96 protein-coding genes and 2 pseudogenes (1 of these 98 running past the window's edge) are annotated in these 115,343 nt (G+C 70.2%); 75 read left to right on the top strand and 23 right to left on the bottom strand.

Going from position 1 to position 115,343, the window contains the following annotated elements; genetic code table 11:
- Positions 1 to 726 (bottom strand): hypothetical protein (locus ABZ194_RS14935; RefSeq protein WP_355596303.1); only part of this gene is annotated, 726 nt, incomplete at its 3' end.
- A gap of 3 nt (positions 727 to 729) precedes the next feature.
- Between ABZ194_RS14935 and ABZ194_RS14940 the strand changes: the two genes are divergently transcribed.
- Positions 730 to 1,695, top strand: a complete 966-nt coding sequence (locus ABZ194_RS14940; RefSeq protein WP_355596305.1) for a hypothetical protein — start codon at positions 730 to 732, stop codon at positions 1,693 to 1,695.
- Between the two features lie 54 nt (positions 1,696 to 1,749).
- Here the strand turns inward: ABZ194_RS14940 and ABZ194_RS14945 are convergent, their stop codons facing one another.
- Entirely contained in the window at positions 1,750 to 2,676 is a 927-nt protein-coding gene (locus ABZ194_RS14945; RefSeq protein ID WP_355596307.1) for an MBL fold metallo-hydrolase, read from the bottom strand.
- 111 nt (positions 2,677 to 2,787) lie between these two features.
- Between ABZ194_RS14945 and ABZ194_RS14950 the strand changes: the two genes are divergently transcribed.
- A complete protein-coding gene (locus ABZ194_RS14950) occupies positions 2,788 to 3,300 on the top strand; it encodes a hypothetical protein (protein WP_355596309.1) in 513 nt (170 codons plus the stop codon).
- Between the two features lie 226 nt (positions 3,301 to 3,526).
- On the opposite strand, the gene ABZ194_RS14955 is transcribed toward ABZ194_RS14950, so the two are convergent.
- The gene (locus tag ABZ194_RS14955; RefSeq protein ID WP_355596311.1) at positions 3,527 to 4,831 is read right to left on the bottom strand and encodes a DUF1015 domain-containing protein; all 1,305 of its coding nucleotides are present in this window, start codon (positions 4,829 to 4,831) and stop codon (positions 3,527 to 3,529) included.
- 209 nt (positions 4,832 to 5,040) lie between these two features.
- On the opposite strand from ABZ194_RS14955, the gene ABZ194_RS14960 reads away from it, so the two are divergent.
- Positions 5,041 to 5,382: a tetratricopeptide repeat protein gene (locus ABZ194_RS14960; protein ID WP_355596313.1), complete on the top strand. Its 342-nt coding sequence runs from the start codon at positions 5,041 to 5,043 to the stop codon at positions 5,380 to 5,382.
- 61 nt (positions 5,383 to 5,443) lie between these two features.
- The gene (locus tag ABZ194_RS14965; RefSeq protein WP_355596315.1) at positions 5,444 to 6,436 is read left to right on the top strand and encodes an HAD-IIA family hydrolase; all 993 of its coding nucleotides are present in this window, start codon (positions 5,444 to 5,446) and stop codon (positions 6,434 to 6,436) included.
- Between the two features lie 371 nt (positions 6,437 to 6,807).
- Here ABZ194_RS14965 and ABZ194_RS14970 read toward each other — a convergent pair whose 3' ends face one another.
- A complete protein-coding gene (locus tag ABZ194_RS14970; RefSeq protein ID WP_355596317.1) occupies positions 6,808 to 7,155 on the bottom strand; it encodes an SCP2 sterol-binding domain-containing protein in 348 nt (115 codons plus the stop codon).
- Between the two features lie 750 nt (positions 7,156 to 7,905).
- On the opposite strand from ABZ194_RS14970, the gene ABZ194_RS14975 reads away from it, so the two are divergent.
- From ABZ194_RS14975 to pssA, 12 genes are all read left to right on the top strand, one after another.
- Positions 7,906 to 8,079 (top strand): hypothetical protein, encoded by a 174-nt coding sequence (locus ABZ194_RS14975; RefSeq protein WP_355596319.1) that lies wholly within the window; start codon positions 7,906 to 7,908, stop codon positions 8,077 to 8,079.
- Complete coding sequence (locus tag ABZ194_RS14980) at positions 8,076 to 8,894, top strand: TlyA family RNA methyltransferase (protein ID WP_355596321.1); 819 nt, start codon at positions 8,076 to 8,078, stop codon at positions 8,892 to 8,894. Before ABZ194_RS14975 ends, ABZ194_RS14980 begins: the two co-directional genes overlap by 4 nt.
- Before the next feature lie 78 nt (positions 8,895 to 8,972).
- Positions 8,973 to 9,878, top strand: a complete 906-nt coding sequence (locus ABZ194_RS14985) for an NAD kinase (protein WP_355596323.1) — start codon at positions 8,973 to 8,975, stop codon at positions 9,876 to 9,878.
- Positions 9,879 to 9,968: 90 nt separating this feature from the next.
- Positions 9,969 to 11,681 (top strand): DNA repair protein RecN, encoded by a 1,713-nt coding sequence (gene recN / locus ABZ194_RS14990; RefSeq protein ID WP_355596325.1) that lies wholly within the window; start codon positions 9,969 to 9,971, stop codon positions 11,679 to 11,681.
- Between the two features lie 149 nt (positions 11,682 to 11,830).
- Positions 11,831 to 13,042 carry a putative cytokinetic ring protein SteA gene (gene steA / locus ABZ194_RS14995; protein WP_355596328.1) on the top strand — a complete coding sequence of 404 codons (1,212 nt, stop codon included), beginning with the start codon at positions 11,831 to 11,833 and terminating at the stop codon, positions 13,040 to 13,042.
- Entirely contained in the window at positions 13,039 to 14,004 is a 966-nt protein-coding gene (locus tag ABZ194_RS15000) for a copper transporter (RefSeq protein WP_355596330.1), read from the top strand. The genes steA and ABZ194_RS15000 overlap by 4 nt, the downstream gene beginning before the upstream one ends.
- Before the next feature lie 5 nt (positions 14,005 to 14,009).
- The gene (locus ABZ194_RS15005; RefSeq protein WP_355596332.1) at positions 14,010 to 14,876 is read left to right on the top strand and encodes a hypothetical protein; all 867 of its coding nucleotides are present in this window, start codon (positions 14,010 to 14,012) and stop codon (positions 14,874 to 14,876) included.
- Entirely contained in the window at positions 14,873 to 16,528 is a 1,656-nt protein-coding gene (locus ABZ194_RS15010; protein WP_355596334.1) for a lipid II flippase MurJ, read from the top strand. The genes ABZ194_RS15005 and ABZ194_RS15010 overlap by 4 nt, the downstream gene beginning before the upstream one ends.
- A complete protein-coding gene (locus tag ABZ194_RS15015) occupies positions 16,521 to 17,648 on the top strand; it encodes a glycosyltransferase family 4 protein (RefSeq protein WP_355596336.1) in 1,128 nt (375 codons plus the stop codon). Before ABZ194_RS15010 ends, ABZ194_RS15015 begins: the two co-directional genes overlap by 8 nt.
- 236 nt (positions 17,649 to 17,884) lie before the next feature.
- Positions 17,885 to 18,877: a TerC family protein gene (locus tag ABZ194_RS15020; protein ID WP_355596338.1), complete on the top strand. Its 993-nt coding sequence runs from the start codon at positions 17,885 to 17,887 to the stop codon at positions 18,875 to 18,877.
- A gap of 127 nt (positions 18,878 to 19,004) precedes the next feature.
- Entirely contained in the window at positions 19,005 to 19,652 is a 648-nt protein-coding gene (locus ABZ194_RS15025; RefSeq protein WP_355596340.1) for a phosphatidylserine decarboxylase, read from the top strand.
- Complete coding sequence (pssA, locus tag ABZ194_RS15030) at positions 19,639 to 20,472, top strand: CDP-diacylglycerol--serine O-phosphatidyltransferase (RefSeq protein WP_355596342.1); 834 nt, start codon at positions 19,639 to 19,641, stop codon at positions 20,470 to 20,472. Before ABZ194_RS15025 ends, pssA begins: the two co-directional genes overlap by 14 nt.
- Before the next feature lie 61 nt (positions 20,473 to 20,533).
- Here pssA and ABZ194_RS15035 read toward each other — a convergent pair whose 3' ends face one another.
- Together ABZ194_RS15035 and ABZ194_RS15040 are read right to left on the bottom strand one after the other, a co-directional pair.
- The gene (locus ABZ194_RS15035; RefSeq protein WP_355596344.1) at positions 20,534 to 21,175 is read right to left on the bottom strand and encodes an MBL fold metallo-hydrolase; all 642 of its coding nucleotides are present in this window, start codon (positions 21,173 to 21,175) and stop codon (positions 20,534 to 20,536) included.
- A complete protein-coding gene (locus ABZ194_RS15040) occupies positions 21,172 to 21,978 on the bottom strand; it encodes a maleylpyruvate isomerase family mycothiol-dependent enzyme (RefSeq protein ID WP_355596346.1) in 807 nt (268 codons plus the stop codon). The genes ABZ194_RS15035 and ABZ194_RS15040 overlap by 4 nt, the downstream gene beginning before the upstream one ends.
- A gap of 223 nt (positions 21,979 to 22,201) precedes the next feature.
- Here ABZ194_RS15040 and uvrA point away from each other — a divergent pair, with 223 nt between their 5' ends.
- From uvrA to murG, 16 genes are all read left to right on the top strand, one after another.
- Positions 22,202 to 25,042 carry an excinuclease ABC subunit UvrA gene (gene uvrA / locus ABZ194_RS15045; RefSeq protein ID WP_355596348.1) on the top strand — a complete coding sequence of 947 codons (2,841 nt, stop codon included), beginning with the start codon at positions 22,202 to 22,204 and terminating at the stop codon, positions 25,040 to 25,042.
- A gap of 84 nt (positions 25,043 to 25,126) precedes the next feature.
- Positions 25,127 to 25,552, top strand: a complete 426-nt coding sequence (locus tag ABZ194_RS15050) for a Rieske (2Fe-2S) protein (RefSeq protein ID WP_355596350.1) — start codon at positions 25,127 to 25,129, stop codon at positions 25,550 to 25,552.
- 231 nt (positions 25,553 to 25,783) lie between these two features.
- Positions 25,784 to 26,251, top strand: coding sequence for a Rieske (2Fe-2S) protein (locus tag ABZ194_RS15055; RefSeq protein ID WP_355596352.1), 468 nt, complete (start codon positions 25,784 to 25,786; stop codon positions 26,249 to 26,251).
- Between the two features lie 161 nt (positions 26,252 to 26,412).
- A complete protein-coding gene (gene uvrC / locus ABZ194_RS15060; RefSeq protein WP_355596519.1) occupies positions 26,413 to 28,326 on the top strand; it encodes an excinuclease ABC subunit UvrC in 1,914 nt (637 codons plus the stop codon).
- 271 nt (positions 28,327 to 28,597) lie between these two features.
- A complete protein-coding gene (rapZ, locus tag ABZ194_RS15065) occupies positions 28,598 to 29,470 on the top strand; it encodes an RNase adapter RapZ (RefSeq protein WP_355596354.1) in 873 nt (290 codons plus the stop codon).
- Complete coding sequence (gene yvcK / locus ABZ194_RS15070) at positions 29,467 to 30,402, top strand: uridine diphosphate-N-acetylglucosamine-binding protein YvcK (RefSeq protein ID WP_355596356.1); 936 nt, start codon at positions 29,467 to 29,469, stop codon at positions 30,400 to 30,402. The genes rapZ and yvcK overlap by 4 nt, the downstream gene beginning before the upstream one ends.
- 91 nt (positions 30,403 to 30,493) lie before the next feature.
- Positions 30,494 to 31,474, top strand: coding sequence for a DNA-binding protein WhiA (gene whiA / locus ABZ194_RS15075; protein ID WP_031167171.1), 981 nt, complete (start codon positions 30,494 to 30,496; stop codon positions 31,472 to 31,474).
- Positions 31,475 to 31,888: 414 nt separating this feature from the next.
- Positions 31,889 to 32,896, top strand: a complete 1,008-nt coding sequence (gap, locus tag ABZ194_RS15080) for a type I glyceraldehyde-3-phosphate dehydrogenase (protein WP_355596359.1) — start codon at positions 31,889 to 31,891, stop codon at positions 32,894 to 32,896.
- A complete protein-coding gene (locus ABZ194_RS15085) occupies positions 32,893 to 34,080 on the top strand; it encodes a phosphoglycerate kinase (RefSeq protein ID WP_355596361.1) in 1,188 nt (395 codons plus the stop codon). Before gap ends, ABZ194_RS15085 begins: the two co-directional genes overlap by 4 nt.
- 106 nt (positions 34,081 to 34,186) lie before the next feature.
- On the top strand, positions 34,187 to 34,972 hold the full coding sequence (tpiA, locus tag ABZ194_RS15090) for a triose-phosphate isomerase (protein WP_355596363.1): 786 nt from the start codon (positions 34,187 to 34,189) through the stop codon (positions 34,970 to 34,972).
- A 133-nt stretch (positions 34,973 to 35,105) separates the two neighbouring features.
- Positions 35,106 to 35,336 carry a preprotein translocase subunit SecG gene (gene secG, locus ABZ194_RS15095; RefSeq protein WP_355596365.1) on the top strand — a complete coding sequence of 77 codons (231 nt, stop codon included), beginning with the start codon at positions 35,106 to 35,108 and terminating at the stop codon, positions 35,334 to 35,336.
- 81 nt (positions 35,337 to 35,417) lie between these two features.
- Complete coding sequence (locus ABZ194_RS15100; protein WP_355596367.1) at positions 35,418 to 35,765, top strand: RNA polymerase-binding protein RbpA; 348 nt, start codon at positions 35,418 to 35,420, stop codon at positions 35,763 to 35,765.
- Between the two features lie 171 nt (positions 35,766 to 35,936).
- Positions 35,937 to 36,644 (top strand): VOC family protein, encoded by a 708-nt coding sequence (locus ABZ194_RS15105; RefSeq protein ID WP_355596369.1) that lies wholly within the window; start codon positions 35,937 to 35,939, stop codon positions 36,642 to 36,644.
- A 739-nt stretch (positions 36,645 to 37,383) separates the two neighbouring features.
- Entirely contained in the window at positions 37,384 to 37,770 is a 387-nt protein-coding gene (locus ABZ194_RS15110; protein WP_355596371.1) for a hypothetical protein, read from the top strand.
- Positions 37,767 to 41,525 (top strand): AAA domain-containing protein, encoded by a 3,759-nt coding sequence (locus ABZ194_RS15115; RefSeq protein WP_355596373.1) that lies wholly within the window; start codon positions 37,767 to 37,769, stop codon positions 41,523 to 41,525. The genes ABZ194_RS15110 and ABZ194_RS15115 overlap by 4 nt, the downstream gene beginning before the upstream one ends.
- A 498-nt stretch (positions 41,526 to 42,023) precedes the next feature.
- Complete coding sequence (murG, locus tag ABZ194_RS15120; RefSeq protein WP_355596375.1) at positions 42,024 to 43,220, top strand: undecaprenyldiphospho-muramoylpentapeptide beta-N-acetylglucosaminyltransferase; 1,197 nt, start codon at positions 42,024 to 42,026, stop codon at positions 43,218 to 43,220.
- Positions 43,221 to 43,847: 627 nt separating this feature from the next.
- On the opposite strand, the gene ABZ194_RS15125 is transcribed toward murG, so the two are convergent.
- Complete coding sequence (locus ABZ194_RS15125) at positions 43,848 to 44,351, bottom strand: hypothetical protein (RefSeq protein ID WP_355596377.1); 504 nt, start codon at positions 44,349 to 44,351, stop codon at positions 43,848 to 43,850.
- Positions 44,352 to 44,660: 309 nt separating this feature from the next.
- Between ABZ194_RS15125 and ABZ194_RS15130 the strand changes: the two genes are divergently transcribed.
- The gene (locus ABZ194_RS15130; protein WP_355596379.1) at positions 44,661 to 45,251 is read left to right on the top strand and encodes a hypothetical protein; all 591 of its coding nucleotides are present in this window, start codon (positions 44,661 to 44,663) and stop codon (positions 45,249 to 45,251) included.
- A 200-nt stretch (positions 45,252 to 45,451) separates the two neighbouring features.
- Here ABZ194_RS15130 and ABZ194_RS15135 read toward each other — a convergent pair whose 3' ends face one another.
- Positions 45,452 to 46,114 carry a hypothetical protein gene (locus ABZ194_RS15135; protein ID WP_355596381.1) on the bottom strand — a complete coding sequence of 221 codons (663 nt, stop codon included), beginning with the start codon at positions 46,112 to 46,114 and terminating at the stop codon, positions 45,452 to 45,454.
- A 250-nt stretch (positions 46,115 to 46,364) separates the two neighbouring features.
- Between ABZ194_RS15135 and ABZ194_RS15140 the strand changes: the two genes are divergently transcribed.
- The 8 genes from ABZ194_RS15140 (at position 46,365) to ABZ194_RS15175 (ending at position 64,437) form a co-directional block, all read left to right on the top strand.
- Positions 46,365 to 47,744: a helix-turn-helix transcriptional regulator gene (locus ABZ194_RS15140; protein WP_355596383.1), complete on the top strand. Its 1,380-nt coding sequence runs from the start codon at positions 46,365 to 46,367 to the stop codon at positions 47,742 to 47,744.
- Between the two features lie 232 nt (positions 47,745 to 47,976).
- Positions 47,977 to 50,064, top strand: coding sequence for an N-6 DNA methylase (locus tag ABZ194_RS15145; protein ID WP_355596385.1), 2,088 nt, complete (start codon positions 47,977 to 47,979; stop codon positions 50,062 to 50,064).
- Positions 50,061 to 51,353: an AAA family ATPase gene (locus ABZ194_RS15150; protein ID WP_355596387.1), complete on the top strand. Its 1,293-nt coding sequence runs from the start codon at positions 50,061 to 50,063 to the stop codon at positions 51,351 to 51,353. The genes ABZ194_RS15145 and ABZ194_RS15150 overlap by 4 nt, the downstream gene beginning before the upstream one ends.
- Positions 51,350 to 51,973 carry a hypothetical protein gene (locus tag ABZ194_RS15155; protein WP_355596389.1) on the top strand — a complete coding sequence of 208 codons (624 nt, stop codon included), beginning with the start codon at positions 51,350 to 51,352 and terminating at the stop codon, positions 51,971 to 51,973. The genes ABZ194_RS15150 and ABZ194_RS15155 overlap by 4 nt, the downstream gene beginning before the upstream one ends.
- The gene (locus ABZ194_RS15160; protein ID WP_355596391.1) at positions 51,970 to 53,379 is read left to right on the top strand and encodes a hypothetical protein; all 1,410 of its coding nucleotides are present in this window, start codon (positions 51,970 to 51,972) and stop codon (positions 53,377 to 53,379) included. Before ABZ194_RS15155 ends, ABZ194_RS15160 begins: the two co-directional genes overlap by 4 nt.
- Positions 53,380 to 53,382: 3 nt before the next feature.
- Positions 53,383 to 57,456 (top strand): protein kinase, encoded by a 4,074-nt coding sequence (locus ABZ194_RS15165; RefSeq protein WP_355596393.1) that lies wholly within the window; start codon positions 53,383 to 53,385, stop codon positions 57,454 to 57,456.
- Complete coding sequence (locus ABZ194_RS15170) at positions 57,453 to 59,036, top strand: hypothetical protein (protein ID WP_355596395.1); 1,584 nt, start codon at positions 57,453 to 57,455, stop codon at positions 59,034 to 59,036. Before ABZ194_RS15165 ends, ABZ194_RS15170 begins: the two co-directional genes overlap by 4 nt.
- Positions 59,037 to 59,046: 10 nt before the next feature.
- On the top strand, positions 59,047 to 64,437 hold the full coding sequence (locus tag ABZ194_RS15175) for a hypothetical protein (protein WP_355596397.1): 5,391 nt from the start codon (positions 59,047 to 59,049) through the stop codon (positions 64,435 to 64,437).
- Positions 64,438 to 64,522: 85 nt separating this feature from the next.
- Here the strand turns inward: ABZ194_RS15175 and ABZ194_RS15180 are convergent, their stop codons facing one another.
- The 9 genes and pseudogenes from ABZ194_RS15180 to tkt all read right to left on the bottom strand — a co-directional run bounded on the left by ABZ194_RS15180 (position 64,523) and on the right by tkt (position 76,941).
- The gene (locus ABZ194_RS15180; protein WP_355596399.1) at positions 64,523 to 66,136 is read right to left on the bottom strand and encodes an amidohydrolase; all 1,614 of its coding nucleotides are present in this window, start codon (positions 66,134 to 66,136) and stop codon (positions 64,523 to 64,525) included.
- 168 nt (positions 66,137 to 66,304) lie between these two features.
- On the bottom strand, positions 66,305 to 67,705 hold the full coding sequence (locus ABZ194_RS15185) for an FAD-binding oxidoreductase (protein WP_355596401.1): 1,401 nt from the start codon (positions 67,703 to 67,705) through the stop codon (positions 66,305 to 66,307).
- Between the two features lie 388 nt (positions 67,706 to 68,093).
- A pseudogene (locus ABZ194_RS15190) lies at positions 68,094 to 68,537 on the bottom strand (Clp protease N-terminal domain-containing protein); the annotation flags it as partial.
- A gap of 175 nt (positions 68,538 to 68,712) precedes the next feature.
- On the bottom strand, positions 68,713 to 69,486 hold the full coding sequence (pgl, locus tag ABZ194_RS15195) for a 6-phosphogluconolactonase (RefSeq protein WP_355596403.1): 774 nt from the start codon (positions 69,484 to 69,486) through the stop codon (positions 68,713 to 68,715).
- A gap of 95 nt (positions 69,487 to 69,581) precedes the next feature.
- Entirely contained in the window at positions 69,582 to 70,493 is a 912-nt protein-coding gene (locus ABZ194_RS15200; protein WP_355596406.1) for a glucose-6-phosphate dehydrogenase assembly protein OpcA, read from the bottom strand.
- Complete coding sequence (zwf, locus tag ABZ194_RS15205) at positions 70,494 to 72,161, bottom strand: glucose-6-phosphate dehydrogenase (protein WP_355596408.1); 1,668 nt, start codon at positions 72,159 to 72,161, stop codon at positions 70,494 to 70,496.
- Complete coding sequence (locus ABZ194_RS15210) at positions 72,162 to 73,796, bottom strand: glucose-6-phosphate isomerase (protein WP_355596410.1); 1,635 nt, start codon at positions 73,794 to 73,796, stop codon at positions 72,162 to 72,164.
- Between the two features lie 5 nt (positions 73,797 to 73,801).
- Entirely contained in the window at positions 73,802 to 74,905 is a 1,104-nt protein-coding gene (gene tal, locus ABZ194_RS15215; protein WP_355596412.1) for a transaldolase, read from the bottom strand.
- A gap of 2 nt (positions 74,906 to 74,907) precedes the next feature.
- The gene (tkt, locus tag ABZ194_RS15220) at positions 74,908 to 76,941 is read right to left on the bottom strand and encodes a transketolase (protein ID WP_355596521.1); all 2,034 of its coding nucleotides are present in this window, start codon (positions 76,939 to 76,941) and stop codon (positions 74,908 to 74,910) included.
- 383 nt (positions 76,942 to 77,324) lie between these two features.
- On the opposite strand from tkt, the gene ABZ194_RS15225 reads away from it, so the two are divergent.
- The gene (locus tag ABZ194_RS15225) at positions 77,325 to 78,278 is read left to right on the top strand and encodes a heme o synthase (protein WP_355596414.1); all 954 of its coding nucleotides are present in this window, start codon (positions 77,325 to 77,327) and stop codon (positions 78,276 to 78,278) included.
- Between the two features lie 155 nt (positions 78,279 to 78,433).
- Positions 78,434 to 79,669, top strand: coding sequence for a PrsW family intramembrane metalloprotease (locus tag ABZ194_RS15230; RefSeq protein ID WP_355596416.1), 1,236 nt, complete (start codon positions 78,434 to 78,436; stop codon positions 79,667 to 79,669).
- Here ABZ194_RS15230 and ABZ194_RS15235 read toward each other — a convergent pair.
- Both ABZ194_RS15235 and ABZ194_RS15240 read right to left on the bottom strand, forming a co-directional pair.
- Entirely contained in the window at positions 79,637 to 80,392 is a 756-nt protein-coding gene (locus ABZ194_RS15235; protein WP_355596418.1) for an ElyC/SanA/YdcF family protein, read from the bottom strand. The genes ABZ194_RS15230 and ABZ194_RS15235 overlap by 33 nt on opposite strands.
- A gap of 137 nt (positions 80,393 to 80,529) precedes the next feature.
- Entirely contained in the window at positions 80,530 to 81,525 is a 996-nt protein-coding gene (locus tag ABZ194_RS15240) for a COX15/CtaA family protein (RefSeq protein WP_355596420.1), read from the bottom strand.
- 205 nt (positions 81,526 to 81,730) lie between these two features.
- Here ABZ194_RS15240 and ABZ194_RS15245 point away from each other — a divergent pair, with 205 nt between their 5' ends.
- The 14 genes from ABZ194_RS15245 (at position 81,731) to ABZ194_RS15310 (ending at position 95,381) form a co-directional block, all read left to right on the top strand.
- Positions 81,731 to 82,873, top strand: a complete 1,143-nt coding sequence (locus tag ABZ194_RS15245; RefSeq protein WP_355596422.1) for an FAD-binding oxidoreductase — start codon at positions 81,731 to 81,733, stop codon at positions 82,871 to 82,873.
- On the top strand, positions 82,870 to 83,325 hold the full coding sequence (locus tag ABZ194_RS15250) for a (2Fe-2S)-binding protein (RefSeq protein WP_355596424.1): 456 nt from the start codon (positions 82,870 to 82,872) through the stop codon (positions 83,323 to 83,325). Before ABZ194_RS15245 ends, ABZ194_RS15250 begins: the two co-directional genes overlap by 4 nt.
- A complete protein-coding gene (locus tag ABZ194_RS15255) occupies positions 83,322 to 84,695 on the top strand; it encodes an NAD(P)/FAD-dependent oxidoreductase (RefSeq protein WP_355596427.1) in 1,374 nt (457 codons plus the stop codon). The genes ABZ194_RS15250 and ABZ194_RS15255 overlap by 4 nt, the downstream gene beginning before the upstream one ends.
- A 5-nt stretch (positions 84,696 to 84,700) precedes the next feature.
- A complete protein-coding gene (locus ABZ194_RS15260) occupies positions 84,701 to 85,597 on the top strand; it encodes a dihydrodipicolinate synthase family protein (RefSeq protein ID WP_355596429.1) in 897 nt (298 codons plus the stop codon).
- Positions 85,598 to 85,696: 99 nt separating this feature from the next.
- Entirely contained in the window at positions 85,697 to 86,698 is a 1,002-nt protein-coding gene (locus ABZ194_RS15265; RefSeq protein ID WP_355596430.1) for a proline racemase family protein, read from the top strand.
- 8 nt (positions 86,699 to 86,706) lie between these two features.
- A complete protein-coding gene (locus ABZ194_RS15270; protein ID WP_355596432.1) occupies positions 86,707 to 88,071 on the top strand; it encodes an aldehyde dehydrogenase family protein in 1,365 nt (454 codons plus the stop codon).
- 181 nt (positions 88,072 to 88,252) lie between these two features.
- Positions 88,253 to 89,416, top strand: coding sequence for a branched-chain amino acid ABC transporter substrate-binding protein (locus ABZ194_RS15275; protein ID WP_355596434.1), 1,164 nt, complete (start codon positions 88,253 to 88,255; stop codon positions 89,414 to 89,416).
- Complete coding sequence (locus tag ABZ194_RS15280) at positions 89,413 to 90,306, top strand: branched-chain amino acid ABC transporter permease (RefSeq protein ID WP_355596436.1); 894 nt, start codon at positions 89,413 to 89,415, stop codon at positions 90,304 to 90,306. The genes ABZ194_RS15275 and ABZ194_RS15280 overlap by 4 nt, the downstream gene beginning before the upstream one ends.
- Positions 90,303 to 91,268 carry a branched-chain amino acid ABC transporter permease gene (locus ABZ194_RS15285; protein ID WP_355596438.1) on the top strand — a complete coding sequence of 322 codons (966 nt, stop codon included), beginning with the start codon at positions 90,303 to 90,305 and terminating at the stop codon, positions 91,266 to 91,268. The genes ABZ194_RS15280 and ABZ194_RS15285 overlap by 4 nt, the downstream gene beginning before the upstream one ends.
- A complete protein-coding gene (locus ABZ194_RS15290) occupies positions 91,265 to 92,032 on the top strand; it encodes an ABC transporter ATP-binding protein (RefSeq protein ID WP_355596440.1) in 768 nt (255 codons plus the stop codon). Before ABZ194_RS15285 ends, ABZ194_RS15290 begins: the two co-directional genes overlap by 4 nt.
- A complete protein-coding gene (locus ABZ194_RS15295) occupies positions 92,025 to 92,741 on the top strand; it encodes an ABC transporter ATP-binding protein (RefSeq protein WP_355596442.1) in 717 nt (238 codons plus the stop codon). The genes ABZ194_RS15290 and ABZ194_RS15295 overlap by 8 nt, the downstream gene beginning before the upstream one ends.
- 14 nt (positions 92,742 to 92,755) lie before the next feature.
- A complete protein-coding gene (locus ABZ194_RS15300; protein ID WP_355596444.1) occupies positions 92,756 to 93,766 on the top strand; it encodes a proline racemase family protein in 1,011 nt (336 codons plus the stop codon).
- Positions 93,763 to 94,689, top strand: coding sequence for an ornithine cyclodeaminase family protein (locus ABZ194_RS15305; RefSeq protein WP_355596446.1), 927 nt, complete (start codon positions 93,763 to 93,765; stop codon positions 94,687 to 94,689). Before ABZ194_RS15300 ends, ABZ194_RS15305 begins: the two co-directional genes overlap by 4 nt.
- An 11-nt stretch (positions 94,690 to 94,700) precedes the next feature.
- The gene (locus tag ABZ194_RS15310; protein ID WP_355596448.1) at positions 94,701 to 95,381 is read left to right on the top strand and encodes a GntR family transcriptional regulator; all 681 of its coding nucleotides are present in this window, start codon (positions 94,701 to 94,703) and stop codon (positions 95,379 to 95,381) included.
- Between the two features lie 129 nt (positions 95,382 to 95,510).
- On the opposite strand, the gene ABZ194_RS15315 is transcribed toward ABZ194_RS15310, so the two are convergent.
- The 3 genes from ABZ194_RS15315 to ABZ194_RS15325 all read right to left on the bottom strand — a co-directional run bounded on the left by ABZ194_RS15315 (position 95,511) and on the right by ABZ194_RS15325 (position 98,280).
- Complete coding sequence (locus ABZ194_RS15315; RefSeq protein WP_355596450.1) at positions 95,511 to 96,440, bottom strand: DMT family transporter; 930 nt, start codon at positions 96,438 to 96,440, stop codon at positions 95,511 to 95,513.
- A 57-nt stretch (positions 96,441 to 96,497) separates the two neighbouring features.
- Entirely contained in the window at positions 96,498 to 97,214 is a 717-nt protein-coding gene (locus tag ABZ194_RS15320; RefSeq protein ID WP_355596523.1) for an ABC transporter permease, read from the bottom strand.
- A 157-nt stretch (positions 97,215 to 97,371) separates the two neighbouring features.
- The gene (locus tag ABZ194_RS15325; RefSeq protein ID WP_355596452.1) at positions 97,372 to 98,280 is read right to left on the bottom strand and encodes an ABC transporter ATP-binding protein; all 909 of its coding nucleotides are present in this window, start codon (positions 98,278 to 98,280) and stop codon (positions 97,372 to 97,374) included.
- 180 nt (positions 98,281 to 98,460) lie between these two features.
- Here ABZ194_RS15325 and ABZ194_RS15330 point away from each other — a divergent pair, with 180 nt between their 5' ends.
- The 13 genes and pseudogenes from ABZ194_RS15330 to ABZ194_RS15390 all read left to right on the top strand — a co-directional run.
- Entirely contained in the window at positions 98,461 to 99,240 is a 780-nt protein-coding gene (locus ABZ194_RS15330; RefSeq protein ID WP_355596454.1) for a VOC family protein, read from the top strand.
- 170 nt (positions 99,241 to 99,410) lie between these two features.
- Positions 99,411 to 100,202, top strand: a complete 792-nt coding sequence (locus ABZ194_RS15335) for a helix-turn-helix domain-containing protein (RefSeq protein ID WP_355596525.1) — start codon at positions 99,411 to 99,413, stop codon at positions 100,200 to 100,202.
- Entirely contained in the window at positions 100,199 to 101,611 is a 1,413-nt protein-coding gene (gene sufB, locus ABZ194_RS15340; RefSeq protein WP_355596456.1) for a Fe-S cluster assembly protein SufB, read from the top strand. Before ABZ194_RS15335 ends, sufB begins: the two co-directional genes overlap by 4 nt.
- Entirely contained in the window at positions 101,611 to 102,738 is a 1,128-nt protein-coding gene (gene sufD / locus ABZ194_RS15345) for a Fe-S cluster assembly protein SufD (protein ID WP_355596458.1), read from the top strand. Before sufB ends, sufD begins: the two co-directional genes overlap by 1 nt.
- Positions 102,735 to 103,052 carry a non-heme iron oxygenase ferredoxin subunit gene (locus tag ABZ194_RS15350; RefSeq protein ID WP_355596460.1) on the top strand — a complete coding sequence of 106 codons (318 nt, stop codon included), beginning with the start codon at positions 102,735 to 102,737 and terminating at the stop codon, positions 103,050 to 103,052. Before sufD ends, ABZ194_RS15350 begins: the two co-directional genes overlap by 4 nt.
- 2 nt (positions 103,053 to 103,054) lie before the next feature.
- Complete coding sequence (sufC, locus tag ABZ194_RS15355) at positions 103,055 to 103,828, top strand: Fe-S cluster assembly ATPase SufC (RefSeq protein WP_355596462.1); 774 nt, start codon at positions 103,055 to 103,057, stop codon at positions 103,826 to 103,828.
- Positions 103,828 to 105,087: a cysteine desulfurase gene (locus ABZ194_RS15360; RefSeq protein WP_355596464.1), complete on the top strand. Its 1,260-nt coding sequence runs from the start codon at positions 103,828 to 103,830 to the stop codon at positions 105,085 to 105,087. Before sufC ends, ABZ194_RS15360 begins: the two co-directional genes overlap by 1 nt.
- 19 nt (positions 105,088 to 105,106) lie before the next feature.
- On the top strand, positions 105,107 to 105,544 hold the full coding sequence (sufU, locus tag ABZ194_RS15365) for a Fe-S cluster assembly sulfur transfer protein SufU (RefSeq protein WP_355596466.1): 438 nt from the start codon (positions 105,107 to 105,109) through the stop codon (positions 105,542 to 105,544).
- The gene (locus ABZ194_RS15370) at positions 105,541 to 105,906 is read left to right on the top strand and encodes a metal-sulfur cluster assembly factor (protein WP_355596468.1); all 366 of its coding nucleotides are present in this window, start codon (positions 105,541 to 105,543) and stop codon (positions 105,904 to 105,906) included. Before sufU ends, ABZ194_RS15370 begins: the two co-directional genes overlap by 4 nt.
- 365 nt (positions 105,907 to 106,271) lie before the next feature.
- Positions 106,272 to 107,996: a DEAD/DEAH box helicase gene (locus ABZ194_RS15375; protein WP_355596470.1), complete on the top strand. Its 1,725-nt coding sequence runs from the start codon at positions 106,272 to 106,274 to the stop codon at positions 107,994 to 107,996.
- A gap of 247 nt (positions 107,997 to 108,243) precedes the next feature.
- On the top strand, positions 108,244 to 108,507 hold the full coding sequence (locus ABZ194_RS15380; protein ID WP_355596472.1) for a phosphoribosyl-ATP diphosphatase: 264 nt from the start codon (positions 108,244 to 108,246) through the stop codon (positions 108,505 to 108,507).
- Positions 108,508 to 108,569: 62 nt separating this feature from the next.
- Complete coding sequence (gene hisG, locus ABZ194_RS15385) at positions 108,570 to 109,415, top strand: ATP phosphoribosyltransferase (protein ID WP_355596474.1); 846 nt, start codon at positions 108,570 to 108,572, stop codon at positions 109,413 to 109,415.
- A gap of 73 nt (positions 109,416 to 109,488) precedes the next feature.
- A pseudogene (locus ABZ194_RS15390) lies at positions 109,489 to 109,590 on the top strand (zinc ribbon domain-containing protein); the annotation flags it as partial.
- Positions 109,591 to 109,615: 25 nt separating this feature from the next.
- Here the strand turns inward: ABZ194_RS15390 and ABZ194_RS15395 are convergent.
- The gene (locus tag ABZ194_RS15395; RefSeq protein ID WP_355596476.1) at positions 109,616 to 110,461 is read right to left on the bottom strand and encodes a siderophore-interacting protein; all 846 of its coding nucleotides are present in this window, start codon (positions 110,459 to 110,461) and stop codon (positions 109,616 to 109,618) included.
- A 156-nt stretch (positions 110,462 to 110,617) separates the two neighbouring features.
- On the opposite strand from ABZ194_RS15395, the gene ABZ194_RS15400 reads away from it, so the two are divergent.
- The 5 genes from ABZ194_RS15400 to ABZ194_RS15420 all read left to right on the top strand — a co-directional run.
- Positions 110,618 to 111,274, top strand: coding sequence for an acVLRF1 family peptidyl-tRNA hydrolase (locus ABZ194_RS15400; protein WP_355596478.1), 657 nt, complete (start codon positions 110,618 to 110,620; stop codon positions 111,272 to 111,274).
- Positions 111,275 to 111,446: 172 nt separating this feature from the next.
- Positions 111,447 to 113,045: an ABC-F family ATP-binding cassette domain-containing protein gene (locus tag ABZ194_RS15405; RefSeq protein ID WP_355596480.1), complete on the top strand. Its 1,599-nt coding sequence runs from the start codon at positions 111,447 to 111,449 to the stop codon at positions 113,043 to 113,045.
- A 114-nt stretch (positions 113,046 to 113,159) separates the two neighbouring features.
- The gene (locus tag ABZ194_RS15410; RefSeq protein ID WP_030507271.1) at positions 113,160 to 113,375 is read left to right on the top strand and encodes a helix-turn-helix domain-containing protein; all 216 of its coding nucleotides are present in this window, start codon (positions 113,160 to 113,162) and stop codon (positions 113,373 to 113,375) included.
- A gap of 133 nt (positions 113,376 to 113,508) precedes the next feature.
- The gene (locus tag ABZ194_RS15415) at positions 113,509 to 114,318 is read left to right on the top strand and encodes an enoyl-CoA hydratase/isomerase family protein (RefSeq protein ID WP_355596483.1); all 810 of its coding nucleotides are present in this window, start codon (positions 113,509 to 113,511) and stop codon (positions 114,316 to 114,318) included.
- 51 nt (positions 114,319 to 114,369) lie between these two features.
- A protein-coding gene (locus ABZ194_RS15420; RefSeq protein WP_355596485.1) for an ABC transporter ATP-binding protein crosses the window boundary here: on the top strand, positions 114,370 to 115,343 show its 5' portion. It continues 901 nt past the right edge of the window; 974 of the gene's 1,875 nt are visible here — the first part of the coding sequence; its start codon is at positions 114,370 to 114,372; its stop codon lies beyond the right edge, outside the window.

A 115,343-nucleotide genomic window follows, 5' to 3' on the forward strand; every position in this document is an offset into this window, starting at 1 on the left:
TACAACCGTGATGATCGTCCGGGTGGGGGGTATCGCGACAATCGCGGTGGCGATCGTCCGTCCTACAACCGCGATGACCGTTCCGGTGGTGGCCGGCCTGCTTATCAGGGTGATCGTCCCGGTGGTGGGCGGCCTCCTTACAACCGTGATGATCGTCCGGGTGGGGGGTATCGCGACAATCGCGGTGGCGATCGTCCGTCCTACAACCGCGATGACCGTTCCGGTGGTGGCCGTCCGTCCTACAACCGTGATGACCGTCCGGGTGGCGGCGAGCGCCGTTCGTATGGTGACCGTGATCAGGCCCGTAGTCAGTATGGTCCGCGTCCTGACGGTGGTGACCGTCCTCGGTTCAACCGTGATGACCGTCCCGGTGGTGGGCGGCCTCCCTTCAACCGTGATGATCGTCCGGGTGGGGGGTATCGCGACAATCGCGGTGGCGATCGTCCGTCCTACAACCGTGATGACCGCCCCGGCGGTGGCCGCCCTCCCCATGCCCGTGATGACCGAGGCGGACGTCCTTTCGGTGACCGTGACGGTGGGTTCCGCGGGGAAGGAGAGGGTTCCCGTACCCGTTACAGCCGTCACGATCGTGACGAGGCCCCGAGCCGTGAGCGCGAGGAGCTGCCTCCGCTCGCTCCCGACATCACCCCGGAGGAACTTGACAAGGAGATTCGGGAAGAGCTGCGCTCCCTCCCGCTGGATCTCGCGGACCTGATCTCCTGCCATCTTGTGGCGGCCACGCGGGCACTCGGGGAGGACGACGCCGAGCGGGCTTACGAACACACCAAGGTCGCACGCCGTTTCGCGGCCAGGATCGGTGTGATCCGTGAGGCCGTCGGCATCGCGGCCTACCGGGCCGGGCACTTCGCCGAGGCGCTCAGTGACCTGCGTGCCGCCCGTCGTATGACGGGTTCCGACGCGTTCCTGCCGATCATGGCGGACTGTGAGCGTGGACTTGGCCGTCCCGAGCGAGCCCTGGATCTGGTCCGTTCGAAGGAGGCCGAGCGTCTTGACCGGGCAGGCAAGATCGAGCTCGCCATCGTGGAGTCGGGTGCCCGCCGGGATCTCGACCAGAAGGACGCTGCGGTCATCACCCTCCAGCGTCTGCCCGAGCTGCGTGACACGCGTCCGCACCCCTGGTCGGCCAGGCTGGCCTTCGCCTATGCCGACGCCCTGGCCGACGCCGGCCATGAGGACCCCGCCACCGAGTGGTTCGGCCGGGCGATGGCCTTCGACGAGGACGGCGAGACCGACGCGGCCGAGCGCTATGCGGAGCTGACCGGTTCGGTTATCGAGGATCTTGAGGAGGACCTCGACGACGAGGCCGGTGACGAGACAGCCGAAGCGGAGAACGGCGAGGCCCTCGAAGGGGAGGTGGCGGAGTTCAACGGTTTCGACGCCGACAACGAGTCGGACGTCAGCATTGACGATGCCGCCGACCTGGACGCGCAGATTGAGGCCGAGGACGACCTCGAAGAGTACGAGTCCCTCATCGATCACGTCTCGGAGGAGGAGGCTCCCGTCTCGGAGAAGACCGTTGGGGAAGCCGAGGAGAGTGCCCAGGGCAAGGTGGAGGAGAAGGTCGAAACCGGTGTCGGTCCGGCCTTCATTGAGCCCGACTTCGGTGATGTCCTGGACGACCCCATCGACGCGGATGAGGACGAGGACGAGGGCATGACCAAGAGCAAGAAGTAGTTCCAGGCCCGTCTCGGAAGAACGGAACCGTTCTTCCGAGACGGGCCGCCCGTTCTACGGCTGGACCCGGTCCAGCCAGTGAAGGATGCCCGCGACGTTGGACGGGGCGCCGCTGAGGAGTTCGAACTGCTCGGCGGTCGCGTCGTCGGCCCTCAGTGCCGAGTACCGCTCCCGGGTGCGCTCTCTGACCATCGCCACCGCATGATCCAGATCCATGCCCTCGGAGCGTGCCCGGCGGGTCAGGTCGACCCAGACGCGGAGCTCCTCCGCTGACCGTTCCAGGGTCTCCGCCACGTCCGTGACCGGTCCGTAGTGGCTGAACAGCAGCCGCTGCGGGCCCAGCGCCTCGAACAGGGCTATCGAATCCAACGCGGTCCGCAGGTCGAAGTCCGGCGGTGGTGTGGCGGGGCGCAGGTCACCCGTCTGCGGGAGGTAGACCCCGGCGGCGTCACCGACGTAGAGGTCACCGGTGCCCGAGTCGATCAGTCCCACGTGGTGCTTGGCGTGACCGGGGGAGTAGTGGCTGCTCAGCGTGCGCCCGTTGCCGAGGTCGACGGCTCCTGTGTCGCCGAGCGCGCGGATCCGCGAGGCGTCGGTGGGTGCCAGCTCGCCGAACAGGCTGTCCAGCCGATCACCCCAGACCATCCGGGCGCTGGCCATCAGCCGGGCGGGGTCGGCCAAGTGCCGGGCACCCTTCTCATGAACCACGATCTCCGCTTCCGGGAAGAACCCGGCGATGTCGCCGACCCCGCCCGCGTGATCCAGGTGGATGTGCGTGACGACGACGGTGGCGAGGTCACCCGGACCGACGCCGAGAGATGTCAGAGCATCGCGTACCACCGGTGCGGAGGTGGAGGTACCCGTCTCCACCAGGCACGGACGGTCTCCGAGAATCAGGTATCCCGCCGTGATGCCCGAATATCCCGCCATCCTTGTGTCGATCTCATAGACCTCTCCGCCGAGGGCGGTGATGTTGTCCACAGGCCACCTCAGAACTGGAAGCGATATCCCCAGAACGGCGTTCTGGCCATTCGGGTGTAGTCCACATCGTAAAGAGTGGTCCTCGATCGGCAGAGATCGGAGGAGGATTCGATGGATCGAAACGAGGTCGTCCTGGTGGGCCGTCTACCCGAAGCGGTGCGTGTCAGGCCGCTGCAGGGCGGGAGCGCGCTCGGCACCTGGAAGTTGATCGTCCGGAGACGGCAAGGTGGTCGCAGGATCCGGGTGGACACCATCCTGTGCGCGTCGTTCCGGCCCGAGGTCACCGTGGCCGTGGCCGAATGGCTTCCTGACGACATGGTCGAGGTGGTGGGCTCGCTCCGCCGCCGCTGGTGGGGAAGTGACGGGGCGAAGTCATCCGGCTATGAGGTCGAGGTCCATTCGGCCAGACGTCTCGGACGGCGGATCGTCACGACTCCGAGCGGTGGTGACGAGGGGGTGCCGACTTCGATCGCGCCCAGACCGGTGCGTTCACTGCTGTCCGTGGAAGGGGCCACGGTGGAGAGGGAGAGACGGCGGGCCTCCGGTTCCGAGCCGGTTCCCCGCTTCGGAAAGGGCGGGCTGGTGCCCGCTCCACGATGCGCGGAGACGCTCTCCCCAAGTTGACCTCCTCTTCCCGGCCAGAGCGGAGGAGTTTCACCCCCACGGGTTGGGGTTCCCGCTTCACCGGGTAGCGCCCCCGCTGTCCTCGCGGGTCAGGGCTTGCGATCCCCCTCGTTGGCCGTCCAGGGGCGTTTCACCTCGCCCCCGACCGTCTGGCCCTGGCCTGTTCAGCAACTCCGCATTATTTATGTCATTTGTTCGATTTGCGTGGCTTGCGTTGTTTATGTGGTCAGCCGAGGGCCAGCGTGCGCAGCACCAGCCCGGTGCGGGGCTTGGGGCCGAAGGAGGTGGACTTGCGCGGCACCCGCTCCTCCTGGGCCGCTACCGCGAGCACGTCGTCGACGTTCAGCGGGTTGAGCAGCACCGCCGTTCCCCCCGATTCCCGAGCGAGTCGTATCGCCGTCTCCGGATCATGGTGCACGATGCGCACCAACCGTTCATCATCCTGCGTTCCCCAGACCTTGGGCAGCAGAAACTCGGCCAGGACGGCGGTGTTCAGCGCGCACCACCGGGCGGACCGATCGGCGGGCATGGCGTGTGCGAGCTGATCCGGATCCGGTTCGGTGAGCAGATACGCCGCTTCTCCGTCGGAGAGCAGGTAGGCCGGCTCCGCGGCGTCCGCCAGCGCGGCCAGCCCCTCGGAGAGGTCGGCGTACTCCTGCACTTGCCAGGCCCCCTTGGCCTTGGCCAGGGCGTCTTCCAGTGCAAGCTCCGGAACGACCCGGTGGATGGCCCTCAGGTCCGGCGGGTAGGAGGTGGAGTCCACCAGGAGTGCCAGACCGAAGTCCCAGGGCCCCGGCTTCGCGGGCCCGCTTGGGACACTCATGCCGGGAGGGTTTGCGCCCGGCGAGGCGTGGTGCTCGCGCTGAAGCGCGAGATAGGTGGCGTACCGGTGGTGACCGTCGGCGATGAGGGCCTGGCGGGCGCGAAGATCGGTGTTGAGGGAGACGAGTTCTCCGGGATCGGTGATGGCCCACAGCCGATGCCGGAAGCCGTCACGGGTCTCCAGGTCGACCAGGGGAGCCCGGGAGGTGGCGATCCGGTCGACGAGACGGGTGGCGGCGCCTTCCCCGCCCTCGTAAAGCAGGAAGATGGGCTCCAGGTTGGCCTCGGTGGTGCGCATCAGGGCCAGGCGGTCGGCCACCGGGCCGGGCATCACGTCCTCGTGTGGCAGGATGACACGCCGCTCCGGAGCCGTAAGGCCCACGTCGCCGATGAGCCCGCGCTGGAGGACCCCCGGCCCGGTCTGCTCGTAGACGTAGACGGCGGGTGTCTCGTCGGCGACCAGCACGCCGGAGGAGAGCCAGGTGTTCAGGGTCTCCCGCGCCTCGGCGTACCGGTGACGGTCGGCACCGGGAAGGATCAGCCGCACCACGTTGTTGGGATGCGCGTCGAGCAGGTCCTGAACACCGGCCTCCTCGATGAGGTCGTACGGGGGGGAGGTCACCTCGGCCAGATCGTCGACCGCGAACCGTAGGCCGTGAAACGGGCGTAGCACCAGCCCGTCAGGTATCGGCAGTTCAGGATTCGCCATATAGGGCATGCTGCCATAAAGGCCTGAAACGTCCAGGGGTCGCCTCGACGGCGCGGCGGCACCCGGTCCGTCAGGGAATCGGTCAGATCTGTCGTCTGTCGATGAAGGAGGCCTCACGTATGGTCCAAGGACGTAGCGGTCCGTCTGATTCCCCCAACCCCGAGACGGGCGCTCCGGTCGGGGACGTCTACGAATGGTTTCAACGAGGGATGAAACTCCTGGGCGAGGGCAGCCCGGCGGCGGCGGCCGCCCTGCTGGAGCGCGCCGCCGGTGCCGAGCCGGAGTCGCGGAGCATCCGGGAGGCGCTCGCCCGAGCCCAGTTCAACTCCAGGCAGTACGCCGACGCCGCCGACAGCTTTCGGTGGATCATCGACGCCAACCCGACCGAGGACTACGCCTACTTCGGCCTTGGCCTCGCCCTGTGGCGGAGCGGAGACATGGAAGGAGCTCAGGAACCCCTGGCCATCGCCGCGGCCATGCGACCCGACCAGCGGCACTACGTATCGGCCTTGAAAAGTGTCCGGGCGACGTTACGCGCCCGCCGGACGTGAACTCGGATGATGAAATGGGCGAGTGAACACACAGCCGCTGATCGACCCTTATGACACCCTCTTGCTTGATCTGGATGGGGTGGTGTATCTCGGGCGTGACGCCGTACCGGGGGCTCCGGAGGCGTTGCGCCAGGCGGTGGAGCGCGGTGTGCGGCTCGCCTACGTCACCAACAACGCCTCGCGCACCCCCGGTGCGATCGCCCAGCACCTGAGCGCGCTCGGCGCGCCGGCGTCCGCCGCCGACGTGGTCACCTCGGCCCAGGCCGCCGCGCGACTGGTGGCCGAGAGGGTCGAGCCGGGTGCCGCCGTGCTTGTGGTCGGGGGGATGGGGCTGCGCAGCGCTCTGCGCGCCCACCGGCTGCGCCCGGTCAGCACCGCCATGGACGCCCCGGCCGCGGTGGTGCAGGGCATCGCCCCTCACCTCTCCTACGGCCTGCTGGCGGAGGGGGCGCTGGCCGTACGGCAGGGGGCGCTCTTCGTGGCCGCGAACGCGGACTCGACCATGCCGACCGGCCGAGGCGAGATGCCGGGCAACGGCGCGATGATCCGGGTGATCGCCACGGCGACCGGGGTGGAGCCGATCGTCGCGGGCAAGCCCGAGCCGCCGTTGCATCGCGAGGCGATGTTGCGGACCGGGGCCAGGAGGCCGCTGTTGGTCGGTGACCGGCTCGACACCGACATCGAGGGGGCGACCAACGCCGGAGTGGACAGCCTGCTCGTGCTGACCGGTGTGGCGAGCCCACTGGACCTGCTGACCGCCGCTCCCCGGCACCGGCCCACCTATGTCGCCGCCGACCTGTCGGCCCTGCACCGGCCCTACCCTCGCGTACAGCGAAACGGGGACCGCTGGGTCTGCCGGGGATGGATCGCCCGCTGGGACGGGGGGCGCCTCCGTCTCGACGGCCAAGGGGAGGCGATCGACGGGCTCCGGGCGGCCTCCGCCGCGACCTGGGAGGCGGTGGGCGGCGGGCGGGCCGACGAGGACGCGGTGAAGGCCGTCCTCGGCTCCTCCCTCCCCGGACGTGTGCTGTCCACGCGAATACCGTCCACATGAAACGGTTGATGACCGTTTGACGAGCGCCCCTCATCTCCGCGCCCCGGCACCGTCCGCGCGGCGTCGCCGACGCCCCCTTCTCCGGCGCGGCGCCACCGCCCCGCCCCCTGACAGAGCCCCCTGACAGACGCCCTCCCCCACCGGGACAGGTCACCCCGCCTTTCCCCCGGGTGACCCCGGACATGGGCGTCCGGCGGGGGCTGGTTCTCCTGGAACGTGTGAATCGGCGAACTACCGGGGGTGTCTGGATCGTTGTCATGTCAGCAAGGCCGACAGCCGCCTCGCCTCGCCTCGCCTCGGGTGGGACGGCTCGGGCGGTCAGTGGGTTCCATGTCGGGGAGTTGCCGTCCGGGGCGCGCGTATGGAGCGGTTCACAGGAGTTTACGCAGGCGCAGCAGGTCGCCGAAGCTGGCATCGATCTTGACCCGGCCGCCGAACACCGCGCGTCCCATGTCGAGCTCGCCGTTGACCAGGGAGATCAGATCGTCGCTGCCGATGGTCAGCTTCACGTCGGCGCGTCCGCCACCGGCCGGGGGCAGGTCCTCGAAGGGGCCGAGCCCACCGTGGTGGATCCGGCCGTAGAAGGTGACGTGGAGGTCGCTGATGTGACAGCTGATGCTGCGCTCGACCACGTGCCTGGCGCGGCTCTCCTGGTCAAGCTCGTCGAACTGCTCGCCGAGTTTAAGCAGTGCCGCCCGGCACTCGTCGACGCTCGCCATTGTTTGGCGCTCCCTTCTGTTAGGACCGGTCCGAACCCCTCGCACCTACGGACGGTAGCGTTCCACACCAACCCGGCATGTGATCCGGTCGTGGTGACGTCGGTGAAGGGGCTTCTGGCATGGTCTCCGAGGCATTGCGAGGATATGGATGCAGAGCTGTCGGCCTTGCTGACATGACAACGATCCAGACACCCCCGGTAGTTCGCCGATTCACACGTTCCAGGAGAACCAGCCCCCGCCGGACGCCCATGTCCGGGGTCACCCGGGGGGAAAGGCGGGGTGACCTGTCCCGGGGGTGACCTGTCCCGGTGGAGGCAGAGCCTGTCCCGCCGGGGGTGCGCGACGGGCTCTCCGTCGGAGCCGCGCCCGGGTGGACGCCGGTCGCCCGGAGGTTGGGCGCCGGTCCGGGGAGCGGGGAAGAGCCGCAGGGGGCACAGCACGATGACTGGGGCCGCGCCGGCTACCAGCCCGCAGACGGGCGTCGGCGGTCCGGGGCCGGACGGTGGTCAGGGGCGCTCTAGGGGATGAGGACCAGACGGCGGCCGGAAGAGTGCGGGGGCCGGGCTGTGGGCCACAGGGGGGCGTGGGGGCCGGGCGGCGGTCCACAGGGTGGCGGGGGGATGCCGGGGCGACGACCGCCACGGCTTCCGATACCGTCGACACGTCAACGGGGTCAACGGGAGGGACGGCTCGCGTGGCGTGCACCCGGATGATCATCGAATCGGCCCAGAGCACCTCCGGAGGGGGCGCATGACGGACCTGCCGGAAGATGTCGGCGAGGAGCGGGTGGACACCGCGCTGGGAGGGCTCATCCGTCTCGGTACGGTGCCCGTCTCGGCGCATGTGCACGTGTTCGAGGAGGTGTTCACCGGGCTGGAGCAGGCGCTCGCCTCGATGGACGGCACCCCGGACCGGCATCGGTGAGCCGGCGGACGCGCCTCGACAGCGAGCTGGTGCGGCGGGGGCTGGCCCGCTCGCGGGAGCAGGCGGCCCAGCTCATCGAGGCCGGTCGGGTCACCATCGGCGGCCAGACGGCGGCCAAGCCCGCGACCCAGGTGGAGACCGCCTCGGCGATCGTGGTCGCCGAGGCGGACGAGGGGCCCGACTACGTCTCGCGTGGGGCGCACAAGCTGCTCGGCGCGCTGGAGGCCTTCGGGCCCCGGGGGCTGACCGTCGCCGGGCGTCGCTGCCTGGACGCCGGGGCCTCGACCGGGGGTTTCACCGATGTGCTGCTGCGCAACGGCGCTGCGCACGTGCTGGCCGTGGACGTCGGGTACGGCCAGCTCGCCTGGTCCCTGCGGACCGACGAGCGGGTCACCGTCATGGAGCGGGTCAACGTCAGGGATCTGACACCCGACGCGGTGGGGCGGGCCCCCACGCTGGTGGTCGGCGACCTGTCGTTCATCTCGCTCCGTCTGGTGCTGCCCGCGCTGGTCGCCTGCGCCGCCGAGCGGGCGGATTTCGCGATGCTGGTCAAGCCCCAGTTCGAGGTCGGCAGGGAACGGGTCGGCGCGGGCGGGGTCGTCAGGGATCCCGAGCTGCGGGCTCGGGCCGTACAGGACGTCGCCGAGGCCGCGCTGAGGCTCGGCCTGACCGTGCGGGGCGTCACCGCGAGTCCGCTGCCGGGCCCGGCGGGCAATGTCGAGTACGTCATCTGGCTGGGCAAGGGCGAGGGTCCGCCGGCGGTCGAGGATCTCACGGCTGAGATCGGGCGCGCGGTGGCGGAAGGTCCCCGGTAGTGCCCGCTCCGCGAAAGAGTGGAAATTGACCTCCTCGCCGGGCCCAAAGCCCGGCGTCTCCATGCTCAAGGAGTTTCGATGACTGCCGAGCGCATCGTGCTGGTCACCGTGCACACCGGGCGGGGGGCGGCCATCGACAGCGCCCGGCTGGTGATCGGCCGCCTGGTGGACGCCGGTCTGACGGTGCGCGTCCTCAGCGCCGAGGCGGAGTCGATCGAGTGTACGGGCGCCGAGGTGATGCCCGCGGGCGCGGCGGCGGTGCAGGATGCAGAGATGATGATCGTGCTGGGCGGTGACGGCAGCCTGCTGCGGGCCGCCGAGCTGGCCCGGCCGGCCGGGGTGCCGCTGCTCGGTGTCAACCTCGGGCACGTCGGCTTTCTGGCCGAGGCCGAGGTGGAGAATCTGGCGGACGCGGTGGACTGCGTGGTGCGGGGCCGCTACGACGTGGAGGAGCGGATGACCGTCGAGGTCACCGCCCGTCTCAACGGCCAGTTGCTGGCCGACACCTGGGCGCTCAACGAGGCCACGGTGGAGAAGCGCGAGCGGATGCTTGAGGTGGTCGCCGAGATCGACGGGCGCCCGCTGTCACGCTGGGGGTGCGACGGGGTCATCTGCGCCACACCGACGGGCTCCACCGCCTACGCGTTCTCGGCCGGCGGCCCCGTGGTCTGGCCGGAGGTGGAGGCGATGCTGCTGGTGCCGATCAGCGCCCACGCGCTGTTCGCCCGGCCGCTGGTGGTCTCCCCCCGCTCCACGCTGGCGCTGGAGATTCAGCCGGCGACGGCCGGAGCCGTGCTGTGGTGCGACGGCCGTCGCAGGTTCGACCTGCCCGCCGGGACGCGGGTCGAGGTCCGCCGGGCCGAGATGCCGGTACGGCTGGCCCGGCTGCACGGTGTGGAGGACACCGGAGCGCCGTTCACCGACCGGCTGGTCGCCAAGTTCGATCTTCCTGTCCAGGGGTGGCGTGGCCGGGTGCGACCGTAGCTCGTCCGGGCGATCGTGGTCCCGAGCGCGTAGGATCGTGCCCGCGCACCGCACTGATGTTCGGTGAATTCGATGTGACGGGAGGGACCAGTGCGACCCAGGGTCGAGGAGGTCCGTATCCGAGGGCTCGGTGTGATCGACGAGGCCGTCCTGGCCCTCTCGCCGGGGTTCACCGTGCTCACGGGCGAAACCGGTGCGGGTAAGACCATGGTGGTGACCGGTCTGGGCCTGCTCTTCGGCGGCCGGGCGGATCCGGCCCGCGTCCGCCCGGGGGCGGACAAGGCCACCGTGGAGGGCACGCTCGTGGTCGACCCGGCGGGCCGGGTGGCCCAGCAGGTGCGGGACGTGGGAGGTGAGGTCGAGGGCGCCGAGCTGATCATCTCGCGGACCGTCTCCGCCGAGGGCCGCAGCCGTGCCTGGCTGGGCGGGCGCACCGTCCCCGTGGGCACCCTCACCTACCTGGCCGAGGACCTGGTGGCCGTACACGGCCAGATGGATCAGCAGCGGCTGCTTCAGCCCGGGCGCCAGCGCGCCGCCCTCGACCGCTACGCGGGTGAGGACCTTCTCAAGCCGTTGCGCGCCTACGAGCTGACCTACAAACGGCACAGGCAGGTCGCCGACCAGCTGGCCGAGCTCACGGCCCGGGCTCGGGAGCGCGCCCAGGAGGCCGACCTGCTGCGGTTCGGGCTGAATGAGGTGGAGCGGGCCGACCCCAGGCAGGGGGAGGAGGCCGCGCTGCGCGAGGAGGAGGAGAGGCTCTCCCACGCCGACTCCCTGCGGAACGCCGCGGAGGCCGCGCACCGGGCACTGCTGGGCGATCCGATGTCCGGCGAGCAGGAGATGCAGGACGCCATCGCGCTGGTCGGCCGGGCGCGCACCGCCGTGGAGGCGGTGCGTGACTTCGACCCGGTGCTGGCCGGGATCGCCGACCGGCTCGCCGAGGCCGGGTATCTCATCGCCGACGTGGCCACCGAGCTGGCCTCCTACGCCGAGTCGGTCGAGGCCGACCCGGTCCGGCTCGCGGTCGTGCAGGAGCGCCAGGCCGTGCTCACCCACCTCATCCGCAAGTACGGCCAGGACACCGGTGTGGTGCTCGCCTGGGCCGCGCAGGCCGCGCGCCGTGTCGCCGAGCTCGAAGGTGACGACGAGCGGATCGGCGGGCTCTTTCGTGAGCACGAGGAGCTCACCGTCCGCCTCACCGAGCTGGCCGCCGAGCTGACCCGGGTCCGCGCCGTCGCGGCCGAGCGGTTCGGGCAGGCCGTCACCGAGGAGCTCACCGTGCTGGCCATGCCGCACGCCAGGGTGGTGGTCACCCTGGCCGCCGCCGGTGACTTCGGCCCCCACGGGGTCGACGAGGTCGAGCTGCGCATGTCCCCGCACCCGGCCTCGCCTCCGCTGCCGCTGAACAAGGGTGCCTCCGGCGGTGAGCTGAGCCGGGTCATGCTGGCCATCGAGGTGGTGTTCGCCGGTGCCGACCCGGTTCCCACGTTCGTGTTCGACGAGGTCGACGCGGGGGTGGGCGGCAAGGCGGCGGTGGAGATCGGGCGGAGGCTGGCGCGGCTGGCCCGCACCGCCCAGGTGATAGTCGTCACCCACCTGCCGCAGGTGGCGGCCTTCGCCGACCAGCACCTGGTCGTGGAGAAGGCCGGTGACGGCAGCGTGGTGCGCAGCGGCGTCGTCGCGCTCGACAAGGACGGCCGGGCGCGTGAGCTCTCCCGTATGCTCGCTGGATTGGAGGACTCCGAGCTGGGCCGGGCGCACGCGGAGGAGCTGCTGGTGATCGCCGCCGCCGACAAGGCGTGAGTCACCGCCGGCAGGGCGGAAGAAGGAATACCAGGGGGCGTTTTGGATAGCTCGGGGGAGCGGGGCTACGTGGGCATCTCCAGTGACGAATCTGACACGCCGTCGGCCGCATGGCTCCGGTGGTCTTTCCCTCTGGCAGGATGGTCGTGATGAAGGTGCCGACTGACGGGCTTCAGCGCAAGCTCAACGGTTACCTCCGCCGCAGGAAGGTCACGGACCTTCCCGGGGTAACGGCAGTGGCGAGAATCGATCGGCGGACCAAGAGGCTGACCAAGCGCCTCAGGGCCGGGGAAATCGCGATTATCGATCACGTCGACGTTGACCGGGTGAGCGCGGAGGCGCTTGTCGCGTGTGACGCGGCGGGCGTGGTCAACATCGCCTCGGGCATCAGCGGCCGCTACCCCAACCTGGGCCCGCAGATCCTCGTCGAGGCCGGGGTCGTGTTCGTCGACAACGCCACCACCGAGCTGTTCGATCGGATCAAGGACGGCGACCTGGTCAGGCTGCACGAGGGGGTCGTCTACCTTGAGGAGGAGGTGGTCGGCAAGGGCGACATGCAGACGGTGGAGTCCGTCGATGCCGCGATGGTCGAGGCGCGGGCCGGGCTGACCGTCCAGATCGAGGCGTTCGCGGCGAACACCATGGAGTACGTCCGGCGCGAGCGTGACCTGCTCATCGACGGGGTCGGTGTGCCGGACATCCGGACCGTCATGGATGGGCGGCACGTCCTCATCGTGGTGCGGGGCTACCACTACAAGGAGGACATCGCGGCCCTGCGCCCCTATATCCGCGAGTACCGCCCCATCATGATCGGGGTGGACGGCGGCGCGGACGCCCTCATGGAGGCCGGTTACCTGCCCGACGTCATCGTGGGGGACTTCGACTCGGTGTCCGCCAAGGCCCTTACCTGCGGGGCCGAGCTGGTCGTGCACGCCTACCGGGACGGCAGGGCGCCGGGCCTGGAGCGGGTCCAGCAGCTCGGCCACGACGCCGTGCTCTTCCCCGCGATCGGCACCAGCGAGGACATCGCCATGCTGCTCGCCGACGACAAGGGCGCCGACCTGATCGTCGCCGTCGGCACCCACGCGACGCTGGTGGAGTTCCTCGACAAGGGGCGCTCGGGCATGGCCAGCACCTTCCTCACCCGCCTGCGGGTGGGCGGCAAACTCATCGACGCCAAGGGCGTCAGCCGGCTCTACCGCAGCCGGATCTCAACCCCGTCCCTGCTCCTGCTCGTCGCCACCACGTTGATCACCATGGGCCTGGCCGTCATCGTCTCCCCGGTCGGCAAGATCTGGCTGGACAGCGTCCGCGACGTCTGGAACGGCTTCATCTTCTGGTTGGTCGGACTCTTCTCGTGATTGATTTCCGCTATCACCTCGTCTCCATCGTCGCGATCTTCCTCGCGCTGTCGGTGGGCATCGTGCTCGGCACCACCCTGCTGAAGGAGCCCGCCATCGACACGGCGGAGAGCCTCGCCAACCAGCTCCGGGTGGGCAACACCGAGCTTCGCGCCGAGCTGAAGGCGGTGCAGAGCCGGCAGGCGGCCAACGACCTCTTCGTCGTGGCCGACACCCCCAGGCTGGTGCGGGACGCGCTCGCGGGTGAGCGTGTCGTCATCGTGGAGGCCCCCGGCAGCGCGGCGGGCACGCGTGAGCTGGTGCAGAAGGTGATCACCGAGGCGGGGGCGACCGTGAGCGGCAGGGTCACCCTGACCGACAAGTACGCCGACGCCGCCCAGTCGGCCTTCGTCGACAAGCTGGCCACCGACGCCAAACCGGTCGACCTGGTCTTCGCCGCCGAGGACACGCCCTACGACAAGGCGGCCGCGGTGCTCTCCGGCGCGATCGTGACCTCCGACGCCGCGCAGGTGGGCAAGTCGAGCCAGGTGGCGGCCTCGACCCTGGAGACCTTCCAGCGGGCCGGCCTGGTGACCTTCACCGAGCAGCCCGCCAAGCGCGCCGACCTGGCAGTGCTGATCGCCCCGGCCGAGCCGTACACCGGGGACGGCGCCACCCAGCAGGCTGCCACGATCGTCTCGATGGCGGTGGGGCTGGACGAGGCGGGACGGGGAGCCGTGCTGACCGGCTCGCTGACCGGCGGCGGGGCCGGCGGGGTCATCGCCGCGCTCCGCGACGACGCCGCCGCCGCCGAGAAGGTCTCCACCGTCGACAACGCTGATATGCCCATGGGCAGGGTCGTGGTGGTCTACGCTCTGCGGGAGCAACTGTCCGGGGCCGCCGGCCAGTACGGCATAGGTTCCGGTGTCTCGGGCGTCGAGCCCAGCGCGCCACCCACCCCCACGGCCACCTCCGGAGGATGATCCCCATGGCTCGTCGCGCTCTTCTCGGCGCCCTCGCCGGCGTCCTGCTCGGCGCGGTGGCCGCCCGCGCCGCCTACGCGGCCTTCACGCGCAGGCCGCCGGTCGGAGACGTGGAGACCTGGAGCAGGACCAACCACCGGGGTGAGCCGATCACTCTCCTTGAGGGGCCGGCGTTCGTCGCGGGGGCCGCCGCGGCCGCGGCCGCGGTGCCCGGACTGCCCGCCGGGGTCCGCGCGGCCGCGGTGCTGGCCGTGGCCGGCGGCGGCGGGCTCGGCGCCTACGACGACCTGTACGGCGCCACGGCCTCCAAGGGGTTCAGGGGGCACCTGAGCGCCCTGGCCAAGGGAGAGGTCACCAGCGGCGCGGTGAAGCTTCTCGGCATCGGTGCGACCGGGCTGGCCGCGGCGGCCCTGACCACCCGCCGTCCCGCCGACATCGTGGTCAACGGCGCGTTGGTGGCCGGTGGGGCCAACCTGGCCAACCTTTTCGACCTGCGTCCCGGCCGGGCCGTCAAGGTCGGCCTGCTCGCCGCCGCGCCCCTGCTCGCGGCCGGGCTCCTCCGGGGCGATCCGGTCCAGGCGACCCTGGCCGCGCTCCCTGTCGGCGCCGCGGTGGCGCTGCTGCCCGAAGACCTCGGCGAGCGGGCGATGCTGGGCGACGCGGGGGCGAACGCGCTCGGCGCCCTGGTCGGGCTGGCCGCGGCCGTCACCCTCGGCCGTCCAGGGCGTGTGGCCGTGCTCGGCACCGTGGTCGCGCTGACCGCGGCCTCGGAGAGGATCAGCTTCACCAAGGTCATCGCCGGTAACCCGGTGCTCGACCGCATCGACATGCTCGGCCGCCGTCCCGTGGAGCAGGCACCCGCGGGCCGATGATCAGAAAGATCGGGCAGGGGGTCGCGGGCGCGGCTCTGCTCATCGGGGTCGTGACGGTGTTCGCCCGGATCGTCGGATTCGGCCGTTATGTCGTTCAGTCGCAGACCGTCGGCAACTTCTGCCTGAGCACCGCCTACAACACCGCCAACTACGTGCCCAACATCATCTTCGAGCTGGTGGCGGGTGGCGCGCTGGCCGGGACCGTGGTGCCGGTGCTGGCCTCGGCGGCGTCCAGGTCCGGCACGGATCCCGAGGCCAGGGCCGAGGTCGGCCGGACCACGTCGGCGCTGCTGACCTGGGTCCTGCTGATCCTGGTGCCGTTCACCCTGCTCATCGCCGTATTCGCCGGGCCGATCGTCACGCTGCTGGTCGGCGATGTCGGCGCCGCCGACTGCGAGGTGACGGAGGTCGTCCGGGCCGGCACCGGCATGCTCGTCGTCTTCGCCCCCCGCATGATCTTCTTCGGGCTCGCCGTGATCCTGTACGGCGTGCTTCAGGCACACCGGCGTTTCCTGGGACCCGCCCTGGCCCCGCTGGTCTCCAGCCTGTTCATCGTCGGCTCCTACCTGGTCTTCAAGCGGGTCGGCGGTGGAGCCGCACGCGACCTGGGAGATCTTGACACCGCGGCACAGCTGACGCTCTCCCTCGGCGCGACGATCGCCGCCGCGGCGATGGTCCTCACGGTGGCGGGCCCCATGGCCGGGCTCGGGATCAGGCTCCGGCCCTCGCTGTCCTTCCCCCCCGGGGTCGCGGTCCGCGCCCGGCGGCTCGCCACCGCCGGCATCGCCGTGCTCGTCGCGCAGCAGATCACACTGATCATGGTGGTCCGGCTGGCCAACGACCTGGGCGGGGCGGGCGCGACCGGTGTCTACACCTACGCCTGGGCGCTGTACCAGCTTCCGTTCGCGGTGCTGGTGGTGCCGATCGCCACCAGTTCGTTCCCGGTGCTGTCCACCCGGGCCGGCGACGGGGACCTGGCCGGGTTCGACGATCTCACCTCTGTCACCACCCGGGTGATCCTGCTGGTGACGGGGCTCGCGGCCGGGGTCATGGCGGCGGTCGCGGTGCCCGTCTCCCGGGTGTTCGTGGAGGGCACGCCCGGTGGGGACCCGGCGGAGATGGCGGGGGCCGTCGTGTTCTTCGCGCCCGGCCTGGTGGGGTACGCGCTGATGTTCCACCTCGCCCGCGTCCTGTACGCCTGCGGCCGGGGCAGGTCGGCCGCGATCGCCTCGGTCGCGGGCTGGGTGGTCGCGCTGCTGGCCCAGGTCGTGCTGGCCCGTGCCACCGGTGACCGGCCGGCCGTGGTGGGGCGGCTGGCGCTGGGCAGTACGGTCGGCATGACCCTGGGCGGGGTGCTGCTGGTGCTCGCGGTGCTGCGGGCCAGGGGCGCGGCGGCGCTGGCCGGGGCGTGGCGTGGCCTGCTCGCCGCGGTGGCCGGTGGCCTGGCGGCCTACGCGGCCGGCCTGGCCGTCGCCACGGCCTTTGACGACGTGTCCAAGTGGATGTGCGTGGTGGTCGGGCTGGGAGCGGCGCTGGCCGGTTCGGTGGCGTTCGCGGCCGTGGCCGCGCTGATCGACGGACCGGACGTCCGGATGCTGCTGGTGCGGGTCGGGCGGGTGTCCGGTTCAGAGGGGAGTCGTACCGATGACTGATCCGGGAGCGCGGGTGGCGCTGGTGCTGGGGACCAGCGCGGGCGGGGTCGGGCGGCACGTGGCCATGCTGGCCGCCGGTCTGGTGCGCCGGGGCCACCCGGTGGTGGTGGCCGGGCCGCCGGCCACCGAGGAGACGTTCGCGTTCGGCAGGCTCGGGGCGAGGTTCGTGCCGGTGCCCGTCTCGGACCGGCCCCGCCCGCTGAGCGACCTGCGGGCGGTGCGGACGCTGCGGGCCCTGCGCGGGGCCCACGTCGTGCACGCGCACGGGCTACGGGCCGGAGCGCTGGCCGCGCTCGCCCTGACCGGCACCGGGACCGGCCTCGTGGTCACCCTGCACAACGCGGCCACCGCGGGCGGAGTCGTGGGCGCGGTCCACGGTGTCCTCGAACGGATCGTCGCCCGCCGCGCCGACCGGATCCTGGTGGTCTCGCCGGATCTGGGGGAGCGGATGACCGGGCTGGGGGCCGGGCACGTCGAGGCCGCCGTGGTCCCGGCGCCGCCCCTGCCCGCCCCGGCACGCGGCCCGGGGCGGGTCCGGGCGGACCTCGGCACGGGGGAGCGGCCCGTCCTGCTGACCGTCGCCAGGCTCGCCCAGCAGAAGGGGCTGGAGACCCTCCTCGACGTGGCGGCGGCTCTCGGCTCCGGCCGGGACTCCGGGGAGGGGGGCGGGCGGTCCGGGCGCCGGGCGGTGTTCCTGATCGCGGGGGACGGGCCCCTCCGCGGGGAGCTGCAGCGGCGAGTCGACCGGGAGAACCTGCCGGTGCGGCTGCTCGGGAACCGGGACGACGTGGCGGATCTGCTCGGTGTGGCCAGGGCCCTGCTGGTGCCCAGCCGCTGGGAGGGGCAGCCGCTGAACGTGCAGGAGGCGCTGCGGGCGGGCACGCCGGTGATCGCCACCGCGGTGGGCGGCATCCCGCCGATGGTGGGCGAGGCGGGGTTGCTGGTGCCGTACGGGGACGTCGCCGCGATGCGTGCCGCGGTCGAAAGGGTGCTCGCCGACGACGGTCTCGCGGGGGCTCTGGGGGAGGCGTCCGCCCGTCGGGGCCGGGAGCTGCCCGGCGAGGAACAGGCGCTGGAGGCGGTGCTGGCGATTTACGCAGACCTACCCAAAACGCGCTGACCATGGGGAACGTGGGGACGGCCGGGATCACCGGCGCGTACCTGCCCCCCGAATTAGGTGTTACCAGGCCACAGATCTATACTTGCTTGGTTAGGGAGGGGAGTATCCCTTCGTGACAGTCCCGTCATCACGGTGTTGCCTCACTCCACGAGGCCCCCGGGGCTGTCGGTCCGCGTAGACTTCATGTGGGCGGGAGAGACCTCCGGCAGTCAGTCGCGCGCGCCGGAGGTTTTGCTGTGATTATTCCTGTTTGGGCTTGGGCCGCCGTGATCGGCGGCCTTCTCGTCGTCCTCGCCTTCGACCTGTGGATCGTTGACCGGGGCGAGCCCCGGGAGTTCTCCACACGGCAGGCCGGGTTCTGGGTCGGTTTCTACGTGTCGCTCGCGGTGATCTTCGGCGTGGTGCTGTGGATCTTCGCGGGGCCGACCCCGGCGGGACAGTTCCTCGCCGGTTACCTCACCGAGTACAGCCTGAGCGTCGACAACCTTTTCGTCTTCTACATCATCATGAGCCGCTTCGCGGTGCCGAAGATCCACCAGCACAAGGTCCTGCTGATCGGGGTTCTGATGGCCCTGGTCATGCGAGGCATCTTCATCGCCGTCGGCGCCGCCGCGCTGTCGAGCTTCAGCTGGCTGTTCTACGTCTTCGGTCTCTTCCTCATCTACACCTCGGTGCAGCTGATCCGCCAGCACGGCCAGGACGAGGACGATTTCAACGAGAACGCCCTGCTGCGCTGGGCGCGCCGGGTGCTGCCGCACACCGACGACTACGTGGGCTCCAAGGTGGTCGTCAAGGTCGACGGCAGGCGCATGGTCACCCCCTTGCTGATCGTGATGCTCGCCATCGGCACCACCGATCTCCTCTTCGCGCTGGACTCGATTCCGGCGATCTTCGGTCTCACCACCGACCCCTTCATCGTCTTCACCGCCAACGCGTTCGCCCTGATGGGTCTGCGTCAGCTCTACTTCCTGCTGGGCGATCTGCTGCAGCGGCTGGCCTACCTCAGCTACGGGCTCGCGTTCATCCTCGCCTTCATCGGGGTTAAGCTGATTCTTGAGGCGCTGCACTCCAGTGGCGTGTCCTGGGCGCCGGAGGTGCCCATCTGGCTGTCGCTGTCGGTTATCGGCGTCACCATGGTGATCACCACTGGGGCCAGCCTGATCAAGGCCCGGCGGGACGGACGCGTAAGCAAGCAAATCAGTACCTCCGCGAATGCCAAGCAGGGCTAGCGGATTGGTATGGGACGCGCTTTGCTTGTCTCGTTGCGCCGTATAAGGGCTAAGAGATGGGTAGCATCCTGCCCTAAGGCAGGTAGACATACCGGTCTAGTGCCGCAAGACATCACAAAGGTTCCCTGTGTCCCACGATTCAGCAAGCCATCAGTCCGGCCGTGTACGGCTGGCGCGTGGCGTCTCCCCGTGGTTGCTCCCGACCGCGACGGCCGCCGTCGTGACCTCGCTGCTCAGCCGCCGTGACCGGCGCTGGGCGCCGGCGGCGGTTCCGCTGGCCGCGCTCACCGGCGGCATGCTCTGGTTCTTCCGGGACCCCGAGCGCACACCGGGGCCCGGAAGGATCCTGTCGCCCGCGGACGGCGTGGTACAGAGCATCGACCCGTGGCCGGACGGCCGCACGCGTGTGGCCGTCTTCATGAGCCCGCTCGACGTGCACGTCAACCGCTCACCCATGGCCGGCACGATCACCTCGATCGAGCATGTGCCCGGAGGGTTCCTGCCCGCCTTCAACAAGGACAGCGACAGGAACGAGCGGGTCGTGTGGCACCTGGACACCGAGCTCGGCGACATCGAGCTGGTCCAGATCGCCGGCGCGGTCGCCCGGCGCATCCTGCCCTACCTGGCCGTGGGCGCGAAGGTGGCCAAGGCCGACAGGATCGGGCTCATCCGGTTCGGCTCGCGGGTGGACGTCTACCTGCCCGCCGGGATCGAGCCCGCCGTGTCGGTCGGACAGCGGACCGTCGCGGGGGTGACCGGACTTGACCACGGCTGACGCCAGCTGGCCTCTGGACGAGACGGACGACGAGCCCCGGGGGCCGGTGGGCCAGGCGTTCCGGCTCTCGGCGGCCGACTCCCTCTCGCTCGGCAACGCGCTCTGCGGCTTCCTGGCCGTCTGCGTGCTCGCGTGGTCCGCCATCCGCGCGCTCCAGGAGGACAAACCCTTCGCCGCCGACCCCCGGTTCTTCGGCACCGCCGTGGTGCTGCTGCTGATCGGCGCCACCTGCGACCTGTTCGACGGCCTGGTGGCGCGTAAGTTCCGCGCCTCGGCCATGGGCGCCGAGCTGGACAACCTGGCCGACGTGATCAGCTTCGGCTTCGCCCCCGCCTTCATGGTCGTCATCTGGGCTGGCTTCAACCCGCAGATCCCGTTCCCGCTGGTGATGGTCGCCGCGGCGTCGGTGCTGCTGGCGGGCGTCATCCGGCTCGCCCGCTTCGCGTGCGTGAAGACCAAGAGCGGTGACTTCATGGGCCTGCCCATCCCGATGGGCGCCATGACCGTGGTCTCGATCGTGCTGCTGTTCGCGCCGTCGACCTGGACCGTGCTGCCCCTCTTCGGCGTCGCCTACCTCATGGTCAGCCGGATCGAGTATCCCAAGCCCAAGGGCAATCTGGCCGCTGTGGTCCTCGCCTGGATGATGATTAACGTCGCCTGCCTGACCATCTGGGCCGCCGGCCTGGCCGGCGGCGACACACTGATCAAGGTGGGCGCCATCATGCAGGTGGCCATGGTGTCCGCCATCCCGCTGCGCGTCCTGATGTTCAGGCGGGAGAAGCGCAGGGAGCGCAAGGAGGCGGAGGCCGGCGTCTCCTGACCCACCGCGGCACCCCGGCACCGGGTTCCGGGGCCCGCCGCAGCGCGGGGCCGTCCGCCTGTCACCAGCCCCGCTCGCGCCACTCCGGCAGAAAGGGCCGCTCGGCGCCCAGCGTGGTGTCCCCGCCGTGGCCGGGGTAGACCCAGGTCTCGTCGGGCAGCCGGCCGAAGATCCGCTCCGACACGTCCGCGAACAGCTGGGCGAACCGTTTCGGATCCTTGTTGGTGTTGCCGACGCCGCCGGGGAAGAGCGAGTCGCCGGTGAACAGGTGGCCGGGGTGGTACAGGGCGATCGAGCCCGGCGTGTGCCCGCGCAGGTGGATCACCTCCAGGGCGACCACACCCACGGTGACCTCGTCGCCGTGCTCGACCCGCAGACCCACCGGCACGGGCAGTGCCGCCGCGTCGAGCGGGTGCGCGACCACCGTCGCGCCCGTCGCCCCGGCGACCCGCTCCAGGGCCTGCCAGTGGTCGCCGTGCCGATGGGTGGTGACGATCCCGCTGATCGGCCGGTCGCCGATGAGCGCCAGCAGCCGGTCGGCCTCGGCCGCGGCGTCGATGAGCACGCCGTCGCCTGTCTCGTTGCATCGCAGCAGGTAGGCGTTGTTGTCGAACGGGCCGACGGCCAGCTTGGAGATCGTCAGGGCGGCCAGCTCACGTACGTCGGCGGGTCCGCCGACCCGCACGTCACCGGTGTACGTCATGGATACTCCTCGGGCGGGGTCGCGGGAAGGTGCGGGGGCGCGGACAGGGCCGGCCACGGCGGCGGTGCGGGCAGCGGCCCGGCGCCGGCGGGCTGGTTGCCCGTGGTCCCCTCCGGCATCACCCTAAGCCCGGCCCCCGGTGAGCGGCCGATCAGCCAGCTCAGCAGGCTCCACGCGTCGCCCTGCACCACGGGGCCCGATCCGAGCCCCGGCCAGACCTGACGGTGTTTGTCGCCGTCCTTGACCTCCTCCACCACGATCTCGCTGACCTGGCCGAGCCCGCGCGGCCAGGACACCATCGCGTCGTACAGCTCCCTGCGGACGAACGACTCCGGCCAGTCGGCGCACCCGTGGCCCGCGTCCAGGTCGACATGGTGCACCTCGACCTCGCGCAGGCGGCGGGCCAGCACGTACCAGGCCGGATAGCCGGGTGGTCGCGGGCTGTGGACCATCGCCGACCAGCTTTCGGCGGGCAGCGCGCGGATCACCTCCCACAGCCGGGCCGTGCTGTCCTCCAGGTCGGCCAGCTGCTCCTTGGCCGGTCGCGGGGCCCCGGCCTCGATCTCGGCGTCGCGTGTCTCCATGTCGGGGTACTGAGGGGTCTCCACGCCGGTCCTGGCCCAGGTCAGCAGGTTGACCTGACTGTCGGCGTTGCGGGCGAGATGGGCCAGGACGTGGCCCCTGGTCCAGCCGGGCAGCCGGGAGGGAGCCGCCACGTCGGCGTCGGACAGTCTGGCCACGGTGGCGATGAGACGGTCGTTGGCGGCGGTCAGCTCGGATCGGAGCGCGTCTGTGACATCCATCCTCACACTTCATCACCGCACCGGCCGATTGTGCCAGGGCATAAATGGGAGTGTCCGCACGGTTGACATCTCAAGCGGCCGGTAGGGGTGCGGGGGAAGGCCGTACCCTGGTGAGGGCGGGGAAACCCCGAGCCCCGGATGTTGCTCCGGATTTTTGTCGGACCCCACGACTAGTCTTCCCGCGACCGCTTCTCAACCCCTTTACATCGACGTCGGGATCGCAGTGGCTGACCGCCTCATCGTGCGTGGCGCACGTGAACACAACCTCAAGGACGTCTCGCTGGACCTGCCGCGAGACTCTCTGATCGTCTTCACCGGGCTGTCCGGCTCGGGCAAGTCGAGTCTGGCCTTCGACACCATCTTCGCCGAGGGGCAGCGCCGCTATGTCGAGTCGCTGTCGGCGTACGCCAGGCAGTTCCTCGGGCAGATGGACAAGCCGGACGTCGACTTCATCGAGGGGCTCTCGCCCGCGGTGTCGATCGACCAGAAGTCGACGAGCCGTAACCCCCGTTCGACGGTCGGCACGATCACCGAGGTCTACGACTACCTCCGGCTGCTCTGGGCGCGCGTCGGCAAGCCCCACTGCCCGCAGTGCGGTCGCGCGATCGCCAGGCAGAGCCCCGAGCAGATCGTCGACCGGGTGATGGAGCTCGCCGAGGGCACCCGCTTCCAGGTCCTGGCCCCGGTCGTCCGCGGCCGTAAGGGGGAGTACGCCGAGCTCTTCGGCCAGCTCCAGGCCAAGGGCTTCGCCCGGGCCCGGGTCGACGGCACGGTGGTCCGGCTGGACGAGCCGCCGACGCTGAAGAAGCAGGAGAAGCACGACATCGAGGTGATCGTCGACCGGCTCACGGTGAAGGAGGGCGCGCGCAGCCGCCTGACCGGTTCGGTGGAGACCGCGCTGCAGATGTCCGGCGGCACGATCACCCTGGAGTTCGTCGACCTTTCGGAGAACGACCCGAACCGCGAGCGCTTCTACTCCGAGCACCTCTACTGCCCCTACGACGACCTGTCGTTCGAGGAGCTGGAGCCCCGCTCGTTCTCCTTCAACTCGCCTTTCGGCGCCTGTCCCGAGTGCACCGGCCTGGGGGTGCGCATGGAGGTCGACCCCGACCTGGTCGTGCCCGACCCGGAGAGGCCCCTGGGGGACGGTGCGATCTCCCCCTGGGCGGGCGGCCACACCAGCGACTACTTCGTCCGTCTCGTCGAGGCGCTCGGGCTCGCGATGGGCTTCGCGCTGGACACCCCCTGGGAGAGGCTCCCCAAGAAGGCGCAGAAGGCGCTGCTGTACGGTCACGACGAGCAGGTCCACGTCCGATACAGCAACCGCTACGGCCGTCAGCGCTCCTACTACACCGCCTTCGAGGGGGCCATCCCCTGGGTGCAGCGCCGTCACGCCGAGTCCGAGAGCGACGGCATGCGGGAGAAGTACGAGGGCTACATGCGGGAGATCCCGTGCCCGGCCTGCGAGGGGGCCAGGCTCAAGCCGGTCTCGCTGGCCGTCACGGTGAACGGCCGTTCGATCGCCGAGGTCTCCTCGATGTCGATCGGCGACTGCGCCGGATTCCTGGCCGGGCTCACCCTGTCGGACCGCGACATGCAGATCGCCGAGCGGGTGGTCAAGGAGATCAACGCCCGGATGGGCTTCCTGCTCGACGTCGGCCTCGACTACCTGACCATGGACCGCGCGGCGGGCACCCTCGCCGGGGGCGAGGCCCAGCGCATCCGGCTGGCCACCCAGATCGGCTCCGGCCTGGTCGGCGTGCTCTACGTGCTCGACGAGCCCTCCATCGGCCTGCACCAGCGCGACAACCAGCGGCTGCTGGAGACCCTGATCAGGCTCCGCGACATGGGCAACACGCTCATCGTGGTCGAGCACGACGAGGACACCATCGCCGCAGCCGACTGGGTGGTGGACATCGGCCCCGGCGCGGGTGAGCACGGCGGCCAGGTCGTCGTCTCCGGCACCGTGGCGGACCTGCTGGCCTGCGAGGAGTCGACCACCGGCGCCTACCTGTCCGGCCGCAGGACCATCCCCGTCCCCGCCCACCGCCGCAGGCGCGACAGGAAGCGGCAGATCACCGTGAAGGGCGCCCGCGAGCACAACCTCAAGGGCGTGGACGTGGAGTTCCCGCTGGGGTTGTTCACCGCGGTCACCGGCGTCTCGGGGTCGGGCAAGTCCACGCTCGTCAACGACATCCTCTACAGCGCCCTGGCCAGGGATCTGAACGGCGCGCGCACCGTTCCCGGACGCCACGCGCGAATCAACGGGACGGACCTCGTCGACAAGGTCGTGCACGTGGACCAGTCGCCGATCGGCCGCACCCCCCGCTCCAACCCGGCCACCTACACCGGCGTCTTCGACAAGGTGCGCGACCTGTTCGCGCAGACCACCGAGGCCAAGGTCCGCGGTTACGCCAAGGGCCGTTTCAGTTTCAACGTCAAGGGCGGCCGTTGCGAGGCGTGCTCGGGCGACGGCACGATCAAGATCGAGATGAACTTCCTGCCGGACGTCTACGTGCCGTGCGAGGTCTGTCACGGGGCTCGATACAACCGGGAGACCCTGGAGGTCCACTACAAGGGCAAGACCATCTCCGAGGTGCTCGACATGCCGATCGAGGAGGCGCTGGGCTTCTTCGACGCCATCCCGTCCATCAAGCGTTACCTCAAGACGCTGAACGACGTCGGCCTAGGCTACGTCCGGCTCGGCCAGCCCGCCACCACCCTGTCCGGGGGCGAGGCCCAGCGGGTCAAGCTCGCCTCCGAGCTGCAGCGCCGCTCCACGGGCCGGACGATCTACGTGCTGGACGAGCCGACCACCGGCCTGCACTTCGAGGACATCCGGCGGCTGCTGGGCGTCCTCGGCAAGCTCGTGGACGGCGGGAACACCGTCATCGTCATCGAGCACAACCTGGACGTGATCAAGACCGCCGACTGGCTGATCGACATGGGCCCCGAGGGCGGCTCCCGGGGCGGCACCGTGCTCGCCACCGGCACGCCCGAGGAGGTCGCCCTGGTCGACGCGAGCCACACCGGCCGCTTCCTGCGCAAGATTCTCGGCGGCTGAGGCCGGATTCGGGAGTGGGCACCCGCGTCAATACCCTGGACGCGGGAGCCCGGTTCCAATGGGCGACGTTGTAGAAGGGCCGTAATGAGTAGCAGTGACGGTTTCGCCATGCCCACCCGCAGACATGTGATCGGTGCCGCGGCGGCGGTGGCGTGCGGGGCGACCCTCACCGGATGCGCCGGAGGGGAACCCGGCCCGGCCGTCGTGCCGCCGGGCGTCAAGGGGAAGGTCATCGCCCAGACCGCCGACATCCCGGTCGGCGGCGGCAAGGTCATCGCCAAGTGGAAGATCGTGATCACCCAGCCCTCCGCCGGGGTTTTCAAGGCGTTCACCGCGAGTTGCCCGCACAAGGGCTGCGCGGTCGGCCAGGTCGCGGAGGGGGTCATCCACTGCCCCTGTCACGGCAGCGAGTTCGCCGCCGACTCCGGCAAGTGCCTCAAGGGCCCGGCGGAGGCCCCGCTGGCCGAGTACGCCCTGAAGGTCGAGGGCGAGGGCATCGTGATGCTCTGAGGCTCCCCGTGGATCCCCGCGATCCCGGCGCGGCCGAGCTCCCCGAGTGAGCCCCGGGTCGCCGGTCCCCCGCCTCCCCCGAGCCCCCTTCGCCGTGCCCCCGCTCCGCGCCGTGATGGAAAAACCCGAGGGGACGGTAATTCTTCACAGTCTCCTGATCCTCGATACGGCATGCTGAACCGTCACCGGGTGCCGGCCGTACCGGTGGGCAAGGACCTTCGGAGGAAGACCATGACTGAGACCACACGTCGTGCGGTGATGCTGGGCACGGGAGGCGCGGGGATGGCGGCGCTGCTGACCGCCTGCGGCGGCTCCGCCGAGCCGGGTGCCCAGGACACGTCCTCGGCGGCTCCGCGGACCTCGCAGACGGCCCCGGCGCCGGGCTCCGGCTCCGCCTCGGCGGATTCGGAGGTGAAGCCGCTGGCCGCGACCGCCGACATCCCGGTGGGCGGTGGCGAGGTCTTCAAGGACGACAAGGTCGTGGTGACCCAGCCGAAGGCCGGTGAGTTCAAGGCGTTCACCTCCGTCTGCACCCACCGGGGATGCGACGTGGCGGGCGTCTCTGGCGGCACGATCAACTGCCCCTGTCACGGCAGCAGGTTCAACATCGCCGACGGCTCCGTCGCCCAAGGACCCGCGGCCCGGCCGCTCGCCGAGAAGCCGATCAAGGTGGAGGGCGGCTCCATCACCCTCGGCTGACCGTCACCCCCGGCTGACCGGCGCACGCGTCACCCGTGCCCGGTGCCGTATGCCGGGCGGACGGTGGGAGGCCGGGCGGGCCGGCGCTTCGAGGGTTTCGGGGGCTTCGCGACCGGAATCCTGTCGGTGAGGGCCGATAGGATTCCGGTGTGGCGAGATCTGTGGGCGGGCCGGCGATTCTCCGGCCGAAGCCGGGGTCCATCCCCGAGTCTCCCGGCGTCTACCGGTTCAGGGACGCCGGGGGCCGTGTCATCTACGTGGGCAAGGCCAAGAGCCTGCGCCAGCGGCTGAACTCCTACTTCGCCGACTTCGCCGGGCTCCACCCGCGCACCCAGACCATGCTCACGACCGCCTCGGACGTCGACTGGACGGTCGTGGGCACCGAGGTCGAGGCGCTCCAGCTCGAATACTCCTGGATCAAGGAGTACGACCCCCGGTTCAACGTCAAGTACCGCGACGACAAGTCCTACCCCTACCTCGCGGTCACCATGGGAGAGGAGTTCCCCCGGGTCCAGGTGCTGCGCGGGGCCAAGCGCAAGGGCATCCGTTACTTCGGCCCCTACTCCCACGCCTGGGCGATCAGGGAGACGGTGGACCTGCTGCTCCGGGTGTTCCCGATCAGGAGCTGCTCGGCCGGGGTGTTCAAGCGAGCCGCCCAGATCGGCCGGCCCTGCCTGCTGGGCTACATCGACAAGTGCTCCGCGCCCTGCGTCGGGCGGATCGACGCCGAGGGGCACCGGGCGCTGGCGGACGACTTCTGCGACTTCATGGCGGGCAACACCGGTCGTTTCGTCAGACGGCTGGAGCGTGAGATGCGCCAGGCCGCGGCCGAGCAGGAGTACGAGCGGGCCGCCCGGCTGCGCGACGACGTCCAGACGTTGCAGCGGGCCATGGAGAAACAGGCGGTGGTCCTGGCCGACAACACCGACTGCGATGTGGTCGCGCTGGTGGAGGATCCGCTGGAGGCGGCGGTTCAGGTCTTCTACGTCCGCGGCGGGCGCATCAAGGGCCAGCGCGGCTGGGTGGTCGACAAGGTCGAGGACGCCGGCCCCGGAGAGCTGGTCGAGCAGTTCCTGCTGCAGATGTACGGCGAGGCGCCCCCCGAGGCGCTGCCCAGAGAGGTGCTGGTGCCCGTGCTGCCCCCCGAGGTCGAGGCGGTCGCCGATCTGCTCGGCGAGCACCGGGGCGCCAGGGTGGAGATCCGCGTCCCGCGGCGTGGCGACAAGAGGGCGCTGATGGAGACCGTCGAGCGCAACGCCGGGGAGGCGCTGAACCAGCACAAGCTCAAGCGGGCCAGTGACCTGACCGCGCGGAGCAGGGCGCTGCAGGAGGTCGCCGACGCGCTCGGCCTGGACCAGGTGCCGCTCCGGGTGGAGTGCTACGACGTCTCCCACACCCAGGGCACCAACGTGGTGGCCTCCATGGTGGTGTTCGAGGACGGCCTGGCCCGCAAGAGCGAGTATCGCCGCTTCTCCGTTCATTCCTCCGAGGGCGACGTCGCCTCGATACACGAGGTGATCTCGCGCCGCTTCAAGCGTTATCTGGAGGAGCGCTCGGCCACCGGTGAGCTCGACACCGATCCGGGCGCCGGGGTGGGCATCGACCCGGAGACCGGCAGGCCGCGCAGGTTCGCCTACCCGCCCAACCTGGTCGTGGTGGACGGCGGCCCGGCCCAGGCCGCCGCCGCCCGGCGGGCGCTGGACGAGCTGGGCGTGGACGACGTGGCGGTCTGCGGCCTGGCCAAGCGGCTGGAGGAGGTCTGGCTGCCGGGGGACGACCTGCCGGTGATCCTGCCCCGATCAAGCGAGGCCCTTTACCTTCTCCAACGTGTGCGCGACGAGGCCCACCGCTTCGCCATCGCCTACCATCGGTCCAAGCGGTCGAAGAGCGTGAAGGAGAGCGCCCTGGACGAGGTTCCCGGGCTCGGTCCGGCTCGCCGGCAGGCCCTGATCAAGCACTTCGGATCCGTGAGGCGGCTGCGTGAGGCGACCGCCGCACAGATCCGCGAGGTTCCCGGGATCGGCCCCGCCACGGCTGAGACGATCGTGTCGGCGTTGAGAGGGGAGAACCCTTGACCTCCTCCCCACGGCTGAGGCCGGGGGATTCCACCCCTCACGGAGTGGGATTCCTGTTTCACCGGGCCGCGCCCTCGCCGCTTTCGCGAGCCGGGTCCTACCGGCCCTCCACAGGCGTCTCACCTCGCCGCCGGCCCGGCGGCGAGGAGACAACCACACATTCGGTGGCGTGGTCATCGCCACCGCCGGACAACCTGCCAGCCCGTGCGTCGCCGTGCCGAGTCTCCCACCCAGGGCCAGAGCCCGGGGTCTCCACGCTCAAGGAGTTTCGATGAACGTAAGAGAGTCCGCGTTCGTCATCGTCACCGGCATGTCGGGGGCGGGACGGAGCACCGCGGCCAAGGCCCTGGAGGACCTGGGCTGGTTCGTCATCGACAACCTGCCCCCCGGGCTGCTGTTCGCCATGGCGGAGGAGGCCGGGCGGGTCAAGCTGGCCGCCGACAAGGTGGCCGCGGTGGTCGACGTGCGCAGCCTGGCGTTCACCACCGACCTCAACGCCGCGATTGAGGAGCTGGACGGGCGTGGCATCGCGGTGCGGGTGGTGTTCCTGGAGGCCAGCGACGAGGAACTGGTCCGCAGGTTCGAGAACGTCCGCCGCCCGCACCCGCTGCAGGGTGACGGCCGGCTGGTCGACGGGATCGCCCGTGAGCGCGGCATCCTGCGCGAGGTGCGGGCCAACGCCGACCTGGTCATCGACACCTCCAGCCTCAACGTGCACGAGCTCCGAGGCAAGATCGTCGCCTTCTTCGGCGGCGAGGACCGGCCGGGCCTGCGGGTCAACGTGGTCTCCTTCGGCTACAAGTACGGCCTGCCGGTCGACGCCGACCTGGTGGTCGACTGCCGGTTCCTGCCCAATCCGCACTGGGTTCCCGAGCTCCGCCCGATGAACGGCCTCGACGTCCCCGTCCGGGACTTCGTGCTCAACCAGGCGGGCGCCAAGGAGCTGCTCGACGCCTACGACGAGGTGGTCGGCATCATCGCGGCCGGTTACACCCGCGAGGGCAAGGGTTACGCCACCCTCGCCGTGGGCTGTACCGGGGGCAAACACCGCAGCGTCGCCATGGCCGAGCAGATCGGCGGCCGATTGCGGGACCGGGGAGGCATGGAGGTGCAGGTGAGCCACCGAGATGTGGGCCGGGAGTGAGTGAGGGGCTCAGGGTCGTCGCGCTGGGTGGAGGGCACGGGCTGTACGCGTCGCTGACGGCGCTGCGCGGGGTCACCTCCGAGCTGACGGCGGTGGTCACCGTGGCCGACGACGGAGGGTCGAGCGGACGGCTCCGCCGCGAGCTCGGCGTGCTGCCCCCGGGTGATCTGCGGATGGCCCTGGCCGCGCTCTGCGGTGACGACGAGTGGGGGCGGACCTGGAGCGAGGTGGTCCAGCACCGTTTCCGCAGTGAGGGCGACCTGCACGGGCACGCGGTCGGCAACCTGCTGATCGTGGCGCTCTGGGAGCGGCTCGGGGACACCGTCGCCGGGCTCGACTGGGTGGGGCGGCTGCTCGGCGCGCACGGGCGGGTGCTCCCGATGTCCTCGGTGCCGCTCGACATCGCCGCCGAGGTGGAGCTGGACGGCAGGGTGAGCACCGTGTACGGCCAGGTGGCCTGCGCGCTCACCCCCGGCCGGGTACGGGCCATCTCGCTGCTGCCGGAGAATCCGCCCGCCTGTCCCGAGGCGGTCCGGGCGGTGCTGGACGCCGACTGGGTGGTCTTCGGCCCCGGGTCGTGGTTCACCAGCGTGCTGCCCCACCTCATGGTGCCCGAGTTGGCCGACGCCCTGCACCGCACCGGGGCGCGCCGCCTGGTCGCGCTCAACCTGGCCCCGCAGCCCGGGGAGACCGACGGCTTCTCGCCTCAGGAGCACCTGGAGGTGCTCCGGCGGCACGCGCCCTCCCTGGAGATCGACGTGGTGCTCGCCGACACCGGGGTGGCCGAGGACCGGGAGGAACTGGAGAAGGCCGCCGCCGAGTTGGGAGCCCGGCTGACCCTGGCCTCGGTGGCCGACGAGGACGGCTCGCCGCGGCACGATGCGCAACGTCTTGCCTCCGTCCTGGACGAGATTTTCCGTGAGAAGCGTTGATCCTGGTCAGCGCCGCTCAGGAGTGCGAGAAACTTCTGTGAGCCTGGTTTCTCGGGCCGCACGAGGTCTGTATGGGGGAGGACGAACGCGCATGGCGATGACAGGTGTGGTGAAGGACGAACTGAGCCGACTGCCGGTCTTGAAGCCTTGCTGCCGTAAGGCCGAGGTGTCGACGCTCCTGCGGTTCGCGAGCGGGCTGCACCTGGTGGGCGGGCGGATCGTGATCGAGGCCGAGCTGGACACCAATGTCACGGCCAGGCGGCTGATCAAGGACATCGGCGAGGTGTTCGGGCACAAGGCCGAGGTATTGGTCCTGGCCCCCGCCGGGCTGCGCAAGGGGTCGCGCTACGTGGTGCGGGTCTACCGCGACGGTGAGGCGCTGGCCCGCCAGACGGGGTTGATCGACAACCACGGCCGCCCGGTCCGCGGACTGCCGCGTCAGGTGGTGGCGGGGGCGACCTGCGACGCGGAGGCCGCGTGGCGGGGCGCCTTCCTGGCGCACGGCTCGCTCACCGAGCCGGGCCGTTCCATGTCGCTGGAGGTCACCTGCCCGGGGCCGGAGGCGGCGCTCGCCCTGGTCGGCTCCGCCCGGCGGCTGAAGATCCACGCCAAGGCGCGCGAGGTGCGCGGCGTCGACCGTGTCGTGGTCCGTGACGGCGACGCGATCAGCGCACTGCTGACCCGGCTGGGCGCCCACGACAGCGTGCTGGCCTGGGAGGAGCGGCGGATGCGCCGCGAGGTGCGGGCCACGGCCAACCGGCTGGCCAACTTCGACGACGCCAACCTGCGCCGCTCGGCACGTGCCGCGGTCGCCGCGGGGGCCCGGGTGCAGCGCGCCCTGGAGATTCTCGGCGAGGAGGCGCCCGAGCACCTGGTGGTCGCCGGCCGGCTGCGGGTGGAGCACAAGCAGGCATCCCTTGAGGAGCTTGGTCAGCTCGCCGACCCGCCGCTGACCAAGGACGCCATCGCCGGGCGGATCCGCCGCCTGCTCGCGATGGCCGACAAGCGCGCCCAGGACATCGGCATTCCCAACACCGAGGCGAATCTCACCGTGGACATGCTGGCGCCGTAGGGGCCCCGCGTGGAACGGGATCCGGCCGCCGGGACTTGGGCCCCGGGACGTGGCGCCCGGTTCCCGCGCGGCCGGCGGTTCCAGGTGGCCGACGGTTCCCGCGCGGGCGGTGGTCTTCGCGCGGCCGACGGTCCTCGCGCGGGTGTCGCCGGGGCGACACGCCGGTCTCGGCCGCCGAAGGACACGGGTTTAGCGCCGTCCTGACAGGTCATTGTGGAGTTGCATGGATTTACAGTGACAAGCCGGGCACTTCACTTGAAGGGTCCGATACCCGCTTGTGGGGCCAGGGAGAACGGAGCCGACCCCGCAAGTGGTCTAAACCAATTTAGGTCCGATAGGGTGCGATTGAAGTTTCAGCCAGCTCAAGTCACCGGTCCGGTGGACCGGTGCACGACGTACGAGGAGACCTGCACCGTGAGCATCCGCGTAGGCGTCAACGGATTCGGCCGCATCGGCCGCAACTTCTGGCGTGCGGTCGCTGCCAGCGGCAAGGACATCGAGATCGTTGCGGTCAACGACCTGACCGACAACGCCACGCTCGCCCATCTGCTCAAGTACGACAGCATCCTCGGCCGCCTGCCGTACGAGGTGAAGAGCACCGCCGACGAGATCGTCGTGGACGGTAAGGCGATCAAGGCGTTCGCCGAGCGCGACCCCGCCAAGCTGCCCTGGGGCGACCTGGGGGTGGACGTCGTGGTGGAGTCCACGGGCTTCTTCACCGACGCCGACAAGGCCCGGGTGCACGCCGAGAACGGCGCCAAGAAGGTCATCATCTCGGCTCCGGCCAAGAACGAGGACGTCACCATCGTGATGGGCGTCAACCACGACAAGTACGACCCGGCCCGCCACACGATCATCTCCAACGCGTCCTGCACCACCAACTGCCTGGCTCCCATGGCCAAGGTCATCAACGACACCTTCGGCATCGAGAAGGGGCTGATGACCACGATTCACGCCTATACCCAGGACCAGAACCTGCAGGACGGCCCGCACAGCGACCTGCGCCGCGCCCGCGCCGCCGCGCTGAACATCGTCCCGACCTCCACCGGCGCGGCCAAGGCCATCGGCCTGGTGCTGCCCGAGCTCAAGGGCAGGCTCGACGGGTTCGCGCTGCGCGTGCCGATCCCCACCGGCTCGGCCACCGACCTGACCGTGGAGGTCGGCCGCGACACCACGGCCGACGAGGTCAACGCCGCGCTCAAGGCCGCGGCGGACGGCCCGCTCAAGGGTTTCCTGACCTACACCGAGGACCCGATCGTCTCCTCCGACATCGTCACCGACCCGTCGTCGTGCATCCTCGACGCCGGCCTGACCAAGGTGATCGGCAACCAGGTCAAGGTCGTCGGCTGGTACGACAACGAGTGGGGTTACTCCAACCGCCTCGGCGACCTCATCGAGCTGGTCGGCGCCGACCTGCGATGAGGGATCTGTCTGAGTTCGAGGTGAAAGGTCGGCGCGTCCTGGTCCGCGTCGACCTCAACGTCCCCCTCGACGGGGACGTCATCACCGACGACGGCCGTATCCGGGCCTCGGTGCCGACGATCCGGGAACTGGCGGCCAGGGGGGCGCGCGTGATCGCCTGCGCCCACCTCGGGCGCCCGAAGGGCGAGCCCGACCCGAGGTACTCGCTGGCCCCGGTGGCCAGGCGGCTGGGTGAGCTTCTGGGAGCCGAGGTCGCCTTCGCCACCGATGTGGTCGGGAAGTCGGCGCGGTCCGTCGTGGAGGCGCTCCAGGACGGCCAGGTGGCCCTGCTGGAGAACCTGCGGTTCGAGCCCGGGGAGGAGTCCAAGGACGACGCTCAGCGTGCCGCGTTCGCCGAGAGACTGGCCGCCCTCGGTGAGATCTACGTCGGCGACGGCTTCGGCGCCGTGCACCGCAGGCACGCCAGCGTCTACGACGTGCCGCTGCTGCTGCCGCACGCGGCGGGCGGACTCATCCTGGCCGAGGTCGACGTGCTCAAGAGGCTGACCGAGAAGCCCGCCAGGCCGTACGCGGTGGTGCTCGGCGGAGCCAAGGTCTCCGACAAGCTCGGCGTCATCGGCAACCTGCTCGCCAGGGTCGACCGGCTGCTCATCGGCGGAGGCATGGCCTACACCTTCCTGGCGGCCCAGGGACACGAGGTGGGCCGGTCGCTGTTGCAGGAGGACCAGCTCGACCAGGTGCGCGAGTTCCTCAACGAGGCGGCCGGACGCGGGGTGCGGCTCGTTCTCCCGGTCGACGTGCTGGCGGCCACCCACTTCGCCGAGGACGCCGAGTACGAGGTCGTCGACGCCACCGCGATTCCGGCCGACCGTCAGGGACTCGACATCGGCCCGCGCAGCGCCGAGCTGTTCGCCGCGGAGCTCGCCGACGCCGGGACCGTGTTCTGGAACGGCCCGATGGGCGTCTTCGAGTTCGACTCCTTCTCCGGCGGAACCCGGGCCGTCGCCGAGGCGTTGATCAGGTCGGAGGCGTTCACGGTCGTCGGAGGCGGTGACTCGGCCGCGGCCGTACGCCGGCTCGGCCTTCCCGAGGACGGCTTCTCGCACATCTCCACCGGCGGCGGCGCCAGTCTCGAATACCTGGAGGGCAAGACCCTGCCCGGACTCGTCGCCCTGGAGGCATAGGAGTGGATCGACGCAGTGAGCACCGTAACGGCCGGACGTGCCCCTGGCACGACGGCCCGAGGGCGACGGGTGACCCGCGCGGCGGGTGGGGGACGGTGAGTGACGGATGAGCACGGCACGCAAGCCGCTGATGGCCGGCAACTGGAAGATGAACCTCAACCACCTTGAGGCCATCGCCACCACCCAGAAGCTGGCGTTCGCGCTCAACGACAAGGACTTCGACAGGGTCGACGTGGCGGTGCTGCCGCCCTTCACCGACCTGCGCAGCGTGCAGACCCTGATCGGCGGCGACAAGCTGCGGATCCTGTACGGCGGACAGGACCTCTCGCAGCACGACGGCGGCGCCTACACCGGGGACATCTCCGGGGTGATGCTCGCCAAGCTCGGGTGCACCTTCGTGGTGATCGGGCACTCCGAGCGCCGGCAGTACCATCACGAGGACGACGGGCTGGTCAACGCCAAGGTGAAGGCGGCCTATCGCCACTCGCTCACACCTATCCTGTGTGTGGGGGAGGGGCTGCCGGTCCGCCAGGCAGGCGGGCAGGTGGCCCACAGTGTCTCCCAGCTCGACGGGGCGCTCCGCCAGGTCCCGGCCGAGCAGGTGGCGTCCATCGTGCTGGCCTACGAACCGGTCTGGGCGATCGGCACCGGCGAGGTGGCCACTCCGGCCGACGCGCAGGAGGTCTGTTCGGCGCTGCGTTCCCGACTCGCCGAGCTGTATAACGGAGAGGTGGCCGCGGCTGTCCGTATCCTTTACGGGGGCTCGGTCAAGTCCGACAACATCGCCGGCATCATGGCTCAGCCGGACGTGGACGGAGCCCTGGTCGGCGGTGCGAGCCTCGACCCGGGGGAGTTTGCCAAGATCTGTCGCTTTAGCGAAATGTCTGGCTGACTGGACCGTTCAGAGGGTACGACTTGACAGCAGGTCGTACCCTCTTAGAGCAAGTTTGAATCGTCACGCCACAGGCGTACATACAAGGGGCGCATCCGGACGCGGGTAGCGCGCACATAGGGACAGGTCAACGGTGACAATCGGAATCTCCATCGCCCTCATCCTGGCGAGCATGCTGATGGTGCTGCTGGTGCTGCTCCACAAGGGCAAGGGCGGCGGTCTGTCGGATCTGTTCGGCGGCGGCTTCACGTCGTCGTTCGGCGGCTCTTCCGTGGTGGAACGCAACCTCGACCGGCTGACCATCATCACCGGTGTGGTCTGGTTCGTGTGCATCATCGCGCTGGGCCTGCTCCTTAAGCCCTGACCCGGACTGCGACAGGCGTGACAGTGGTTCAGCCCCCCGTCTCCACCCGAGCGGCGGGGCCATCGAGCGAGGAGTACATCCGTGGGTAGTGGCAACGCGATCCGTGGCAGCCGTGTCGGTGCCGGCCCGATGGGGGAGGCGGAGCGTGGCGAGGCGGCTCCCCGTGTAAGGGTCCCGTTCTGGTGCGCGAACATGCATGAGACGCGCCCCAGCTTCGCCAGCGACGCCGCGGTGCCGGAGTTCTGGGACTGCCCACGGTGCGGTCTCCCCGCCGGTCAGGACGAGGCCAACCCGCCCGCGCCGCCGCGTAACGAGCCTTACAAGACGCACCTCGCCTACGTGAAGGAGCGTCGCAGCGACAAGGACGGCGCCCAGATCCTGGCCGAGGCCCTGGAGCGGCTCCGCTCCTCCTCGCGGCCGATGTACTAGGCACGGCTCGCCGGAAGGCCCCCGTGGAATCGTTCACGGGGGCCTTCCGCATGCCCTCGGACCGCTCCGCACCCTCTCCGCCCCACCGTGATCACGGCCTCCGGAAAAATCGCGTACGGTGTACGGGCACGACATGCGCGATTCACATGGGAGTCTCCCGGAGGTGCGACCTTGAACGAGACCACGATTCCGATCCTGCCCTGCCCGGCCATCGACCCGGTTCTGGACTTCTACCAGGCCCTGGGGTTCGAGGTCACCTACCGGCAGAAGAGGCCCAACACCTACGCGGTCGTGCGGCGCGACGGGATCGAGCTGCAGTTCTTCGTCCTCAAGGGGCTTGATCCCGCCCAGTCCTACAGCACCTGCTACGTCCTCGCCCCCGACGTCGACACCCTCTACGGGGCGTTCACCGACGGACTGCGCCGCTCCCTGGGCAGGCTGCCCACCCGGGGTGTTCCCCGGATCGGCGCGCTGAAGGACATGTCATACGGCGTGCGCCAGTTCGTCATGGTCGACCCGGCGGGCAACACGATCCGCGTCGGCCGGCCGCTGGCGGCGCCCTCCCCGGCGGAGCCTCCCGGGACCCGGCTGGAGAAGGCGATCGAGACAGCCGTCCTGCTCGGCGACTCCAAGGGCGACCACCGGGCGGCGGCCAGGGTGCTGGATCACGCGTTCGCCGCCCAGGAGGCCGAGCCGGCCGTGCCGCGGGTGCGTGCCCTGATCCTCCGAGCCGACCTGGCCGTCAGGCTGGGCGAGCGGGACCAGGCGCGGCGGCTCCTGGCCGACGCCCGGCGGATACGGCTCGGCGCAGCCGGCCTCGCAACCCTCGCCGACGACCTGCGGCGGGCGGACGACCTGGACGACGACCTCCGCGAGTAGGCGCGAACGGCGGCGGGAACACGGTGGCCGTCGGCAAGGCGTGCTCCTTCCACGGCAATCGCGCCTATCCGCACCGACGGCACATCTCGGATATCTTTTTCGGTCGATGACCTTCCAGAGAAAGAGTCGGCCCTCGGCCCCTTTTTCTTTCTGCTGCCTTTCGCGTTAGGTCTGTCCCAAACCGTCCGTGTCCGGTGTTGAAAGGTGGCCTCGCCGGGGTGTGCCGCCCTGGCGCGAGAAGGTTTTCTGAGCCACGCCCATCGAGAGACGGGCCGCATCCGACGATTCAACGGAGGTGAACCCCCCTCCGGTTCCGTCGCGCATCCTCTCCGGACGCCGGGGGTTGGTGTCGCGCTCCGTGTGAGGTGTCACCCGAACGGCGTTCAACGGTGCCGGCTCGCCGCTCGGGCCAAGGTCCTCCGCCTCCGGAAGGCCGCTTTTCGGTCAGCCGTAAATTGCGGCTATGGGTCTATTTGATCTTCCGGATACGGAAGACGTATTTGCGATCTCCGTATTTCTCTTGGAGAATGAGACGTTGCGCGCCTCGCGGGTTCAATTGAGGTGTCGTGGTAAATGGGGATTCTGATATATTTCCCCCTCGGGGCGATGCTCTTTTGTGTCTATAGGGCATCTCGTGTCTTATGTGTCTGAATGGTGCTGCCGGTGACGTCATGCCCGGTCGCCAGGCCCCGACTGTCCTCTCCTGCTCTGACCTATTCCACAAACCAAGGGAAATCGCATGGGCGACACGGAACCGACGGTGCGACTGGAGGTCCTCGCGGGCGGAGACGGCCTGCGGCAGGAGCGGCTCACTCGCGAACTCCGTGACGAGCTCGCGCGGGTCAACGGCGTCACCGTGGAGTTCGCCGCCGCCCAGGCGGTTCCGGAGAGCGGGCGCAAGGGCGGAACGGCGGCCGAGATGGTCCTGTGGGTAACCGTCGCCGCGTCGGCGCGGCCCGTCTCCCAAATGTTGATCACAGTGATCAAGGAGTGGTGCGCCGTCGAGCGCCACCGTAAGGTCAGCGTCTCCGAGGGGGAACGCTCCATCGAGATCTCGGGCCGCCCGGACGCCGCTCAGGAGCGACTGGTGCGCGAATTCCTTCGCAACGGTGAGGAGTCCCCTTGAGCAGGCCCCTCCGGCGGAAAGCCCTGCTGATCGGTACGGAGACCTATCAGGACGGGCGGTTCGGGGCGTTGCCGTCCACGCGCGCCGACGTCTGGCAGTTGCGGCAGGTCATCGAGCATCGCAGCATCGGCGGATTCGCCTCGGTGCGGGGGGTCGCCGACCTCACGGCGGATGACATGCGCTTTGAGATCGCCGAGTTTCTCGAAGGCTGTGGACCTGACGAACTGGCCCTGCTGTACATCACCGGGCATGGAACCCGGCTGTCGCAGTCAAGCGGTGAGTTCTTCTTCGTGGCGGCGGACACCGACTTCGATCGGATCGCGGATACGGGCGTCGGCGCCGGGTTCGTCAACGAACGGCTGGAGGCGTGCTGGGCGCCGCAGAAGGTGGCCGTTCTCGACTGCTGCCGTAGCGGCGGCTTCGCCCTCGGCTGGCGTACCGGCGACGGAAGACCACAGAGAGCGGCCAAATCGGCGGAGCCCATTCCGCTGAACAGCCGGGGGGTCTACGTGATCGCGTCCTCCCGGGCCGGGGAGGACTCCTTCTCGGGCGCGGACACCGCCGCCGGACCCGAACCCTCCGCCTTCACCGCCCAGGTGGTCGAGGCGCTGCGCACGGGAAAGGCCGGCAGGAACAGCGCGGGCCACGTCTCCGTGGACGACCTTTTCGACTACGTCAACCGGCGCATGCGCGGCCTGGATTCCCGCCAGATCCCGGTCAAGTCCGCTCTTGCCGTCGACGATCGGATCATCCTGGCGGACTGCCCTCAGGGGGCGGCCCCGACTCTGGCCCCGTTGACCCGGAAGACAGGTGTCTCCACGCCGGGCGGACCGGGCGCCTCCGGCACCGATCCCGCCCCGAAGTCCTCCACGGCGGCGCCCGCGTGGCCGCAGCTGCTGGACTACTACCGCAAATGCGTGATCTCCGATGAGATGGACGCCCCCCTGCTGGAGGTCGCCGATCACGGCGGCTCCTACGTGTGCCTCGCCGGCGCCGAACGCTTCCTGTCCGGAGACGTGGACGACGACGGTTGTGTCCCGGTCACTCCTGAGGCCGCGTCACTGCTCGACAGGGCCACGGGTCAGGAGGCGGAGCTGTGGGCCGGATATCCGGCGGTGGTGCTCACCGGGCCGCGTGGAGGACGCCCCTGGCGGACGCCGCGCTTCGCCCCGCTGCTCATGCGCCGCGTCGAGGCGGTGCTGTCGGAGTCGGGCGCGGTGCGCCTGAAACCGTATGGACCGGTGCTGCCACATCCGCGACTGGCCCGTGATTGGCTCGGGCCGGAGGAGGCGGCCGAGCTCGCCGTCACCTACCGGCCGACCTGGCACGCCGGGCAGCACGACCGCATGGCCGTCGACCTGCGGAACCTGCTGCTCAACGAGTTCGAGCTGCCCTGTGTTCAGGAGCTCCGGCCGGACCGGCCGGCCGAGCGGATCGACGTTCACACTCCCGGCGACGGCGCGCGCAACGCCTCCGTGCTCTTTCTCCGGTCCCGCGACACGATGACGACGAAGAGGCTCCTTGAGGACTTCGCCTCCATCGTGGGCAAGGCCTCGCAGATTCCGCACACCGCGCTCGCGGCGCTGTTACCCGAGGCGGCCACCGTTCCCCGGCCGCCGGACGAGGACACCCGGGACATACGCCTGGTGACGCCTCTTCCCGCCAACGAGGCACAGCTCGCCGTGCTGCGCGCGGCACTGACCCGTCGTCTCACCGTGGCCACCGGTCCTCCCGGGACGGGTAAGAGCCAGCTGGTCGCGAACCTCGTCGCCACCGCCGCCGCGAACGGCAGGAGCGTTCTGGTCGCCTCCACCAACAACCAGGCCGTGGACGAGGTGTGGCGGCGCTGTGAGCGGCTGGTCCCCGGGAGCGTTGTCCGGACCGGCTCTCGCGGTGGTGAGAGGGACTACCGGCAGCAGGAGGCCGCCACCCTTCAGCGGCTGCTCACCACTGCGCCGCCGGTCCGCACCCCCCGCACCGCTCTGGCCGATCTGGACCTGGCCGCCGCCGTGCTCGACGCTCTGCGTGCCGAACTCGCCGCGACCGCGCGCACTGAGCGGCGGCTGCGCGAGGCGGGAGAGGACAGGGAGAGGCACGCCTCGAAGCTCCGCTGCCCCGTAACCGCGCTCGTCGAGGCCCTCGGGCCCGACGAGGAGCTCATCCGATGGGGGAGGAGAGCCGCCCGCGCCGCCCGTGCGCGCTTTTTCGGCGGATGGCGCCGTAGTCGGCTGCTGCACCGGCTCGGGCTGCCCACCGGCGCCGGCGCCGGCGATGCCGAGGCGTGCGAGGCCGTCGCGGGTTTCGCCGACGCGGAGTGCCGGTGGCGAAGGGAAGAAGGTCACGCCGAGGCGGCACGTACCGACGCAGAACTCTCCGACGCCTTCGGAGAGGCCGAGGCGGGCGTCCACGCCGCGGCGGCGGCACTGCTGGAGGGCACGGTGCGTTCCGAGGCGAGGGCCGGGCGCCAGGCGATCTCCGGGCTTCTGCAGGCGGCGGACGCCTCACGCAGTGACTGGCCCGCGGTCAAGGCCGTGCTCTCCCATGTGCGCGGCTGGGCGGTCAGTAGCCTGTCGGCACGCCGCTTCCCCCCGGATGCGGGGCTTTTCGACCTGGTGATCATCGACGAGGCCAGCCAGTGCGCGATTCCCCACGTCATCCCGCTGTTGTTCCGCGCCCGCCGCGCTCTGATCATCGGCGATGTGATGCAGCTGCCGCACATCGCCACGATCGGCCCTGAGCAGGAGGTGGCGATCCGGCGGGATGCCGGGCTCCGCGCCGACTGGCTGGAGAAGCACCGCCTGGCCTATCGGCGCCATTCGGCCTTTCACGCGGCCGAGCGTGCCGCGGGCGGGAGCATGCTGCTCGACGAGCACTACCGGTGTCATCCCGACATCGTCGCGGTCTCCAACGACCTGTTCTATGACGGCAGGCTGACCGTGCTCACCGACATGCGCGCCCGTCCGGCCGTGGGGCGTCCGGCGGTCATCTGGGTGTCGGTCGACGGCAAGGCGATGCGTCCCCGCTCGGGCGGTTCCTGGCTGAATCCGGCGGAGATCGACAAGGTGAGCGAATGCGTCGCCTACCTCCTGCGTCATCTCCCGGCCGAAGCGACCATCGGGGTGATCACCCCCTTCAAACCCCAGCGGGAGGCGCTCCGTGAGCGGCTGCCCCGTGAGGAGCGAATACGGGTGGGCACCGTGCACACCTTCCAGGGCGGCGAATGCGACGCGATGGTCTTCTCCCTCGTCGCGGCCGAGGGGATGCTTCCCGGGGCGATCGGCTGGGTCGATCGGCAACTGCACCTGTGGAACGTCGCCATGACCCGGGCCAGATCCCATCTCATCGTTGTCGGGGACTCCGAACTGTGGCGTGGGCGCGGTGGTATCGGCGAGGTGCTGTGGGCGGCCGGTACGCGGGAGGGGGAGAGAACAGCCAGCGGGGACGAACAGGATGATCTGCTGTTACGCCTCTACAAGGAACTCAAAGCCGTTCCCGGCGCCTCCGTCCAACTCGGCACGACCGTTCACGGTCACCGCGCCGACGCCCGGCTGGAGATCGGAGATCAGGTCACGGCCGTGCTCCTGGACCGGGGAGCGGAGGAGGAGGCCGACCACGCGCGACACCTGCGTCTGATGCTGCGCCGCCGGGAGTTACTGGCGCCCTTGAACGGGGAGGGGAGGGCCGTCAGGCTCCCCGCCTGGAAGCTGTACGACGTCCGTGCCGTCGGCGAGATGTTCGGCGGCGACGGTCCCTGAAGGGACTTTCGTCCGTCGGCACCACGAGGGCCGTCCTGGAGGGCCGCGCCTGATCGCGCATGTCACGATCTCCTCGTGGCGTCGCCGTCACGATGCCGCGAGCTCACCCCCTCGAATTGGATCTTCATCGAGAGTCCGGGTAGCGTGCGCGAGGCCGCCAAGCACTTTGGCACGGTCGAGAAAACCGGCGATCGGCACGCTGGAAGGACACCCACACTTGACATTCTCCCCTCCCTGAAGGGGATGGGATTCCCGCGGTCGCCCGCAGGGGTTCCTGTTTCACTGCCAGTTGCCCGCCCGAAAGGATCTTCCGTTGAGGTCTTACACCGGCTCCGCAGGCGTTTTACCTCTCCGCCAGCCCGGCGGCGAGGAAACAACCAACCACATGTCCGGGGGCTTGGTTATCGCCACCGGTGGACAGGCTACCGAACCGCGCGGCACTGTGCCGCGTTTCCTCCCGGCCTTGAAGGGCCGGGTTTCCACGCTCAAGGAGTTTCGATGAACGCCGGAAACCATCGCCCCCTGCGGATGCTCGTCACCGGAGGCGGGACCGGCGGTCACACCTACCCCGCGCTGACCGCCGTCGCGGCCGTCCGTGAGCGCGCCGCCGCCCGCGGGCTCGACCTCGACGTGCTCTGGGTGGGGACGGCGAACGGCCTGGAGGCCCGGGTCGCCGCCGAACACGGCATCCCCTTCCGAGCGATCAAAGCGGGCAAGCTCCGGCGTTCGCCCAACCTCCGAGAGGTGCTCACCAACCTCGCCGACCTGTTCCGCATCCCCGTCGGGGTCCTCCAGGCGTTCGCGATCGCCGCCCGTTACCGCCCCGACGTGGTGCTGTCCACCGGGGGGTACGTGTGCGTGCCGCTGGGAGTCGCCTCCTGGCTGCTGCGCCGCCCGCTGGTCATGCACGAGCAGATCACCACGCTCGGCCTGGCCAACCGAATCCTGGCCCGGTTCGCCGCCCGGATCGCGCTCACCCATCCGTCGTCCGCCGAGCACCTGCCCGCCTCGGCGCGGGATCGGGCCGTCGTCACCGGCAACCCCGTCCGGCCCCAGTTGCTGAACGGCAACGCCCCCTCAGGCCGGTGGCACTACAGCCTGTCGCCGGAGCTGCCCCTCGTCTACGTGACCGGCGGCGCTCAGGGGAGCCGCCAGATCAACACCATGGTCGAGGCGATCCTGCCGTCGCTGCTCACCCGGGCGCAGGTTCTCCACCAGTGCGGGGCCGACTGGATCGCCAGGTTCACCGAGGTCGCCGCCGCGCTGCCCCCCGAGTCGGCGGCGCGCTACCGGCCGGTGGCCTACGTCGGAGACGAGCTGCCCCACGTCTACGCCGCCGCCGACGTCGTCGTCTCCCGCAGCGGCGCCGGCACCGTCGCGGAGCTGACCGCGGTGGGCAGACCGTCCGTCCTCATTCCGCTTATCCCGTCCGCGGGTGACGAGCAGCGTCAGAACGCGCGCTATCTCGCCGAGGTGGGAGCGGCCCGGGCCCTTCTGGAGGCCGGCCCCTCCGCCGACCGGCTCCTGGCCGAGCTCGACGCCCTCCTCACCGACCGGCAGACCCGCGCCACCATGGCCAAGGCCGCCAGATCCCTCGGCCGCCTCGATGCCGCCGACGCCCTCGCCGAGGTGATCCTCCAGGAGGCGAAGTCCCCCTGGACTCGGCTGACCGCCCCGCCCCGGGCTCCGAAGTGATCTGACGGTTGCCGGAGCGATGCCGGTGACACCGTGTTTCATGCGTCCGGCGGGCCGCTTATGGGGTCGCCGACGGAGACAGGGGCTTTCCGGAGGAGACGGGCACCCGTGGGGTGAGGACCGGTGCGTGGTCCGTTCCTGGATCGACGACCAGGACGAACGTCTCATGCAGGTCCCGCGGCCCGCCGTCGCCTTCGGAAAGCCCCCCGGAGTCTCCGAACCAGCTCCATCTACGTCGACTCCCCGCTGAATCGCTCCCATGTGGTGTGCGGAGGTAGACGGTCAATGTCCGAACATCCTCAACGTGGTGGAAGGCTCACCATATCTCTCTGACCCTGAGGGACAGCTCTTCGAGCACCGCGTCAGGGACGGTGGGAACCTCGTAGTTGTTGGCGCGCGCTTTCTCAAGGAACTCGTCCGGCAGGCTGACGTGATATTCGGCGAGGTAGAACCAGAACGCATGTGAAAGGAAATTATGAGAGCACGAGCGGACGATCAATGGGCTTTTCGTCTTCTGACGGTGATCATGTGATCGCCGTGTGATCGTAGATGGAGTTCTCCGCACAAAATGGAGAAGTCACCGGAGGAGGGAGAGGCTCACGGGGGGCCGAGCTTTCCGGACCCGGATCACGAGAGGGCGTCGATGTGGGCCGCGATGAGGCGCAGGTCTTCCGCGGTGACCAGGCCGGCCGCGGCGAGTGCCTGGATGTGCTCCAGGAGGGAGTTTCGTACCGCGTCGTGAACTGACGCCTGAACCGTGTCGCGGGGCTGGTCGGTCGCTGCCCCATGGCGGGCCGCGGCCATCTCCTGGCCGTAGCAGGCGGCCAGAAGGTCCTCGAATTTCAAGGCGCCGCGATTCATCCGGTCCTCGATCCCCTTGAGAAGGGTGAGCACCTCCGGTCGGTAGACGCTGGCTCTCCCGGTGGAGGGGACCCTGAACTGCCCCAGAAAACCTTTGATCGTCTCCATGTCGCCTACGGCGGAGGCGATGACCACGGGTTGGAAGCGATTTTCAACCGCGAGTTGAGCCACCTGGAGCGCGACGGTCTTGAGGTGTGCCTCGTTTCTGATAAGGCGGAGGCGGATATCGCCGGCCATGCCTTCCTGAATGAAGACGGTGAAAGGCTTCATGGAACTCCGTGGGGCGTACTGGTCATGACTCTTCCCAAGCGTTGTGAATTCGCGCGGGCCGAGACGGGGAAGAGGAATGGCTTGAGAGAGGGAGGTCGTGTGGCGCCTGCGGACGAAACCCCTTGAGGGGGTGTAACGCCGATGGGAGGAGCGACGATCATACCCCATGACCGGAGTGCTTCCTGGTTGCCCGAAGAGCTCTTGGGGCGAAGGGGAAAGCGGGGCGTGGCAGGTGGGGCGGGGGATGTCTCCGGTAACGAATCGATGAAGTCCGGCAGGGTGATCAACGTTTCAATTACCCTTGGCGGAATGCGAGAGGAAAAGGATTCGCCTTCCGGCTCACTGGGAAATTCCCTTACCATCGAGAGGGGTGGAGAGCCTGAGAATGTCGAGGGAGAGACATGCTCGGGTGTACGGTCGACGGGCGCGCAGACGACATGGAATGTGAACGTCGCAGGCCGGGGGACCTTCCCCGTCTGGTCGCGGTCATGGCATACCGGTGAACGCGACATCGTTCTCGGCAGGGGCGAAGTGGTTCCGTCCGTTCCGGCGGCGCTTTCCGCTTTGTTCGGCAAGAGAAGGGCAGGCCTCGAACGTCACATGGTTCACAAGAAAACGTATATGACGGTCTGCCTTGTGCTGCCTGACGACCAGAACTGGCCGCGGCGCAGGAAATGCACGTTGGAGGAGCTGGAGCGTGTGTGCGGCGCCGATGTCGTGGGCTCCGTCTACGATCACGGCGTACTGGACATCGCCACAAAGGGAGAACTTCTCGGAGAGACGGGAAGAAACCGGACGGAGCTGTGCGGGATCCTCGACCCCGCGTCCGAGTCGGCTCCCGTGGCGCTTTACGTGGCGACACGGGTGGTGCCCACCCTGAGAAAGGTGGGCTGGCTCTGATCCGGTTCACCGGCCACTGAAACTTGGAGCGTTCCGAGACAGTCCGCCCCGGGAGGGGCCGGTGCCCCCGGCACGGGGCATGCGGGGGCGCCGGGGTTCTTTTCGGGAAAGAGCGGGTGAACGACGGTTCTCCCGCACTAGGACGCGCTCCGGCCGGTTTTCTCCGGGAAAGGGTGAGGGAACGGCCCTCTCCCGAACGGTTACGGCTCCAGGTGGAGGCGGATCGAGTGGCGGCCGGGGTCGAGCGGGGGAGGGCAGGTCAGGCGGATGCCCGAGCGGGTGGGGAGGGCGAAGGCCACGGCCTTGGCGGGGGCGCCCGTGCCGAAGGTCGTCGTCGGATAGGCCCGGCAGTGCCCCCGGGAGAGTTCGCGGACCAGCAGCAGGCCCCGGCCGTTCTCGGCGAGCGGGTCCAGCGGGGGATGGGCACGCGGCAGGTCCAGAAGGGCGGGGATCCACCCCAGATCGGGGTAGCCGTCGACGAGCTCACACCAGACGGGGACGCCGTCCAGGCTGAAGACGCGGATCTCGTACGGCGGGCGGGCGTGCCACTCGCCGTTGGCGGCCAGTTCGGCCACGATGGTCTCGGTGTCGGCGATGTCGTCGCCCCGCACGCCCTCGGCCAGGAGCACCTCGCGCACGACGGCGCGGGCGCGGCGGGAGACCGATCCGGCCGCCAGGACCCTGACCAGCAGATGGACCTCGCCCTGGGATTTCGCCGGGCCGGGTAAGGCGCCGCCGTGCGCGCTCGCGGCCGGTGACCGGCCCGGGGCGCCGGTCTCGGCGCCCGTCCTCCAGGCGGAGCCGGCCGGGTGTCCGGCGCTGAGGCCGAAGGGGTCGGCGGGGCCGTGGGGGGATAGCCGCATGCGCTTACTCCGTCGCTTTCGGTGACTGTGTCTGGCAGGAGACATCGCCGCGCGCGGGGCGGGCAAGGGGCGCGGGTGAGCGTTGCCGCACGTCACGGGGGCGCCGGAGGCGGGTGATCGCCGCCCGCCGCCATGGTGATCGCCGTGCCGCCTGGTCGTTTCCTGGTCGTTCCCCCCGGTGGGTGGAGTGGCGCGAGGAATCCATCGACAATCGTGTTCTGTCGGTGACGTTACGTGTCGGAGGTGGCTCGTGGGGGAGACGGAGCAGGGTGCGGGGCGGCCGGAGCTGGCGCGGGCCCGCAAGCGGCTGGGGCTGAGCCAGGACGCGATCGCGGAGGCGCTGTGGGTGTCGTCCACGACGTGGAGCCGGTGGGAGCGCGGGCGGCAGGAGATCCGCCCGGTCTACCGGGCGCGGATGGCCGAGGTGTTCGGGGTGGACGCGGCCGAGGTCGAGCGCTGGGTCGAGGGAGGGGCGCCGGTCGATAGGAAAGCCTGGCTGCTGCCGGACTTCAGCGACCTCGATCCCGAGGTTATCGTCGAGACGGCGGGACGACTGTGGAGGTGCGACGTGGATCCGGAGCGGCGCCAGATGCTGGCCGCGCTGCCGTTCGTGCCGGCGGCGCTGGGAGGGTGGCTGGCGGCGTGGAGTTACGGCGCCCCGGTCGGCTCGGTGGCGCGGGAGGGGGCGGGGACGGCCGTCGGGCTCTCCGATGTCCGCCGCGTGGTCGAGGCCCGGCAGGCGTTCGCGCAGATGGACCTTCAGTTCGGGGCGGGGCTGGTGCGCCCGGCCGTGGTCGACTACCTCAACGGCACGGTCGCGCCGCTGCTGCGGGGCCGCTACGACGACCGGGTTGGGGCCGAGCTGATGACGGCGGCGGCGGGGATGACCGAGATGGCGGGCTGGACCGCCTTCGACCTGGAGCGTCACGGGCAGGCCCAGCACTACTTCGGCCAGGCGCTCGCCCTGGCCAAGGCCGGGAACGATCCGCTGATGGGCACCTATGTGCTGTCGGCCATGATGGAGCAGACGCTTTACCTGAAGCAGACAGCACAGGCGCTCTGGCTGGCCAAGGCCGCCGCCGACACCGCCCGCCGGGCCGAGGCGCCGCCCCGGGTCATGACGATGGTGCTGGTCGGCGAGGCGCGGGCGACGGCCGTCCGGGCCAGACCGGCCGAGACCGGTGACCGGCACAGCGCCCGGCAGGTCGAGCGGCTGCTCGTCGAGGCCGAGCGGGCGTACGCCCAGGGGACCACCGACCGTGATCCGGCCTGGGTCGGCTGGCACGACGAGGCGCAGCTGACCGCCCGGATGAGCAGGTGCTGGAGGCTGCTCGGCGAGCACCGGCGGGCGGTCGACTGCGCGGAGTCCGCGGTGCGGGAGCTCTCGGCGACGCAGCGTTTCCGGTCGGCCCAGCTCAACCGGATGAACGTCGCCGAGGCGTATCTCGGCATGGGCGAGGTGGATCAGGCCGTCGACGCCGCGCGGGCCGCCGTCCCCATGGCCAGGTCCCTGACCTCCGCCCGCTCCGTCCAGCGCCTCAGGAAGTTCTCCGCCGGGCTGGAGCCGTACGGCACGAGCGTCCAGGTCAGAGAGTTCCGCGCCCACCTGAACGGCGAACTCGTCTCCTGACCCGGCGCCGCCCGATATGAGGCGTGAGGTCTTGTCGTGATCAGCCCCTCTCCTCCCACGACAGACGTCTGGATCATGGAAAATGTCGGTGGGCGTGGTTAAGGTCTCGATCCTTAGGTGAAGTCTCGCGTCACTGATCCCGGAAGTCCTGCTGAGCCATAGGATTCGAGGTCGCGGGCGTGCCGAGGGCGCGGGGCGCGAGACACACGCACAGGAGCGAGGGGCACCACATATGGAGCAGGTCGGCCTGGACATCGGCGAGCCCGACGAGGCCACGTCATCCCCGGAGAGCACGGTGGATTCGCTCGCCGAGGATGAGACCATCGACTTCATCTCCGGCAAGCCGATCAAGCTGAGGGGCAGCGAGCCCGTCCGGCAGCGGATCGCTCGCGTGCTCTTCCACGAGTACGGCATCTCGGTCGATGACATGGCACGGGATTTCCCGATCCCGGTCCAGGCCGACGGCAAGCGCAGGGTCACCAAGAAGGCCGACATCGCCGTGTTCGCGCACGGCGCCCCGAAGACCCTGGCCAACCTGCGCCGCGTCGTGGTGTGCAAGCCCGAGCCCAAGCCCGGCAGGACGGTCACGAAGATCCGCATGTTCAGCCAGGCCCAGGAGGACCTGGAGGAGCTGGAGACCCTGCTCGGCACCGAGAGCACGCCGCTCGCCCAGTACGGCATGTGGACCAACGGCCTCGACTTCTTCTTCCTCTACAAGGAGTCGACCCGGTTCGGCGCCAAGTTCGAGCCCCGGGCCGACTGGCCGGTCGCCGACGAGAGCGTGGGCAGCGGCACCGTCGCCTCGGTCGCCCGGCTCCGGCGAGGCGAGGCCGGCATGCTCAAGACGGCGTTCCGCCGGTGCCACAACTACATCCACGGCAATGAGGGCCTGCCCAAGGACGCCGCCTTCTGGCAGTTCCTCTACCTGCTCTTCACCAAGATGCACGACGAGCGCATGAGCCGTAAGCACCGCCGGGCCCCCGAGTTCTACGCGCTTCCCGGCGAGCCCTTCAACGAGGACGGCCGCAAGGCCATCGAGGCCAGGGTTCTCGCGCTGTTCCACGAGGTGAAGAAGGAATATCCGCTGTTCGGCGCCCGCGACGAGATCACCTTGTCGCCCCGGGCTCTCGCCTTCATCGTCGGCGAGCTCGCGCCGTACGACCTGACCGGCACGGACATGGACGTCAAGGGCATCGCCTACCAGGAACTCGTCGGCACCAACCTGCGGGGTGACCGGGGACAGTACTTCACGCCGAGGAGCGCGGTCGCGCTCATGGTGGAGATGCTCGACCCCAAGGAAGGCGAAAGGGTGCTGGACCCGGCCTGCGGGACCGGTGGCTTCCTCCGCGAGACCCTGTGGCACCGGCTCAACGAGTGGCGTGCCGAGGAGAAGACCCTCGGCCTTCCCGACACCGAGGAACAGCTGGTCGACCATCAGGACCGGCTCGCCGCCTACGCGGAGAAATACCTGTTCGCCGCCGACTTCGACCCGTTCCTGGTCCGTGCCACGAGCATGAGCATCATGACCCTCACCGGTGGTGAGGGAAACATCTACAACATGGACTCACTCGCCTTTCCCGGAGGCCATCTTCCCGGCCTCGCGGAGGCGAGGAAACGGATCCCGCTCGGCAGCGTTGACGTGCTGCTGGCGAACCCCCCCTTCGGGACCGACATCAAGATCGAAGATAAGGATGTCCTGAGCCACTACCGGGACGGGGTCGCCCAGTCATGGTCACGAGACCGGGAGACCGGCCTCGTGGGGGCGAGCGACAGGGACGTTCCGGCGATGGCTCCCGAGCAATTGTTCATCCAGCGAGCGGTCCAGTGGGTGAAACCCGGTGGGCGGATCGGCATCGTCCTGCCCAACGGCATCCTGTCCAACCCCGGCCCCACCGACGAGGCCATCCGCCGGTGGATCCTGGAGAACTGCTGGGTGCTCGCCAGCGTGGAGCTGCCCGTCGAGACGTTCGTCGCGGACGCCAACGTCAACATCCTCACCACCCTGCTCTTCCTGAAGAAGAAGACCGAGCAGGAGAAGATGGCCGCCACCATGGGCGCGCAGCAGGACTATCCGGTCTTCATGGCCATCGCGGAGAAGGTGGGCGTCGACCGCCGTAACAATCCGGTCTACAAGCGTCACCCGGACGGCGAGATCATCCTGGAGGATCAGGAGGAGGTCGAGCGCATCCGCATCAACGGAGAGAACGTCATCCGGACGCTCGTCCGGAAGCGGAAGGCGATCGACAACGACCTCCCCGAGATCGCCAAGGCGTACAGGCGGTTCCGCGAGAGGCACCCGGAGCCCGGAGTCACCAGATGATCACCCGGATCGAGGCGTACGGCTACCGCTGTTTTCCCCGGCTCAGCATCGACCTCGACCGCTATCACGTGCTGGCCGGAGCCAACGGGGCGGGGAAGACGACGCTGCTCGACATCCCCGCCCTGCTCGGAGACCTGGTCCGCCAGCAGCGGATCGCCGCGGCCTTCCTGGAACGGCAGGGCTCCGGCGCCCCGGCCAGGGCGAACAGCCTTGTCGAGCTTCTCCACAAGGGCGAGGGCGACACGATCGCGTTCGCGATCGAGGCCCGGCTTCCCGGTGATGTCGTGGAGGTTCTGGCCGACACGACCTTCGCGGAGCTCACCCAGCGCATCCCCACTCACCTACGCTACGAGCTGCGGCTTGAGGTCGGCCCGCGCACACTCAACGTCGCCGACGAGTACCTCTTCCTCTACTCCGATCAGGGCGCGCGACCTCGGGCCGGTGAGTTTCCGCAGGGAATGACCGTGAGCGGCACGACCCTGCGGCACGCCGAGTGGCAGCCGGTCATCCTGCGGGAGGGACGGTCCCCGACCCGCTTCGTGCACGAGACGACGACGCAGGAGAGCGACCTGCCGCCGCTGCGCGTCCCGCCGGGGCAGCTCGCGCTGGGCACCGTCCCCGCCGATCCCACCCTGTTCCCGGCGGCGCTCTGGTTCGCCCAGCTCCTGCGGGAAGGCGTGGTCTTCTTCGGCCCCGACTGGGATCTGCTCCGCCGACCGGCCCCGCCGGGAGACGCCCCGCGCCTGCTGCCCTCCGGGGTGAACACGCCGTGGCTCGCCTTTGATCTCCATAAGAGGGACCCGGACCGGTTCGCCTCATGGGTCGACCACGTCCGCACCGCCCTCCCGCAGATCGCCGGCATCGAGGTGATCGAGCGCGAGGAGGACCACCACGCCTACTTCGCCGTCGAATACGCCGGCGGCTATCGCGTCACCTCCTCCGGTCTGTCCGAAGGAACCCTGCGCATCCTCGTGCTGACATTGCTCCCCTATCTGGACGGTGAGATGCTGCCCGCGCTCCTGGTCACCGAGGAGCCGGAGAACGGCATCCATCCCCGTGCCATCGAGACCGTCGTACAGTCGCTCAGCTCGCTCTACGACTCGCAGGTCTGGGTCTCCACCCACTCGCCGATCGTGCTCGCGCACACCGATCTCAGCGATGTGCTGGCCGCTCGCCTCGACGATGCCGGCGGGGTGGAGGTCATCCCCGGTGACCGGCACCCCCGGCTCCGCGACTGGCAGGGCTCGCTCGACATCGGCACGCTGTTCGCCGCCGGGGTGCTCTCATGACCAAGCGGGATGTCGTCTTTCTGGTCGCCGACACCGGGATGGAGCAGATGCTCCGGGGCTTCCTCGGGCGCCCGAGGGTCCACCGGAGCCTGCGCTGCGGGCCGTTCGGGTTCGACCCCCGAGAGGACGTCTTCGTCGCCCCCACCAAGGATCCCGGGGTGTACGGCACGGCGCGCGAGCTTCTGCGCCCTTTCGAGAGGCTTCATCGGCGCGCGGTCGTGATGCTGGACGCGGACTGGGACGGCAGTCCCGGCGCGAAGGCCATCCACCACCACATCGGGCGATGTCTGGACGGCGCCTGGGAGCATTACGCCGTCGTGGTGATCGACCCGGAGCTGGAGGCCTGGGTCTGGCAGGACAACCCGAACGTCGCAGAGGCGCTCAAATGCAGCACCGACTTCCGGAAGAACCTTGCCGACAGCGGCCACTGGCCGCACGATCACCTCAAGCCGCCGGACCCGAAGTCGGCCCTCGATCATCTGAGACGCCGCCACAGGGCCGACGGATCCAACGCCGCCTTCCGCCGCCTCGCCGAGAAGATCTCGGTACGGCACTGCCAAGACCCCGCCTTCAACCACCTGTGTGAGCACCTGCGCGCCTGGTTTCCGGAGAACTCGTGAAGCTTGCCGACCTCGACAACCCCGTCCGCGCCAGCTGGCTCGCCGACCAGAGCTTCCGCCTCGACCCGGGCCCGTACGTCTCGGACTCTTATGCGGCACACATGCTGCTGAAACGGATGCCGCGCACAGAACCTCTCGGAGAGGTGACCGAGCGAATTTTCCATGCGGGACGGGTTACGAGGAGTTGGACCACCGACCCCGAACACGGTGTTCCCTTTCTCTCTAGTGCGGATATCTTTCAGGCTGATCTGTCGTCACTTTCAATGATTACTCGGAGGTCGTTCCGGGGAAATCCAAAGCTCCCGCTTGAGCCCGGGTGGACTCTGATCACCCGCTCGGGGATGACGGCGGGGCGGGTCACCTACGCCCGCCTCGATATGCAGGGGTATGCATGTAGCGAGGACGTACTACGAGTGGTCCCCGATCGGGATAAGATCCCCGCCGGATATCTTTCCACCTTCCTGGCCAGCCCTTTTGGTATACCAATGATCAAGGGGGGGATTTACGGCACGAGCGTCAAGCACATCGAGCCCTCGCATATCGCGGATCTTCCCGTCCCCCGCGTCGAGGCTGACATCGAACAGCGGATCGACTCCCTGATCCGGGAGGCGATGATGCTGCGGGCGCGCTTCCAGGCCGGGGTCGTCGACGCCACCCACGACCTCTTCAAGAGCGCCGGCCTCTCCGAGCTCATCAACTTCAACTGGCACGACCAGCCCCGTGACGTGGACTTCTCCGTCTCCGGCCTCACCTCCACATCGCTGCGCGCGCTCAACTTCTCACCGCGAGCGCGGCGCGTCATCGACGTTCTCCGCTCCGTCCCCCACCGCACTCTCGGCGAGATCTGCGCTGGTGGCTATCTGGATTCGGGGGCTCGGTTTAAGCGGATTGAAGGCGATCGTGACCACGGTGGTGTGAAGCTGGTTGGTCAGCGGCAAGGCTTCTGGCTTCGCCCGGAGGGGCGATGGATTAATCCGCGGCACGCTCCGCCCGGAATCTTTGCCGCTGACGAGTCTGTGTTGATTGCAGCTCAAGGAACCCTTGGTGACAGTGAGGTGTTCTGTAGGCCCATATTTGTGACCGGTGAATGGCTTAAAAACGTCTACACGCAGCACTTTCTTCGAGTTGTCTCTGGGGAGCTGGAGTTTCCCGGAGCCTATCTTTTTGCTTTTCTTCGATCAGAGGTCGCCTTCCGGGTCCTCCGTTCGATGAGTGTCGGCGGTAAACAGCAGGACCTTCATACGGAGCTGCGCCAGCAGGTTCCCGTGCCGGAATGCACTCCCGAGGATCGGGAGCGGATCGCGGAGACGGTGAGACAGGCATATCGGTGGCGGGACGAGGCCGATATGAAGGAAGATCAGGCTCTTGCTCTGCTCGACCAGGCGATAAGAGAGGCGGCGCGGTAGCCCATGGCTCAGATCGTCGGTGGCGGCCCCCCGGTCAACGACGCGGAGCGCATGGCGATCGCGCACCTGCGCGATCACGCACCCGGCGACTGGCTCGTGCTGCACAACATCGAGATCCCCGTCCACGGCGGTAAATACGAGGTCGACCTCATCGTGGTGACCGGCCACTCGGTCTGCCTGATCGACGTGAAGGGCACCCGGGGACGGATCGAGGTGGCCAACCGCAGATGGTATCCCTCGCGGCGGGCGCCGTTCGGCTCGCCGGTGGCCAAACTGCGGGGGCACGCCCGTGCGCTCAAGGGGCAGCTCGAACGGGAACGGCCCGCGCTGAGCCGTGTCTATGTGGACTCGCTCGTGGTCCTCACCGCGGACGACGCCCGGCTGGTCGACCCCGACGACCGCCCCGACGCGGAGGCCAACGACGTCACCACCCTTTCCGGGCTCGTCCAGACCCTGAGCGATGTCTCTCGTGTGCGGGCCGGGCTGACCCGGGACGCGCGGCCGTACCACCGGGACATCGTCGAGGCGCTTGAGGGGACCGTGCGCAGGCCGACGGGACCGCAGCGGTTCGGCAACTGGGTCGTGCGGGAGAGGCTCGGCGGCACCGACGAGGTGACCGAGTATCGTGCCGTCAACGCCACCGTGACCTCCTCCGAGACCGTGCTGCTCCGTGTTTACCGCGCCGACCCGTTCCAGCCGGAGGAGATCCGCGCCGCGGAACGGGTCGCCATCGCCAACGCCTACGAGGTTCTGGCGAAGATGCCCGCGAGCGAGCACATCGTCGGACGGCGTGACTTCTTCGCCGGGGAGGATGAGAGCCAGTTCGTGCTGGTCATGGACGACGTGCACGGGCAGGCGTTGCATCTGAGGTTGAACGACCCCCGGCAGCCGCTCGGCGCCGACGCCAGGCTCAGGGTGATCCGCGACATGCTGCGCGGACTGGCGCACGCCCACAGGTTCAGGGTGATCCACCGGGCGCTGTCCCCGACCGCCGTGCTGGTGACCGGGGGAGGGAAGGCTCTCCTGACCGGGTTCGATTATGCCCGGCCCGAGGATCCGCGCCCTCACACCGTCGTCCAGCGGCTCGCCGACGCGCTCGACCCCGCCTACGTGGCGCCCGAGTGCCAGTCGCGGGCCCAGGCGATGAGCCGTGCCTCGGACGTCTACGCGGCCGGGGTGATCGCCTTCCAGCTCCTCACCGGGGAGTTGCCGTTCGCCACGACGGCGGATCAGTTCGAAAAGGGCGGTGTCCTTCCCGCGCACGTGATGACCTCCGCGGGTGTGCCGGAGGACGTGGCCGAGCTGCTGCGGCGGATGTGCGCGCCGGCCCCTTCGGCCCGCCCGTCCTCGGCCGAGGCCCTCGATCTGCTCCGGCGCGCGATGGGGGGTGACGGCGGACGTGAGGGGAGCGGTGGAGGCACGGGAGGATCCGTGCGGGGGACGACCGGGGAGGAGAGGCCCGATCATCGGAATCTCCCCGAGGGATACCAGCTCACCCGGACGCACACCGTGCGTCGCAAGCTGGGGGCGGGCACCTTCGGCGTGGTCTACCAGGTCTACGACAACCTGGCGTCCACGGACCGGGTCGTCAAGCTCGTGCTCAAGGACCGTGAGTCGCTGACCGAGCGGCTCAAGCAGGAATACCACGTTCTGCGGGGGCTGTCGCATCCCAACGTGGTCAAGGTGGAGCACGCCGACTACCTGGGCAGCACCGACATTCCCTACCTCGTCTTCGAGTATGTCGACGGGCAGGACGTCCACGAACTGATCAAGGGAAGACCACTGGGCCCGGCGGACGCCGTCAAGCTCGCTGTCGACGTCGCCGAGGGTCTTGTCTACCTGCACGGCAACGGGATCTACCACTGCGACATCAAGCCGAGGAACCTGCTGCGGACCGACGCCGGTTGCAAGATCATTGACTTCAACGTCTCGGTCACCGCCGACTCCAGCCTGTCCAAGGCCGGCGGCACCGGAAAATACGCGCCGCCGGACACCGGGGCGGGGTCGCACACGGTGGCCGACCTGGCCGATCGTGATGTGTACGGCCTCGGTCTGACCCTGTACGAGCTGGTCACCGGTACGTGGCCGTTCGCCCATCCTCATCGCGCGTTCGGCGAGGAGCCGATCGATCCCGCCACGCTGCCCGGTCTCGGTGATCTGTCCGACGCCCTGGTCACGGCCCTGACGAAGGCGATCGCCCCGCTCCGAGGTGACCGATACGCCGCCGCCACCGACTTCCTCGCCGCGCTGAAGGCGATTGGAGAGGAGGTGCGCAAACGAAGGCCGGCGCCGATCCCCGAACCGTCTCCGAAAGGCCAGTCGGAGAACGGCAACCCGTTCGTGACGCATCTGCAGACCCTCTACAGCCAGAGCACCGTCAGCAACGCGGGTACCCGCGGCCAGGACCCGTTCAAGCTCTACGTGCCGACGGCGCTCGACGAGCGTCTGATCCCGGATGTCCTCAACGGCCGCTACACCCTTGTGGTGATCAGTGGAAACGCGGGAGACGGCAAGACCGCGTTCCTGGAGCACCTGATCACCCGTGCGGAGAGGCGCGGGGCCGAGCCTGGGGAGCCGAGAGAGAATGGTGCGGACGTCAGGCTGCCCGGCGGGCGGTGGCTGCGCACCAACCACGACGGCAGCCAGGACGAGGGCGACAAGGCCAACGACGACGTCCTGCTCGATTTCTTCGCGCCGTTCGCCGGGACCGTTCCCGTCGCGGACTCCGGCGAGACGCGTCTCATCGCGATCAACGAGGGGCGCCTGATCGACTTTCTCGCCACGCACGAGGAGCGGTTCGGCTGGCTGGCCACGGCCGTCCGCGTCGGCCTCGGTGGAGAACAGGCGCCCGGCGGCGTGGCCGTGGTCAACCTCAACCGGCGCAGCGTGGTCGCCGGAGACGACGAGTCGATCTTCGATCGGGTGCTGCGCCGGATGACCCACGAACGTTTCTGGGAGGCCTGCGACTCGTGCGAGCTGGCGAAGGTCTGCTACGCCCCGCACAACGCGCGGACCTTCGCCCACTCCAGCGCCGGCGCCAAGGTGACCAGACGGCTGAGAGATCTTTACACGCTGGCACACCTGCGCGGCCACCTGCACACGACCCTGCGGGACCTCCGGTCGGGCCTGGCGTTCATGCTCACCTCGGGCCGCAGCTGCGAGCAGATCCGCGAGCTCTACCGGGACGGCGGCGCCGAGGCGATCCTGGACGGCTTCTACTTCAACAGCTGGGCGGGCACCCCGGGGACCAGGGACAGGTTGCTCGCCTTCCTGCGGGAGGTGGACGTCGCCACCGTGCCCGACCCCGTGCTCGACCGTCAGATCGACTACGTCGGTCCCGACGCGGGCCAGGCGGTGATGACCGTCGACCAGCGCGGAGACTACGACGTGCGGCTGCTGGGCAAGCTCTTCGCGCGGCTTCCCCGCAGTGCCGCGCCGTCGCCCCAGCAGATCGCCGCGCACCTCGGATATGTGGCCTCGGCACGTCGGCGGTTCTACTTCGAATGCGTCGACGACAGGCGCTCACGGCGGCTGCTGCCGTACCGCTCGGCCGAGAGGCTCCTGGAGGTGCTGAGCCGTCCGGAGCTGATCGCCGGGCACCTGCCGGAGATCGTCAAGGCGATCAACCGGGGGGAGGGGCTGCCGGACCCCGGGCCGCTGGGAGACGTTCTGGCGCTGCGGATCCGCCAGGTTCCGGGCGGGACCATCCGCAGCCATCGCCTCTTCCCGCTGGCGGCGCTGTCGTTGACGACCACGGCGAACACGCCCTCGCCCTACCTTGAGGAGCAACCGGACGCGCTGGTGCTGAGCTACCAGGGGGAGGCGGGACCCCGGGCGCGGCTGCGTATCCGGCTTGACCTCTACGAGCTGCTGTCCCGGCTACGGGACGGCTATCTTCCCGGGGTCGCCGAGCGGCAGGGACTCTATCTCGGCTTGACGATCTTCAAGAACGAGCTGTCCGCGGCGCCGTACCAGGAGGTGCTGCTCACCACGGGAGGAAGAGACCTGTACCGGATCCGGCGTGATCCCAGCGGCCGGCTCCTCATGCGGCCTCTCACCGAGGGGAGCGAGCGGTGACCCTTCACAAGGGCGACAGGGAGTTCCGGCACCCCGGCGTGACCCATGTCGACTACAAGCAGGTGGAGATGGACCGGGTGCTGACGGCGTTCCTCCCGCGTCTGTGGTGGGGAGGATCACCGAGCGTCCTGGCGAGATCCGCGGATCTCTCCGTCGACGACTTCGTCACCACCGTGCACGAACATCCCACGCTGTTCGACGGCTTCGAGCGGGATGTCACTCGCCGGTGGTTGGAGACCCATCTTCTGGACCTCGTCAATCGCGGCAAGCCCAACCAGATGGTCGCGGGCCTGCGGCCCCTGCACGGGTTCACCTATCGGTTCCGCAACTCCCGCCGTTCCCGGCCGTCCGGCGTTGACGAGCAGCTCTACGCGATGATCCAGCACGCCTCCGACGGTAAGGGCATCCATGCCCTCCGGTATTTGAAGACCTTCTTCTTCGCGGGGGTCGACGCGAACACCGAGACGCCCAAGCTCGGGGCGGAGATCGATGTGGAGACCCAGGCCCTGATCAACCTGTCCGAAGCGGTCAGGAAGGACATCACCGATCGAGCCGCCGGGACGAAGGACCGCAAGTCCTACCCGCCGCTGTGTCCTCGCGCGTCCGATCTGCTGGTGGACGACGTCGTCCGGCTGCTCTTCCACCAGCACCTGATCCCCCGATCCGTGCTGGTCGACTACCTGAAGATCCTTTTCGCCTTCCACCTGGCCCTCTACCACCTGCAGATCATGAAACTGCTCCCCGCGCGGGTGAAGGGAGAGCAGCCGAGTCCGGGCGGCGGGTTCTTCCTCGACGTTGCGGGGATCCCCGGCACGCCCGCCGCCCGGCTCGCCGAGCGCAGCGCGTCGGTGTGGTACGGGCGCATCCCCGAGTTCGTGCGCGCCACCTTCTGCGTGAAGAAGCTCGACGACTTCGCGCAGAACCTGGTCAAGCTCACCAAGCTCGGCAAACCCTCGAACGGGGCCTTCACGGTGGAGGATCTGGTGACGCTTCTCGGCCCCGCCTACTCCGGCGAGCGTGCCCAGTTCGCCGGCGCCAGGCTGAACCGGGTGCTGGAGAGCTCCCGGACCGCGGAGGAGGAGCTCGACTCCACCGTCACCCGGATCCTGGAGCTGGAGCTCGACCCGTTCACCACGTACATCGACGTCATCACGGCCTTCCGGGTCCGATTCCACCGTCAGTACGTCACCGAGTGCCTTGACTCGCTTCTGCTCAAGAACCGCCCAGGGGCGATGATCGCCCAGCCGCGCAGAGGGGAGAGGCGCTTCGTCATGGACAGCCGCCTGCTGGAGGTCCTCCTGCAGATCGCGCTGCTCCGGCCCGGTGGATCCCAGGGGTTCCACACCGCTTCCCTGCGGGTGGACGAGTTCTTGGCGACCCTGCGAGACCGCTATGGGCTCCACATCGATCGCCTTCCCTCGGGCGATGGCTTCGGGCAGGCGGGCATCACCGATCAGGGGGCGCTCCGAGAGAACGTGCGGGCTTTCACCGCACGCCTCCGCGAGATCGGGTTCTACTCCGACATGTCGGACGCCTATCTCACCCAGACCATCACCCCACGTTACGTCGTACCGGCCTGACAGGATCACGATGAGCGCAGGACTACGCGAACTGCTTGACCAGGACCTCGACGAAGCGCTGGAGCGGGTGCTCGCCCCCCGGTTGTCCTCCCTGCTGGAGGCGCGCGAGCCGGGGCACTGCGCCCGTGTCACCGATATCGGCCCGGCCCTCGCCGAGCGGCTCTGCCGCAGGGTACGCACCGCCGTGAGCAACGACGCCCAGGTACATGTTCTCGGCGGTCCGCCGGATGTCTCCCCGGACGTGGCGGTCAGCAGCACCAAGCTGATCGAGCTGCGCAACCCGGCCGGCGACCGGCAACGGCCGCCGTTGCTGGTCTTCGTCCCTCCCGGCACCCGGGCCAGCGCCGAAGACTCCTTCGGCGTGGCGACCTTCGAAGAGGTCGTGCTCGGTGACGTCTATTCCAGCCTGGCTGGGCGGCTGCTCGCCGAGCTTCCCGAGAATCTGCGCCGCGGTGTGGACGATCTCTTCGACGTCCTGGCCGAGGAGCACTGGCCGTACGGTGACTCGCAGGCCTGGGCCCGCTATCTCCTCACGGTCCAGCTCAACGAGTTCGACCCGCCCGCGGCCGGGGCGGCCGTCTTCGAGCTGGGTTTGGTGCCCGATTTCGAGCTCTTCACCGACCCCCCGCAGATCCGTACCCGTGCTGTCCGTAACCTCCAGCAGATGCGGGTACTGTCTCGCGCGGAGCGGCCGGAGCGGCAGCGCGTCATCGAGCTGAACCTGACCGACCCCCCGTTCCGCGCACGCCTCGCCGAATTCGTGGTCCAGACGGGCTTGGAGAGCCCGAGGGCCTGGACACGCCGGATCGTGGTCGACCGCGCCAACTGGAAACTCGCCTTTCAGAACTGGCCGCTACGCGAGGAACGCCCTGTCGAGGCCCTGCGCATCACCGTCGGTGACCTTGACCTTCCTCGTGCGGGTGACAGACCCGAGCATGCGGGCAGTCCCGTCCTGGCCAACTTCACCGGGCAACTGTTCCTCCCCGCCGGTAAGCAGGGATTGGCGCAGCTTCCCGTCACGTTCGAGGTCACCCCGGACCCTCGCCGCGTCGCCGGCCTGACCGGGTTCACCGTCCAACTGGTGTCGGAGGAGGCCGGACCAACCGGTGTGGCGGTAACGGTCCGAGTCGGCAAGACCGCCAAAACCGCCTACAAGGCGATTCTGAAGAAGCTACGCGGTGCCGACCTGGAGCAGGGCTGGCACTACATCCGGGTTCTTCCGCAGGACGACGAGGGCATTCCCCTGCCGGTGGTGCCTTCCCGCGACGGCGTGCACGATCTCAACGAAAGTGACCGATTCCTCGTTCTCACCGACGACGAGATAGACGAGGCTCCGCCCCAGCAGCGCGTCACGAGGGAGATCGGCCTCACCCATGCCCTGCGGCGTCTGGAGTTCAAGGCCCTGGAGGAGGGCAGGGACTGGCGAGACGTGGTGTGCCGTAAGGTCACCTGGAAGAGCGAGCACGGTCCCGGACACCATGTCGTCCAGGCCGCGTTCGGGGCTCACGCCCAGATCGAGATTCCACTCGCCCCCACGCTCTCCGAGCTGGAACGGCGGATTCTCGCCAGCCCCGACCGCCTCGGGCGGCTGTGCCTGCCCATCCACACCGATCAGCCGGGGGCCGTCACCCGCGAGGAACCCACGTGGTCCGGCGCTGGAGGTGACGCGTTCGACGCCTTCGTCCAGGCACGCCGGGCGGTCTTCGGGGCGATCGGCGGTACGGAGGCGATGGTCGTCGAGGGCTGCGACCTGGCCGGTGTCCGCGTTTTCGCGCAAGCCTACGCCGAGGCGTACGGCGAACTGCTGACTCAGTACCTTCATCGCACCGAACGGGCCGATGAGAATCAGGTCGCGGGTCTGCTGCGTGAGCTTACGGCGATGCTGCAGGTCGACTGCGTCACCGTGGACTACACCGATCCGCGTGGCGCGAGAAGTGAGCTCACCCTCGTCGCGCCGACACACCCGCTCCGCCTGCTCTGGCTCGTCACCTGGGCGGAGCTGGGGCATCGATGGCTCGCCGACGCCGCTGAGAACGGAGCCGCGGTGATCGCCGCCGCAGGGCGGTCGCTGGCCGGGATGGCCCCGCTCGGTTTCCCCCTCGTCGTGCCTCGATCCGGCGGCAGGCTCGCCATCGCCGGCAGCGATCTCAACCCCTATTGGGGTGTCTGCCTTCCCACCGACATCGAAGATCCGCAAGGGGTGCTCGCAACCCTCGCCACTGCGCTCCGCCTGCCGGAACGCTGGACGAGCGACAGGTCGATTTCCGGAAAGCGGCTCGCGGACCGGGTCGAGCGATACCTGCGCCTTCATCCCTACGTCGCCACGTTGGTGATCAGCGTGGTCAACGCGGGCCGGGCCGAGCAGGTCGCGGACATGCTTGTCGAACTCCAGCGCCGCAAGGGGTTGAAGGAGATCACCTATGACGTCCGGCTCTTCGCCGGAGATCCCGAGGCCCCCGGCAACGGAGAGGCTCTGGCCCAGCTGCTACAGGGCGAGTGGAGCTCGGCCGCGGACGCGGAGCCGTTCCACACGCGTGCGGCCTCGGGGATCATTCCCAAACTGTCGGTGGCCGTACGTCCCATGGGTGAGTTCCGTTCCGCCGACGGCGAGCACTTCGCCCACATCACCCTTCTCTTCGACGCGTTCAGCGGTGAGCGGTTCGACGCCGTTCCCGAAGAGAATCATGGGTTCGCCCAGGTCCACGGACTCCAGCAGGACATGGTCGTCACCTACGTCGAAGACGAGGATCTCGTCGCCTGGCACAAGCAGCCCCGCCATGGCCGGGCCCATCCGATCAGGGGGGCCGAAGAGCTCTCCGATCTTCTCTCCTCCCTGCCCTCAACGATCTCGGCCGCCGCTTCGGCCGTGACCACGGGCCAGGTGGGAACACGTCTCACGCCGAGGATCACTCTCAGCCTCGACGTGGAGGACGGCACCCTTCTCCATCAGGCTCACCGATCCAGCGACTGGGTGATCACTGCCGACAGGACGTTGGGGGTGGAGTATTTCGACAGTCCGGGAAGCGAACGGCGCCCCGACTACATCATCGACTTCGACGCCGACGGTGCCGAGGGGCTGGGCCATCACATAGTGATCAGCTCTCGGTCGGCCGACGAGCTGAGATCCCTGCTCTCCCCGGTGATCGCACAGCATGGCTTCCAGATACACTCCCGGCACACCGCCACCTTCTTCGACCAGTTGCGCCTGCTGTCCGGACGTCTGGCGTTCAAACTCGCCTCCGCTGTTCCCACCCAGCGCACCGAGGTTCTCGGCCTGGCGCTGGCTCGTCTCTACCTTGACTACCAGGGGGTTCTGGCCGATCAGATCCTCGTCCCGCTTGACGCGCATCTGGAGTTGTACCGCGAGGCCCGTAAACGCGCCGACGAGGTGGGGGAGGCCGTCGGGCTCCAACGCACCGATCTGGCCCTGTTCGGCCTCGACGCCCGGCGGCGCACGATCACCTGCCGACTGGTCGAGGTCAAGTGTTACAGCTCGCTGGGCAATCTGTCCGCCTACCAAGAGCTCAAAGACCGCATGACGGTTCAGCTGGACCAGAGCGCGAAGGTCCTGGGTGAGCACTTCGATCCGAACCGCACCCAACCCGACCGCCCGGACCGAGTGGTACGGAACGCCGATCTGGCCGCTCTGCTGCGCCTCTACCTCGGCCGAGCCGTTCGCTATCAGACCATGCGGGCGGACGCCGCCGACGAGGCCGGGTGGCTGCTGGCACAGCTCGATCGTGGTTACCGGCTGGAGTTCACCCGGACCGGACTCGTCTTCGATCTCGGTGGGAAGGGCATATCGAGCGAATCCGAGGGAGGTATCGAGTTCCATCGGATCGGACGCGAGCTCGCCGAGGAACTCATCGAGGCCATCCCCACGGATGCGATCCTGAGCGCTGGACGGACCGCCGCGAGTCTCACCTCGGAGTCCCTGGAGCGGCTCGACCTCACCCTCCCGAGGCTCGCGGACGCCGCCTTCCGGGCTCCGGCCCGTCCGCATGAGGTGCCCGAAGAGGAGAACGCCGCTGAAGGCATCGATGATGAGCCCGAAGAACAGGGGCGGGTGCCGGTGGAGGTATCCGTACCTCCGGCGGAATCCCCCATCCCCCAGCCCGAGATTCCCGAGAGGGAGGAGCCGGCCCGGCCCGGGCCGGTGCTCAAGGAAGCCGGAACGGCCCAGTCTTCTCCCACAGGTTCGAGTTCGCCTCCCGATGTCTACCTGGGGTCGGCCAAGCCGTCGCCGCAGTATGGGATCCTCGGCGAGGTCGCGGGACGACGCATCGCGCTCGACCTCAACGAGACCCATACGATCAGCTTGTTCGGGGTGCAGGGCGGCGGCAAGAGCTACACGCTCGGCACGATCATCGAGGCCGCCTCGTTGCCGGCACCTCCTGTCAACGAGCTGCCGAGTCCACTGGCCACGATCGTCTTCCACTACAGCCCGACGCTGGACTACGCGCCGGAGTTCACCAGCATGGTCGGGCCGAACGATGACGCGGCTCAGATCGAGACGCTACGTCAGCGCTACGGCGTCGAACCTGCGGCGTTGACCGATGTGGTGATGCTGGTCCCCGAGGATCAACTGGAGCGGCGGCGCACCGAGTATCCGAACATTCACGTTCTTCCGCTGAAGTTCGGCTCCGGCGAACTGCGCGCCGAGCATTGGCGCTTCCTCATGGGAGCGATCGGTAACCAGTCCACCTACATCCGCCAACTTCAGCGGATCATGAAGGCGAACCGTAAGGACCTGAGGCTGGAGGTCATCCGTGAGGGGGTCGAGCAGTCCGCGCTCTCGGACAATCTCAAGCAGCTCGCCCTGGAGCGGCTCAAGCTGGCCGCTGAATACATTGATGACAGTGCGCGGGTGAAACAACTAGTCCGGCCCGGACGAATGATCATTGTTGACCTGCGGGACGAGTTCATCGAGAAGGATGAGGCCCTCGGTCTTTTCGTGGTTCTCATGCAGTTGTTCGCCGAGGCCCAGGGCGAGGACAGGCGATTCAACAAGCTGGTTGTGTTCGATGAGGCTCATAAATACATCGAGAGCCCCGACCTGGTGGCGGGTCTGGTGGAGAGCGTCCGTGAGATGCGGCACAAGGGAATGACCGTTCTGGTCGCCAGCCAGGACCCGCCCTCCGTCCCGATCTCGTTGATCGAGCTCTCCAATCATGTGATCCTTCACAAGTTCACATCGCCCGCCTGGCTCAGGCATCTGCAGAAGGCGAATGCCTCGCTGGTCGAACTGACTTCTTCCAAGATGGCGAACCTGACACCGGGGGAGGCGTATATATGGTCCAGCAAGGCGACCGACGCCGCGTTCACCCGAGGCGCGGTCAAGGTGCGACTGCGCCCGCGGGTCACACGTCATGGTGGAGGGACCAAGACCGCGGTCGACTGACCGGATGAGGCCTTTCCTTTCCGGAGATCTCCGTCAAAGAGATTCTCCTCGTCCGCGTGGAGCGCGCGGGGGGCTTTGGCGGAGGTCAGCGGCGGTAGACCTGGTCGCCGCCGACGAAGGTCATCGCGACCCTGGTCCGCCAGATGTCGGAGGCGGGCTCGGCGAACGGGTCGCGGTCGAGCACCACCAGGTCGGCGCGGTTGCCGGGGGTGATGGTTCCGGCCTCGTCGTCGTGGTTGATCCAGGCGGAGCCTGCGGTGTAGGCGGTCAGCGCGACGGCCAGGTCCAGGCTCTGGCCGGGCAGGAACGGGGTCTGCGCCGTGGGGTAGCCCGCGTGGACCGAGCCGCCCGGTTCGGTGCGGTTGACCGCCACGTGCATGCCCTGGATCGGGTCGGCGTCGGAGACCGGCCAGTCGCTGCCCGCGCAGAACCGGGTACCGGCGTTTCGCAGGTCGGCGAACGGATACTGCCAGCGCGAGCGCTCCTCGCCCAGGAACGGGATCGCCAGCTCGTCCATCTGGGCATTGTGGGTGGCCCAGAGCGGCTGCAGGTTGGCGGTCACGCCGAGGGCGGCGAAGCGCGGCACGTCGGACGGCTCGACGATCTGCAGGTGCGCGATGTGGTGCCGGTTGGCCGGATCGGTCCCCTCGAAGCTGTTCAGCGCCTCCCGGACCGCGCGCTCGCCGATCGCGTGGAAGTGCACCTGGAAGCCGTGCCGGTCCAGCTCGGCGACACACTCCCTCAGCAGCGCGGGTTCCACATACGACAGTCCGGTGCCGCCGCAGCGGCAGTAGGGCTCGATCACCGCGGCGGTGAAGTTCTCGGGGATGCCATCCTGCATGATCTTCACCGAGGTGGCGCGGAACCGGTCAAGCCCCTCGGCCGACCGGCGGCGCTCCACGAGATCGGGGATCTGCTCGGCGCCGCGCGTGCGGTCCCACCAGAGCGCGCCCACGACCCGCGCCTTCAGCGTTCCCCCGGCCGCCGCCGCGAGGTAGGTGGGCAGCTGGTCCGCGGAGCCCGCGTAGGAGCCGACGATGGCGTCCTGCCAGCCGGTGATCCCCAGCGAGAACAGGTGGCTCTGGGCCTCGGCCAGCGCGTCGGCCAGGTCCCGCGCCGTGGGGCGCGGGGGGAGCAGGCCCACCAGGTCCATCGCGCCCTCGTGCAGCACGCCACTCGGCGTGCCGTCGGCGTCGCGCTCGATCCGGCCGTCGCCGGGGTCGGGGGTGTCGCGGGTGATCCCGGCCAGCTCCAGCGCCCGGCTGTTCACCCAGGCGGCGTGGTGGTCGCGCTGGATGAGGTAGGCGGGCCGGTCGAGGAAGTCGAGCTGCGCGCGGTGGGGGAGACCGCCGGGGAAGGCCGCCATGTCCCAGCCTCCGCCGTCGATCCATCCGCGACCGGGGTGGGAGTCCGCGTAGGCGGCGATCCGCCCCAGATACTCCGGCAGGCCGTAGACCTCCGACAGGTCGCACCTGGCCCGCTCCAGCCCGGCCTGCACCGGATGGAGGTGGGCGTCGACGACGCCCGGGATCAGCAGGCCGCCGTCGAGGTCCACGGTCTCGTGGCCGGGGGCCGCCCGCCGTACGACGTCGGACTCCACGCCCACGGCGGCGATCCGGCCGCCGCGGACCAGCACCGCCTCGGCGAAGACGCCGGCGGACAGGAACGCCCGCCCGCCCCGGAACAGGATGTCGCTCATCCGGCCACCGCCGGAACGCCGGTCGCGCGGGACGTCTCGTGGACCGTTGGTGCGCCACGCCGGCCGCCGGGTGACACGGCCGCCGGTTCGACTGCCGGTTCGGGCACGGAGACGTCGGGGGGCTGGGTCATGGCTCTCCTCTGGGGTCGGGGACGCGAGGCGGGTGGCTCAACGCCCGGTGATGGAGTCGGCGACGCGCGCCAGGACGGAGGTCCGGCCCAGGCCGGCCTTCTCCCTGGCGTCGGCGCGGCGGTAGAGGTCGTACATGGCGTGCACGCCGATCCACCGCAGCGGCTCCACCTCCCAGCCTCGCACCTTGCGGCCCACCCACGGCAGCGAGGTCAGCTCGGTCTCCTCGCGCAGGATCAGATCGCTCAGGGTCCGGCCGGCCAGGTTGGTGGTCGTCACCCCGTGGCCGGTGTAGCCGCCGGCCCAGCCGACGCCGGTGGCGTGGTCGACGTGCACGGTGGCGCACCAGTCGCGGGGCACGCCGAGCACCCCGGACCAGGCGTGCGCCACCCTGGACCCCCCGACCGCGGGGAACATGCCGGTCAGCAGCTCCCACAGCGCCTCGATCGTCCACGCGTGGGTGTGGCCCCGGTCGTCCACCCGGGAGCCGTACAGGTAGGGCTTGCCGCGCCCGCCGAACGCGATCCGGCCGTCGGCGGTGCGCTGGGCGTACATGTAGTAGTGCGCCATGTCGCCGAGCAGCTCGCGGCCCTCCCAGCCGATCGCGTCCCACAGGCCGCCCAGCGGCTCGGTGACGATCATTGAGCTGTTCATCGGCAGCCAGGCCCGGTGGTACTGTCTCAGCCCCGCGGTGAAGCCCTCGGTGGCCCGGATGACGTAGTCGGCGCGGACCGTGCCGCAGGGCGTGCGGGCCTCGCGCGGGGCGATCTCGGTGACGGGGGTGCGCTCGAAGATCTCCACGCCGAGATCCCGTACGGCCCGGGCCAGACCGCGGACCAGTTTGGCCGGTTGGATCCGGGCGCAGTGCGGGCTCCAGATCGCGCTGACCGCGCCGTCCACCCGCAGGCGTCCCTCCCGCTCGGCGGGGTCGAGCAGCCGGATGTCCTCTTCGGTCCAGCCCCAGCGGCGCTCGTGGGCGAGCAGCCGGTGCAACCGCCGGTCCTGGGCGGTGTTGACGGCGACCGTGGTGACGCCGCCCTTGACGATGTCGGCGTCGATTCCCTCGGCCTCGGCGACGGTCACCACCTCGTCGATCGTCTCGAACATCACCCGCTGCAGCCGCTTGGCCGCGTCCACGCCGTGCGTTCCCGCGTAGCGCTCCGGGGTGCCCGCGAGCTCGCCCACCAGCCAGCCGCCGTTGCGCCCGGAGGCGCCGTAGCCGGCGAACTCCTTCTCCAGCACCACCACCCGCAGACCGGGGTCGGCCTTCTTCAGATAGTAGGCGGTCCACAGGCCGGTGTATCCGGCGCCGACGATCGCCACGTCGGCGTCACGGTCGCCACTGAGGGGTTCGCCCGCCGCCGGGAGGCCGAGGGAGCGGTACCAGAAGGAGACGTCTCCGTTGACGAAATCCCCAGCCAGGGGGACACGCATGTTCATGACCCCTCATCCTGCTATATCCGTTAATTAGAGCGCACCTCGCAACGGAAATCGTTGTGCAATCGCATTGCCGGTGATCTTCTTCAATGTAACGGCGACCTCATCCGCGCGTAGCGGCCCCGTATCAGCCGCCCGGGGCCGCGGCGGGGCCCCGCGAGTCCGGATCCGCCGTACCCGGATCCGCCGTACCCGGATTCACTGTGTCCGGGCCCGCTGTGTCCGGATTCACTGTGTCCGGATGCGCCGGGCCCGGGTCCGCGGCCGCGTCCGGTGGCGCGCCCAGGGCGTCCAGCCGGCGCTCGATCCGGTCCAGGCTCTCCTGGATGCGGTCCAGCCTCACCAGGGACGTCGCCCCCGCCGGGTAGGACTCGTCCATGGCCGGGAAGCGGTCGGAGCCGCGCCGCCCGAGCAGCGTGACCACCTGCGCGCGTACGGCTTCCGGCCGCGCGCCTCGTTTGACGAGCACCTGGGTCGCGACCCCCTGGCCCTCCCGGATCAGGCCGAGCAGGATGTGCTCGGTGCCGATGTAGGTGTGGTGCAGGTTGAGCGCCTCCCGCAGGGACAGCTCCAGCACCTTCTTGGCCCGCGGGGTGAACGGGATGTGGCCTGCCGGTGCCTTGTCTCCCCGGCCGATGATCTCCTCGACGTCGGTGCGCGCCTGCTCGCCGCCGACGCCGAAGGTCCGCAGGACGCGGCCTGCGATGCCGTCCTCCTCGCCGGTCAGGCCGAGCAGAAGATGTTCGGTGCCGATGTAGGTGTGGTTGAGCCGCCGCGCCTCCTCCTGGGCCAGGACCACGACGCGGCGGGCAGGGTCGGTGAAGCGCTCGAACACGGGGGCCTCCATGAGGGGTGTCGAGGTGCTTGAACCCACTATGCGACAGGTTGCTGGGTAAGGGGGAGGGATATTCGATATGGAATCCCGTTAAGCCCGCAACACCCTCAACGCCCTACTCGGAAAGCCCGGTGAACGGGGCCGCTGTTCACCGGGCTTTTCGGAAAACGGGGGATCAGGGCGAGGAGATGCGGCTCAGCGCGGGGGGGATCTTGGAGGCGGCGGCCTTGTCCAGCAGGAACAGCGTCCGCTGGCGGCCTCGGGCGCCCGCCGCCGGGACCTGCATCGGCCCGGAGCCCGACAGGGCCAGCCGTACGGCCCCGGCCTTCTCCTCCCCGGCGGCGATCACCCACACCTCGCGCGCGTTCTGGATGATCGGCAGCGTCAGGGTGATCCGGGTGGGCGGCGGCTTGGGGGCGCCGTGTACCGCGGCCACCGGGCGCGTGTCGTAGAGCGCCGGCATGCCGGGGAAGAGCGACGCCACGTGGCCGTCCGGGCCCATGCCGAGCATCAGGACGTCGAACGAGGGGGCCGGGCTGTGGTCCTCGGGGCGTGAGGCCCGGCGGAGCTCCTCGGCGTAGGCGTCGGCCGACTCCTCGGCGGTCATGCCCGAGTCGGGGCCGCGCATCGCGTGGACGCGGGCGGGATCCACCTCGACGTGGTCGAGCAGGGCACCGCGGGCACCGGTCTCGTTGCGTTCGGGGTGGCCGGAGGGCAGGAAGCGCTCATCCCCCCACCAGATGTCCAGGTTCCGCCAGTCGACCGCGTCGCGGGCGGGGCTGGCGGCGACCTCGGCCAGGGTGGCGACGCCGACGCCGCCGCCGGTCAGCACCAGCGAGGCCGAGCCCTTGCCCGACTGGGCGTCGACGGCTCGGGTGATCACCCTGGCGGCGGCGGCCTTGGCGAGCACGTCGGCGTCGCGGTGGACGATCACAGTGGGAACGCTCACGGGGCCTCTCTCTCAACGGTCGTGCGATGAGTTCTCGGACGAGTCCGGCGACGGGCGGAGCGCCCCGCGGCGGACCGCGGGGCGTCTGGCACGGGTCAGGCCCTGTGGGTCCTGGAGATCCGCCGGATCGCCGCCTCGTAGATCTCGTCGGGGTCCAGGCGGCGCAGTTCCTCCGAGAGGAGCTCCGACATCGGGCGCCGGGTCAGTGCCACCCGGCGGTCCGGCTGGCCGGGGCGCGACAGCGTGGCCAGATGGGCGTCGGTGCGGGTGATGGAGACGTCGCCGTCGACGGTGGACAGTTTGACGGCGGTCAGGCCGGGACCGGCGGACTCGACGACCTTTATCGGGGCGCCGAGGCGCTCGCCCAGCCAGGCCGCCAGCAGCAGGGCACTGGCGTGACCCGGCACGGCCTCCACCACGCCCCTTCTGACCTTGCCCGCCGGCTGGTCGAACGCGGCGGCCAGCAGGCTCCGCCACGACGTCAGCCGGGTCCAGGCCAGGTCGGTGTCGCCGGGCACGTAGCCGCGGATCCGGCTGGTGATCGCCTTCACCGAGTCGGCCGCCGAGCGCGCGTCGACGATGCGGCGCTGGGCGAGCATGCCGACGGAGTCCGCGGCGGGCCTGTCCGGGCAGTCGCCCGGCCACCAGACCACCACCGGGGTGTCGGTGAGCAGCAGCGGACTGATCACCGAGTCGGCGTGCTCGGTGAGCCGGCCGTACAGGCGGAGCAGGATCACCTCGCCCGGGGTGGACTCGCCGAACCGGATCTCGGCGTCGAGGCGGTTCGGCTCCTGCGGGTCGCGCGGGATGACGACGAGGATCCGGGAGGGATGCTCCCTGGCCGCCTCGGTCGCCGCCCGGACCGCGTCGTACTGGTTGCTCTCGTCGGAGACGATCACCAGGGTCAGCACCATGCCGACCGCCGGGGTGCCCATCTGGTGCCGGAGCTGGGTGAGCTGGGAGGAGATCTTCGACGCGTTCGTGCCGGTGAGCATGAAGCTCGTCATCTAAAGCCTCCTCCAGGCGCGTCCGTCGCGGTCCATCATCTCGTCGGCCGAGACCGGGCCCCAGGTGCCCGCCGGATACTCCTCCGGTGGGCCCTGGGTGGCCCAGAACTCCTCGATCGGGTCGAGGATCTTCCATGACAGCTCGACCTCGCGCTGGTGCGGGAAGAGCGGTGGGTCACCGATCAGCACGTCCAGCAGCAGCCGCTCGTAGGCCTCCGGGGAGGACTCCATGAACGACTCGCCGTAGGCGAAGTCCATCGAGACGTTCCTGACCTCCATCGCGGTGCCGGGCACCTTGGAGCCGAAGAGCACGGTGATCCCCTCGTCCGGCTGGACCCGGATGACCAGGGCGTTCTGTCCCAGTATTTCGGTGTCGTCCTTGCTGAACGGCAGGTGTGGCGCGCGCTGGAACATCACGGCGACCTCGGTCACCCGGCGGCTCAGCCGTTTGCCGGTGCGGAGGTAGAACGGGACCCCCGCCCAGCGCCGGTTGGCGATCTCCAGCTTGACGGCGGCGTAGGTCTCGGTGGTGGAGTCCGGTGAGATGCCGTCCTCCTGGGTGTAGCCGATGACCGGCTCGCCGCCCTGCCAGCCCTGTCCGTAGCGGCCGCGGGCGGTGGAGAGCTCCAGGTCCGCCGGCAGCTGCACCGCCTTGAGGACCTTCTCCTTCTCCCGGCGCAGCGAGTTGGCCTCGAAGGAGGTGGGGTCCTCCATGGCCACCAGCGCCAGCAGCTGGAGCAGGTGGTTCTGGATCACGTCGCGGGCCGCGCCGATGCCGTCGTAGTATCCCGCCCGCCCGCCGATGCCGATGTCCTCGGCCATCGTGATCTGGACGTGGTCGACGTAGCTCCGGTTCCAGATCGGTTCGAACAGGTTGTTGGCGAACCGCAGCGCCAGGATGTTCTGGACGGTCTCCTTGCCCAGATAGTGGTCGATGCGGAAGACCGAGCTCTCCGGGAAGACCGCGCTGGTGATCGCGTTAAGCTCCTGGGCGCTCTTCAGGTCGCGCCCGAAGGGCTTCTCGATCACCACCCGGCGCCAGGAGCCCTCGGGGCCGCCCGACAGGTTGGTCCGCTTGAGCTGCTCGACCACGACCGGGAAGAACTTCGGCGGCACCGACAGGTAGAAGCAGTAGTTGCCGCCGGTGCCCCGGTTCTGGTCGATCTCCTTGAGCATGGCGGCCAGCGCGTCGAACGCGCCGTCGTCGGTGAACTCGCCCGGACAGAAGAAGATGCCCTCCGACAGCTGCTTCCAGACCTCCTCGCGAAACGGCGTCCGCGCGTACTCCTTGACGGCGTCATGGGTGACCTGCGCGAAATCCTGGTCCTGCCAGTCGCGGCGGGCGAAGCCGACCAGGGAGAACCCCGGGGGCAGCAGCCCCCGGTTGGCCAGGTCGTAGATCGCCGGCAACAGCTTCTTGCGGGCCAGGTCGCCCGTCACGCCGAACAGCACCAGCACGCACGGCCCCGCCACACGCGGCAGCCGCTTGTCCCGCGGATCGCGCAGCGGGTTGGCGGCCACCACCTCCTCGGTGGTGGCCGCGGTCGCGACGGCCGAGGCCGCCGCCGCCGACTCGTCGGCGCGCGTCCCGTCGCCGCTCCGGTGCCCGTCACGCCCGCCTTCGGGGTGAGGGTCCACGGTGTGCGTCTCGGATCGCTGATCGCTCATTCAGACCTCCCGCGCGGCCTCAAGCAGACGTGTGACCCCGGCGACCCGATCGGTCAGGTGCAGTCGTACGGTGGGACGTCCCCGCCCGGCCAGCGCGTCCTGGTCTCCCAGGGCCTGCGCCAGCTGGAGCCGGCCCAGGGTGTACGGCTTGCCCGGCACCTCGACGTCGTCCTCGACCGCTCCCGTGATCAGCAGGAACACGCCGTTCTGTGGACCGCCCTTGTGATATTGACCGGTGGAGTGCAGGAACCGCGGGCCCCATCCGAAGGTGACCGGCCGGTCGGTCCGCGCCGCGAGCTCCGCGCGCAGCGTGGCCGGGTCGGCCGCCCTCCAGGCCTCGGTCATCTGCTCGAACGACGCCCCCTCAAGGTCAGGGCCGGGGACGTCGAACGCCGCGTCCCGGTCGAGATAGGCCATGACCGCGAGGTAGCCGCGCGAGGGGACGGACTCCAGCAGCCGGGTGAGGACCTCCGACAGGTCCTTGGGGGCCCGGCCGCCACCCGGCTCGCCGTACACCTCGACCGGGCCGTCGACCAGGATCGGCGTGCCGGTGGGCAGCTCCTCCACGGCCAGCAGCCTGGCGGTGTTCTCCTTGGACTCGGCCACGTTCGGCTGGTTGAAGGGGTCGATGCCGAGCACCCGCCCCGCGACCGCGGTGGCGTACTCCCACACGAGGAACTGCCCGCCCAGCGGGCCGCCGACGGTCAGCGCGCCGTCGGAGTCGATCCCGGCGACCAGTTCGTCGCCGGCGTCGCCGGGGTCGGCGCCGACGACCGGCAGGATGCCCTTGCCGTCCTTGCCGGTGGACTCGGCGATCAGCTGCTCGATCCAGTCGGGCAGGCCGTTGATCTCCGAGAGGCCGTCCTCCAGGATGAGCTTGTCGCGCCCGGAGAGCGCGGCGGCGCCCAGGGCGGCGCCCAGCTCCAGGCCCGGGTTGCCCTCGGCCCGTGCCAGCAGGGGCCGTACGGCGGCGGCGTCGTCGAGCAGCCTCTCCACGTCGGCTCCGGCCAGCGCGCTGGGCACCAGGCCGAACGCCGACAGGGCGCTGTAGCGGCCGCCCACACCGGGGTCGGCCAGGATCACCGGGTAGCCGGCCTCGGCCGCCAGCCGTTCCAGCGGGGAGCCGGGGTCGGTGACCACGACGATCCGGCCGGCCGGGTCGATCCCCGCGTCGCGGAACGCCTTCTCATAGATCCGCCGGTGACTGTCGGTCTCCACCGTGCCGCCGCTCTTGCTGGCGACCACCAGGATCGTGCGGTCCAGCCGGTCGTCCAGCGCCCGGCGCACCTGGGCGGGGTCGGTGGTGTCGAGCACGGTCAGCGGGACGTCGGCGGTGGCGGTGATGACCTCGGGGGCGAGCGAGGAGCCGCCCATGCCCGCCAGGACCACGTGGTCCAGTCCCTCGGCCCGTGCCCGCTCCACCAGCCTCCCGATCTCCGGCAGCAGCTCCCTGCTGGTCAGCGGGAGGGTGAGCCAGCCGAGGCGGATCGCGGCCTCGGGCTCGGCCTCCGGGCCCCACAGGGTGGGGTCGCCGCCTGCCAGGGCCTCGGGAACCCCCTCGGAGGCGAGCCGCGCGGCCGTCTCCGCGGCCTGCCCGGCGGTTCCCTCCTCGCCGAACGTCACGGACACCGACATGCGGTTCACGCCTTCCGTAGCTCGGAGGAGACGGTGGCCAGCAGTTCGTTCCAGGAGGCCTCGAACTTCTGCACGCCCTCCTCCTCCAGGACCCGCACCACGTCGTCGTAGTCGATGCCGGCCTCCTTGAGGGCGGCCATGGTGTTCCAGGCCTCCTCGTAGCGGGGCCGGACGGTGTCGCCGGTGAGGCGGCCGTGGTCGGCTGTGGCGTCGAGGGTCTTCTCCGGCATCGTGTTGACCGTGCCGGCCGTGACCAGTTCGTCCACGTAGAGGGTGTCGGGGTAGCTCGGGTCCTTGGTGCCGGTGGAGGCCCACAGCGGGCGCTGCGGGCGGGCTCCGGCCGCGCTCAGCGCCTGCCAGCGCGGGGAGTCGACCATGTCCTCGTAGGCGGCGAAGGCGAGGCGGGCGTTGGCGATCGCGGCCTTGCCCTTGAGCGCCACGGCCTCGGGGGTGCCGATCTCGTCCAGCCGCCTGTCGATCTCGGTGTCCACCCGGCTGACGAAGAAGGAGGCCACCGACTCGATGCCGGCCAGGTTCAGCCCGGCGGCCCTCGCCCGCTCCAGGCCCGTCAGCCAGGCGTCCATCACGGCGCGGTAGCGCTCCAGGGAGAAGATCAGTGTGACGTTGACGCTGATGCCCTCGGAGATCGCCTGGGTGATCGCGGACAGGCCCTCGACCGTGGCGGGGATCTTGATGAACAGGTTGGGCCGGTCGACCATCCACCACAGCGCGCGCGCCTCGGCGACGGTTTTGTCGGTGCTCCCGGCCAGACGCGGGTCCACCTCGATCGAGACCCGGCCGTCCACGCCGCCGGTGGCCTCGTAGACCGGTCTGAGCACGTCGGCGGCCCAGCGGATGTCGTAGGTGGTGATGGCGCGCACCGCCTCCTCGACCCCCACCTGGCGCACGGCCAGGTCGTGGAGCTGCGCCTGGTAGGCGTCGCCCTTGCTCAGCGCCGAGGCGAAGATGGTCGGGTTGGAGGTCACGCCGACCACGTGCCTGCCGCGGATCAGCGTCTCCAGGTTTCCACTGCGCAGGCGCTCCCGGCTGATGTCGTCCAGCCATATGGAGACGCCCTGACTGGAAAGACTTTTCAGGATCTCACTCATGATCAGTTTCCCGTCGTCTCGCCCTTGTCGGCCCCGGTCCGGGCGAGGCTCGCCCTGGCGGCGGTGGCCACCCGCTCGGCGGTGAGGCCGAACTGGTCGAAAAGGGTCTGGTAAGGGGCTGAGGCACCGAAGTGTTCCAGGCTTACGACCTCCCCGTCATCTCCTACGAACTCCCGCCAGCCCAGTGCGATTCCCGCCTCCACGGCGACCCGCGCTCGGACCGCGGAGGGCAGCACCGTCTGCCGGTAGGCGGTGTCCTGGGCGTGGAACCACTCCACGCACGGCATCGACACGACCCGGGTCGGGATGCCCTCCTCCTCCAGCAGGCGGCGGGCCTCGACGGCCAGCTGAACCTCGGAGCCGGTGCCGATCAGGATGACCTCGGGCTGCCCGGTGGAGGCGTCCCGCAGGACGTAGGCGCCGCGGGCGACCTTCGCCGCGTCCCCCGTGCCCTCGTAGACCGGGACGTTCTGCCGGGTCAGCGCCAGCGCGGCCGGGCGGTCGGTGTGCTCAAGCACGGTCCGCCACGCGGCGGCCGTCTCGTTGGCGTCGGCCGGGCGCACCACGTCCAGGCCCGGGATGGCGCGCAGCGCCCACAGGTGCTCGACCGGCTGGTGGGTCGGGCCGTCCTCGCCCAGGCCGATGGAGTCGTGGGTCCACACGTAGGTGACCGGCAGCCTCATCAGCGCCGCGAGCCGTACGGCGGGGCGCATGTAGTCGCTGAAGACCAGGAACGTGCCGCCGTAGGGGCGGGTGCCGTTGTGCAGTGCGATGCCGTTGAGTATGGCGCCCATGCCGTGCTCGCGGATGCCGAAGTGCAGAGTTCGGCCGTAGCGGTTCCCGGGGAACTCCTTGGTCTGGTACTCCTCGGGGATGAAGGACGGCTCGCCCTTCATCGTGGTGTTGTTGGACTCGGCCAGGTCGGCCGAGCCGCCCCACAGCTCGGGCAGCACGGGCGCCAGGCTGTTGAGCACCTCGCCGGAGGCCTTGCGGGTGGCCATGGAGGAGCCCGGCTCGAAGGCCGGCAGCGCCTCGGTCCAGCCGGGCGGCAGGAGCCGGACGGAGATGCGGTCGAACTCCGCGGCGCGCTCGGGGTTGGCGGCGCGCCAGCTCGCGAAGGCCTTGTCCCACTCGGCGCGGGCGGCGCGCGAGCGCTCCACGACGCCGCGGGCGTGCTCCAGCACCTCGGCGGGGACGTCGAAGGTCTTGGCCGGGTCCTGGCCCATGGCCACCTTGGTGGCGGCCACCTCGTCGGCGCCCAGGGCCGAGCCGTGGATCTTGCCGGTGTTCTGCTTGTTCGGCGCGGGCCAGCCGATGACGGTGCGCAGGCGGATGAACGAGGGCCTGCCGGTCTCGGCGCGGGCGGCCTCCATGGCCTGGTGCAGCGCCTCGACGTCCTCGGCGTACTCACCGTCGCGGGTCCAGTCGACGGTCTGGACGTGCCAGCCGTACGCCTCGTAGCGCTTGGTGATGTCCTCGCTCAGCGCGATCTGGGTGTCGTCCTCGATCGAGATGTGGTTGCTGTCGAAGACGACGACCAGGTTGCCCAGCCTCTGGTGGCCGGCCAGGGCGCTGACCTCGTGGCTGATGCCCTCCTCGATGTCGCCCTCGGAGGCGATGCACCAGATCGTGTGGTCGAAGGGGCTGGTGCCCTGGGCGGCCTCGGGGTCGAACAGCCCGCGCTCGCGGCGGGCGGCCATGGCCATGCCGACCGCGTTGCCGAGGCCCTGCCCGAGCGGGCCGGTGGTGGTCTCGACACCGGCGGTGTGGCCGTGCTCGGGGTGCCCGGGTGTCAGGCTGTCCCACTGGCGCAGGCTCTTCAGGTCGTCCAGCGACAGGCCGTACCCCGACAGGAAGAGCTGGATGTAGAGGGTCAGGCTGGTGTGCCCGGCCGAAAGGACGAACCTATCCCGGCCCACCCACGAGGGGTCGGACGGGTCGTGGCGCAACATTCGCTGAAAAAGCAGATAGGCGGCCGGCGCCAGGCTCATCGCGGTGCCGGGGTGACCCGACCCCGCCTTCTCTACCGCGTCCATTGCCAGTGCCCGCACGGCGTCGACCGCCCGACGGTCGAGGTCGCTCCATTCGAGGGCTGGCACGAGTTCGCTGCTCAAGTGCTCGATCTCCGGATCTAGTCGTGTGATGGTGGCGCCGGTTTGGCTTTTCCCGCCCACACCGGACCCTAACGGTTCGGCCTCGCTACCGTTGCGTAGGCCGGCAGGGGGCGAGTCCGCAGGAGTCACAAACAGCCCGGACACAACCCCTGAAAGGGTCATGCCACATCGCTTTCTCACCCCATGCGGGAACCGGCCACCCCAGCAACTAGAGTTGGGTCCTCAAGGCTGGGCCGGTGCCCGCATCACGGATCCGCTCTAATCAGAGGTTACGCGTTGACCCCGCACGTGCTGGAAGCGCCTTAATGGTGCTGACCGACAAGCAATCGACGGCCCTGTCCGAGACGGGTACGGCGGACATCGCCACTCCGCGCTCGTTCGGCGACGTCGTGAAGGCATACGTCGCCCTCACCAAGCCGCGGATCATCGAACTGCTGCTGATCACCACGCTGCCGGTGATGTTCCTGGCCGCCCGTGGCCTGCCCCCGCTGGGGATCGCCGTCTGCACCCTGGTGTTCGGCACCCTCTCGGCGGGCAGCGCGAACGCGCTGAACTGCTACATCGACCGCGACATCGACGCCGCGATGCGCCGTACCCGGCGCCGCCCGCTGGCCCGCGACCAGGTCCCGCCGGCCAACGCGCTGATCTTCGGCGTGCTCCTCGGGGTGCTGTCGACCCTTGGGCTCGGGCTGACCGTGAACTGGCTCGCCGCCTGGCTGTCACTGGCCGCGAACCTCTTCTACGTGCTCGTCTACTCGATGATCCTGAAGCGGCGGACCTCGCAGAACGTGGTCTGGGGCGGCATCGCGGGCTGCATGCCGGTGCTGATCGGCTGGGCCGGCGTCACCGGGAGTCTCGCCTGGGCGCCGGTGGTGCTCTTCGGGGTGGTGTTCTTCTGGACGCCGCCGCACACCTGGACTCTCGCCATGCGCTACCGGGACGACTACGCGGCGGCGAAGATCCCCATGCTCCCGGTGGTGGCCACCGAGCGCCGTGTGGTGCTGGAGAGCATCGTCTACACCTGGGCCACCGTGCTCTGCTCGCTGCTGCTCTGGCCGGTCGCCGGGACCACGCTGCTCTATCCGGCCGTGGCCCTCGTCCTCGGCGCCGCCTGCCTGTGGGAGGTCTATCGCCTCCTTGGCCGCGTCAACGCCGGCAGGACCGGGGTCGACCTGCGCCCGATGCGCTTCTTCCACTGGTCCAACGCCTATCTGGCGCTGCTCTTCCTCGCCGTCGCCGTCGACTCCATGCTCGTCTGAGCCTCCTCCCTCCACCGTGCGCGCCCTCATGAACGACCCCGAGGCGCCCTCAGCGTTTTTATGCCGCTATGTCGGCGAATGTGGTCTGGTGGCCGGGTGCGGCCTGACACAGAATGGGACGGGACACGTCGTGGTTGATCGGTTACGGTTACCACATGGCGAGCCGTGATCCCCGCTGGGTCTTGAGGGACCGCCCGTCCGTCGCGCTGATCGCCGGACTTGTCCTGGCCGGCCTCTGCGCGCTGGCGTCGTTCTCCTTCGACCTGTTCAACGGCGACCCGGTGTACTTCTTCATCGCGCTGGCCCTCGCCCTGGCGCCGGTCCCCGTGCTGCTGGCGGCGGTGCTGGCGCTGGACCGGATGGAGCCCGAGCCGCGGAGCAATCTGATCTTCGCGTTCGCCTGGGGCGCCGGGGTGGCTGTGCTGGTCGCGGGCCTCGTCAACTCCTTCAACCTGGTCTACATCGAGAACACCGCCCGGCTGGGCTACGACACCGCGCGCAACATCGCCGCCACCTTCGGCGCCCCGGTGGTCGAGGAGACGATGAAGGGGCTGGTCCTGCTGGGCCTGCTCAGGTTCAGGCGGACCGAGCTCGACGGGCCCACCGACGGCATCATCTACGCCGGCATGGTCGGCCTCGGCTTCGCGATGAGTGAGAACGTCAGCTACTACGTGGCGGCCCTGCACGACACGGGGGCCCAGGGCCTGGCGGTGACCGTCGTGCTCCGCGGGATCCTGTCGCCCTTCGCGCACCCGCTGTTCACCTCTATGATCGGTGTCGCGGTGGCCTACGCCGCGCAGCGCCAGGGGTCGGTGCGGGTCTTCGTGATCGCGGCGGGCTGGATCGGCGCGATGCTGCTGCACGGGATCTGGAACGGGTTCGCGTCCTACGTCGGCCTCGGCGGACTGGTCGTCGCCTACCTGCTGCTGATGGCCGTGCTGATCGTGCTGATCTGGATCGTCTTCCGGGACCGCACCCGGATCGTCGGCCTGATCCACACCTACCTGCCGGCCTATCGGGCGACCGGGCTGGTCACCCCCTACGACGTCTACATGCTCTCCTCGCTGCCCGGCCGCCGTCAGGCCAGGCGGTGGGCCAGGGCGAACGGCGGCAAGCCCGGCCTGCGGGCGATGAGCGACTACCAGCTCGCGGCCACCGAGCTCGGCCTGCTCCACGAGCGGGCCAGGCGCGGTGTGATCGACGAACGCACGTTCAACGAGGAGCAGGGGGCACTGCTGCGGTGCATGGCCGCCGCGCGCGCGGCGTTCCCGGCGTCGCGGCAGGCACCCGGAGGGAACGTTCCGCCCGGTCACCTCCCCCCGCCCCCGTTCCCGCCGGAGTCCGGCCCGCGCCCCCCGTCACCGCCGGGCCCCTACCCGCTGCCCGGATGAGGCGTCCGCCCCGGGGGGGGCGGAGCCGGCGGCCGGACGGGCCGAGGGGCGGAGCGCCGCGTCCAGGCTGGTCTCGCGCGGTCCGGGGAAGACGGGGGAGGAGTCGAGAACCACCGAGTCCAAGACGCCCTTCGCCGAGGCGAGGAACTCCCGGGCCGCGTAGCCGTAGGTGGTGGACGGCCACCGCGCGGCCGAGTCGTCGCCCACGCCGAACGCCTCCAGGCCCGCCGTACGGCACAGCGCGACCGCCCTGGGCAGGTGGAAGACCTGGGTGACCACGGTGATCCGGGTGGCCCCGAACACGTCGCGGGCCCGCACGCACGAGTCCCACGTGTCGAAGCCCGCGTAGTCCAGCACGAGGGCGGTGCCGGGGACGCCGCGGGCGAGCAGGTAGTCGCGCATGGCGGTGGGCTCGTCGTAGCCGCGCCGGCCGTTGTCGCCCGAGAGCAGCAGAGCCCTCACCCTGCCCGTCCGGTAAAGCTCGGCGGAGATGTCCAGCCGCCTGGCCAGCATGGGGGAGGGGTGCCCGCCGAAGGCCGCCGCGCCCAGGACCAGCGCCGCCGGGGCTTCCGGGACCCCGGCGGCCCAGCCCGGGGAGGAGTCCGCGACGGCCCGGTGCCCGGCACTGGCCAGCCATGCCCAGGTCAGGGGGGCGATCGCCAGCACGCTCAGCAGGACGGTGCCCTGGTAGGAGCGGCGGAGGGCCGCACGTGACAGTGGCATACCGTCATTGTCCCGCGTGCCTCTCCGCGGCGCTCCGGTAATCTCAGGGAATCTCATGGAGTGCGCGGCCCGCGGCGGGCCGGTCACGGCGCCGGGCGCCGGATCCCGCGCGGCGGGGACGGCGGGTAGGGCGGAGATCAGGCCGGCACGGCGACGGAGCCGAGTCTGTCGTGATCGCCCACCGGGGTCTCCAGCGGGCCCCGGGACCGCATCGCGTAGACCACCCGCAGTGTGTGGATCCACACCAGGGTCGAACCGAGCACGTGCAGGCCGACCAGGAACGCGGGGACGGCCAGGAAGTACTGGACGTATCCGACGATCCCCTGCGCCAGTTCCACGGCGAGCAGCGTCAGCGCCGCCCGCCTGACATGGCGCGGCGCGCCGGTGACGCGCAGGGCGAAGAGCAGCGCGAACGTGAGCCCGACCACGAGATAGGCCACGTCGGCGTGGATCCTGGCCACCGTCTCGACGTCGAACCGGAACCGGGAGGCCATCGCGTCCCCGGAGTGCGGTCCGGTGCCCGCCACCACCACGCCCACGACGAGCAGGGCGGCCACCGCCGCGGTCAGCGCGAGACTGAGGACGCGGATGTCGCGGTGGACCAGCCGCTCCGGCGCGGCGTCACCCTCCTTGGACCGGGCGTAGAGCGCGAAGGCGGCGGCGATCAGGCCAATGGAGATCAGGAAGTGCATGCTCACGGTGACCGGGTTGAGCACGCTGCGCACCACCAGGCCGCCCCAGAGGGCCTGCGCGGCCACGCCGATCGGCTGGAGCCATGCCAGCCGCACCAGGTCCCGGCGGCGCGACGGCATCCTGAGCGCGGCGACCAGGCAGGCCACGCCGGCGATCAGGACCACGAAGGTCAGCAGCCGGTTGCCGAACTCGACGGCCATGTTGACCGCCGAGATCTCGCCGTGGGCGACCGGGACGAAGCTGTCAGGGGTACACCTCGGCCAGGTCGGGCAGCCCAGCCCCGATCCGGTGACCCGGACGGCCGCGCCCGTCACGGTGATACCCGCGTTGACGATCACGCTCGCCAGCGCCCACCGGCGCAGGCCGTCGGCGGTGGGGGACCAGACGGCCCGAGGGAGCTTCACAGCCTGTCGACGTGCCTGGTCAAGGAGGTGCTTCACGGCTCACATGCTAGGCGGCGAGGGCGGTGGTCTCGTCGGTGACCCGGGCGCGCGAGGGCGGGCGGGCCGCCCGGCGCGGCGCGGCTTATCGCTTAAGCCGCCGGGTACGGATCGGCTGAACTGGAGAAACGAGAATGGGGATGATTGATCTCGTTGAGAATATGTGACATATTACTGACGAGCCGGGTTGGAAGCGAGGTGAGTCATGCCGGACGTCGTGGTGATCGGTGCCGGAGCCGTTGGCGCCGCCTGCGCCTACTACGCGGCACGCGCCGGGCTGGACGTGGTCGTCGTCGACCGCGGGCCCGTGGCCGGTGGGACGACCGGCGCGGGAGAGGGCAACGTCCTGGTCTCCGACAAGGAGCCGGGGCCCGAGCTGGATCTGGCCCTGCTCTCCAACGGCCTCTGGCGTGACCTGGCCGAGCACGACGGGTTCGAGTTCGAGCCCAAGGGCGGCCTGGTGGTCGCCGAGTCCGGAGGGGTGCTTGACGTCCTCATCGCCCTGGCGGCCAAGCAGGGGGTCGAGCACGCGGTGGTCCCCCCGGAAGGGCTCGCCGACTACGAGCCCCACCTGGCCAAGGGTCTGGCCGGAGGCGTGTTCTACCCGCAGGACGCCCAGGTCCAGCCCATGCTGGCGGCGGCCAGGCTGATCCAGAGGGGTGCCGAGCGGTTCGGCCGCGGCACGCTGATGCTGCGCACCGGCGTCACCGTGACGGGCTTCGTCCGCGACGGATCCCGGGTCACCGGCGTCATGACCGACCATGGTGACATTCTCGCAGACGCGGTAGTCAACGCCGCCGGCACCTGGGGCGGTGAGATCGCCGCGATGGCCGGCGTGCACGTCCCGGTCCTGCCCAGACGCGGCTTCATCCTGGTCACCGAGCCCATGGACGAGGTGCTGATCAGGCACAAGGTCTACACCGCGGCCTACGTCACCAACGTGGCCAGCGACTCCGAGGGCCTGGAGACGTCCGCTGTGGTGGAGGCGACCGCCTCGGGCCCGGTGCTCATCGGCGCCAGCCGCGAGCGCGTCGGCTTCGACCGGAGGATCTCGGTGCCGGTGCTGGAACGCCTCGCCCGGCAGGCCGTCGCGCTCTTCCCCGTGCTGGCGGAGCGCCGGGTGATCCGGGCCTACTGCGGGTTCCGGCCCTACTGCCCCGATCACCTTCCGGTGATCGGGGAGGACCCCCGGGCCCCCGGGCTCCACCACGCCTGCGGCCACGAGGGCGCGGGCATCGGCCTGGCCCCGGCCACCGGCCACCTGATCGCCCAGACGCTGACCGGAGTCCAGCCCGACCTGGCCCTGCGCCCCTTCCGCCCGGACCGCTTCGAGGAGGCGCGTTCATGAAGCAGCCGTACAGCCTGGTACGGGCGCGCCCCGAGCCGGAGTTCGAGATCAGCGTGGACGGCGCCCCCGTCCCGGTGATTCCCGGCCAGACCATCGGCGCGGCCCTGCACGGCGCGGGCGTCCGCACCTGGCGGACCACCCGGATCGACGGACGCCCGCGTGGGCTGTTCTGCGGCATCGGCGTCTGCTTCGACTGCCTGGTCACGGTCAACGGCAGCCCGTCCCTGCGGGCCTGCCTGACCGAGGCCCGCCCCGGAGACCGGGTGAGCACCGGCCGCGAGGCCGGACCCGGCCGGCCCGAGGACGGGCCCGGCGGTGAAGCCGGCGGCGGGTCCGCGGGTGAGCCCGGCCGTGAACCCGGCGGTAAGGCCGGCGGTGAGGTTCACGGTGAGCCCGGCGACGGGTGGAACCAGGGCCCGCGCGACGGGCGGGGCACGGTGAACGGCCGATGAGCCACGTCCACGACCTCGCCGTCATCGGCGCGGGGCCGGCCGGGGTGGCCGGGGCGCTCAGCGCCTCCCTGACCGGGCTGGACGTCGTGCTGATCGACGCCGCCCCGCGCCCCGGCGGCCAGTACTTCCGGCACCTGCCCGAGGGTTTCCACGCCCGCAGGCCCGGAGCCCTCCATCACGGCCTCGACAGGTTCACCCGGCAATGGGAGGCGCTCGGCGAGCGCGCCACCGTGCTCCTCGGTCACCGGGTCTGGGCCGTGGAGCGGGCCGACGAGACGATAACCGTACGGTGCCTGGAGGGGGACCGCGAGGAGCGGCCCCGCACGGTCACCGCGCGCCGGCTGCTGATCGCCACCGGCGCCCACGACCGGCCGCTGCCGTTCCCCGGCTGGGACCTGCCGGGAGTGCTCACCGCGGGCGGGGCACAGGCCCTGCTCAAGGGGAACCTCGTCGTCGCGGGCCGCAGGGTCGTGGTCGCCGGGACCGGGCCCTTCCTGCTCCCGGTCGCCGCCGGGCTCGCCGACGCCGGTGCGGACGTGCGGGGCGTCTACGAGGCCAACGGCCGGTTCGGGCTCGCCAGGCACCCGCTGCTCGCCGCGGGCAAGGCCGGGGAGGCCCTCGGCTACGGCGTGAGCCTCGCCAGGCACCGGGTGCCCTACCACGGCCGCCAGGCGGTGATCGAGGCACACGGTGAGGGCGCCCTGACCCACGTCACGGTGGCGAAGCTGGACGCCGCCTGGCGGCCGGTCGCCACCAGGACCGTCGAGTGCGACACCCTCGCCTACGGCTACGGGTTCGTCCCCCAGCTCGAACTCCCGGTCCAGCTCGGCTGCGCGACCCGCGCCGACGCGGACGGCAGCCCCGTCGTGGACGTCGACGCGGGGGCGCGCACCAGCGTGCCCGGCGTCTACGCGGCGGGGGAGTCCACCGGCGTCGGCGGGGCGGTGCTGGCCGAGGTCGAGGGGCGCGTCGCCGGCCGTACCGTCGCCGCGGACCTGGGCCGCCGAGTCCGGCCGCTGCCGGTCCTGTCGCGGCGCCGCGAGCGGTTGTCGGCGTTTGCCCGGGCGCTGCTTGAGGCCTACCCGGTACGGCCCGGCTGGCAGGGGTGGCTCCGCCGGGACACGCTGATCTGCCGCTGTGAAGAGGTGCCCCTGTCGGCCGTGCGCGAGGCCCAGGAGCTGGGTGCCACCGACGCGCGCTCCATAAAACTGCTGGCCCGCCCCGGTATGGGCTGGTGCCAGGGCCGGATGTGTGGCTACGCCGTGGCGTGCCTCGCCGGTGAGAACCCTCTGGCGCCCCGGCGCCCGATCGCCCAGCCCGTCCGGCTGGGCGACTTGGCCGCGCTGAACCTATCCCCCTTGGAAGGATGACCGTGATGACGACGACCCGCACGAAACCCTGGCACGGCGTGATGGTGGCCACCGCCCTCCCCCTGAACGAGGACCTCTCGGTCGACCTGGACGGCTACGCCGAGCACTGCCGCTGGCTGGTCGAGAACGGCTGCGACGGCGTGGTTCCGAACGGCTCGCTGGGCGAGTACCAGACGCTGACCTCCGGCGAGCGGGCCACGGTCGTGGAGACCGCGGTCGCGGCCATCGGCGGCGACAGGGTCATGCCGGGGATCGCCGCCTACGGCGCGCTGGAGGCGCGCCGCTGGGCCGAGCAGGCCCGTGACGCCGGATGCCAGGCGGTGATGCTGCTCCCGCCGAACGCCTACCGGGCCGACGAGCGGATCGTGATCGAGCACTACCGCGAGGTCGCCAAGGCCGGCCTGCCCGTGGTGGCCTACAACAACCCCCTCGACACGAAGGTGGACCTCACCCCGGCGCTGCTGGCCAGGCTGCACTCCGAGGGCCTGATCGTGGCGGTCAAGGAGTTCACCGGCGACGTCCGCCGCGCCTACGAGATCGCCGAGGTCGCCCCCGGCCTGGATCTGCTGATCGGCGCCGACGACGTGATGCTGGAGCTGGCCCTGGCGGGTGCGGTCGGCTGGGTGGCCGGCTACCCCAACGCGCTGCCCCGCTCCTGCGTGGACCTGTACAAGGCGGCCATGGCCGGTGACCTGGCCACCGCGCTCCCGCTCTACCGGGCGCTGCACCCGCTGCTGCGCTGGGACTCCAAGACCGTGTTCGTGCAGGCCATCAAGCTCTCCATGGACCTGGCGGGGCGCAAGGGCGGCCCGAGCCGTCCGCCGAGGCTGCCGCTGGTCCCCGAGGAGGAGTCCGCCGTCCGCGCCGTCACCGAGAAGGTCCTGGCCGAGGGTCTCGGCTAGCCGTCGCCCCCCCGGCCGGGCGTCGTGCGGGCCGCGCCCGGCGAGGGACGCGCCCGGTCGGGGGTCTTGTAGGGTAGGACATCCCTCGGAGGAGAGTCGATGAGGACCAGACGAGTTTTTCATGCGGTGGACTCCCACACCGAGGGCATGCCCACCCGGGTGATCACCGGGGGAGTCGGGGTCATCCCCGGCGCGACCATGGCCGAGCGCCGCCGGTACTTCATGGCCGAGATGGACCACGTCCGGACCCTGCTGATGTACGAGCCGCGCGGCCACTCGGCGATGAGCGGGGCGATCCTGCAGCCGCCCACCCGGCCCGACGCCGACTACGGCGTGCTCTACATCGAGGTCTCCGGCTGCCTGCCCATGTGCGGCCACGGCACCATCGGAGTCGCCACCGTTCTGGTGGAGACCGGGATGGTCGAGGTCGCCGAGCCGGTGACCACCATCCGGCTGGACACCCCGGCGGGGCTGGTCGTCGCCGAGGTGCGGGTCGAGGACGGCGCCGCCACGGCGGTCACCATCACCAACGTGCCGTCCTTCGCCGCCGGGCTGGACCGCACGGTCAAGGTGCCCGGGCTGGGCGAGGTCGACTACGACCTGGCCTACGGCGGCAACTACTACGCGATCCTGCCGATCGCCTCCGTCGGCCTGCCGTTCGACCGCTCGCACAAGCAGGGCATCCTCGACGCCGGACTGGCGATCATGGATGCCATCAACGAGCAGGACGAGCCCGTCCACCCGCTGGACGACGGCATCCGGGGCTGCCACCACGTGCAGTTCACCGCCCCCGGCTCCGACGCCCGGCACTCCCGGCACGCGATGGCGATCCACCCCGGCTGGTTCGACCGCTCGCCGTGCGGCACCGGCACCAGCGCCCGGATGGCCCAGCTCCACGCCCGCGGTGAGCTGGCCCTCGACACCGATTTCGTGAACGAGTCGTTCATCGGCACCCGCTTTGTCGGGCGGCTCACCGGGGAGACGAGGGTCGCGGATCTGCCCGCGGTGGTCCCGGCCATCACGGGCAGGGCGTGGGTCACCGGAACCGCCCAGTACTTCATCGATCCCCGTGACCCGTTTCCCGAAGGTTTCCTGCTGTGATCCCTGTGATGAATCCGATCGAGAGCCGTTCCCCGCACGACCCCGCCGACCTCGTCGCCTCCTCCCCCGCCGCGGGGAGATCGGGCGTCGACGCGGCCGTGGCGTCGGCCAGGACCGCGCAGCGCGACTGGGCGGCCCGTAACGCGGCCGTCCGGGCCGCGGCGCTGGCCAGGGCCGCCGACGCGGTGGAGGGGGCGGCCGGCGAACTGGCCGCCCTGGTGGTCCGCGAGGTCGGCAAGCCCGTCGCCGAGGCGCGGGGCGAGGTCGCCCGCTCGGTGTCGATCCTGCGCTACTACGCCCAGCAGGTGTTCGATCCGGTGGGCGCGGTCCACGAGCCCTCGGGGGCCGGGCTGCTGTTCACCCGGCGCCGCCCGCTCGGCGTCGCCGGGCTGATCACACCGTGGAACTTCCCGCTGGCCATTCCGCTGTGGAAGGCCGCGCCCGCGCTGGCGTTCGGCAACGCGGTCGTGCTCAAGCCCGCCCCGCAGGCGCTGGCGTGCGCGCTGCGCCTGGCCGAGCTGCTGGACCTCGACGCGTTCCGGGTCGTGGCGGGTGACGCCGAGGAGGGGGCGGCGCTGGTGGAGGCCGCCGACGTGGTCTCCTTCACCGGGTCCGCCGCGGTGGGCGGGCTGGTCCGTGCCGCCGCCGTACGGCGCGGCGTGCCGGTGCAGGCCGAGATGGGCGGGCAGAACCCCGCCATCGTGCTGCCCGACGCCGACCTTGAGGTCGCCGCGGCCCAGATCGCGGCGGCGGCGATGGGCTTCGCCGGGCAGAAGTGCACGGCCACCAAGCGGATCATCGCGGTCGGCAACGGCGACGACGTCCGGCAGGCGGTGCTCGCGGCCGTGGCCCGGCTCGGGTTCGGCGATCCGTCCGACCCGGCCGTCGCGGTCGGCCCGCTGATCGACAAGGCGGCCCGCGACCGGGTGGTGGCCGCGGCCTCGGGTGCGGTCGCGTCGGGCGGCCGGATCCTGACCGGTGGCCGGAGCGCCGACGGGCTCGGCGGCTGGTACGCCGAGCCGACGCTGGTGGACCGCCTGCCGGCGGATCACCCGCTCGCCTGCGAGGAGGTGTTCGGGCCGATCTGCGTGGTCCAGGACGCCGCCTCGGCGGACGAGGCGGTGGCGCTGGCCAACGGCGTCCGCTACGGGCTGGCCTCGGCCGTCTACACCCGTGACCTGGACCGGGCCCTGGACATCAGCGCGCGGCTGGACACCGGGCTGGTCAAGGTGAACGCCCCGACCAGCGGCGTCGACTTCTACCTGCCGTTCGGCGGCGAGAAGGACTCCAGCTACGGAGGCAGGGAGCAGGGCAAGGCGGCTCAGGACTTCTACACCTCCACCCACACCGTCACCATCAGCCCGTCACGCTGAAACCGGCCCGCCCGGCCCCGGCACCACCCAGAGGCACCTCCCCTTGCGGAGGTGCCTCTTGACATTTCGGTCCTACCGGCAAAGAAACAGTGTGTGAACGTTAACGGTCTTGTGTCGGCTCTTGACGTGCACATTCTCAACTAGTGCAATGTCACACATCACTCGATGTGAGGAGCCGCACATGCGTGCCATCCCCTTTAAAGCTCTCGCGCCGCTGGCCCTCATCGGCCTCCTGACCACCGGATGTGGTCAGGGTCTGCTCGGCGGCGGGGAGGAGACCACCAAGGACGACGGTCCGATCCTTCTCGGCATGCTGATCCCCCAGTCGGGCAGCGAGGCCGCCATCGGTCCCTATATGAGCAACGCGGCACAGCTCGCGGTCGACGAGATCAACGCCAAGGGTGGCGTGCTCGGCCGCAAGCTGGAGCTGAAGACCGCCGACGACGCCTGCGACGCCCAGTCGGCGGCGGCCGGAGCCAACAAGCTGGTCACCGAGGGTGTGAAGGTCTCCGTGGGAGGCTACTGCTCCGGCGCGACGCTGCCCACCCTGCCCATCTTCGGCAAGGCGAACATCCCCATGATCATTCCGGCGGCCAACTCCCAGGAACTGGTCGACCAGAAGCTCAAGCACGTCTTCCTGATCAACGGCACCGGCTCCCAGCAGGCCGCCGCGGCGGAGAAGTGGATGGTCAAGGAGAACGCCAAGAGCGTCGTGCTGATGCACGACAACACCAGCTACTCCAAGGACATCGCGCTCCGCACCAAGGCCCTCCTCGACACCGCCGGCGGCCCCGAGGCCGTGCTGGTGGAGACGGTAACCCCCAAGGAGAGCGACTACAGCGCCAACGTCACCAACGTGCTGGCCAAGAAGCCCGACTTCGTCTACTGGACCGGCTACTTCCAGGAGGGCGGCCTGATCGCCCGCCAGCTCCGTCAGGCGGGATACAAGGGCTCCATCATGGTCGCCGACGGCTCGGTCTCCCCGAAGCTGGCCGAGATCGCCGGCGTCGAGGCCGCCGAGGGCGTCTACGCCACGATGACCCAGACCCCGGACACGCTTGAGGGTGCCGAGGGCTGGATCGCGGCCTACAAGAAGAAGTACAACACCGACCCCGGCCCCTACTCCAACCAGGCCTACGACGCCGTCCGGCTGGCCGCGGAGGCGATCACCAAGGCAGGGAGCACCGACGGCACCAAGGTCGTCGCGGCGCTGGAGGCGACCGACGGGTTCCCGATGTTCTCCGGCCCGCTGAAGTTCACCCCCGACCACACCCTGTCCAACGGCGGCTTCCAGATCCTCGTCGTCAAGGGTGGCAAGATCACCCTGCAGGACTCTCTCAAATGACCCAGCTCGTCTGGAACGGTCTGTTCGTCGGCTCGTTCTACGCCCTGGTGGCGTTGGGCTACAGCATGGTCTACGGGATCATCAAGCTGCTCAACTTCGCTCACGGCGACGTGTACATGCTCGGCGCGTTCGTCGGCTTCGCCATTCTCGGCGCGGTCGGCGGCGTGTCGCCCTCAATGGCCCTGCCGGTGCTGCTCGCCGTGCTTCTGGCGACCATGCTGGTCACCGGCCTGGCCGGGGTGGCGCTGGAGCGGATCGCCTACCGGCCGCTCCGCCGCGCCCCCCGGCTCTCCCTGCTGATCACCGCGGTCGGAGCCTCCTTCGCCCTGGAGTACGGCATGCGCGCCGCGGCCGGCCCGGACCCCCGGGTCTACCCGGTACGGCTCGGCGGCACCTCGCTGGAGATGCTCGGCGCCAGGCTGACCCTGCAGCAGCTCGTGCTGGTCGGGGTGGCGGTCGTCCTCATGATCGGCCTCAACCTGCTGATCACCCGGACCCGTGAGGGCCGGGCCATGCGAGCCATCGCGCTGGACCCGCGCACCAGCTCGCTGATGGGCATCGACGTCAACGCGGTGATCTCCCGGACGTTCTTCCTCGGCTCGGCCCTCGCGGGGGCCGCCGGGGTGATGGCCGGAGCCTATTATGGAAAGATTGATTTCCTGATGGGCTTCCTGATCGGGCTCAAGGCCTTCACCGCGGCTGTCATCGGCGGGATCGGCAACATTCCCGGCACGATGCTCGGCGGGCTGCTGCTCGGGCTGCTGGAGTCGTTCGGCACGTTCTGGCTGGGCGGCGAGTGGCGCGACGTCTTCGCGTTCGGGGTGCTCATCCTCTTCCTCACCGTGCGGCCCACCGGCCTGCTCGGCGAACGCGTCACGGAGCGCGTATGACCAGCACCACCAAGGTCCGCCGGGTGGGCGTCGACCGGCCCGTGACCCGGGCGTCGAGGCTGCTGGGCAACCGGTGGGCCGGGCTCGCCGGACTGCTGGCCGCCCTGCTCGCGCCCTTCGTCAACGCCACGCCGTACGCGCTGTCGGTCATGACCAGCGCGGCCATCTTCGTGATGCTCGCGGCCGGGCTGAACATCGTGGTCGGCTACTGCGGCCTGCTCGACCTCGGCTACGTCGCCTTCTTCGCGGTCGGCGCGTACACCAGCGGGGTGCTGGCCACCCGGCTGCACCTGCCGCTGCCGGCCACCGTGCCGATCGTCATCGTGGTCACGGTCATCGCCGGGATCGTCATCGGCGCCCCGACGCTCCGGCTGCGCAGCGACTATCTCGCCATCGTGACGCTCGGCTTCGGGGAGATCATCCGGATCACCGCCAACAACCTGGACGTCACCGGCGGCCCCTCGGGCATCTACGGCATCCCGCACCTGACCGACAGTCCGGTGATCTTCTACTACCTCACCGTGGCCGTGGTCTCCCTGGCCGTCCTCGGCGCGGCCCGGCTGGGCCGCTCCCGCCTCGGCCGGGCCTGGCGGTTCGTCCGGGAGGACGAGGACGCCGCCGAGGCCATGGGCGTGCACACCTACCGGGTCAAGCTCGCCGCCTACATCGCGGGCGCCGTCTGGGGCGGCCTGGCCGGGGTGCTGTTCGCCGCCCAGCTGTCCGCGATCTCCCCGACCAGCTTCACCTTCCTGCAGTCCGCGCTGGTCCTGATGGCCGTCGTCCTCGGCGGCATGGGCTCCATCCCCGGGGTCGTCATCGGCGCCGTGGTGATCAGCCTCCTGCCGGAGTTCCTGCGCGACCTCGCCGACTACCGGTTCTTCCTGTTCGGTGTCCTGCTCATCGCCGTCATGCTCCTGCGCCCGCAGGGGTTGTGGCCCGCACGTTCCAAGGAGGTCCCGTGAGCCTGCTGAGTGTGGAGGACCTGCGCCTGTCCTTCGGCGGGCTGCTGGCCATCGACGGGCTCACGTTCTCGGTGGACGAGGCGGAGATCGTCTCCGTCATCGGGCCCAACGGCGCGGGCAAGACGTCGGCCTTCAACTGCGTCACCGGCTTCTACCGCCCGACCTCGGGCCGGATCACCCTGCGCGGCCGGAGCCTCCCGGGGCTCCGGCCGTCCGCGGTCGCCGCGCTCGGCGTCGCGCGCACGTTCCAGAACCTGCGCCTGTTCGGCGAGCTGTCGGTGCTGGACAACGTGCGGGCCGGATCCCACCTGTGGCTCAGGCAGAGCGTCTTCGACGCCCTGCTGCACACCCCCCGCTACCGTCGCTCCGAACGCGAGTGCACCGAACAGGCCCACCACTGGCTGGACTTCGTCGGCCTGCGCGGCGACCGGTACGGCGCCGCGCGGAACCTGCCCTACGGCGAACAGCGCCGCACCGAGATCGCCAGGGCGCTGGCCCGCCGCCCCGACCTGCTGCTGCTGGACGAGCCCGCCGCCGGGCTCAACCACGGGGAGAAGGCCGAGATGCTCGACCTGATCCGGCGGATCCAGGGGCTGGGCGTGGCGATCGTGCTCATCGAACACGACATGGGCCTGGTCATGGAGGTCTCCGAACGCGTGGTCGTGCTCAACTTCGGCAAGGAGATCGCCGACGGCCGCCCCGAGGACGTACGCCGGAACCCGGCCGTCATCGAGGCTTACCTCGGGAGCGACACCCATGCTTGAGATCCGCGGACTGGACGTCCACTACGGCGGCGTGCACGCCCTGCGCGGCATGTCGCTCACCGTCTCGGCGGGCGAGATCGTCGCGCTGCTGGGCAACAACGGCGCGGGCAAGACCACCACGCTGGCGGCGGTCTCCGGCCTGGTACGGCCCACCGCCGGCAAGGTCCTCTTCGAGGGGGAGGACGTCACCAGGGAGAGAGCGCACAAGATCGCCGCGCGCGGCCTGGTGCACGTCCCCGAGGGCCGCAGGATCTTCAGCACGCTGTCCGTGCACGAGAACCTCCAGCTCGGCGGCTACCTGATCCGCGACCAGGCCGAGATCCGCAGGCGGATCGAGCACGTCTACGAGCTGTTGCCCCGCCTGGCGGAGAGGCGGGCCCAGCAGGGCGGCACGCTGTCCGGCGGCGAGCAGCAGATGCTCGCCGTCGGCCGGGCCCTGGTCACCGGGCCCAGGCTGCTCCTGCTCGACGAGCCCTCCATGGGCCTGGCCCCGCTGGTGGTCGCCTCGGTGATGGAGCTGATCGCCGGCATCAACGCCGAGGGCACCTCGGTGCTGCTCGTCGAGCAGAACGCCACCGCCGCGCTTAAGATCGCCCACCGCGGATACGTGATCGAGAACGGAGAGTGCGTGCTGGACGGCCCCGCCTCCGCGCTCCGAGAGGACGCCCGGGTGGTCGAGGCGTACCTGGGCGGTGGCGGAAACCCCTGATGAAACGGGAGAGCATGATTCACACGATCGACTACCACACCGGCGGTGAGCCCTTCCGGGTCGTCACCGCCGGGGTGCCGGACATCCCCGGCGGCACCGTGCTCGAACGCCGCGAGGCGGCGAGCGCCCCGGGGATCGACCGGGTGCGGCGGCTGCTCTGCCACGAACCACGCGGGCACGCCGACATGTACGGCTGCTTCCTCGTTCCGCCGGACGACGAGGACGCCCACCTCGGTGTGCTCTTCTGGCACAAGGACGGCTACTCCACCGCCTGCGGTCACGGCACCATCGCGCTGGGCGTGCACGCCGTGGAGACCGGCCTGGTCAAGGCCGACCCCGAGGGGGAGACCGACGTCGTGGTCGACGTCCCGTCCGGCAGGGTGACGGCCAGGGTCCGCTGCTCGGCCGGCCGCGTCGACGCCGTCACCTTCCGCAACGTCCCCTCCTACGTCGTCGCACGCGACATCGACCTGGGCCCGCTCGCCGGCACCGGCCGGTCCCCGGCGGGTGCCGCCCCCGGCCGGCTCGCCGGGATCAGGGCCGACGTCTCCTACGGCGGGGCCATCTACGCCTCGATCCCCGCCGCCGCGTTCGGGCTGAGCGTGGCCCCCGAGCACCTCACCGAGCTGATCGCGCTCGGCCGGGCCGTCAAGGCCGCGCTGGCGGCTCATCCCGCGGCCCGGCACCCGGACGACGACCGGCTCTCCGGGATCTACGGCGTCGTCTTCCACGACGACCTGGGGCCCGGCCGTCAGCGCAATGTGACGGTTTTCGCCGACGGCGAGGTGGACCGCTCACCCTGCGGCTCGGGCACGGCCGCCAGGCTGGCGCTGCTGCACGACGCGGGCTTCACCGGAACCCTCGTCCACGAGAGCATCGTGGGCACCTCCTTCCGGGCCTGGGTGGCCGGGGTGACACCGGAGGGCATCGTCCCGGAGGTGGAGGGCATGGCCTACCGCACCGGGGAGCATCGCTTCACCCTGGATCCGCGCGATCCCGTCGGCACCGGGTTCACGCTCCGATGAGCGCCCTGCCGTACCTCGACGGGGAGACCCTGCGCGCGCTGGTGCCGACCGCGCGGGCGATACAGGTCCTGGAGGACGCCCTGCGCGGCGGGCTCGACCCCGAGAAAACCCCGCCGCGCCCCATCGTGGAGGTTCCCGCGGGTCAGCTACTGCTGATGCCCGCCTCCTGGGGCCGGTACGCGGGCATCAAGGTCGCCGGGGTCGTCCCCGGCAACCCCGCACGCGGGCTGCCGCGCATCCAGGGCACCTACCTGCTCATGGACGGGCCGACCCTGGCCCCGCTGGCCGCGCTGGACGGTATCGCGCTCACCTCGCTGCGCACCCCGGCGGTCTCCGCGCTGGCGGTACGCCACCTGTCCGGCCCCGGCGCCGAGACGATGGCGGTCTTCGGCACCGGACCCCAGGCGTGGGGGCACGTCGAGGCGTTCCGCGCGGTCCGGCCGGTGAAACGGGTGACCGTGATCGGCAGGGACCCCCGGAGGGCCGAGGCGCTCGCCGCCCGGTGCGCCGACGAGGGACTCCAGGCGGACACGGCCGCGGGCCCCGGTGCGGCGGAACTCGTCGCCTGCTGCACGACAGCCAGGGTTCCCCTCTTCGAGGGTAGGCTCGTTCCCGACGGCGCTACCGTGGTCGCGGTCGGTTCTCACGAGCCGGACGTCCGGGAGATCGACGACGATCTCGTCGCGCGGGCCACCGTGGTCGTCGAGGCCCGCGGTGCCGCCCTCGCGGAGGCGGGGGATCTGATCATCCCACTGCGGAACGGTACGATCACCACTGGTCATCTCGCCGGGAATCTCCGGGAACTGGTCGACGGCCTTGTGCCCCGCGGTTCCGGACCCCGGGTGTTCAAGAGTGTGGGCATGGCATGGGAGGACCTGGTGGTGGCGGCCGCCGCCTACGAGGCGTGGACGAGAGTGAGATGAGAGGCGCGGGAATGGCTCCTTCGGCGGAGGACCGACTCGACCTGCCGGCGGTGGGTGAGCGGCAGAGCCTGCGTGAACAGGTGGCCCACGCGTTGCGGGCCGCCCTGATCACCGGTGAGATGCGGCCCGGCGTGGTCTACTCGGCGCCGGTGCTGGCCGCCCAGTTCGGCGTCTCGGCCACCCCGGTGCGCGAGGCGATGCTCGACCTGGCCAAGGAGGGCCTGGTCGAGGCGGTGCGCAACAAGGGCTTCCGGGTCACCGAGCTGTCCGACCAGGATCTGGACGAGCTCACCGAGATCCGCCGGCTCATCGAGGTGCCCACGGTGGCGCGGCTGGCCGACGTGGGCCGCGCGGAGATCTTCGAGATGCTCCGGCCGGTGGCCCAGCAGATCGTCGACGCCGCCGAACGCGGTGACCTGCTCGGCTACGTGGACGCCGACCTCCGCTTCCACGTGGACCTCCTGTCGCTGGCGGGCAACGCGCACCTGGTGGAGGTGGTGCGCGATCTGCGCAAGCGCGCCCGGCTGTACGGCCTCTCCGCACTCTACGCGCGCGGGGCGCTGATGGAGTCCGCCCACGAGCACCTCCGGCTGCTCGACCTGCTCTCCGCCGGTGACGCCGTCGGCTCCGAGCGGCTGATGCACGGCCACATCCAGCACGTCCGGGGCATCTGGGCCAGCAACCCGGAGTAGGCGGCCCGCCCGGCCGCCGCCCGCCCGCCGTACGGCCTCGCGGTGACCGTCGCGGGTGCCGCCGTACGGCCCTCACCGCTGCTCGGATCCGTGCCGCCCGTCGGCCCGGCCCGAGCCTGTCCGCCCGGCTCACCCCGGTGACGGGCGCGCGCCGCGGGTCGCGCCCAGGCTGGCGACGACCACGCAGGCGATGGCCGCCCACTCACGCACGTCGAGCACCTCGCCCAGCACCAGCAGCCCGACCATCGCGGCCACCGCGGGCTCCAGGCTCATCAGGATGCCGAACACCTGCTTGGGCATTCTGCGCAGCGCCTCCAGCTCGATCGAGTAGGGGATGACCGACGACAGCAGGCCCACACCGAGCCCGATCATCAGCAGTTCGGGCCTGAGCAGGCCGGCGTCGCCCGTGGCGATCCCCACCGGGGCGATCAGCAGGAACGACACGATCATCGCGAAGGAGAGGCCGGTGGTGCCGGGGAAGTGGCGACCGGCGGCGGCCGACAGCAGGATGTAGCCCGCCCAGCAGGCCGCCGCGACCAGCGCGAACCCGATCCCGGCCCAGCTGATCCGCGACGCCGCCGTTCCCCACGGGGCCAGCAGCGTCACCCCGGAGGCCGCCAGCCCGACCCAGAGCAGGTCCAGGCGACGGCGCGAGGCGGCCACCGCCACCCCGAGCGGGCCGAGGAACTCGATCGCCACCGCGATGCCCATGGGCAGCCGGGACAGCGCCTCGTAGAACGACAGGTTCATCACGCCCAGCGTCACGCCGAACGCCACACCGACCCCGGCTCTGGCGCGGGTCAGCCCCCTCAGCCGGGGCCGGGCGACGGCCCCCATGATCAGCGCGCCCGCCGCGATCCGCAGGAACACCACCGCGCTGGGCGGCAGCTGGGCGAACAGGTCCTTGGCGAAACCCGCGCCCATCTGGACCGACAGGATGGCCAGCAGCACCAGCCCGGAGGGCGGCACCGCGTCGGAGGCGGCCCGCAGCACGGCCCCCGGCCTGGCGAGGCCGGGTTTGTACGGCTCAGCGGGCCCATGCAGGGCTTCAGCGGCCACGCGGAACTCCTCGTGTCAGGAACCACACGGTTGTTCACACATTACTAGGTGGCCGGGTCACTCCCAGCGGAACGTCCGCGACGCGAGACCGAGCGAGAGGGCGGCCCAGACCACCAGGACCAGCGCCGGGCTGAGGGGCAGCCCGCCGCCGTCGCCCAGGGCGGAGCGGAGCCCGCCGGTCAGCGCGGTGATCGGCAGCAGCCGCAGCGCCGGCTCCACCGAGTCGGGGAAGACCGACAGGGGGAAGACGACCCCGCCGCAGCCGAGCAGGATCAGGTAGACCAGGTTGGCCCCGGCGAGCGTGGCCTCGGCGCGCAGGGTGCCCGCCATCAGCAGGCCCATCCCGCTGAACGCGGCGGTGCCGAGCAGGATCAGTACGAGCGCTGCCGGCGCGGAGCCCGCCGGACGCCAGCCCAGGGCGATCGCCACGCAGGAGATGAGGGCGACCTGGACGACCTCCACGGCGATCACCGCGAGCGTCTTGGCCAGCATCAGCCCGGTCCGCGACAGAGGGGTGGCGCCCAGCCGCTTCAGCACGCCGTACCGGCGTTCGAAGCCGGTCGCGATGGCCTGCCCGGTGAAGGCCGTGGACATCACGGCCAGCGCGAGCACGCCGGGGGTGATGAAGTCCACCCGGGAGCCGCCGCCGACGTTCACCAGCGGCGCGGCCGAGAACCCGACCAGCAGCAGCACCGGGATGATCAGCGTCAGCAGGAACTGCTCGCCGTTGCGGAGCGTCGCCCGGATCTCCGCCCCCGTCTGCGCCAGCACCATTGCGCGCAGCGGCGCGGCGCCCGGGGCGGGCGTGAGGTCCAGAGGTGCCGAGGGGGCCGGGGAGGTCGGGGGGGTCACTGTGCTCTCCTGCGATCCGGTGCCGGCCGTGCCCGGCGTGCTCTGCGTTCCCGGTGTCCTCTGTCTCCTCGCCGGGGGGTCATCGGAGCTCCCGGCCGGTCAGCTCCAGGAAGACGTCCTCCAGGGTGCGGCGTTCGATGCTCAGGTCGTCGGCGGTGACGCCCTCGGCGGCGCACCAGGCCGTGACGGTCGCCAGCAGCCCGGGCGAGACCTGCCCCTCGATGATGTAGTGCCCGGAGGGTGACTCCTTGGCCGCGCTGCCCGCGGGCAGCGCGGTGAGCAGCTCGTCCAGGGCGAGGCCGGGCCGGGCCCTGAAGCGGAGCTGCCGCTCGGCGCCGGTCAGTGAGTCGGGCGTGCCCTCGGCCACCACCCGGCCGCGGTCGATGATCACCACCTGGTCGGAGAGCCTCTCCGCCTCGTCCATGTGATGGGTGGTGAGCACCACCGAGACCCCGGCGGCCCGCAGGTCGCCCACCAGCTCCCAGCAGGCGTGCCGGGCCTGCGGGTCCAGGCCCGCGGTCGGTTCGTCGAGGAAGACCAGCTCGGGACGGCCGATGACGGCCGCGGCCAGCGACACGCGCTGCTGCTGCCCTCCCGACATCCTCCGGTACGGCGTGCGGGCGTGCCCGGTGAGGCCGAGCCGCTCCAGCAGCGCCGCCGGATCCAGCGGGCCGGCGTGGAAACGGGCCATCAGCCGCAGCCACTCCCCGCAGCGCGCCGCGGGCGGCACGCCCCCGGCCTGGAGCATCACCCCGACCCTGGCCCGCAGCTCCGGATGGGACGGATCGAGCCCGAGGACCCTCACCACGCCGCCGTCGGCTCTGCGGAACCCCTCGCAGATCTCGATGGTCGAGGTCTTGCCCGCGCCGTTGGGGCCGAGGATCGCGGTCACCGCGCCTCGGCCCGCGCTGAGCGTGAGGCCGTCGATCGCGGTCGTTCTGCCGTATCTCTTGACCAGATCGATGATCTCGACGGCTGGGGACTCCATGGCCACGAGTTTAGGGACTGCGCCGGGCGGTCAGGTTGCCGGACCTGCGGCGTGGGACCTCTCATGTCCGGTAAAAGCCTTCGGGCGGATCCCGCCAAGGGTCTTGATCTCCTCCCGGGCGCCCCGATCCGCCCGTGCCACGCTGAACGTGTCCCGAATCACGACATGAGGAGGTTCGGCGTGTCCGAGCGGAGCGGCCGTGAGTCAGGCGTCCCGTGCTGGGTGGATCTGTCGAGTACGGACGTCACCCTGTCGGTCAGGTTCTACCGGGAGATCTTCGGCTGGGAGGCGGTGTTCGACCCGCGCCCGGAGTCCGGGGGATACGGCCGCTTCACGCTGGGCGGGAAGATGGTCGCGGGGATCGGGCCCAGCTTCGGTGACGGCGTTCCCGCGGTCTGGAACACCTATGTGGCCACCCGGGACGCCGAGGCCGTCGCCTCGCGGGTCCGCGGGGCCGGGGGCAAGGTCGAACTGGAACCCGTGAAGATCTTCGACGAGGGGTCCACGGCGGCCTTCGAGGACCCCTCGGGGGCCCTCTTCATGGTGTGGCAGGCGGATCGGCGCGTGGGCGCGGAGATCGTCGGCGAGCCCGGCGCGCTCACCTGGAACGAGCTGGTGACCCGGGACCCCGCCGTCTGCGAGGCGTTCTACCGGACCGTCTTCGGCTGGGAGGCCGAGGGGGGCGGGACCGGCGGCGGGCCGTACACCGAGTGGTGGCTGCACGGCCGCCCCGTCGCGGGGACGGCGGAGCCGGGGCCGGTGTTCCCGCCGGACACGCCGCCGCACTGGAGGGCCTGTTTCGCGGTGGCGGACGCCGCCGCCACCGTGGCGAGGGTCCTGAGTCTGGGGGGCGCCGTGCTCGCGCCGCTCTCGCCGTCGCCCAGGGGGCGGATGGCGGTGGTGGCCGACCCGCAGTTCGCGCCCTTCGCGGTGATCGAGGCCGTGACCGGAGGGCGGTGACCGCGTTCGAGGAGGCCGCTCTTACCGGCCCGGGTAAACCTCCGGGTGGCGTTATCGCAGATTAGGTAAGGCTTACCTGCGTGATAAATCGCATTCTCCGCATCTTGGGCAACCATTTGTATGCGGGGAAGGAATTAGGCCACACTGATGTTGTGAAATACGTGACCGGGATGCGAGGCGCCGAGGAGACCGCCGTTGTGCGGCTCTCCGGCGTGTCCGCCGAGCATGGCACACGCGCGCGTGTCGCCCGGCTCATCCTGGAGCACGGGCCCGTCACGGCCTCCGCCCTCGGCGAGCGGCTCGGGCTCACCTCCGCCGCCGTCCGCCGCCACCTGGACGCGTTGCTGGCCGACGGGCTGATCGAGCCCCGTACGGTCCGCCCCCGCGGTCAGCGAGGCCGGGGACGGCCGGCGAAGCTGTTCGCCATAACCGATGAGGGCCGCAGCGCCTTCGAGCACGCCTACGACGGGCTCGCGGGCAGCGCGCTGCGCTTTCTGGCCGAGCGCGCGGGCGAGCAGGCGGTGGCCGAGTTCGCCCGGTCACAGGTGGCGGGCCTCGTCGGGCGCCTCCGCCGCGAGATGCGCGACGTCCCCGCCGACCAGCGGGTGCGCGTCCTGGCTGAGGCCCTGTCCGCGGACGGTTACGCCGCCTCGGCGAGCAAGGCCGGCCTCGGCGGCGACCAGCTGTGCCAGCACCACTGCCCGGTGGCACACGTGGCCGCGGAGTTCCCGCAGCTCTGCGAGGCCGAGACCGAGGCGTTCGCGCAGATTCTCGGCACGCCCGTGCAGCGGCTGGCGACCATCGCCCACGGCGACGGTGTGTGCACCACCCATGTGAGTCCTCGCAGGGCGGACGCCGGGCCGGATACGGGGGAGCGGGACGCGCACCGGCAGACAACCGGGGCAGCGCCCTCGGCAACCCATGAAGCGATCGATGAAACGAGCAAGGAGACCGGAAGGTGACTGTCACCGACCGCCCGGAGCTTGAAGGCCTCGGGAATTATAAGTTCGGCTGGGCCGACTCCGACGACGCGGGGGCCACGGCCCGCCGCGGCCTGTCCGAGGAGGTCGTCCGTAATATCTCCGCGCTCAAGAACGAGCCGGAGTGGATGCTCGACCTGCGTCTGAAGGGCCTGCGTCTGTTCGGCAAGAAGCCCATGCCGAACTGGGGCGCGGACCTCGGCGGAATCGACTTCGACAACATCAAGTACTTCGTGCGCTCCACCGAGAAGCAGGCCACCTCATGGGAGGAGCTGCCGGAGGACATCAAGAACACCTACGACAGGCTGGGCATCCCCGAGGCGGAGAAGCAGCGTCTGATCGCCGGTGTCGCCGCCCAGTACGAGTCCGAGGTGGTCTACCACAAGATCCGTGAGGACCTTGAGGAGAAGGGTGTCGTCTTCGTCGACACCGACACCGCGCTCAAGGAGCACGAGGAGCTCTTCAAGGAGTACTTCGGCACCGTCATCCCGGTCGGGGACAACAAGTTCGCCGCGCTGAACACGGCCACCTGGAGCGGCGGCAGCTTCATCTACGTGCCGCCGAACGTCAACGTGGAGATCCCGCTCCAAGCCTACTTCCGGATCAACACCGAGAACATGGGCCAGTTCGAGCGGACCCTGATCATCGTGGACGAGAACTCCTACGTCCACTACGTCGAGGGCTGCACCGCGCCGATCTACTCCTCGGACTCGCTGCACAGCGCGGTCGTGGAGATCATCGTGAAGAAGGGCGCACGCTGCCGTTACACGACCATCCAGAACTGGTCGAACAACGTCTACAACCTGGTCACCAAGCGCGCCGTGGCCTACGAGGGCGCGACCATGGAGTGGATCGACGGCAACATCGGCTCCAAGGTCACCATGAAGTACCCCGCCGTCTACCTCATGGGCCGGGGCGCCAAGGGTGAGACGCTGAGCGTCGCCTTCGCCGGCGAGGGCCAGCACCAGGACGCCGGGGCCAAGATGGTGCACCTCGCCCCGGACACCAGCTCCACCGTGATCTCCAAGTCCGTCGCCCGCGGCGGCGGCCGTACCTCCTACCGGGGTCTGGTCCAGATCGAGGAGGGCGCGCACGGCAGCGCCAGCACGGTCAAGTGCGACGCGCTGCTGGTCGACCAGATCAGCCGCTCCGACACCTACCCCTACGTGGACGTGCGCGAGGACGACGTCTCCATGGGGCACGAGGCCACGGTCTCCAAGGTCTCCGACGACCAGCTCTTCTACCTGATGAGCCGCGGTCTGAACGAGGACGAGGCCATGGCGATGATCGTGCGCGGCTTCGTCGAGCCGATCGCCCGCGAACTCCCGATGGAGTACGCCCTCGAACTGAACCGCCTCATCGAACTGCAGATGGAAGGAGCCGTCGGCTGATGGGTCTCGAAACCGCGTCTCCGTCGATTCTGTCGACCCTCCACGAGAAGTCCTCCTACGATGTGGCGGACTTCCCGGTCCCGACCGGCCGCGAGGAGGAGTGGCGCTTCACCCCGCTGTCGCGCCTTCGGGGACTGCACACCGGCGCCGCGGCCTCCGGTGGCGTCGTGGTCGAGGTGGACGCCGCCCCCGAGGTCACCGTGGAGACCGTGGGCCGCGACGACCGGCGGCTCGGCAGGGCCTACGTGCCCGCCGACCGGGTCAGCGCCCAGGCGTACGGCTCCTTCGAGAAGGCCACGGTCATCACGGTCCCGCGCGAGGCGGTCGCCTCCAAGCCGACCGTGATCACCGTGACCGGATCCGGCGAGGGCGCGGCCTACGGCCACACCCTGGTCAGGCTTGAGCCGATGGCCGAGGCCGTGGTCGTCCTCGACCACCAGGGCAGCGCGATCTACGCCGACAACGTCGAGTTCGTCGTGGGCGACGGCGCCACGCTCAAGGTCGTCAGCCTGCAGGACTGGGCCGGCGACGCCGTGCACGTCTCCCACCACCACGCCCTGCTCGGCAGGGACGCGACCTTCCGCAGCTTCGTGGTCACCTTGGGCGGCGACCTGGTACGGCTGTCGCCGTCGGTCGCCTACGAGGGTCCCGGCGGCGACGCCGAGCTGACCGGCCTGTACTTCGTGGACGCCGGGCAGCACCTGGAGCACCGCCTGCTGGTCGACCACTCCCAGCCGAACTGCCGCAGCAACGTGACCTACAAGGGCGCGCTGCAGGGCGACGACGCGCACGCCGTATGGATCGGCGACGTCATCATCCGGGTCGAGGCCACCGGCACCGACACCTACGAGCTCAACCGCAACCTCCTGCTGACCGACGGCGCCCGCGCCGACTCGGTGCCGAACCTGGAGATCCTCACCGGCGAGGTCGCCGGAGCGGGTCACGCCAGCGCCTCCGGCCGCCTGGACGACGAGCACATCTTCTACCTCCAGGCCCGGGGCATCCCGTTCGAGGAGGCGCGCCGCCTGGTCATCCGGGGCTTCTTCGCGCAGCTCCTGGAGAGGATCGAGCTCGACGAACTGCGCGAGCGGGTGTTCGCCAAGGTCGAGGCGGAGCTTGAGAAGTGACGTTCGAAAAAGTCTGCAAGCTCACCGACATCCCCGACGAAGGCGTGATCGGCGTCGAGGTGGGGGAGACGCCGGTCGCCCTGGTCCGCCGGGGCGCCGAGGTCTACGCCCTGCACGACGTGTGCTCGCACGCCGAGGTGAGGCTGAGCGAGGGCGAGGTCTACGACCAGAGCCTGGAGTGCTGGCTGCACGGCTCGTGCTTCGACCTGCGCTCCGGCAAGCCCACCGGCCCGCCGGCCACCAAGCCCGTCCCCGTCTACCAAGTCAAGATCGACGGCGATGACGTCCTCGTCTCGCTCTCGAAGGAGTCGTAACAGTGTCTGATTCGAGCCGAGTCCGCCCGGGCTCCACCCTTGAGATCCGCGATCTGCATGTCGCCGTGGGGGACAAGGAGATCCTGCGCGGGGTCAACCTCACCGTGAGGGCCGGCGAGACCCACGCCATCATGGGCCCCAACGGCTCGGGCAAGTCCACGCTCGCCTACGCGATCGCCGGTCACCCCAAGTACACCGTCACCGGCGGCCAGGTCCTGCTGGACGGCGCCGACCTGCTGGAGATGCCGGTCGACGAGCGCGCCCGCGCCGGTCTCTTCCTCGCCATGCAGTACCCGGTCGAGGTCCCCGGCGTCAGCGTCTCCAACTTCCTGCGCTCGGCGGTCACCTCGGTGCGCGGTGAGGCTCCCAAGCTCCGCCAGTTCGCCAAGGACCTGAAGTCCGGGATGGACGCCCTGTCCATCGACGCGGCCTTCGCCCAGCGCAACCTGAACGAGGGCTTCTCCGGCGGTGAGAAGAAGCGTCACGAGATCCTCCAGCTCGAACTGCTCGAACCGAAGATCGCCGTTCTCGACGAGACCGACTCCGGCCTCGACGTCGACGCGCTGCGCGTGGTCTCCGAGGGCATCAACCGCTTCCGCTCCTCCGGTGACACCGGGGTGCTGCTCATCACCCACTACACCCGTATCCTGCGCTACGTGAAGCCGGACTTCGTCCACGTCTTCGCGGCCGGCCGGATCGTGGAGCAGGGCGGCCCCGAGCTCGCCGACAAGCTCGAAGCCGAGGGCTACGAGGCGTACACGAAGGTCTCCACCTGATGAACACGGGCTTTGACGTGGAGAGGATCAGGAAGGACTTCCCGATCCTCTCCCGCGAGCTGCCCGGCGGCAGGCCGCTGGTCTACCTCGACTCGGGCAACTCCGCGCAGAAGCCCACCCAGGTCATCGAGGCCATGCGCGAGCACCTGTCCGCGCACTACGCCAACGTCGGCCGGGCCATGCACGCGCTGGGCGCGGAGTCCACCGAGGCCTACGAGGCCGCCCGCGACAAGGTCGCCGCCTTCGTCGGCGCGCCGAGCCGCGACGAGATCGTCTTCACCAAGAACGCCTCGGAGGCGCTCAACCTGGTGGCCCACGCCTTCGGCAACCCGATCGGCCGCGACCCCAGGTTCCGGATCGGGCCCGGCGACGAGATCGTCATCTCCGAGATGGAGCACCACTCCAACATCGTGCCCTGGCAGATGCTCGCGCAGCGCACCGGCGCCACGCTGAGGTGGTTCCCGGTCACCGACGACGGCCGCCTGGACCTGTCGGACATCGAGGAGCTCGTCACCGAGCGCACGAAGATCGTCTCGATCGTGCACCAGTCGAACGTGCTCGGCACGGTCAACCCGGTCGCCCGGGTGCTCGCCAGGGTCCGCGAGGTCGGCGCGCTGATGATGCTCGACGCCTCGCAGTCGGTGCCCCACAAGCCGGTGGACGTCGCCGCCCTCGGCGTGGACCTCCTCGCCTTCACCGGGCACAAGGTCGCCGGCCCCTCGGGGATCGGCGTGCTGTGGGCCCGGGGCGAGCTGCTGGAGGCCATGCCCCCGTTCCTGGGCGGAGGCGAGATGATCGAGGCGGTCTGGATGGACCGCTCGACCTACGCGCCCGCGCCGCACAAGTTCGAGGCGGGTACCCCGCCGATCGTCGAGGCCGTCGGCCTCGGCGCCGCGGTGGACTATCTCTCCGGGATCGGCATGGACGCCGTGGCCCGGCACGAGCGCGAGCTCACCGGCTACGCGCTCGGCGCGCTGGGAGAGATCCCCGGGCTGAGGGTGGTCGGCCCGCGCGATCTCGACGACCGCGGCGGTACGGTGTCTTTCACTCTTGAGGGGATTCACCCGCACGATGTCGGGCAGATCCTCGATGACCACTTCGGAGTGGCCGTACGGGTGGGGCATCACTGCGCCCGGCCGCTGCACCTGAGGTTCGGGATTCCCGCCACCACGCGGGCGTCCTTCTATCTCTACAACACCCCGGCCGAGATCGACGCCCTGGTCCGCGGCCTTCACCACGTGCAGAAGGTGTTCGCCTAGCCATGCCGGAGCAGCCCAGATGATCGCCGAGTCCATGTACCAGGAGCTGATCCTGGAACACTACAAACATCCCCAGGGCCGGGGGCTCCGAGACCCGTACGACGCCGAGGTGCACCATGTGAACCCGACGTGCGGCGACGAGATCACCATGCGGGTGAAGCTGGGCGACGGCGGCAAGATCGAGGACGTCTCCTACGACGGGCAGGGCTGCTCGATCAGCCAGGCCGCCGCCTCGGTGCTGTACGAGCTGACCGCTGGCTCGACGGTGCACGAGACGCTCGCCGTGGTGGAGGAGTTCACCCGGCTCATGCAGAGCAGGGGTCAGATCGAGGCCGACGAGGACGTCCTGGGGGACGCCGTGGCGTTCGCCGGGGTCGCCAAGTTCCCCGCCCGGGTGAAATGCGCCCTGCTGGCCTGGATGGCCTACAAGGACGCGGTCGTGAGGAGTTCCGAATGAGCAAGCCTGTTGAGACGCCGACCACGGCCTACGACGGGGAGGTCACCCTTGACGAGGTCATGGAGGCCCTCAAGGACGTCGTGGACCCCGAGCTCGGCATCAACGTCGTCGATCTCGGCCTGATCTACGGGGTCAACCTCGACGCCGCCGAGGCCGGGACCCCGCCGATCGCCACCATCGACATGACGCTGACCAGCGCGGCCTGCCCGCTGACCGACGTCATCGAGGACCAGGCGCACTCGGCCCTGGACGGCATGGTCTCCGATGTGAAGATCAACTGGGTCTGGCTTCCCCCGTGGGGCCCGGACAAGATCACTGACGAGGGGCGTGAGCAGCTCCGCATGCTCGGATTCAACGTCTGAACCACCCTCGGTACGGCCCGCGCCCCGCCCGGGTGCGGGCCGTACCGGATTGTGTGAGAGAATGCCCGATGCCGGGAAGAAAAGCCCGGTGCGGAGCGTTGGCTCCGTTGACGGATAAGCGTGCGCCTCGTGCTGGACGCCCCGACTGAACCCGGCACTGCGAACGCCGGGTATGCTTGATCGTGGTTTGACTGCGTGCGGGTAAGCTACACCCGCCCCGTGCGGTGCGCCTCGACTTGCACCGCACTACCGCCCCCACAGTGGGCGTTGATCGAGCGCGGCCTCAGGCCGCGCGTTCCAGGCTCGTCCTTTCGCAGAAGTGACGTGCCCCGTTCTTCTATCGAAAGGCACGAATCTTCGTGACCATGCTTGACGCTGTCCTGCCCGAAATCACCGACATCTCCGAGGCGCCCGCCGGGCCGTCCGAGTTCGTCCTCCTCGGCCTGCCGAAGCCGCTGGTGACCGGCCTCTCCCGCCAGGGCATCGACAGTCCCTTCCCCATCCAGCGGGCCACGATCCCCGACATTCTGGCCGGTCACGACGTCCTCGGGCGGGGCCAGACCGGATCCGGCAAGACACTGGCCTTCGGCCTGCCCATGATGACCCGCATCGCCGGGGGCAAGGCCCGTCCCGGCCACCCGCTCGCCGTCATCCTGGTGCCGACCCGCGAGCTGGCCATGCAGGTCACCGACGCGCTTGAGCCCCTCGGCCGCGGTCTGTCGCTGCGGATGAAGACCGTCGTCGGCGGCATGTCCATGGGCCGGCAGATCGACGCGCTGCGCCGCGGCGTCGAGGTCGTCGTGGCCACGCCGGGCCGGCTGACCGACCTCATGCAGCAGGGCGAGTGCGTGCTGGACCAGGTCCAGGTGACCATCCTGGACGAGGCCGACCACATGTGCGACCTCGGCTTCTTCCCCGTCGTCAGCGCGATCCTGCAGCAGACCCCGGCTGACAGCCAGCGCCTGCTGTTCTCCGCCACCCTCGACGGCGACGTGGACAAGCTCGTCCGGCGCTTCCTCACCGCCCCGGTGACCCACTCGATGGCCCCGGCCGCCTCCTCGGTCGACACCATGGAGCACCACGTCCTTGAGGTCCACCGCGACGACAAGTTCCCGGTGACCGCCGAGATCGCCAACCGCGAGGGCCGGACCATCATCTTCGTGCGCACCCAGCACGGGGTGGACCGCCTCTGCAAGCAGCTCGCCCAGGTCGGCATCAAGGCCGGCGGTCTGCACGGCGGCAAGCGCCAGAACCAGCGCACCCGCATTCTGGCCGAGTTCAAGGAAGGCCAGATCAGCGTCCTGGTCTGCACCGACGTCGCGGCCCGCGGCATTCACGTCGACAACATCAGCCTGGTGCTGCACGTCGACCCGCCGCAGGACCACAAGAGCTACCTGCACCGCGGCGGCCGTACCGCCCGCGCCGGTGAGAAGGGCACCGTCATGACGCTGGTGCTCCCCAACGAGCGCCGCTCCACCGACGCGATGACCCGCCGTGCGGGCATCAAGCCGTTCCGCCTCAGGGTGACTCCGGGCCACCCGCGCCTGGAGGAGGTCGCCGGTGCGCGCCGGCCCACCGGCGAGCCGATCCCGGTCTGGGAGCCCTCGGCTCCGGCGCCCAAGCAGCGTGAGCGGCGCGGCGGCTTCGGTGGCGGCGGCGGTGGCCGAGGCCCGCGCAGGTTCCGCGACCGTCCCGGTCACGGCGGCGAGGGCCACCAGCCCCGCGAGCGCCTCGCCGGTGACGACAACCGCTCCGGCGAGCGCGGCAACAACGGCAGCGTCAGCGACATGCGGGGCCAGTACCGCTCCGAGCGTCCCGAGCGCCGCTTCGACAGCCGTCCCGACAACCGTCCGGACAGTCGCGGGGGCGCCGGCTACCGCGGTGGCGAGCGCCGTGAGCCGTTCCGCGCCGACCGTCCCGGCGGCGGCTTCCGCGCCGACCGTCCCGCGAGCACCGGCCTGCGCGCCGATCGCCCCGCGGGCGACCGTGACCGCGGTGAGCGCCAGGGCGGCTTCCGCGGTGGCGAGTTCCGCGCCGGAGGCCGTTCCGACGGCCGCGGCCAGCGCGGCGGCGGCCACTACGGCCGCTGATCGTTGCACCGGTCCCCGAAGGGCGCGCGGCTTTCCGGTCGCGTGGCCCCGAAGGGCCGGGTGGATCCCGTAGGAGGGCCGGTACGGCACCCGCCGTACCGGCCCTCCGGCGTTCCGCCGCCGCGCCGGAGGCCGCCCGGGACCGGCCGGTGGAGGGCCGATCCGTGTCCGGAGCCTGGACACGGACCCCCGGAGGTCCGCCGGGCCGTTAGGCTTGGCTGCACATCCCACGGAGCCGAGAGAGACCATGAAGACCTTCGAAGAGCTGTACGCCGAGCTGTCCGACAAGGCGCGCACCCGGCCCGCGGGCTCGGGAACCGTGGCCGCGCTGGACGCCGGGGTCCACGCGATCGGCAAGAAGGTCGTCGAGGAGGCCGCCGAGAGCTGGATGGCGGCCGAGCACGAGTCCGGCGAGCGGGCCGCGGAGGAGATCTCCCAACTCCTCTACCACGTGCAGGTCCTCATGATCGCCAAGGGGATCGGGCTGGACGAGGTCTACAAGCATCTGTGAGCCGGTGAGCCCGGCTCCAGCCGCCCGCAGAGACCGCCACCCAGGTAAGGAAGCCCCGCGTCATGCTCCGTCTCGCCGTTCCCAACAAGGGCGCTCTCACCGAGGCCGCCCAGACCATACTCAAGGAAGCCGGATACCGCCCGCGCAAGGACAGCAAGGAGCTCGTGGTCGTCGACCCCGACAACTCCTGCGAGCTGTTCTTCCTGCGCCCCAAGGACATCGCCGTCTACGTCGGCGAGGGCACCCTGGACGCCGGCATCACCGGCCGTGACATGCTCCGCGACTCCGGCGCGCAGGTCGAGGAGATCATGCCGCTCGGCTTCGGCAGGTCCACCTTCCGCTTCGCGGCCAACCCCGGCGAGTTCGCCTGCGCCGCGGACCTCAAGGGCAGGCGCATCGCCACCTCCTACGACGGCCTGCTGGAGTCCTACCTCGCCGAGCAGGGGGTGGAGGCCCGGGTGATCAAGCTGGACGGCGCGGTCGAGACCGCCATCCGGCTGGGCGTGGCCGACGCGGTCGCCGACGTCGTGGAGACCGGCACCACGTTGCGCAACATCGGGCTGGAGGTGTTCGGCGAGCCGATCGCCCGGTCCGAGGCCGTGCTGATCAAGCGGGTCGGCGCCGCCGGGACCCCGGGGCTGGAGCAGCTCGTCCGCCGGCTGCAGGGCGTGCTGATGGCGCGCGACTACGTGATGATGGACTACGACATCCGGGCCGAGCGGATCGAGGAGGCCATCGCGCTGACCCCGGGCATGGAGGGCCCCACGGTCTCCCCGCTGCACCGGGAGGGCTGGGTCGCGGTCCGCGCCATGGTGCCGCGCAAGGGGCACCAGCAGGTGATGGACCAGCTCTGGGAGATCGGCGCGAAGGCCATTTTGGTCACGGCCATCTTCGCCTGCCGCGTCTGAGCCGCCCGGAGCGCGCCGGAACGTCGCCGCCGAGCCGGGCTTGAACCGGTCGATTCCGGACGCGGGCTGGGGGGTGTTCCTGGGCATCCTCGCGTACAAGGCTGAAAGCGCCGGTCGAGAGCTGATCGCGGTGAACCCCGCCGGCACCTCCCGCACCCGCTCGCGTTGCGGGCACCGCGCGAGAGGGGCCGGTGCCGGCTCTAGGGCGACGGCAGCGCCGCCGCCTCCTCTTCCTCGATCTGCCTGTTCCACTCCTTCTTGGAGGAGCGCCAGGCCTCGTCGTCGCGGCCTGCCCGCCAGTAGCCGGAGATGGACAGCCGGGAGAGCGGGATGCCGCGCTCGGTCCGCAGGTGGCGGCGGAGCGCCTTGACGAAGGTGGCCTCGCCGTGCACGAAGGCGTGCGGGACGCCTTCGGGGAAGTCGAGTTCGCGGACGGCGGTGACCAGGGACTCGCCGACCGGCGCGTCGCCGCGGTGGAACCAGGCGATCTTCGCGTCGCCGGCGCAGTCGAGCGGCTGCTCCTCCCCGGGGCCGGCCACCTCCAGGAGGACGTGGGCACTGGAGGCGGCAGGCAGGCGCTCCAGGGAGGCGGCGACGGCGGGCAGCGCGCTCTCGTCGCCCACGAACAGGTGCCAGTCGGCCTCCGGGTCCGGGGCGTAGCCGCCGCCGGGGCCGAAGAAGTGGATCTCCTCGCCGGGCCGTACGGCGGCGGCCCAGGGGCCGGCGAGGCCGCTGTCGCCGTGGTGGACGACGTCGAGCGTCAGTTCGAGCGCCTCCGGGTCCCAGGCCCGCACGGTGTAGGTCCGGGTGGTGGGCCACCGGTCGCGGGGCAGTTCGCGCTGGATCCGCTCCAGGTCGAACGGGGTGGGATAGGTCACCCCGTGCGGGGCGAACAGGAGTTTCACGTAGTGGTCGGTGAACTCGCCCGCCTCGAAGCCCGCGAGGCCCTGGCCGCCGAGCACCACCCGGATCATGTGCGGGGTGAGCCGCTCGACCCGCTGCACCTCGCCGCGAGTGGCCTTACGTTTGGCTTTGTCCTCTGCCATGCGTCACTCCCGATATCCGTACAACTTAGGTGAGCCTAAGTCGTAGCATACGGCTGTTTAAGTGATACGGCGGCCTGAGGGGGGCCGGGTCCGCCCGGGGCGGCGGCCGGGGCCGGTCGTGGTGGGAGGGCCGGCCACCCGGTAGTGTCCGGTGCCATGACGTCACGCCCGGCGAAGGGGGGAGGCCGCTGGGTCTCGGTGGGACCCGGGCGCCTCGGTCGCTGGGTCGACGGCTTCGCCGAGCGGCACGGCCCGCCGACCGTGACGGCCACCGACGAGGCCGTGCTGTTCCAGGGCGCCGACGGCGCGACGGCCGAGTGCCTGGTGCCGTTCCCGCCGCTGACCCTTTCGGGAGGCGGTCCGCTGGCGCGCCTGGTCACCCACGCGCGCAGGGAGCGCAGGGTCGGAGTGCTGCTGGTACGGCTCGGCGGCCACGCGGCCGGGATCTTCCAGGGTGACGAGCTCTTGTCCTCGAAGGTGGGGTCGAGGCCGGTCCACGGCCGCAACGCGGCGGGGGGCTGGTCCCAGCAGCGGTTCGCCAGGCGCCGGGAGAAGCAGGTGGGACGGGCGCACGACGCGGCGGCGGAGGTGGCGCTGCGCGTCCTCGGCCCGCACCTGGCCGAGCTGGAGGCGGTGATCCTGGGCGGTGACCGGCGCGCGGTGGACGCGCTGCGGCCCGACCGCAGGCTCGCCGGGGTCCTCGCACTGGAGACGGGGCCCTTCCTGACGGTCCCCGATCCCCGGCTGGTGGTGCTCGCCGGTACCCCCGCCCAGTTCCGCGCGGTCCGCATCAGGGTGACCGACCCCACTTGATCAGGGGGAGCCTGGTCCCGCGCGCGCCGTACACTGATCGGTATGCGCACTTCCGATTGACGCCGCCCGGATGAGGCGAGACAGCCGAGCCGAGAGCCGGGAGACACAGGGCGGCGGCGGGTTCGGCCAGAGGTGAGCCTGTGTATTTCCAGTCTGGGAGTGTTCTCCAACCATGATCGTAGCTTCTGACATCGAACTGCGGGCCGGGGCCCGGCTGCTCATCGAGGGTGCGTCGTTCCGGGTCAACCCCGGGGACAAGATCGGGCTCGTCGGCCGTAACGGTGCCGGCAAGACCACGCTGACCAGGGTGCTCGCCGGCGAGGGCATGCCCGCGGCGGGCACCGTCGCCGTCACCGGCGCCGTCGGCTATCTGCCGCAGGATCCGCGTACCGGCGACCTGCAGGTGCTGGCCCGCGACCGGATCCTCTCGGCGCGCGGTCTGGACGAGGTGCTCCGAGATCTGCGGGAGGCCGAGCTCGGCATGGCCTCGGCCGACGACCGGACCAGGGATCGCGCGGTGCGCGCCTACGGGCGCCTGGAGGACCGGCTGCACGTCCTGGGTGGATACGCCGCCGAGGCGGAGGCGGCCTCGATCGCCTCCAGCCTGGGACTGCCCGACCGGGTGCTCGGCCAGCCGCTGGAGACGCTCTCCGGCGGGCAGCGCAGGCGGGTGGAGCTGGCCCGGATCCTGTTCAGCGGAGCTGAGACTCTCCTTCTTGACGAGCCGACAAACCACCTCGATGCAGACTCAATCGGGTGGCTTCGTGATTTTTTACGATCCCATCAGGGCGGCTTGATCATTATTAGCCACGACGTCGGGCTCCTTGAAGCGACGGTAAACCGGGTCCTCCACCTGGACGCCAACCGCTCGGCGGTCGACACCTACAACGTCGGCTGGAAGGCGTATCTGGCCCAGCGGGAGACCGACGAGAAGCGCAGGAGGCGCGAGCGCGCCAACGCCGAGAAGCAGGCGTCGGCGCTGATGTCGCAGGCCGACAAGATGCGTGCCAAGGCGACCAAGGCCAAGGCGGCCCAGGACATGCAGCGCCGTGCCCAGCGCCTGCTGGCCGGGCTGGAGGTGGAGCGGCGCAGCGACAAGGTCGCCAAGCTGCGCTTTCCCGAGCCCGCCTCCTGCGGGCGCACGCCGATCAGCGCGGAGGGCCTGTCGAAGTCCTACGGCTCGCTGGAGGTCTTCACCGACGTGGCCGCGGCCGTGGACAAGGGCAGCAGGGTCGTCATCCTGGGCCTGAACGGCGCGGGCAAGACCACCCTGCTGCGGATCCTGGGCGGTATCGAGCAGCCCGACACCGGCGTCGTCAAGCCCGGCCACGGGCTCAAACTCGGGTACTACGCCCAGGAGCACGAGACGATCGACCCGGGGCGGACCGTGCTGGAGAACATGCGCTCGGCCGGCGGGGAACTGGCCGACGTCGAGCTGCGCAAGGTCCTGGGCTCGTTCCTGTTCACCGGCGACGACGTGGACAAACCCGCGAGAGTGCTCTCGGGAGGCGAGAAGACGCGGCTGGCCCTGGCCACCCTGGTGCTCTCCGCGGCCAACGTCCTGCTGCTCGACGAGCCCACGAACAACCTCGATCCGGCCAGCCGAGAGCAGGTTCTTTCTGCCCTGAGGTCCTATTCTGGGGCAATTGTGCTCGTCACGCACGATGAGGGGGCTGTGGAGGCGCTACGACCCGATAGGGTGATCTTGCTACCTGACGGAGTTGAAGACGCTTGGAGCGATGAATTTTCCGATCTTGTGGCACTTGCCTGATCTTAATTTGAGCGGGTACGGATCTTTTCCCATGGAGTAGGTAGCCGATCTCGCTGAAATGACTGATCATGGCGTGAGTAACGCTGCGGAAGTCTGGCACTACAGGAGGTACTCGTGGCCGAGACTCTTAAGAAGGGCACCCGGGTAACCGGGGCCGACCGTGAAAAGCTGGCCGCCGATCTGAAGAAGCGCTACAGCGCGGGTGAGAGCATCCGCGCCCTGGCTGCTTCGACCGGCCGGTCGTACGGCTTCATCCACCGCATCCTGAGCGAGTCCGGTGTGACTCTGCGCGGGCGTGGCGGCGCCACCCGAGGTAAGTCAAAGCGCTGACCCCGCCTCGGAACGCGCGACCGCAGCCGCTCGTCCTCCACGCTGAGACGTCCCGCTCGGGCCTGTAGAACCTCATTCTAGAGAGTCGATAGGCTCGGGCGAGACGCAACAGCGACAGGCGGGAGACCGGGCGATGGCGGAAGCGGCGAATGGGGGAAGTGCGGAAAAGATCTCCTTGGCGGAGATCGGCCTGCGCTTCGAGGTGGACGGCGAGATCGCGACGATCACGCTGGACCGGCCGGACCGGCGGAACGCACAGACGTTCGCCACCTGGTCGGCACTGGCTCACATTGGTGACAACCTGCCGCAGCAGGTGAGAATCGTCGTGGTCCGAGGTGAGGGGCCGTCCTTCTCGGCAGGCATCGACCTGCGGATGTTCACCCCCGAGGGGGTTTTGGGCCAGGGATCGTTCGCCGCGGCCGCGGCACTCGACGACCCGGCCTTCGAGGAGTTGATAGCGCAGGCCCAGCGGGGGTTCCTGTGGCTGAGACGCCCCGGCATCATCTCCGTCGCGGCCGTCCACGGGCACGCGATCGGTGCCGGATTCCAGCTGGCACTCGCCTGTGACCTGCGAGTTCTGGCCGACGACGCCCAACTGTGCATGAAAGAGCCCGCCCTCGGGCTGGTCCCCGACCTGACCGGCACCAAGCCTCTGGTCGACCTGGTGGGGCTGCCCAGGGCCATCGAGATCTGCCTCACCGCCCGTCAGGTGGGAGCCCAGGAGGCGGCCAGGATCGGGCTGGCCGAGCTGGTCGTCGCCCCGGAGGAGCTGGCCGGGGCCGTACGCGACCTGACCGCCGCGCTGCTGGCGACCGGCAGGGACGCCGCCACCGCGACCAAGCGGCTGCTCCAGGGCGCGGCCGGCCGCACGCTGGAGGAGCAGAGCGCCGCCGAGCGGCGGGAGCAGATCGTGCGGATCAGGACCTTGTTCGCCGGGAGCTGACGGGGGAATGGAGCGGCCCGTCCCGGTGCTCGCATCGGGTGAGGAGGCCGGATGGCGATGATGGGCGGAGGCTTCGGCCCCCAGATGATGCGTTCCCTGCGGCGTGACAACTCGGTGACCAAGGAGCGGCTCACCCCCGGCACGGTGCGGCGCATCGCGCGATACGCCCGGCCGTTCTCCCGGCACATCTCGGCCTTCCTGGCGCTGGTCGTGGTCGGCTCGGTCATCGTGATCGTCAACCCGCTGCTGATGAAGGCGATCATCGACAACGGGATCATCCCGAAGCGCTCCGACGTGGTGCTCACCCTCGCGGTGGTCATCGCGGCCCTGGCGGTCGTCGACGCCGCCCTCACCCTGGCCCAGCGCTGGTTCTCGTCCCGGGTCGGCGAGGGCCTGATCTACAACCTGCGCACCGAGGTCTTCGACCACGTGCAGCGGATGCCGGTGGCCTTCTTCACGCGGACCCAGACCGGCGCCCTGGTCTCCCGGCTCAACAGCGACGTGATCGGCGCGCAGCGGGCGCTGACGAGCACGCTCTCCTCCGTCGTGTCCAACGTGGTGACGCTGGTGCTGGTCCTGGGCGCCATGCTGGTGCTGTCCTGGCAGATCACCGTCGTCGCCCTCGTGCTGCTGCCGGTCTTCATCCTCCCCGCCAAGTGGGTGGGCCGGAAGATGTCCGGGCTCACCCGCGAGCAGATGGAGCTCGACGCCGAGATGAGCTCCATGATGACCGAGCGGTTCAACGTCGCCGGCGCGACGGTCGCCAAGCTGTACGGCCGGCCCGAGGAGGAGGCCGCCGTCTTCGGGGCCAGGGCCGGGCGCGTGCGGGACGTCGGCGTCACCGCCGGCATGTACGGGACGGTGTTCCGGGTGGCCCTGGGCCTGGTCGCCGCGCTGGCCACCGCCCTGGTGTACGGCGTGGGCGGCCTGCTGGCCGTCGGCGACGTCTTCGAGCTCGGCACCCTGGTCGCCCTCGCCGCCCTCCTGATGCGCCTGTACGGCCCGCTGACGAGCCTGTCCAACGT

The organism is Streptosporangium sp. NPDC006007 (assembly GCF_040614315.1).
Classification (GTDB): Bacteria; Actinomycetota; Actinomycetes; order Streptosporangiales; family Streptosporangiaceae; genus Streptosporangium.

Excerpts from the sequence above, each read along its gene's own strand:
- ABZ194_RS15300 (WP_355596444.1), top strand. The coding sequence starts at position 92,756 with ATGATTCACACGATCGACTACCACACCGGCGGTGAGCCCTTCCGGGTC.
- hisG (WP_355596474.1), top strand. The coding sequence starts at position 108,570 with ATGCTCCGTCTCGCCGTTCCCAACAAGGGCGCTCTCACCGAGGCCGCC.
- ABZ194_RS15405 (WP_355596480.1), top strand. The coding sequence starts at position 111,447 with ATGATCGTAGCTTCTGACATCGAACTGCGGGCCGGGGCCCGGCTGCTC.
- ABZ194_RS15375 (WP_355596470.1), top strand. The coding sequence starts at position 106,272 with ATGCTTGACGCTGTCCTGCCCGAAATCACCGACATCTCCGAGGCGCCC.
- rapZ (WP_355596354.1), top strand. The coding sequence starts at position 28,598 with ATGAACGTAAGAGAGTCCGCGTTCGTCATCGTCACCGGCATGTCGGGG.
- ABZ194_RS15265 (WP_355596430.1), top strand. The coding sequence starts at position 85,697 with ATGAGGACCAGACGAGTTTTTCATGCGGTGGACTCCCACACCGAGGGC.
- ABZ194_RS15125 (WP_355596377.1), bottom strand. The coding sequence starts at position 44,351 with ATGAAGCCTTTCACCGTCTTCATTCAGGAAGGCATGGCCGGCGATATC.
- ABZ194_RS15110 (WP_355596371.1), top strand. The coding sequence starts at position 37,384 with ATGGGCGACACGGAACCGACGGTGCGACTGGAGGTCCTCGCGGGCGGA.
- tkt (WP_355596521.1), bottom strand. The coding sequence starts at position 76,941 with ATGGACGCGGTAGAGAAGGCGGGGTCGGGTCACCCCGGCACCGCGATG.
- ABZ194_RS15050 (WP_355596350.1), top strand. The coding sequence starts at position 25,127 with ATGAGTAGCAGTGACGGTTTCGCCATGCCCACCCGCAGACATGTGATC.
- ABZ194_RS14955 (WP_355596311.1), bottom strand. The coding sequence starts at position 4,831 with ATGGCGAATCCTGAACTGCCGATACCTGACGGGCTGGTGCTACGCCCG.
- ABZ194_RS15380 (WP_355596472.1), top strand. The coding sequence starts at position 108,244 with ATGAAGACCTTCGAAGAGCTGTACGCCGAGCTGTCCGACAAGGCGCGC.
- ABZ194_RS15270 (WP_355596432.1), top strand. The coding sequence starts at position 86,707 with ATGAATCCGATCGAGAGCCGTTCCCCGCACGACCCCGCCGACCTCGTC.
- ABZ194_RS15280 (WP_355596436.1), top strand. The coding sequence starts at position 89,413 with ATGACCCAGCTCGTCTGGAACGGTCTGTTCGTCGGCTCGTTCTACGCC.
- ABZ194_RS15295 (WP_355596442.1), top strand. The coding sequence starts at position 92,025 with ATGCTTGAGATCCGCGGACTGGACGTCCACTACGGCGGCGTGCACGCC.
- ABZ194_RS15395 (WP_355596476.1), bottom strand. The coding sequence starts at position 110,461 with ATGGCAGAGGACAAAGCCAAACGTAAGGCCACTCGCGGCGAGGTGCAG.
- ABZ194_RS15305 (WP_355596446.1), top strand. The coding sequence starts at position 93,763 with ATGAGCGCCCTGCCGTACCTCGACGGGGAGACCCTGCGCGCGCTGGTG.
- ABZ194_RS15335 (WP_355596525.1), top strand. The coding sequence starts at position 99,411 with ATGCGAGGCGCCGAGGAGACCGCCGTTGTGCGGCTCTCCGGCGTGTCC.
- ABZ194_RS15320 (WP_355596523.1), bottom strand. The coding sequence starts at position 97,214 with ATGGTGCTGGCGCAGACGGGGGCGGAGATCCGGGCGACGCTCCGCAAC.
- ABZ194_RS14960 (WP_355596313.1), top strand. The coding sequence starts at position 5,041 with ATGAAACTCCTGGGCGAGGGCAGCCCGGCGGCGGCGGCCGCCCTGCTG.
- murG (WP_355596375.1), top strand. The coding sequence starts at position 42,024 with ATGAACGCCGGAAACCATCGCCCCCTGCGGATGCTCGTCACCGGAGGC.
- ABZ194_RS15035 (WP_355596344.1), bottom strand. The coding sequence starts at position 21,175 with ATGACGTACACCGGTGACGTGCGGGTCGGCGGACCCGCCGACGTACGT.
- ABZ194_RS15360 (WP_355596464.1), top strand. The coding sequence starts at position 103,828 with ATGAACACGGGCTTTGACGTGGAGAGGATCAGGAAGGACTTCCCGATC.
- ABZ194_RS15255 (WP_355596427.1), top strand. The coding sequence starts at position 83,322 with ATGAGCCACGTCCACGACCTCGCCGTCATCGGCGCGGGGCCGGCCGGG.
- ABZ194_RS15055 (WP_355596352.1), top strand. The coding sequence starts at position 25,784 with ATGACTGAGACCACACGTCGTGCGGTGATGCTGGGCACGGGAGGCGCG.
- ABZ194_RS15085 (WP_355596361.1), top strand. The coding sequence starts at position 32,893 with ATGAGGGATCTGTCTGAGTTCGAGGTGAAAGGTCGGCGCGTCCTGGTC.
- ABZ194_RS15155 (WP_355596389.1), top strand. The coding sequence starts at position 51,350 with ATGACCAAGCGGGATGTCGTCTTTCTGGTCGCCGACACCGGGATGGAG.
- ABZ194_RS15135 (WP_355596381.1), bottom strand. The coding sequence starts at position 46,114 with ATGCGGCTATCCCCCCACGGCCCCGCCGACCCCTTCGGCCTCAGCGCC.
- zwf (WP_355596408.1), bottom strand. The coding sequence starts at position 72,161 with ATGAGCGATCAGCGATCCGAGACGCACACCGTGGACCCTCACCCCGAA.
- ABZ194_RS15145 (WP_355596385.1), top strand. The coding sequence starts at position 47,977 with ATGGAGCAGGTCGGCCTGGACATCGGCGAGCCCGACGAGGCCACGTCA.
- ABZ194_RS14970 (WP_355596317.1), bottom strand. The coding sequence starts at position 7,155 with ATGGCGAGCGTCGACGAGTGCCGGGCGGCACTGCTTAAACTCGGCGAG.
- tpiA (WP_355596363.1), top strand. The coding sequence starts at position 34,187 with ATGAGCACGGCACGCAAGCCGCTGATGGCCGGCAACTGGAAGATGAAC.
- ABZ194_RS15180 (WP_355596399.1), bottom strand. The coding sequence starts at position 66,136 with ATGAGCGACATCCTGTTCCGGGGCGGGCGGGCGTTCCTGTCCGCCGGC.
- ABZ194_RS15185 (WP_355596401.1), bottom strand. The coding sequence starts at position 67,705 with ATGAACATGCGTGTCCCCCTGGCTGGGGATTTCGTCAACGGAGACGTC.
- ABZ194_RS15250 (WP_355596424.1), top strand. The coding sequence starts at position 82,870 with ATGAAGCAGCCGTACAGCCTGGTACGGGCGCGCCCCGAGCCGGAGTTC.
- ABZ194_RS15225 (WP_355596414.1), top strand. The coding sequence starts at position 77,325 with ATGGTGCTGACCGACAAGCAATCGACGGCCCTGTCCGAGACGGGTACG.
- ABZ194_RS15175 (WP_355596397.1), top strand. The coding sequence starts at position 59,047 with ATGAGCGCAGGACTACGCGAACTGCTTGACCAGGACCTCGACGAAGCG.
- whiA (WP_031167171.1), top strand. The coding sequence starts at position 30,494 with ATGGCGATGACAGGTGTGGTGAAGGACGAACTGAGCCGACTGCCGGTC.
- ABZ194_RS15400 (WP_355596478.1), top strand. The coding sequence starts at position 110,618 with ATGACGTCACGCCCGGCGAAGGGGGGAGGCCGCTGGGTCTCGGTGGGA.
- ABZ194_RS15010 (WP_355596334.1), top strand. The coding sequence starts at position 14,873 with ATGATCAGAAAGATCGGGCAGGGGGTCGCGGGCGCGGCTCTGCTCATC.
- ABZ194_RS15260 (WP_355596429.1), top strand. The coding sequence starts at position 84,701 with ATGACGACGACCCGCACGAAACCCTGGCACGGCGTGATGGTGGCCACC.
- ABZ194_RS15210 (WP_355596410.1), bottom strand. The coding sequence starts at position 73,796 with ATGTCGGTGTCCGTGACGTTCGGCGAGGAGGGAACCGCCGGGCAGGCC.
- ABZ194_RS15310 (WP_355596448.1), top strand. The coding sequence starts at position 94,701 with ATGGCTCCTTCGGCGGAGGACCGACTCGACCTGCCGGCGGTGGGTGAG.
- ABZ194_RS14950 (WP_355596309.1), top strand. The coding sequence starts at position 2,788 with ATGGATCGAAACGAGGTCGTCCTGGTGGGCCGTCTACCCGAAGCGGTG.
- ABZ194_RS15275 (WP_355596434.1), top strand. The coding sequence starts at position 88,253 with ATGCGTGCCATCCCCTTTAAAGCTCTCGCGCCGCTGGCCCTCATCGGC.
- ABZ194_RS15015 (WP_355596336.1), top strand. The coding sequence starts at position 16,521 with ATGACTGATCCGGGAGCGCGGGTGGCGCTGGTGCTGGGGACCAGCGCG.
- ABZ194_RS14975 (WP_355596319.1), top strand. The coding sequence starts at position 7,906 with ATGACGGACCTGCCGGAAGATGTCGGCGAGGAGCGGGTGGACACCGCG.
- steA (WP_355596328.1), top strand. The coding sequence starts at position 11,831 with ATGAAGGTGCCGACTGACGGGCTTCAGCGCAAGCTCAACGGTTACCTC.
- ABZ194_RS15040 (WP_355596346.1), bottom strand. The coding sequence starts at position 21,978 with ATGGATGTCACAGACGCGCTCCGATCCGAGCTGACCGCCGCCAACGAC.
- ABZ194_RS15235 (WP_355596418.1), bottom strand. The coding sequence starts at position 80,392 with ATGCCACTGTCACGTGCGGCCCTCCGCCGCTCCTACCAGGGCACCGTC.
- tal (WP_355596412.1), bottom strand. The coding sequence starts at position 74,905 with ATGAGTGAGATCCTGAAAAGTCTTTCCAGTCAGGGCGTCTCCATATGG.
- ABZ194_RS15005 (WP_355596332.1), top strand. The coding sequence starts at position 14,010 with ATGGCTCGTCGCGCTCTTCTCGGCGCCCTCGCCGGCGTCCTGCTCGGC.
- sufU (WP_355596466.1), top strand. The coding sequence starts at position 105,107 with ATGATCGCCGAGTCCATGTACCAGGAGCTGATCCTGGAACACTACAAA.
- ABZ194_RS15130 (WP_355596379.1), top strand. The coding sequence starts at position 44,661 with ATGCGAGAGGAAAAGGATTCGCCTTCCGGCTCACTGGGAAATTCCCTT.
- ABZ194_RS15200 (WP_355596406.1), bottom strand. The coding sequence starts at position 70,493 with ATGACGAGCTTCATGCTCACCGGCACGAACGCGTCGAAGATCTCCTCC.
- sufD (WP_355596458.1), top strand. The coding sequence starts at position 101,611 with ATGGGTCTCGAAACCGCGTCTCCGTCGATTCTGTCGACCCTCCACGAG.
- ABZ194_RS15415 (WP_355596483.1), top strand. The coding sequence starts at position 113,509 with ATGGCGGAAGCGGCGAATGGGGGAAGTGCGGAAAAGATCTCCTTGGCG.
- ABZ194_RS15165 (WP_355596393.1), top strand. The coding sequence starts at position 53,383 with ATGGCTCAGATCGTCGGTGGCGGCCCCCCGGTCAACGACGCGGAGCGC.
- ABZ194_RS15230 (WP_355596416.1), top strand. The coding sequence starts at position 78,434 with ATGGCGAGCCGTGATCCCCGCTGGGTCTTGAGGGACCGCCCGTCCGTC.
- ABZ194_RS15370 (WP_355596468.1), top strand. The coding sequence starts at position 105,541 with ATGAGCAAGCCTGTTGAGACGCCGACCACGGCCTACGACGGGGAGGTC.
- ABZ194_RS15285 (WP_355596438.1), top strand. The coding sequence starts at position 90,303 with ATGACCAGCACCACCAAGGTCCGCCGGGTGGGCGTCGACCGGCCCGTG.
- ABZ194_RS15245 (WP_355596422.1), top strand. The coding sequence starts at position 81,731 with ATGCCGGACGTCGTGGTGATCGGTGCCGGAGCCGTTGGCGCCGCCTGC.
- ABZ194_RS15325 (WP_355596452.1), bottom strand. The coding sequence starts at position 98,280 with ATGGAGTCCCCAGCCGTCGAGATCATCGATCTGGTCAAGAGATACGGC.
- ABZ194_RS15150 (WP_355596387.1), top strand. The coding sequence starts at position 50,061 with ATGATCACCCGGATCGAGGCGTACGGCTACCGCTGTTTTCCCCGGCTC.
- ABZ194_RS14985 (WP_355596323.1), top strand. The coding sequence starts at position 8,973 with ATGACTGCCGAGCGCATCGTGCTGGTCACCGTGCACACCGGGCGGGGG.